This is a genomic window from uncultured Phocaeicola sp. (assembly GCF_948499155.1).
Lineage (GTDB): Bacteria > Bacteroidota > Bacteroidia > Bacteroidales > Bacteroidaceae > Phocaeicola > Phocaeicola faecalis.
Genome location: NZ_CAOOSE010000001.1, coordinates 1 through 115,343 on the forward strand (window position 1 = coordinate 1; position 115,343 = coordinate 115,343).

The 115,343-nt window shown below is 43.2% G+C and carries 99 protein-coding genes and 4 pseudogenes (1 of these 103 running past the window's edge); 32 read left to right on the forward strand and 71 right to left on the reverse strand.

The window, feature by feature from the left end; all coding sequences use genetic code 11:
• Window positions 1–22: 22 nt before the first annotated feature.
• The 7 genes from QYT14_RS00005 to QYT14_RS00035 form a co-directional block, all read right to left on the reverse strand.
• Window positions 23–1,825 carry a DUF3987 domain-containing protein gene (locus tag QYT14_RS00005; RefSeq protein ID WP_288324192.1) on the reverse strand — a complete coding sequence of 601 codons (1,803 nt, stop codon included), beginning with the start codon at window positions 1,823–1,825 and terminating at the stop codon, window positions 23–25.
• Window positions 1,776–2,375: a BT4734/BF3469 family protein gene (locus QYT14_RS00010; RefSeq protein WP_288324002.1), complete on the reverse strand. Its 600-nt coding sequence runs from the start codon at window positions 2,373–2,375 to the stop codon at window positions 1,776–1,778. Before QYT14_RS00010 ends, QYT14_RS00005 begins: the two co-directional genes overlap by 50 nt.
• A complete protein-coding gene (locus QYT14_RS00015) occupies window positions 2,372–2,725 on the reverse strand; it encodes a helix-turn-helix domain-containing protein (protein ID WP_117931917.1) in 354 nt (117 codons plus the stop codon). Before QYT14_RS00015 ends, QYT14_RS00010 begins: the two co-directional genes overlap by 4 nt.
• Before the next feature lie 314 nt (window positions 2,726–3,039).
• The gene (locus tag QYT14_RS00020) at window positions 3,040–4,302 is read right to left on the reverse strand and encodes a site-specific integrase (RefSeq protein ID WP_151873159.1); all 1,263 of its coding nucleotides are present in this window, start codon (window positions 4,300–4,302) and stop codon (window positions 3,040–3,042) included.
• Window positions 4,299–4,844, reverse strand: a complete 546-nt coding sequence (locus QYT14_RS00025; RefSeq protein WP_120129211.1) for a helix-turn-helix domain-containing protein — start codon at window positions 4,842–4,844, stop codon at window positions 4,299–4,301. The genes QYT14_RS00020 and QYT14_RS00025 overlap by 4 nt, the downstream gene beginning before the upstream one ends.
• Window positions 4,845–5,047: 203 nt before the next feature.
• Window positions 5,048–6,967, reverse strand: a complete 1,920-nt coding sequence (dnaK, locus tag QYT14_RS00030; protein ID WP_237038227.1) for a molecular chaperone DnaK — start codon at window positions 6,965–6,967, stop codon at window positions 5,048–5,050.
• 599 nt (window positions 6,968–7,566) lie between these two features.
• Window positions 7,567–8,361, reverse strand: coding sequence for an META domain-containing protein (locus QYT14_RS00035; protein WP_237038428.1), 795 nt, complete (start codon window positions 8,359–8,361; stop codon window positions 7,567–7,569).
• Window positions 8,362–8,483: 122 nt separating this feature from the next.
• Here QYT14_RS00035 and QYT14_RS00040 point away from each other — a divergent pair, with 122 nt between their 5' ends.
• From QYT14_RS00040 to recA, 4 genes are all read left to right on the forward strand, one after another.
• A complete protein-coding gene (locus QYT14_RS00040) occupies window positions 8,484–9,737 on the forward strand; it encodes a hypothetical protein (protein ID WP_288324004.1) in 1,254 nt (417 codons plus the stop codon).
• Between the two features lie 80 nt (window positions 9,738–9,817).
• Window positions 9,818–11,011 carry a saccharopine dehydrogenase family protein gene (locus QYT14_RS00045; RefSeq protein WP_237038224.1) on the forward strand — a complete coding sequence of 398 codons (1,194 nt, stop codon included), beginning with the start codon at window positions 9,818–9,820 and terminating at the stop codon, window positions 11,009–11,011.
• Between the two features lie 15 nt (window positions 11,012–11,026).
• A complete protein-coding gene (gene bcp / locus QYT14_RS00050; protein WP_237038223.1) occupies window positions 11,027–11,473 on the forward strand; it encodes a thioredoxin-dependent thiol peroxidase in 447 nt (148 codons plus the stop codon).
• Window positions 11,474–11,501: 28 nt separating this feature from the next.
• Window positions 11,502–12,545, forward strand: coding sequence for a recombinase RecA (gene recA, locus QYT14_RS00055; RefSeq protein WP_237038222.1), 1,044 nt, complete (start codon window positions 11,502–11,504; stop codon window positions 12,543–12,545).
• 112 nt (window positions 12,546–12,657) lie between these two features.
• Here the strand turns inward: recA and QYT14_RS00060 are convergent, their stop codons facing one another.
• Window positions 12,658–13,254: a DUF4923 family protein gene (locus tag QYT14_RS00060; protein WP_237038221.1), complete on the reverse strand. Its 597-nt coding sequence runs from the start codon at window positions 13,252–13,254 to the stop codon at window positions 12,658–12,660.
• 160 nt (window positions 13,255–13,414) lie between these two features.
• Here QYT14_RS00060 and QYT14_RS00065 point away from each other — a divergent pair, with 160 nt between their 5' ends.
• Complete coding sequence (locus tag QYT14_RS00065) at window positions 13,415–14,923, forward strand: arylsulfatase (protein WP_288324005.1); 1,509 nt, start codon at window positions 13,415–13,417, stop codon at window positions 14,921–14,923.
• A gap of 199 nt (window positions 14,924–15,122) precedes the next feature.
• Here the strand turns inward: QYT14_RS00065 and QYT14_RS00070 are convergent, their stop codons facing one another.
• The 4 genes from QYT14_RS00070 to QYT14_RS00085 form a co-directional block, all read right to left on the reverse strand.
• On the reverse strand, window positions 15,123–15,884 hold the full coding sequence (locus tag QYT14_RS00070; RefSeq protein ID WP_237038219.1) for a response regulator: 762 nt from the start codon (window positions 15,882–15,884) through the stop codon (window positions 15,123–15,125).
• A 134-nt stretch (window positions 15,885–16,018) separates the two neighbouring features.
• Entirely contained in the window at window positions 16,019–18,028 is a 2,010-nt protein-coding gene (locus QYT14_RS00075) for a histidine kinase (RefSeq protein ID WP_288324193.1), read from the reverse strand.
• Window positions 18,029–18,123: 95 nt separating this feature from the next.
• A complete protein-coding gene (locus QYT14_RS00080; RefSeq protein ID WP_288324006.1) occupies window positions 18,124–18,384 on the reverse strand; it encodes a TonB-dependent receptor in 261 nt (86 codons plus the stop codon).
• A gap of 27 nt (window positions 18,385–18,411) precedes the next feature.
• Window positions 18,412–18,735, reverse strand: coding sequence for a hypothetical protein (locus QYT14_RS00085; protein ID WP_288324007.1), 324 nt, complete (start codon window positions 18,733–18,735; stop codon window positions 18,412–18,414).
• Window positions 18,736–18,777: 42 nt separating this feature from the next.
• On the opposite strand from QYT14_RS00085, the pseudogene QYT14_RS00090 reads away from it, so the two are divergent.
• Both QYT14_RS00090 and QYT14_RS00095 read left to right on the forward strand, forming a co-directional pair.
• Window positions 18,778–18,900, forward strand: a pseudogene (locus QYT14_RS00090) (DNA-binding response regulator); the annotation flags it as partial.
• A gap of 87 nt (window positions 18,901–18,987) precedes the next feature.
• Window positions 18,988–19,863 carry an aldose 1-epimerase family protein gene (locus tag QYT14_RS00095; RefSeq protein ID WP_237038217.1) on the forward strand — a complete coding sequence of 292 codons (876 nt, stop codon included), beginning with the start codon at window positions 18,988–18,990 and terminating at the stop codon, window positions 19,861–19,863.
• 207 nt (window positions 19,864–20,070) lie between these two features.
• Here the strand turns inward: QYT14_RS00095 and QYT14_RS00100 are convergent, their stop codons facing one another.
• The 5 genes from QYT14_RS00100 to QYT14_RS00120 form a co-directional block, all read right to left on the reverse strand.
• A complete protein-coding gene (locus tag QYT14_RS00100; RefSeq protein WP_288324008.1) occupies window positions 20,071–21,759 on the reverse strand; it encodes a DUF4091 domain-containing protein in 1,689 nt (562 codons plus the stop codon).
• Window positions 21,760–21,780: 21 nt separating this feature from the next.
• Complete coding sequence (locus tag QYT14_RS00105; protein WP_288324009.1) at window positions 21,781–23,322, reverse strand: TonB-dependent receptor plug domain-containing protein; 1,542 nt, start codon at window positions 23,320–23,322, stop codon at window positions 21,781–21,783.
• A 76-nt stretch (window positions 23,323–23,398) separates the two neighbouring features.
• A complete protein-coding gene (locus QYT14_RS00110) occupies window positions 23,399–23,968 on the reverse strand; it encodes an outer membrane beta-barrel protein (protein WP_288324010.1) in 570 nt (189 codons plus the stop codon).
• A 159-nt stretch (window positions 23,969–24,127) separates the two neighbouring features.
• The gene (locus tag QYT14_RS00115) at window positions 24,128–26,197 is read right to left on the reverse strand and encodes a RagB/SusD family nutrient uptake outer membrane protein (protein ID WP_237038213.1); all 2,070 of its coding nucleotides are present in this window, start codon (window positions 26,195–26,197) and stop codon (window positions 24,128–24,130) included.
• Between the two features lie 12 nt (window positions 26,198–26,209).
• Window positions 26,210–29,404: a TonB-dependent receptor gene (locus QYT14_RS00120; protein WP_237038212.1), complete on the reverse strand. Its 3,195-nt coding sequence runs from the start codon at window positions 29,402–29,404 to the stop codon at window positions 26,210–26,212.
• A 1,215-nt stretch (window positions 29,405–30,619) separates the two neighbouring features.
• On the opposite strand from QYT14_RS00120, the gene QYT14_RS00125 reads away from it, so the two are divergent.
• On the forward strand, window positions 30,620–31,060 hold the full coding sequence (locus QYT14_RS00125) for a hypothetical protein (RefSeq protein WP_237038211.1): 441 nt from the start codon (window positions 30,620–30,622) through the stop codon (window positions 31,058–31,060).
• Between the two features lie 129 nt (window positions 31,061–31,189).
• Here the strand turns inward: QYT14_RS00125 and QYT14_RS00130 are convergent, their stop codons facing one another.
• Window positions 31,190–31,771 carry an FKBP-type peptidyl-prolyl cis-trans isomerase gene (locus QYT14_RS00130; protein ID WP_237038210.1) on the reverse strand — a complete coding sequence of 194 codons (582 nt, stop codon included), beginning with the start codon at window positions 31,769–31,771 and terminating at the stop codon, window positions 31,190–31,192.
• A 515-nt stretch (window positions 31,772–32,286) separates the two neighbouring features.
• On the opposite strand from QYT14_RS00130, the gene ilvD reads away from it, so the two are divergent.
• From ilvD to ilvC, 5 genes are read left to right on the forward strand one after another with little or no spacing between them, the layout of a single operon-like run.
• Entirely contained in the window at window positions 32,287–34,089 is a 1,803-nt protein-coding gene (gene ilvD / locus QYT14_RS00135; protein WP_288324011.1) for a dihydroxy-acid dehydratase, read from the forward strand.
• 20 nt (window positions 34,090–34,109) lie between these two features.
• A complete protein-coding gene (ilvB, locus tag QYT14_RS00140; protein ID WP_288324012.1) occupies window positions 34,110–35,807 on the forward strand; it encodes a biosynthetic-type acetolactate synthase large subunit in 1,698 nt (565 codons plus the stop codon).
• A gap of 12 nt (window positions 35,808–35,819) precedes the next feature.
• Window positions 35,820–36,383, forward strand: coding sequence for an acetolactate synthase small subunit (ilvN, locus tag QYT14_RS00145; RefSeq protein WP_288324013.1), 564 nt, complete (start codon window positions 35,820–35,822; stop codon window positions 36,381–36,383).
• On the forward strand, window positions 36,380–37,123 hold the full coding sequence (locus QYT14_RS00150; RefSeq protein ID WP_237038206.1) for an acyl-ACP thioesterase domain-containing protein: 744 nt from the start codon (window positions 36,380–36,382) through the stop codon (window positions 37,121–37,123). Before ilvN ends, QYT14_RS00150 begins: the two co-directional genes overlap by 4 nt.
• Window positions 37,124–37,173: 50 nt before the next feature.
• Complete coding sequence (gene ilvC, locus QYT14_RS00155; RefSeq protein ID WP_288324014.1) at window positions 37,174–38,217, forward strand: ketol-acid reductoisomerase; 1,044 nt, start codon at window positions 37,174–37,176, stop codon at window positions 38,215–38,217.
• A gap of 103 nt (window positions 38,218–38,320) precedes the next feature.
• Here ilvC and QYT14_RS00160 read toward each other — a convergent pair whose 3' ends face one another.
• The 10 genes from QYT14_RS00160 to QYT14_RS00205 form a co-directional block, all read right to left on the reverse strand.
• Window positions 38,321–39,856 carry a hypothetical protein gene (locus QYT14_RS00160; RefSeq protein WP_288324015.1) on the reverse strand — a complete coding sequence of 512 codons (1,536 nt, stop codon included), beginning with the start codon at window positions 39,854–39,856 and terminating at the stop codon, window positions 38,321–38,323.
• 22 nt (window positions 39,857–39,878) lie between these two features.
• Window positions 39,879–40,919: a hypothetical protein gene (locus tag QYT14_RS00165; protein ID WP_237038204.1), complete on the reverse strand. Its 1,041-nt coding sequence runs from the start codon at window positions 40,917–40,919 to the stop codon at window positions 39,879–39,881.
• A gap of 18 nt (window positions 40,920–40,937) precedes the next feature.
• On the reverse strand, window positions 40,938–42,008 hold the full coding sequence (locus tag QYT14_RS00170; protein WP_237038203.1) for a FimB/Mfa2 family fimbrial subunit: 1,071 nt from the start codon (window positions 42,006–42,008) through the stop codon (window positions 40,938–40,940).
• 42 nt (window positions 42,009–42,050) lie between these two features.
• Complete coding sequence (locus QYT14_RS00175) at window positions 42,051–42,902, reverse strand: hypothetical protein (protein WP_237038202.1); 852 nt, start codon at window positions 42,900–42,902, stop codon at window positions 42,051–42,053.
• 265 nt (window positions 42,903–43,167) lie between these two features.
• Entirely contained in the window at window positions 43,168–45,297 is a 2,130-nt protein-coding gene (locus QYT14_RS00180; protein ID WP_288324016.1) for a peptidylprolyl isomerase, read from the reverse strand.
• A gap of 107 nt (window positions 45,298–45,404) precedes the next feature.
• Window positions 45,405–46,664 carry a hemolysin family protein gene (locus QYT14_RS00185; protein ID WP_237038200.1) on the reverse strand — a complete coding sequence of 420 codons (1,260 nt, stop codon included), beginning with the start codon at window positions 46,662–46,664 and terminating at the stop codon, window positions 45,405–45,407.
• Window positions 46,665–46,676: 12 nt separating this feature from the next.
• Window positions 46,677–47,330 carry an LPS export ABC transporter periplasmic protein LptC gene (gene lptC, locus QYT14_RS00190; protein WP_237038199.1) on the reverse strand — a complete coding sequence of 218 codons (654 nt, stop codon included), beginning with the start codon at window positions 47,328–47,330 and terminating at the stop codon, window positions 46,677–46,679.
• Window positions 47,331–47,332: 2 nt separating this feature from the next.
• Window positions 47,333–48,688 (reverse strand): tetratricopeptide repeat protein, encoded by a 1,356-nt coding sequence (locus QYT14_RS00195; RefSeq protein ID WP_288324017.1) that lies wholly within the window; start codon window positions 48,686–48,688, stop codon window positions 47,333–47,335.
• A gap of 50 nt (window positions 48,689–48,738) precedes the next feature.
• Window positions 48,739–50,013 carry a hypothetical protein gene (locus QYT14_RS00200; protein ID WP_288324018.1) on the reverse strand — a complete coding sequence of 425 codons (1,275 nt, stop codon included), beginning with the start codon at window positions 50,011–50,013 and terminating at the stop codon, window positions 48,739–48,741.
• Window positions 50,000–50,728: a type III pantothenate kinase gene (locus QYT14_RS00205; RefSeq protein WP_288324019.1), complete on the reverse strand. Its 729-nt coding sequence runs from the start codon at window positions 50,726–50,728 to the stop codon at window positions 50,000–50,002. Before QYT14_RS00205 ends, QYT14_RS00200 begins: the two co-directional genes overlap by 14 nt.
• 168 nt (window positions 50,729–50,896) lie before the next feature.
• Here QYT14_RS00205 and QYT14_RS00210 point away from each other — a divergent pair, with 168 nt between their 5' ends.
• The 5 genes from QYT14_RS00210 (at window position 50,897) to QYT14_RS00230 (ending at window position 58,682) form a co-directional block, all read left to right on the forward strand.
• Entirely contained in the window at window positions 50,897–52,066 is a 1,170-nt protein-coding gene (locus QYT14_RS00210; protein ID WP_288324020.1) for a DUF4105 domain-containing protein, read from the forward strand.
• Window positions 52,063–53,646, forward strand: coding sequence for an alkaline phosphatase family protein (locus tag QYT14_RS00215; protein ID WP_288324021.1), 1,584 nt, complete (start codon window positions 52,063–52,065; stop codon window positions 53,644–53,646). Before QYT14_RS00210 ends, QYT14_RS00215 begins: the two co-directional genes overlap by 4 nt.
• Before the next feature lie 95 nt (window positions 53,647–53,741).
• A complete protein-coding gene (gene secA / locus QYT14_RS00220; RefSeq protein WP_237038193.1) occupies window positions 53,742–57,038 on the forward strand; it encodes a preprotein translocase subunit SecA in 3,297 nt (1,098 codons plus the stop codon).
• A 124-nt stretch (window positions 57,039–57,162) separates the two neighbouring features.
• Window positions 57,163–58,161 carry a DUF6340 family protein gene (locus tag QYT14_RS00225; protein WP_288324022.1) on the forward strand — a complete coding sequence of 333 codons (999 nt, stop codon included), beginning with the start codon at window positions 57,163–57,165 and terminating at the stop codon, window positions 58,159–58,161.
• A gap of 71 nt (window positions 58,162–58,232) precedes the next feature.
• Entirely contained in the window at window positions 58,233–58,682 is a 450-nt protein-coding gene (locus QYT14_RS00230) for a hypothetical protein (protein WP_288324023.1), read from the forward strand.
• Window positions 58,683–58,844: 162 nt separating this feature from the next.
• On the opposite strand, the gene QYT14_RS00235 is transcribed toward QYT14_RS00230, so the two are convergent.
• Window positions 58,845–59,219 carry a hypothetical protein gene (locus QYT14_RS00235; protein ID WP_288324024.1) on the reverse strand — a complete coding sequence of 125 codons (375 nt, stop codon included), beginning with the start codon at window positions 59,217–59,219 and terminating at the stop codon, window positions 58,845–58,847.
• Window positions 59,216–59,764, reverse strand: coding sequence for a sigma-70 family RNA polymerase sigma factor (locus QYT14_RS00240; RefSeq protein WP_288324025.1), 549 nt, complete (start codon window positions 59,762–59,764; stop codon window positions 59,216–59,218). The genes QYT14_RS00235 and QYT14_RS00240 overlap by 4 nt, the downstream gene beginning before the upstream one ends.
• A gap of 144 nt (window positions 59,765–59,908) precedes the next feature.
• On the opposite strand from QYT14_RS00240, the gene QYT14_RS00245 reads away from it, so the two are divergent.
• On the forward strand, window positions 59,909–60,313 hold the full coding sequence (locus tag QYT14_RS00245; protein WP_288324026.1) for a DUF6249 domain-containing protein: 405 nt from the start codon (window positions 59,909–59,911) through the stop codon (window positions 60,311–60,313).
• Between the two features lie 124 nt (window positions 60,314–60,437).
• Here QYT14_RS00245 and QYT14_RS00250 read toward each other — a convergent pair whose 3' ends face one another.
• Window positions 60,438–63,359, reverse strand: coding sequence for an insulinase family protein (locus QYT14_RS00250; RefSeq protein ID WP_288324027.1), 2,922 nt, complete (start codon window positions 63,357–63,359; stop codon window positions 60,438–60,440).
• A gap of 151 nt (window positions 63,360–63,510) precedes the next feature.
• Window positions 63,511–66,204, reverse strand: a complete 2,694-nt coding sequence (locus QYT14_RS00255) for a valine--tRNA ligase (RefSeq protein WP_237038186.1) — start codon at window positions 66,202–66,204, stop codon at window positions 63,511–63,513.
• A 113-nt stretch (window positions 66,205–66,317) separates the two neighbouring features.
• Here QYT14_RS00255 and mazG point away from each other — a divergent pair, with 113 nt between their 5' ends.
• A complete protein-coding gene (gene mazG / locus QYT14_RS00260) occupies window positions 66,318–67,103 on the forward strand; it encodes a nucleoside triphosphate pyrophosphohydrolase (RefSeq protein ID WP_237038185.1) in 786 nt (261 codons plus the stop codon).
• 163 nt (window positions 67,104–67,266) lie between these two features.
• Here mazG and QYT14_RS00265 read toward each other — a convergent pair whose 3' ends face one another.
• Window positions 67,267–67,701, reverse strand: coding sequence for a transcriptional repressor (locus QYT14_RS00265; protein WP_288324028.1), 435 nt, complete (start codon window positions 67,699–67,701; stop codon window positions 67,267–67,269).
• A gap of 97 nt (window positions 67,702–67,798) precedes the next feature.
• Here QYT14_RS00265 and QYT14_RS00270 point away from each other — a divergent pair, with 97 nt between their 5' ends.
• Both QYT14_RS00270 and QYT14_RS00275 read left to right on the forward strand, forming a co-directional pair.
• Window positions 67,799–68,620 (forward strand): alpha/beta hydrolase family protein, encoded by an 822-nt coding sequence (locus tag QYT14_RS00270; protein ID WP_288324029.1) that lies wholly within the window; start codon window positions 67,799–67,801, stop codon window positions 68,618–68,620.
• Window positions 68,621–68,623: 3 nt separating this feature from the next.
• The gene (locus tag QYT14_RS00275; protein ID WP_237038182.1) at window positions 68,624–69,382 is read left to right on the forward strand and encodes an SDR family oxidoreductase; all 759 of its coding nucleotides are present in this window, start codon (window positions 68,624–68,626) and stop codon (window positions 69,380–69,382) included.
• 114 nt (window positions 69,383–69,496) lie between these two features.
• On the opposite strand, the gene QYT14_RS00280 is transcribed toward QYT14_RS00275, so the two are convergent.
• The 7 genes from QYT14_RS00280 to QYT14_RS00310 form a co-directional block, all read right to left on the reverse strand.
• Window positions 69,497–69,745 carry a cyclomaltodextrinase C-terminal domain-containing protein gene (locus QYT14_RS00280; RefSeq protein ID WP_237038181.1) on the reverse strand — a complete coding sequence of 83 codons (249 nt, stop codon included), beginning with the start codon at window positions 69,743–69,745 and terminating at the stop codon, window positions 69,497–69,499.
• Window positions 69,746–70,040: 295 nt separating this feature from the next.
• Window positions 70,041–71,201 (reverse strand): sodium ion-translocating decarboxylase subunit beta, encoded by a 1,161-nt coding sequence (locus tag QYT14_RS00285; RefSeq protein ID WP_288324030.1) that lies wholly within the window; start codon window positions 71,199–71,201, stop codon window positions 70,041–70,043.
• 1 nt (window position 71,202) lies between these two features.
• Window positions 71,203–71,634, reverse strand: a complete 432-nt coding sequence (locus QYT14_RS00290) for a biotin/lipoyl-containing protein (protein ID WP_237038179.1) — start codon at window positions 71,632–71,634, stop codon at window positions 71,203–71,205.
• A 24-nt stretch (window positions 71,635–71,658) separates the two neighbouring features.
• Window positions 71,659–72,588: an OadG family transporter subunit gene (locus tag QYT14_RS00295; RefSeq protein WP_288324031.1), complete on the reverse strand. Its 930-nt coding sequence runs from the start codon at window positions 72,586–72,588 to the stop codon at window positions 71,659–71,661.
• Window positions 72,589–72,619: 31 nt separating this feature from the next.
• On the reverse strand, window positions 72,620–74,173 hold the full coding sequence (locus tag QYT14_RS00300) for an acyl-CoA carboxylase subunit beta (protein ID WP_005936811.1): 1,554 nt from the start codon (window positions 74,171–74,173) through the stop codon (window positions 72,620–72,622).
• 71 nt (window positions 74,174–74,244) lie between these two features.
• Window positions 74,245–74,658, reverse strand: coding sequence for a methylmalonyl-CoA epimerase (mce, locus tag QYT14_RS00305; protein ID WP_005936813.1), 414 nt, complete (start codon window positions 74,656–74,658; stop codon window positions 74,245–74,247).
• Window positions 74,659–74,824: 166 nt separating this feature from the next.
• Window positions 74,825–75,805, reverse strand: a complete 981-nt coding sequence (locus QYT14_RS00310; protein WP_288324032.1) for a GNAT family N-acetyltransferase — start codon at window positions 75,803–75,805, stop codon at window positions 74,825–74,827.
• 85 nt (window positions 75,806–75,890) lie between these two features.
• Between QYT14_RS00310 and QYT14_RS00315 the strand changes: the two genes are divergently transcribed.
• From QYT14_RS00315 to QYT14_RS00340, 6 genes are all read left to right on the forward strand, one after another.
• Window positions 75,891–76,427 carry a nitroreductase family protein gene (locus QYT14_RS00315; RefSeq protein ID WP_237038176.1) on the forward strand — a complete coding sequence of 179 codons (537 nt, stop codon included), beginning with the start codon at window positions 75,891–75,893 and terminating at the stop codon, window positions 76,425–76,427.
• A gap of 56 nt (window positions 76,428–76,483) precedes the next feature.
• A complete protein-coding gene (locus QYT14_RS00320) occupies window positions 76,484–76,753 on the forward strand; it encodes a hypothetical protein (RefSeq protein ID WP_237038426.1) in 270 nt (89 codons plus the stop codon).
• Entirely contained in the window at window positions 76,750–77,523 is a 774-nt protein-coding gene (locus tag QYT14_RS00325) for a Rossmann-like and DUF2520 domain-containing protein (protein ID WP_288324033.1), read from the forward strand. The genes QYT14_RS00320 and QYT14_RS00325 overlap by 4 nt, the downstream gene beginning before the upstream one ends.
• Window positions 77,524–77,525: 2 nt before the next feature.
• Window positions 77,526–78,044 (forward strand): HAD-IIIA family hydrolase, encoded by a 519-nt coding sequence (locus QYT14_RS00330; protein WP_005936823.1) that lies wholly within the window; start codon window positions 77,526–77,528, stop codon window positions 78,042–78,044.
• Between the two features lie 7 nt (window positions 78,045–78,051).
• The gene (locus QYT14_RS00335; protein ID WP_288324194.1) at window positions 78,052–78,633 is read left to right on the forward strand and encodes a Maf-like protein; all 582 of its coding nucleotides are present in this window, start codon (window positions 78,052–78,054) and stop codon (window positions 78,631–78,633) included.
• Window positions 78,634–78,697: 64 nt separating this feature from the next.
• Window positions 78,698–79,699: a 2-hydroxyacid dehydrogenase gene (locus tag QYT14_RS00340; RefSeq protein WP_288324034.1), complete on the forward strand. Its 1,002-nt coding sequence runs from the start codon at window positions 78,698–78,700 to the stop codon at window positions 79,697–79,699.
• 18 nt (window positions 79,700–79,717) lie between these two features.
• Here QYT14_RS00340 and QYT14_RS00345 read toward each other — a convergent pair whose 3' ends face one another.
• Window positions 79,718–80,887 carry a DUF3843 family protein gene (locus QYT14_RS00345; protein ID WP_288324035.1) on the reverse strand — a complete coding sequence of 390 codons (1,170 nt, stop codon included), beginning with the start codon at window positions 80,885–80,887 and terminating at the stop codon, window positions 79,718–79,720.
• Window positions 80,888–80,969: 82 nt separating this feature from the next.
• Between QYT14_RS00345 and QYT14_RS00350 the strand changes: the two genes are divergently transcribed.
• Window positions 80,970–81,359 carry a DUF2721 domain-containing protein gene (locus QYT14_RS00350; protein WP_005936838.1) on the forward strand — a complete coding sequence of 130 codons (390 nt, stop codon included), beginning with the start codon at window positions 80,970–80,972 and terminating at the stop codon, window positions 81,357–81,359.
• A gap of 27 nt (window positions 81,360–81,386) precedes the next feature.
• Entirely contained in the window at window positions 81,387–81,914 is a 528-nt protein-coding gene (locus QYT14_RS00355) for a TlpA disulfide reductase family protein (RefSeq protein WP_288324036.1), read from the forward strand.
• Between the two features lie 17 nt (window positions 81,915–81,931).
• Here QYT14_RS00355 and QYT14_RS00360 read toward each other — a convergent pair whose 3' ends face one another.
• From QYT14_RS00360 to QYT14_RS00475, 24 genes and pseudogenes are all read right to left on the reverse strand, one after another.
• Complete coding sequence (locus QYT14_RS00360; RefSeq protein ID WP_288324037.1) at window positions 81,932–83,092, reverse strand: 6-bladed beta-propeller; 1,161 nt, start codon at window positions 83,090–83,092, stop codon at window positions 81,932–81,934.
• 167 nt (window positions 83,093–83,259) lie between these two features.
• The gene (locus QYT14_RS00365; RefSeq protein ID WP_288324038.1) at window positions 83,260–87,282 is read right to left on the reverse strand and encodes a glycoside hydrolase family 2 TIM barrel-domain containing protein; all 4,023 of its coding nucleotides are present in this window, start codon (window positions 87,280–87,282) and stop codon (window positions 83,260–83,262) included.
• A gap of 133 nt (window positions 87,283–87,415) precedes the next feature.
• Entirely contained in the window at window positions 87,416–88,288 is an 873-nt protein-coding gene (locus QYT14_RS00370; protein ID WP_237038169.1) for a VIT1/CCC1 transporter family protein, read from the reverse strand.
• A 1,078-nt stretch (window positions 88,289–89,366) separates the two neighbouring features.
• On the reverse strand, window positions 89,367–89,594 hold the full coding sequence (locus tag QYT14_RS00375; RefSeq protein ID WP_288324039.1) for a type II toxin-antitoxin system prevent-host-death family antitoxin: 228 nt from the start codon (window positions 89,592–89,594) through the stop codon (window positions 89,367–89,369).
• Window positions 89,595–89,701: 107 nt separating this feature from the next.
• Window positions 89,702–89,845, reverse strand: a pseudogene (locus tag QYT14_RS00380) (GGGtGRT protein); the annotation flags it as partial.
• A gap of 110 nt (window positions 89,846–89,955) precedes the next feature.
• Entirely contained in the window at window positions 89,956–90,231 is a 276-nt protein-coding gene (locus tag QYT14_RS00385) for a Txe/YoeB family addiction module toxin (protein WP_237038161.1), read from the reverse strand.
• Window positions 90,219–90,509: a type II toxin-antitoxin system prevent-host-death family antitoxin gene (locus QYT14_RS00390; protein ID WP_237038160.1), complete on the reverse strand. Its 291-nt coding sequence runs from the start codon at window positions 90,507–90,509 to the stop codon at window positions 90,219–90,221. Before QYT14_RS00390 ends, QYT14_RS00385 begins: the two co-directional genes overlap by 13 nt.
• Before the next feature lie 336 nt (window positions 90,510–90,845).
• Window positions 90,846–91,022 (reverse strand): annotated as a pseudogene (locus QYT14_RS00395) (GGGtGRT protein); the annotation flags it as partial.
• 166 nt (window positions 91,023–91,188) lie between these two features.
• The gene (locus tag QYT14_RS00400; RefSeq protein WP_237471266.1) at window positions 91,189–91,779 is read right to left on the reverse strand and encodes a hypothetical protein; all 591 of its coding nucleotides are present in this window, start codon (window positions 91,777–91,779) and stop codon (window positions 91,189–91,191) included.
• Between the two features lie 200 nt (window positions 91,780–91,979).
• Window positions 91,980–92,864, reverse strand: coding sequence for a penicillin-binding transpeptidase domain-containing protein (locus tag QYT14_RS00405; protein WP_237471267.1), 885 nt, complete (start codon window positions 92,862–92,864; stop codon window positions 91,980–91,982).
• Window positions 92,861–93,262, reverse strand: a complete 402-nt coding sequence (locus QYT14_RS00410; RefSeq protein ID WP_237471268.1) for a lipocalin family protein — start codon at window positions 93,260–93,262, stop codon at window positions 92,861–92,863. Before QYT14_RS00410 ends, QYT14_RS00405 begins: the two co-directional genes overlap by 4 nt.
• A 3-nt stretch (window positions 93,263–93,265) precedes the next feature.
• Window positions 93,266–93,766 (reverse strand): hypothetical protein, encoded by a 501-nt coding sequence (locus tag QYT14_RS00415; protein WP_237471269.1) that lies wholly within the window; start codon window positions 93,764–93,766, stop codon window positions 93,266–93,268.
• A gap of 15 nt (window positions 93,767–93,781) precedes the next feature.
• A complete protein-coding gene (locus tag QYT14_RS00420) occupies window positions 93,782–94,270 on the reverse strand; it encodes a hypothetical protein (RefSeq protein WP_288324040.1) in 489 nt (162 codons plus the stop codon).
• A gap of 20 nt (window positions 94,271–94,290) precedes the next feature.
• Complete coding sequence (locus tag QYT14_RS00425) at window positions 94,291–94,866, reverse strand: hypothetical protein (protein ID WP_237471271.1); 576 nt, start codon at window positions 94,864–94,866, stop codon at window positions 94,291–94,293.
• Window positions 94,867–95,477: 611 nt separating this feature from the next.
• On the reverse strand, window positions 95,478–96,065 hold the full coding sequence (locus QYT14_RS00430; protein WP_237471272.1) for a tyrosine-type recombinase/integrase: 588 nt from the start codon (window positions 96,063–96,065) through the stop codon (window positions 95,478–95,480).
• Between the two features lie 150 nt (window positions 96,066–96,215).
• Window positions 96,216–96,662, reverse strand: coding sequence for a JAB domain-containing protein (locus tag QYT14_RS00435; protein ID WP_237471273.1), 447 nt, complete (start codon window positions 96,660–96,662; stop codon window positions 96,216–96,218).
• Between the two features lie 88 nt (window positions 96,663–96,750).
• Window positions 96,751–97,770 (reverse strand): DUF3871 family protein, encoded by a 1,020-nt coding sequence (locus tag QYT14_RS00440; protein ID WP_237471274.1) that lies wholly within the window; start codon window positions 97,768–97,770, stop codon window positions 96,751–96,753.
• A gap of 471 nt (window positions 97,771–98,241) precedes the next feature.
• Complete coding sequence (locus tag QYT14_RS00445) at window positions 98,242–98,898, reverse strand: hypothetical protein (protein WP_237471275.1); 657 nt, start codon at window positions 98,896–98,898, stop codon at window positions 98,242–98,244.
• Window positions 98,858–99,043 carry a hypothetical protein gene (locus QYT14_RS00450; protein ID WP_229056143.1) on the reverse strand — a complete coding sequence of 62 codons (186 nt, stop codon included), beginning with the start codon at window positions 99,041–99,043 and terminating at the stop codon, window positions 98,858–98,860. Before QYT14_RS00450 ends, QYT14_RS00445 begins: the two co-directional genes overlap by 41 nt.
• A 21-nt stretch (window positions 99,044–99,064) precedes the next feature.
• Window positions 99,065–99,238: a hypothetical protein gene (locus tag QYT14_RS00455; RefSeq protein ID WP_237471276.1), complete on the reverse strand. Its 174-nt coding sequence runs from the start codon at window positions 99,236–99,238 to the stop codon at window positions 99,065–99,067.
• 282 nt (window positions 99,239–99,520) lie between these two features.
• Window positions 99,521–101,320, reverse strand: coding sequence for a DEAD/DEAH box helicase family protein (locus QYT14_RS00460; protein ID WP_237471277.1), 1,800 nt, complete (start codon window positions 101,318–101,320; stop codon window positions 99,521–99,523).
• Window positions 101,321–101,376: 56 nt separating this feature from the next.
• Window positions 101,377–101,862, reverse strand: coding sequence for a hypothetical protein (locus QYT14_RS00465; RefSeq protein WP_237471278.1), 486 nt, complete (start codon window positions 101,860–101,862; stop codon window positions 101,377–101,379).
• Between the two features lie 325 nt (window positions 101,863–102,187).
• The gene (locus QYT14_RS00470) at window positions 102,188–103,144 is read right to left on the reverse strand and encodes a hypothetical protein (RefSeq protein WP_237471279.1); all 957 of its coding nucleotides are present in this window, start codon (window positions 103,142–103,144) and stop codon (window positions 102,188–102,190) included.
• A gap of 4 nt (window positions 103,145–103,148) precedes the next feature.
• A complete protein-coding gene (locus tag QYT14_RS00475) occupies window positions 103,149–103,811 on the reverse strand; it encodes a DUF2971 domain-containing protein (RefSeq protein ID WP_288324041.1) in 663 nt (220 codons plus the stop codon).
• 352 nt (window positions 103,812–104,163) lie between these two features.
• Between QYT14_RS00475 and QYT14_RS00480 the strand changes: the two genes are divergently transcribed.
• Together QYT14_RS00480 and QYT14_RS00485 are read left to right on the forward strand one after the other, a co-directional pair.
• Window positions 104,164–104,466: a helix-turn-helix transcriptional regulator gene (locus tag QYT14_RS00480; protein ID WP_195613534.1), complete on the forward strand. Its 303-nt coding sequence runs from the start codon at window positions 104,164–104,166 to the stop codon at window positions 104,464–104,466.
• Between the two features lie 99 nt (window positions 104,467–104,565).
• A pseudogene (locus QYT14_RS00485) lies at window positions 104,566–105,415 on the forward strand (ORF6N domain-containing protein).
• A gap of 41 nt (window positions 105,416–105,456) precedes the next feature.
• Here the strand turns inward: QYT14_RS00485 and QYT14_RS00490 are convergent.
• The 6 genes from QYT14_RS00490 to QYT14_RS00515 all read right to left on the reverse strand — a co-directional run.
• Window positions 105,457–106,506 carry a hypothetical protein gene (locus QYT14_RS00490; protein WP_288324042.1) on the reverse strand — a complete coding sequence of 350 codons (1,050 nt, stop codon included), beginning with the start codon at window positions 106,504–106,506 and terminating at the stop codon, window positions 105,457–105,459.
• Window positions 106,507–106,770: 264 nt separating this feature from the next.
• Window positions 106,771–109,800 carry a hypothetical protein gene (locus QYT14_RS00495; protein ID WP_288324043.1) on the reverse strand — a complete coding sequence of 1,010 codons (3,030 nt, stop codon included), beginning with the start codon at window positions 109,798–109,800 and terminating at the stop codon, window positions 106,771–106,773.
• A gap of 19 nt (window positions 109,801–109,819) precedes the next feature.
• Window positions 109,820–110,986, reverse strand: coding sequence for a hypothetical protein (locus tag QYT14_RS00500; protein ID WP_288324044.1), 1,167 nt, complete (start codon window positions 110,984–110,986; stop codon window positions 109,820–109,822).
• 21 nt (window positions 110,987–111,007) lie between these two features.
• Complete coding sequence (locus QYT14_RS00505; RefSeq protein WP_288324045.1) at window positions 111,008–112,066, reverse strand: FimB/Mfa2 family fimbrial subunit; 1,059 nt, start codon at window positions 112,064–112,066, stop codon at window positions 111,008–111,010.
• Between the two features lie 267 nt (window positions 112,067–112,333).
• Window positions 112,334–114,109, reverse strand: a complete 1,776-nt coding sequence (locus QYT14_RS00510; RefSeq protein ID WP_288324046.1) for an Mfa1 family fimbria major subunit — start codon at window positions 114,107–114,109, stop codon at window positions 112,334–112,336.
• A gap of 31 nt (window positions 114,110–114,140) precedes the next feature.
• Window positions 114,141–115,343, reverse strand: partial view of a DUF3868 domain-containing protein gene (locus QYT14_RS00515; protein WP_288324047.1) — the 3' portion only. It continues 228 nt past the right edge of the window; the window shows 1,203 of its 1,431 coding nt (coding positions 229–1,431); its start codon lies beyond the right edge, outside the window — the gene reads right to left on this strand; its stop codon occupies window positions 114,141–114,143.

Consider the following 115,343-nt stretch of genomic DNA (forward strand, 5'->3'; position numbering starts at 1 on the left):
CACTAAAACACAAACTTGCCACTCAAAAAATCTTCCTATATTTCCCTTGCTCTATTCGGCATAGCTTACCATCTTTAATAAAGGCTTCTATCCACTTGTTTGCCGTACTTCCATTCTCGCCCAAAGTTAAAACCGCCGCATCATAATCTTTCTTTGTGAAAGTGTCAGGCAACATATTATAAAGAGTGTTCCTTCGTACATAAACGCCCGTCTCTTGCGAAGCGGTATTGAATCGCTTAGACTGATTTCCTGACAAATTCTGATAAATGAATACGGCATGATAAAGCAGGGTGTCGCAAATACTCATGGCTATGGAATAGTCAAACTTATGGCAAACCAATTGTACAGTCTCGTCAGAAGAAGATTTGTGAATCACATTATCCAAATGTCGGACAGAGGTCAACACCATCATTATACGATAAGCAATCAGTCCCATCCGTCTGACTACTCCTTGCATCTTGTTATCCACTTCGTCACAACATTCCTCATTCACACGACTGAGATATTCAATAAACTGTTCCTGCAAATCAGAGGGAAGAGAAAAGGAATAATTACCCTGCCGTACAAATTCCTCATGCAAATGACAGAATTTATCTCCCAACAGTTTGAACATGGCATTCTTGGATTGAGAAATGTCGCTTGTGGCAAACACATTTCTTATACCTCGTTTGAAGCGGATAATATAGAAACAAAAGCGACTCATCAATCCGTTCTCCGCATCAGGTATCAATTTTCTTACCTGTTCGGGAGTTCCAGCCAAAGCTACCGAAACTCTCGGATTAGCTACTTCGCAATACTCCCTGTCCTTGCGCCGACTCAAACTTACCAGCTCATGATGAAATGCCTTTCGCAACACATCAGAATAATTGCCATAGTCCGACTTCAAAGTCTGGCTTAATGTATCGCCCTCCGATTCAAACAATAGTCCGATACCGTCATTATCTCCCAATATCTTCAAGAAAGAACTTGCGCTACTATTGGCAGGAATGACGAGCATACGCATGGGCGGTTCTGTTGGCATAGTCATTCCATCAGTTTTCTTACCTTTGATATAAGCACTCATCGCTTCTTTGTATTCCTGCTCTAATCGTTTGGAAAGTTCATGCAAATTACGGTTAATGGGAGCTACCAATTCTCGGCATAAGGTCAATGCTCCTTTTCCCATACCGGCATCTGCCACCACGAACAGATATAGATTCGGATAAACAATGCGTTCATCGTACACGCCACAAACATTATGAAAGCAGACCGACAAACACACAATAGCCCCAATCAGTATCGTATCACGGTCATCTACCGAAATGGAATTATTGACAACCTCATTTAGAAAAGGAGGAAGATTCTCAAACACACATGCAGGAAATACAGGAAGTTCTTCTTCTGATTTTATCCATTTACCCGTTTTATCATTTTGGATATTTGGCAAAATGGATAAATGCTCTTTGAAGAACGGAGCCAATGAGATTCCGGTTTGATTTGCCAAATGGAAGAAAGAACGGATAGTAATGCCTTGCCCTTTGGAGTGCAGACAATGCGTATATTGTTTATCCGTTTCTTCCCTTTGATAGGTAGGGTAAAACCTGCTGATGCGGTGATAATACTCCCGTCCGTTCTCTCCCAATCCATCCACAAGCGCAAAGCCCAACTCCACCCAATCTTTATAATGAGGAGCTATATCAATAGCACGCCGTTCTATCTCCCGAACAACACTTTCCACATCATCCTCCACCTTATCATATATAGGGACAATACTTGGTGTATGTGCCTGTTGTATTTCAGAAGGGACATTCTCCCAATCTTGGGCAGAAAAGATTTTCTTCGACATCATCTTTGTATTTATGGTTAATATATGCTTGTGGGTCGTAGGATAAAAAACATGAACGAGCCACATCACTGCCGGACATATCCACTAATGGCAAACCTGTTGCTTTGATGCAGTTGGCAACAGCCTTGAAGTACCGGGAATGTTCCCAGCCTTTCAAGTCAACAGGTATTATCCACTTCAATCCATTACCGGATGGACTGACAAATAACAGTTCCGTATCAAAATACTCATGGTTGAGTAGTTGCTGTTTTAACTCCCCAATGTTCTCCACATGATCGAAATCCAAACACATCAATCCTGAGTGCATAATCAGTTCCTTCTCATTACGCTTGCGGAATAATCCCGAAAAAGTACAATAGTCAAAATGAGTGGCTTTATATCTTTTGGCTTCGGGAGAAGATAGCATCAAACGCAGGGCTTCGGTTTGTGGTTGGGCATAATACCCGATGATATAACGATACACATCCACAATACCTACCGCCCTTATCGGTTCGATGTTTTGAATAGGCTTGCGAAAGAACGAAAAGCAATAGTCTGTCGTTTCCATCATCTGATAATCTTTTTAGATTCGACAAATCGTCTGGCTTCTTCCATTAAGTCATCCTGTGTCTTATGCGATTTGTTCTTCAACCAATCGTCAATCTCAGATTGCAGAAAAGCCAACGCTTTATTTATTTTATGTACGGGAATCTGTTTGGTTGATACCCATCCATAAACCGTTTGCTTGGCTGGATGCGATGGCAGATAAGCACAAAGCTCGTCTATATCCATCCACTTGGGTGAATTACTTGCTTGCTTATGCTGCAAGGCATTTACTTTGGTTTGTAGTGCTTCTACGGACTCAATCAGGTAGGACAACGCATTCGGCATTTCCTCCAATGAATTTACTTTATAAGCCATTTTTTCTTCGTATTAAAATTTATGCTGCAAAAGTATAGGGATGCTTATAGGTGCTAAATAGGTGCTTGACCGCCACCAATCAACCGCTCATTTACCACTGACAGATTTAAGTTTCATTAATACGAAAATTTATTGGGCAACATAATAAAAGGGGAATAAACGACTGTTTGGACTAACACATTCTTTACTGAACACCTCTATACTACAAAATACCCCTCAAAAAGTTGATGCTTCATGAGGGGTAAACGGTGGTAAGTATATAATTGGTATTACATAAGTCGTTGGTGCTCAATGGTGGATATAACCACCACAACCTATAAATCCAAATTGTCTATATGCAGCGTATTGGCGGCTTTCTCTTTTTGTTCGTTTACGATGTGCGTATAAATCTGCGTGGTTTTGACGTTAGTATGTCCCATCAAAGACTTGATAGTGTATATGTCAACGCCATTTTCCAGCAACAGCGAAGCGTAGCTATGGCGGCCACAATGGAAGGTGATGTGCTTCTTGATACCGGATGCTTCTATCCAGACTTTCAACGGACGAGAAATCCAAGAGGCATCAGTCAATCCTTCAAAAACAAGTGCTTCATCATCGTCTGGACGTATGCCGCATAGTTGAAGTGCTTGTTGAATGACCGGCTTGTAATCGGGTCTTTTTGTCTTTTGCTGAATTACGACTGCTTGCCATGTGCCCTTGCTTGTTTGCTGAATTTGTTTCCATTTCAAAGTTTGAATATCACTATGCCGCAATCCAGTGAGAATAGAGAACAAGAACGCACGTTTCAAAACATCATCCCTGCAAGGAGTATCAACCAACATCTGTACTTCATTCATAGTAAGCGCAACACGAGGTTTCTCAATGTTTGTTATTCCCTTTACTTTCGCACTTATATCAACGGTCAGATATTCATCAATGAATGCCTGTTTCAATCCTGCTTTGAGTATAGAGAAATAAGTCGATGCCGTGTTTTGTGAGATAGTACCTTTCTTATTTCCTCCCATTGGAGCACGGAGAAGGAACATCTTAATATCTTCAAGCAGTTTAACGGAAATCGCCTTGAATGGAATTGGTTGCCCTTGCGAATACATTTTCAACAGTTCGCCTACACGCCTCCAGTTGACTATTATCGAATCGGAACTATTGGGATGACGTGTGCTTATAATACGATTGAAATACTTGATAAAATCCTGTTCGCTCCGCTCATTCTGTGCAGCGATTTCGTTTTCCTTATCAGTGTAAAGGATGGCACTATCGTATTCATGCTGTCGTAACTTCCGCACATTGTCGGCATAGATGCAAGCCTCTTGGTCTATCGTTGAACGGCATTGGATAATTCCATTCAAATCACGTTTAGGCTTATAGTTGAATGTTCCATCCGGCAGGATACGTGTAATGGACGACTTGTCCCAAATGGGTGTAGATATAGTCCGGTTAATGGATTCTACCACACGGCTTGCCCGAGTTGAACCTCGCTTATAAACTGGGTATGATTCTATAATCAGATACCACTCTTCTTTGTAGTTCGACCTTCTGAGCTTGACGGTCACTTTGGTATTAGGTAATGCTTTCTTCATAACGACTTGTATAATTTATCAATTTCAGATTTGGGAACATAAACATAGTTACCGATTTGGCGTGTAGGAATAGAATGACGGCGTATGTGCTTAAATACACTGCTGTCATTGATATGGAATTTCTTGGCAATCTCTCCGATGGTGTAACAATCTTTGGGTTCAAAGGACAATGCCTCCTTTTTTCTCTTTCTACTCCCTGCCTTTGTTTTGAAATGTTCATCCATATACTGCCGACTAAGACGTATCAGACGCTGACCAAAATTGTATGACGGTATCAAGCCTTGCCGTATCATACGATAAAGAACGTCTTTACTAATGCCGTAAATCAACATAGCCTCTTTTACGGTTAGATACCCCTTGCAGGATGGTATTCGTCTAATCAGTGCTTGGCGTATCGCTTCTTTCTCTTTTGCGATTTGTCTTTTCTTATATGCTCTCTTGGAACAAGCAGGGCAACAATACTTCGACACTAATGTGGGAGGAGTAAAGATTTTACCACACTCCTCGCAACTTCTTTGAATGGTGTAATTTCCTCTTGGCATATTCTTCTCATTTTAAATGGTTTATATCAATCTAAGTTGTACCTTATCGCCAAATAAGACGTGTCGCAAACATGTCGTAAATAAGAGATAAAAAAGCCCATAGAAAACGCATAGCAACCATGAACCCCATAAACGCAAAAAGCGTGCAACTCATTGAGATGCACGCTTTTGCTTATTGTTTATTATCTGTATCCTTATCGGAATCATTTGACTTCCTCAAAGTCAGCATCCTGAATATCTTCTTTACCATTAGAAGAAGCTCCCTGTGCACCTTGTTGTCCTGCACCTGCGCCCGGACCGGCCTGAGCGCCACCTTGCGCACCGCTCTGAGCATACATTTCAGCACTTGCAGCCTGGAATGCAGTGTTCAGTTCAGCCATAGCAGTATCCACAGCGGCTACATCCTGAGCCTTGTGAGCATCTTTCAGTTTCTGAAGAGCAGCTTCAATCGGAGCCTTCTTGTCGGCCGGCAACTTGTCGCCCAACTCCTTCAACTGATTTTCTGTCTGGAAAATCATAGAGTCAGCCTGATTCATCTTGTCAATCTTTTCACGTTCCTTCTTGTCGGCTTCTGCATTAGCTTCAGCTTCGGCTTTCATCTTTTCGATTTCCTCCTTGCTCAAACCGGATGAAGCTTCGATACGGATAGCCTGTTCCTTGCCGGTAGCCTTATCCTTGGCAGATACTTTCAAGATACCGTTGGCGTCGATATCGAATGTCACCTCAATCTGAGGTACACCACGGCGGGCAGGAGCGATGCCTGTCAGGTTAAACTGACCGATTGACTTGTTCTGTGCGGCCATCGGACGTTCACCCTGAAGTACGTGGATAGTCACTTCGGTCTGGTTATCAGCAGCAGTAGAGAAAGTTTCGCTCTTACGTGCCGGGATAGTAGTGTTGGCATCAATCAGCTTGGTCATCACACCACCCAATGTTTCGATACCCATTGACAACGGAGTTACGTCCAGCAATACTACGCCCTTGATTTCGTCTGTCAAAACAGCACCCTGAACAGCAGCACCTACAGCAACCACTTCATCCGGATTCACACCCTTGGAAGGAGTCTTGCCGAAGAATTTCTCTACCAATTCCTGAACAGCCGGGATACGAGAAGAACCACCTACAAGGATTACTTCATCGATATCTGAGTTGCTCAAACCTGCATCGCTCATCGCTTTCTTACAAGGTTCAAGACAAGCCTGAATCAAGTTGTGAGCCAAAGCTTCGAACTTAGCACGAGTCAAAGTCTTAACCAAGTGCTTAGGCATACCGTCTACCGGCATGATGTATGGCAGGTTGATTTCTGTTGAAGTAGAAGAAGACAATTCAATCTTCGCTTTTTCAGCAGCTTCTTTCAAACGTTGCATTGCCATCGGGTCTTTTGTCAAATCCGCGCCTTCGTCGTTCTTGAATTCCTGTACCAGCCAATCGATGATTACCTGGTCGAAGTCATCACCACCCAGGTGAGTATCACCGTTGGTAGAAAGCACTTCGAATACACCACCGCCGAATTCGAGGATAGAGATATCGAATGTACCGCCACCGAGGTCGAATACAGCAATTTTCATATCTTTGTGAGCCTTGTCCAGACCATAAGCCAACGCAGCGGCAGTCGGTTCGTTCACGATACGTTTCACTTCCAGACCTGCTATCTGTCCGGCTTCTTTCGTAGCCTGACGCTGTGAGTCAGAGAAGTATGCCGGAACGGTAATAACGGCTTCGGTTACTTCATGGCCCAAATAGTCTTCGGCAGTTTTTTTCATTTTCTGAAGAATCATGGCCGAGATTTCTTGTGGAGTGTAAAGACGTCCGTCGATGTCTACACGCGGAGTGTTGTTGTCGCCTTTCACTACTTTGTAGGGAACACGTGTCACTTCTTTCTGTACCTGGTCCCAAGTTTCGCCCATGAAACGTTTGATGGAGAAGATAGTACGCTGCGGGTTAGTGATAGCCTGACGTTTTGCAGGGTCACCCACCTTACGTTCGCCGCCGTCGACAAATGCCACGATAGAGGGGGTGGTACGCTTGCCTTCGCTGTTGGCGATTACTACCGGTTCGTTACCTTCAAATACTGAAACACATGAGTTTGTTGTTCCTAAGTCAATTCCAATAATCTTTCCCATAACTGTATATTTTTTATTTATTTGTTTTCAATTAAACTGATTTCCCGGCGAATGGTTCACGAATTTTTTTCTTTTCGTGCACCAACCGCACGCCTTCTATCAAGCAAACGGTATGCCAAAGCAGGAATGGCGGCGGCAACTGACAAAATGGCGCATTCTTTTTCGGCGTCGGCCGACAGAAAAGGCAGAACAGGAGCAACACTGTCAGTTTTTGCATGGAAAAACTCTCAAGAGGTTTTTGAGAAACAATGGAGACACTTTCAGCAAACACCCGCCATTGTTTGCCGAAACAATGGTTACGTTTTAGCCTTACCGTCTAAACAAAAAAGACGCTCCTCAAAGAGAGTTCTTTTCTTGTTTCTTTTTTAATTCTAAATATACTATGAAAGGGTGTCCGGATGTGTGTCCGACTGTTGTTCGAAGAGGGTTCGTATGTTGTTGTTTATCAGTAGGTTGCATGTACAGACTTATGACCAATGAATATTCACAAAAAATGTTAACGAAAAAAGAGGCCGAAACCGCCTGTTTGTATAGTAAAAAAGGAATACCAAAATAACTTTTGGCATTCCTCGTTTATTCTAATAATATCTACTGTCTGTTTATTGTTTCTTCAAGACTAACAGCTCGTTACCGTTTTCTCCGAGCAGATATACTTTACCGTCTTTCATTGAGAAACTTCTTGTCTCGTTCAGCGCGTTCAGCACGATGGTTTCCGTCTCCATGTCGGGACACATCATCATGGTGGTGGCAATATTTTCAAACTTCAGCGAGTTGGCCGCCTTCTCGTCCTGAAGCAAAGCACCGTTGATGCTATTGCAACCTACATTGCCGTAAATGCGGTTCTCGTCGGTATTAAAACCAATGAACGGAGCGACTTCGGCAGTACCCACTATTTTCTTGCCATTTACCAATTCAATGGCCCATTCGCCTGAAAGGTCTGCCAATGAAACCTGCGATTCGTCTTTTTTCTCCAGCGTCAGCATCTTTTTGCCGTCCTCGCCGCATAATGCGATGATTTCGGGTTGGTCTGATACAGTTTCATACGACTTCACCTTGTTCAGCGCGTTCAGCACCTTTTGTTCTGTCTGCATATCGGGACAAGCCATACGTGTGCTTCCGATAGGGCCGAAAGACAATACTCCGGGTTTCAGCGAATCGGCCTCGAAGGTACCCATCATACGGTTGCAGCCACTGTTTCCGTAGATGCGCTTCTGAGCTACGTCAAAACCGATAAAGGGCATTTTCTTATCCGTGATTTTCTGTCCGTCCACTTCGGTGATGTTCCATTCACCGTTCAAGGAAGAGAGTGTTAACATATTCTTGCTGCCACCGCATGAAGCTAAAATCAGTGCACCGGCACAAACAGCCGCCATTTTTAAAATTACTTTTTTCATCATACTTTTTTCGTTAAATCATTTAGTTTAGTGCGCAAAGCTATATATAATTCTTCATTTGCAGTAATAATAAACAATTTTTTTGTACCTTTGCCATACTTTATAAATTAACAAAAAATGATATGAAAAGGTTTTTATGCATGCTATTTTGGGTGGTAGGATGCTGTATAGGCTGTTATGCACAGAACGGCTATATAGTCTCCACTGCATCCCGACAGGCAAGTTCTTCTGTGGAATCACCGGAGAAACAATTTATCGACGACCATTTAAAATACTACAGTCTGTGCGACTGGACACCGGGGATGAAGTTTATGGTCATCCCGGAACGGAAAGACCTTGTCATTCCGGTCTTTAAATCGGCAGAGACCGGCAAGGATGTGGACTCCGGCGAGCTGAAGTACAAGATTATGGAATTTTTGGGTACTGAAGTGACCGACCGTGGATTCGTGCATTTCAATTTTGATTGTGAGGGGAAGCCCTACTACCACGAGGTGAAGAACATCACACTGGAGCAATATTGTATGAAACCCAAAGCCGGCATTCCGACCCTTGCCTATCTGGGCGATGTGGATATCGCCAAGGATTTGCTGGAAGGCGAAACGCTGTATATGCGCACCGACAAAGTGCGTATAGACGACCCTAACAGCACCTCCGGCTACAAGGAAGTGCACATCGGCCTGAATGAGAAGGTGACAGTGACCGCCGTGGGAGTGGACAGCCGGGCCTTTCCGGTGAAGATTGTATTCTCCGATTCCAAGGGAAACACGTATTATCAGCCGGTAGCCATCTCAAAGACCAATTGCGGGATGCTCGACAATGATTTTATCATGGAAAAGAAAAATAAATATTTCCCCAATGCATTCAGTTTCAGTGATGCCAATGCCAAGAAAGCCCGGACACTGATGGAGAAATATGGCAAAAAGCCCGTTTACCTGAAAGCGGAGACGGCATGTACCGACGATGCCGGCATGACTGTCAAACTGCCTAAATACACGCAGTTCGTCATCAAAGACATCATTGCCGAAAACGGAACTCAGTCTGTGACACTCGAACTGGCCGCTGCAGATGGAAAGTCTTACCGGATGAAGACGACTTTCGTACACGCAAGTGTCACCAACCTGGCCTTGCGCAACGACAACTATTTTGCCGATATCTTTGGCATCGGTAACCTGCGTGCCAAATACCCCGATACCACCGAAGAGACCTGGGATCTCATCAGCCACGGCGAAGTGCGCAAAGGCATGACGACAGACGAATGCCGCTTGTCTTTAGGCGACCCCATCCGCGTGCACAAAGTGACGGGAGGATATGAAACTTGGTATTATCAAAGAAAATCCTTGGATTTTACCCATAAGAAACTGGAACGTATTAACTAATACCCAAAATATTTTGTTATCTTTGCCCGGCAAACGGTATGTTTTACCGGGCAATTTATTTTTTAATCTAAAGAGAACAAATGGGTAAAGTATTAATTATCGGTGCAGGCGGTGTAGGTACTGTCGTGGCACACAAAGTGGCTCAGAATCCTGATGTTTTTACAGACATTATGATTGCCAGCCGCACCAAATCAAAATGTGATGCAATCGTTAAGGCAATCGGTAATCCTGCTATTAAAACAGCTCAGGTCGATGCAGACAATGTAGACGAACTGGTGGAACTTTTTAATAGTTTTAAACCCGAAATCGTTATCAATGTAGCCCTGCCTTATCAGGACCTTACCATTATGGAGGCCTGTCTGAAAGCCGGAGTGAACTATCTGGATACAGCCAATTATGAACCGAAAGATGAAGCCCACTTCGAATACAGCTGGCAATGGGCTTACAAGAAACGTTTCGAAGAAGCCGGTCTGACAGCTATTCTCGGTTGCGGTTTCGACCCGGGGGTAAGCGGCATCTATACGGCGTATGCTGCCAAGCACCACTTTGATGAGATGCATTATCTGGACATCGTGGACTGCAATGCCGGTAATCATCATAAGGCATTTGCCACCAACTTCAATCCCGAAATCAATATTCGCGAAATCACTCAAAACGGACGTTATTATGAAGACGGCAAATGGGTGACTACCAAGCCGCTGGAATTTCATAAGGATTTGACTTATCCCAACATCGGTCCCCGTGACTCGTATTTGCTGTATCACGAAGAACTGGAGTCGTTGGTCAAGAATTTCCCGACTATCAAGCGCGCCCGCTTCTGGATGACTTTCGGACAGGAGTATCTGACTCACTTGCGTGTAATCCAGAATATCGGTATGGCACGCATCGACGAAATAGATTATAACGGCATGAAAATTGTTCCCTTGCAATTCCTGAAAGCCGTATTGCCCAACCCGCAGGATTTGGGTGAGAACTACGAAGGCGAAACCTCTATCGGTTGCCGCATCCGTGGTATCAAAGACGGCAAAGAGCGCACTTACTATGTGTATAATAACTGTAGCCACCAGGAAGCTTACAAGGAAACCGGTATGCAGGGCGTCAGCTATACCACCGGTGTGCCTGCCATGATTGGTGCCATGATGTTCCTCAAAGGACTGTGGAAACGTGCCGGTGTATGGAATGTGGAAGAGTTTGACCCGGACCCGTTCATGGAACAGCTCAATAAGCAGGGTTTGCCTTGGCACGAAGTGTTGGACGGAGATTTGGAACTTTAAAAACAGAGACAAGATATGAACGTAGGAGACAAGGCTCCCGAAATACTGGGCTTGAACGAAAAGGGAGAAGAAATTCGTTTGAGCAATTATAAAGGAAAGAAAATAGTACTCTATTTTTATCCTAAAGATATGACTTCCGGTTGCACTGCACAGGCGTGCAACCTGCGTGACAATTATTCCGAACTGCGTGCCAAAGGTTACGAAGTGATAGGGGTGAGTGTCAACGATGCCAAGTCGCATCAGAAGTTTATCGAGAAAAACGAACTGCCTTTTACGCTAATCGCAGACACCGACAAGAAACTGGTGGAGCAGTTTGGCGTATGGGGCGAGAAGAGTATGTATGGACGCAAATATATGGGTACGTTCCGCACTACTTTTATCATAAACGAAGAAGGTGTAATCGAGCGTGTCATCTCTCCCAAAGAGGTGAAGACAAAAGAGCACGCTCAGCAAATTTTATAATTTACTTAACAGACCAAAAAGAAATCTTATGGCTAAAAAAGATAACGAAGAAATTCCATTCACAGCAGGGCCGGGTGCCGGAACCAGCGAAAAACTGAAAGCGCTGCAAGCTGCAATGGACAAGATAGAGAAGAACTTCGGCAAAGGCTCTATCATGAAATTGGGAGATGAAAACGTTCAGCAGGTAGAGGTGATTCCGACCGGTTCCATCGCCTTGAACGCCGCACTCGGCGTAGGCGGTTATCCGAAAGGAAGAATTATTGAAATATACGGACCTGAATCATCCGGTAAAACAACATTGGCTATCCATGCGATTGCCGAAGCTCAAAAAGCGGGAGGTATCGCTGCATTTATCGACGCGGAACATGCATTCGACCGTTTCTATGCTTCCAAACTGGGAGTGGATGTAGATAACCTGTGGATTTCTCAGCCGGACAACGGCGAGCAGGCATTGGAAATTGCGGAACAGTTGATTCGCTCTTCGGCCATCGATATTATTGTGATTGACTCTGTTGCGGCACTGACACCGAAAGCTGAAATCGAAGGTGATATGGGTGACAATAAAGTGGGACTTCAGGCACGTTTGATGTCACAGGCATTGCGCAAGCTCACCTCTGCCATCAGCAAGACCAATACGACTTGTATCTTTATCAACCAGTTGCGTGAGAAAATCGGTGTAATGTTCGGCAATCCCGAAACAACCACCGGCGGTAATGCCTTGAAGTTCTATGCTTCGGTACGTCTGGATATCCGTCGTGCCACACAGTTGAAGGACGGCGAGGAAGTAATCGGAAATCAGACACGTGTAAAGGTGGTGAAGAATAAAGTGGCTCCTCCTTTCCGCAAAGCCGAATTCGATATCATGTTTGGCGAAGGTATCTCCAGAGCCGGAGAAATTATCGATTTGGGAGCCGAGCTCGGCATTATCAAGAAAAGCGGTTCGTGGTACAGCTATAATGATACCAAACTGGGACAAGGCCGTGATGCTTCCAAACAGGTTATTCAGGACAACCCCGAACTGGCGGAAGAACTGGAAGGACTTATCTTTGCCGCACTGAAGGATAAAGAATAAATATACTGTTTAGGCACGGATGATGCGGATGGATACGGAGGATTAGTCCCGTAAAAATCCGTGATATCCGTGCCTAAACTATAAATGGCTTCGCACGAATACTCCATCCGGCTTATTTCTTCAGCTCAAAGCCCAGCATCAGACCGTCATAAGCTCCCGCCACACTGTTGATGGTGGCTGCGGTGGAGTTCACTTTCGATGCTGCTCCGGTAATGGTCTTCAGGATGGACATCAATTTGTCCGCTTTGAACACCATACTCATGTCATTGCCTGTCACTGTGACATAAGCCACAGTCTTCAGTCCCAGTTTGCCTGTCATGGTAATGGTCTTTGCGGCATCATCAAACACATAAGTCCCCGTAACCGTACGTTTTTTCATCTGATAAGAGTAAGTTCCGTCTTCATTGAAAGTGTAGCGGATATTATCCATACCTACTTTGTTATACACGGCCGTCATTTTCTCTTCCACTTCCTTAGCAGCCACTTCGCCACCGGCCTTTGCCAACAGGTTCTCACTTTCGAACTGACATTCAGGACCGGAGTACGTCCATGTGCCGATAATAGAAGAAGCCGTTGTAGCCTTATTTCCGACAACAGCCTTCGCCACCCCCGACAATATGGATTTCAAATCCTGTGCTCCGGCATTGGCAGACACCCCACACATCACCAATAAAATCCAAATACTTTTCAGTAAAATTCTCTTCTTCATCTTTCTATTAGGTTTTATTAAACGGTTGCAAAGATACGATAAAGCTTTCTATAAAACAATTTGATGCATATCAAACCCTTTTTCTGTTGTGATTTGTAGTTCAGCGTATCCGAAAATTTACTATCTTTGCTGCATAACACCATGAAAAACCAAAATAAATATGAGTATTGTAACCAATTTGAAATGTACATTGGCTGTCACAGCCGGACTATGTTCTTCGTTTGCTTACGCGCAAAAACATCCACATGTTATCTTGATAATGACTGACCAACAACGGGGCGACGCCTTGGGCTGTATGGGCAATGAGACTGTCATCTCTCCCCATCTGGACCGGTTGGCCGGCGAGGGAACACTGTTTATGAATGGATATTCTTCTTGTCCCAGCAGTACTCCTGCCCGTGCGGGAATGCTCACCGGACTTTCTCCCTGGCATCACGGCTTGCTGGGCTATGGAGAAGTGTCACCCGAATATAAATATGAGATGCCGCAGATGATGAAGGATGCCGGCTATTACACTTTCGGTATCGGAAAGATGCATTGGCATCCGCAGCGCGTCAAACACGGCTTTGAGGGGACGCTGCTGGATGAAAGCGGACGCATAGAAGACCCTAACTTCACCAGTGACTATCGCCAGTGGTTCCAGATACAGGCCCCCGGAAAGAATCCCGATGAGACCGGTATCGGCTGGAACGACCACAGTGCTTCCATCTATAAATTGTCGGAAAATCTTCATCCCACTTATTGGACGGGAGAGATGGCTTGCCAGCTTATTCAAAACTATGACAATAATGAGAAGCCATTATTCCTGAAGGTATCCTTTGCACGCCCTCACAGTCCGTATGATCCGCCGCAGCGATATCTCGATATGTATAAAGATGCTCAGGTGCCCGATCCGTTTATCGGTGACTGGTGTGGCAAATGGGCCGGGCAGCTTGACCCTGAAAAGGCTGCCAAAGATGCGCCTTACGGCAACTTCGGTGACGAGTATGCGCGTAATTCCAAACGTTATTATTATGCCAATATCACGTTTATAGACGAGCAGATAGGTCGCGTGGTGAAGGCTTTGAAAGAAAAAGGTATGTATGACAATGCCTTGATTATCTTTGTATCCGATCATGGTGACATGATGGGCGACCATTATCATTGGAGAAAGACATATCCGTATGAAGGCTCTACACATATTCCTTATATCGTGAAATGGCCTGCAGCAGAGAAAGTGGCTCCGGGAAAAGTGGATGCTCCTGTAGAACTTCGTGACCTTCTTCCTACTTTCCTCGAAACAGCCGATGCAACTGTTCCTGCCGATATGGACGGACGTTCGTTGCTGGCACTGGCCAAAGGTACGGAAACCAACTGGCGCAAATATATCGATTTGGAGCATGCTACCTGTTATAGTGCCGATAATTATTGGTGCGCCCTGACTGACGGCAAGATTAAGTACGTTTGGTATTTCCACACCGGAGAAGAACAACTGTTCGATATGGTAAAAGACCCGAAAGAATTGCACAATGCTGCCAACGACAAGAAATATAAAAAGCAACTGGCTGAGATGCGTGCTGAAATGGTGCGCCATCTGAGCGAACGCGGTGAAGAGTTTGTGAAAGACGGACAATTGGTGGTGCGTGAAAAGACCATGCTCTACGGACCTAATTATCCGAAAAAGAAATGATACTCACTTGATTTATCTCGTAGGGGTTGTGTCAAAATGTGGATAATACTGTCGTTTAGTTCGTAGGGGCGAGGTTCGCTCGCCCGAAAACAGTTTGCTTTGTGTCTTCGGGCAGGCAAACCCTGCCCCTACAGCTGACGATTGGATAGGCCATTTTAGTTTTGACACACCTCTACGGTATAATCATTTCCTCATCATGTTATAATTGATAGAAAGAGTCCTGCAATGTTTTCTTAAACTTCTTTGAGACAATCAGCTCTGTTATTTTTTCGAAAGGAGGGTACATGACGCAGCGGTTCTCCTTTATCATTATCAGATAATTGATATTGATGATATAAGATTGGTGTATCTGCACAAAGCAGGGAGCGTACTCTGTTATCTGATGCGCTGTGGTATTTTTCTTCAGTAGCAGGGGAACCTGATTGTTTAGTACCACCTCCCATAATTTGCGGTCGGAGTTATAGCGGAAGAACCCGATATCGATAGAACGGAGAACGCGCAAGTCATTGGTGGGAGTGGAAATCATAAATGTATGTTCGCCGGCCGAATATACTTGTGGCGGAATAGTCACCGGTGCAGCCGGTTCGTCCATCTTTTTCAGAAAACGGGTGATAATGCAGTCCAGTTCTTTCCTGTCTATCGGTTTCAGCAAATAATCGAAAGCAGACTCGCGGATGGCATTAATCATGTATTTGTCATAGGCAGTATAAAAGACCACCTGCATGCTCCATGTAACACAACTGTTGGTCTGCTCCAACAGCTCCATCCCTTTCATGTCGGGTAACTCCACATCCAGAAACAAAATATCGGGACGAAGCTTGTCTATCATTTTCTTTCCATTAGAGCCATTGCGGGCAATACCCTCTATTGCCAACTGTCCATAACGCTTCAGCTCCATGCAAAGGTTATCCGCCGAATACTCATCATCATCTATAATCAATACTTTATAAAGCCTGTCCATATAATTTGTTTACCATGATTAATGAAACAAAAGTAGAGAAACATCTTTTAAGATACAAACCGATAATTCTGCATTTGTGGATATCCGGCTTCAAACAGGAACTATCCGTGTGAAAATAGTCGTTAAACAGCTTTTTAAAAGTTATAATCATAACCTTGGGGAAGTATCACGACAAATTCGCAACCTGTTTCTCCTCCTTCCAGCGGCACATTATTGACAGCGATGTCTATATGTTTCTTGTTATGGCCGTTGAGCATCTGAACCGTTTGAAGAATTACTTTCATGCCGGTTCCCGTACCCCGGTTGTGGCTGCTTGCCCTGTATCCTCCGCCGTTGTCCCTTATCTTGATGCAGATGGCTCCCGTCGGTTCACGCCTGATGTCAATCCACAGATTCTTTTTCCCCGGTTTATCCCTTAGTGCATGCTTGATGGCATTCTCCACCGGAATCTGAATCATCATGGCAGGAAGAATCTCGCGGGCGGAATCGATGGTTTCATCCACATGGACAGACAGTGCGAAAGTGTCTCCCAGTGATTTGCGTTCCAGTTCTATATAGGTCTGTACAAAGTCGAGTTCTTCATCCAGAGTGACACAGAGGTGCTCGGTCAGCTCAAGGTTGCGGCGCATCAACTTTACCAACTGTTGCATGTTCTCGCCGTGTCCGTTGTTATGGCTGTTCATTTCCCTGTTCAGCACATTGAAGATGAAGTGGGGCGAAACACGGTTGCGGATATTCTCCATGCGCAGCGTGTTAATCATGTTCTGGCTGTGCATTCTGAGCAGGTGGTGTTGTTTCTTATTGTAAAGATAGATAAAGACAACCAATATCAGAATCAGGAAACAGACAGACATCCACACATACATACGTTGGTGGAGTTCCAGCACCTCGTTTTCTTTCTGCTGAATGAATATCTTTTGCTTCATCAGCGTAGTGTCCTGCCGGTATTTCAAGTCGATTTCGGCGGTGCGCATCTTGATACGCTCATTGCGGGTGGAGTCGTCAATGCGCTGGTTCTCCCGCTGATAATGATAAGCTTTCTTATAATCTCCCACTTCCTCGTAATAATGCTGTAAGTAGCGGTTACGGATGTGCAGCATATTGGGCTCCACATAATCGGGCTTCACGGCTTCGGCAAGACGTTTGCGTGCCAAGGCGAGATTGTTTTGTTTCAATGCCAGTTCTATCAGCTGTGTATCCAGATAATAGAGTGCGCTGATGTTTCCGATAGACCGGAAGAAATCCTCACACTTAGCCAGATAGAAAGCGGCGGAATCTGTTTGATTCATCAGCAGGAAGGTCTCTCCCAAATTCATCTCGCTCAGGTGAACCTCGAAAACCATATCGGGATAAGTGTGTGCAAATGCCAGTTCTTTTCTGAACATTTCGAGTGCACGCGGATAATCCTTGCGGAAGTAATAGGAGTTTCCGCGGTTGTTGAGGTAAATGCATTTCTCGTAAGGCATCATCTCTTCATATTGGCGGGCAGCCATGTCGTAGTAATAGTCGCACAATTCGAAATCGCGCAATTCCATATATACTTGTGCCAATCCGTAGTAGGCCGGGAAGCGTTTGGCTTCGGGAATGCGCAGTGAGTCGAAAAACGACAGTGCCTTCCGATACCACAATGCACCTTTATCGTATTGCCCTGTGCGTACGTAGGCATCGGCAAGGTTCATTGAAATGTCGGGCAACACTTCTTTTCTGTCTCCGTTCAGTCGATAGTTGAGTGCCTTGCTGAAACAAATGACTGCCGAGTCTACCAATGCCTGGCGTGCGAGTACATTTCCGCGCATATTATAGATGTCGGCATATAAATCGGATACTTGCGGTGTGAGTGCGTTGCGACGGCAATAGGCTTCTGCCTGATTCATGCACACGGCGGCGGAATCCATATCGGACCGGAACATATAGGCTTTGGCCAGCAACATCATATAGTAGTAATAAGTGGTGCTGTCGGCGGTGGCGGCCATACGCTTCTGTGTTTCGGCGCAGACATATCGGGGATTCTTGGACAAGGAGTCGTTGACTTCCTGAAAGAACTGGAGATAGGTGTCAAAAGCATTGAATGCCCTTTTCTGTTTTGTCCCACAAGAAATGACACATGCGGCTCCCAGCATTATACACCAGAAGCCTATCAGCATCTTTATTCGTATTTTCATAGTAGGTGTGCTAATAGTTTGTTTACAAACATACGTAAAAAAAACAAATTGAAGCACAAATGTCTTATTTTAAATTTCTACCATTGATATTGGATGGAAAGAAGATACTCGCGCGGCCGGAGTTTTACCCATGAAGTGGAGCTTTGTACAGCCGAATAGAGGGTATAACTGTATTCCTTTTTATTTAGTAAATTGGTGACGGAAGCTGTGAAGCGCCATTTTCCCACACGCTGTACCAGTGAAGCGTCTGCCAGCCATGTGTTGAGATGTTGTGTGCGGTCGATGTCATTATAAAAATGTTCTCCCGAAAGCCGGAAATCAGTATCGCCCCATCCCATGCTCAGTGTCAGGCGCTGTGACAGGTTTCACAGGGCATCCAGCCGTCTGTAGTCGCCTATTTTTGAACTCCCGCAACTCAATTTGGCTTGATACGCAGCTTCAAACAGTCGGGAAGGCGCCCATATTATCTTGGGTTCAACCGACAGATAGTCATAACGGTAGTCCTGAACCACTCCGTCATTGCACTGTTTTCCTTTGGTGCGGCTCATGGTCAGTTCGACAGACGATTTCAAATTCCAGTCATATACTCCTTTGGACAGGACGGAATGTAGCGTGTAATTTTCGTCAGAGTTGCTTTTTTCATAAGGAGAAAGGTAGAAGATGCCATCTTTATAATCACTCCGTGTCATTAAGTTATGGTCTGTGTGAAGATAGGCGAACGATACTGTCCGTATGCCAACTCTCTTGCGCTGAACGTGCAGATTAGTTATCTGCGGAGGGCACTTCGCAATGACAATACAGTCAAGATAGACTCGCTGATGAGAAAAGGTTATATGTTGCGCGAAGACTTCTGAAAATAATCCTTTCATATTCGTTTTGTCATATCATGAAACATCCTTACCTTTACCCGAAAATAAACTTCTAAGTAAAAAAGGAATAAAATGGAAACAATATCTAATTCTGTTCTTACCGTCGGTATCAGTGAGCATGGGGCCGAACTGCAAAGCATTCGGAAAAACGGAAAGGAATATCTGTGGCAGGGAGATGCCCGCTTTTGGGGACGCCGTTCGCCTCTTCTATTTCCCATAGTAGGGCGTATGTGGGAAGATACCTACCGCTATGCGGGTAACTCTTACCGGATGGGGCAGCACGGTTTTGCCCGCGATACGGATTTTAAAGTGACTTATAAAGGGGAGGAGGGAATAGTCTACTGGCTGGAGTCTACACCCGAGATGCTCGGTAAATATCCTTTTCCTTTCCGTCTGATGGTCGGTTATCTGTTGGAAGGTAACCGAATTAGTGTAAAATGGCGTGTAGAGAACCTTGGACAGTTGGATATGTATTTCCAAATCGGAGCTCATCCCGCCTTTAACTTCCCGGGGTTTGATGCATCAGCAGACGAACGCGGATTCTTTGCTTTCGACAGTAAAGAGGAGTTGCGGTATATCGTTCCGGTGGAGAAGGGGTGCGTGTCACCGGAGCTTCATACATTGGAACGGGATGCGGACGGACTGATGAAAATAGATACACATACGTTTGACTGTGATACATATATCTTTCAGGATGCGCAACTTAAGAAAGTGACCTTGCTGGACAGGGAGAAGAACCCTCACGTCAGTCTGGAGTTTGACACTCCGCTGGTGGCGTTGTGGTCGCCTGCCAAGGCTCATCCCGATTGTCCGTTTGTCTGCATCGAGCCGTGGTATGGCCGTTGTGATGCCGTCGGGTTTGACGGAGAGCTGAAAGATAGGGAATGGATTCAGAAATTAGGAAGCAAAGAGGTATTTGATGTGAGTTACAGCATCATTATAGAGTAATAGCCGGAATAATTACCATGATAACAGTGTGTGGGTGTGTCAAAACGTGGATAATGCTGTCGTTTCGTTCGTAGGGGCGAGGTTCGCTCGCCCGAAAACAGTTTGCTTTGTGTCTTCGGGCAGGCAAACCCTGCCCCTACAGCTGACGATGGGATAGGTCGGTTTAGTTTTGACACACTCCCACAGTTTTAATCTGCATCTGTAAATTTACTTACTTAACTCTTCCAATATTTGATGCCGGATGCTGCGGAAATGGTCACTCTCGGTATCATACAGTGTCCAGTGGAATACAACCAGCCGGCAGAGTTCTCGTGCCAGTTCGGGATTCTTCTTTTCCAACATTTTCAGGAGCGTATAGTCGGCAATACCGTCGCGCATAGCTTCCAGACGGATGGAACCATACAGCTTTCCGTTGTTAGGGTAGACTATCCAGCTGTCTCCTCCGGGTAGTGTATTGCCTCCTTCCTCATTCATGCGGGTTGTTTCCTTGTAAGGATTATTGCCGGTAAACCATTGGTTGAATCCCCAATGCAGATATCCTGTTGCCCCATATTTGAAGTTGAGCCAGTGAATGAGGCGGGTCTTGATGAGCGGTTGCTCTAAGAAACGGTTGGCAAAGTCGCCTTGAGGGGCAAGGCAGGTGTAGAACCACGTTTCGTCTCCCTGTTTTTGTCTTTCGCGATAGAAGTCATACCCCTCCTTATAGAAATTGAGTTGTGGCACCCAGATGTCGAGGATATTCTCAAGGTCATGAGTATGGCAAGCCTCTATGATTTTGATGTCCGGACACTGCTGTTTCACAAATCGGGCGATAGCCACATAGCTTTTTATATTGTCGCTTGTAGGCTCGTCGGCAATGTGCTGTGCATACAGTACTTCCGGATATGCTTCTTTCAGATGGGCGGCAAGCGAGGGGATAAACTGACGATAGAAGTTGACAGCCTGTTCCGATTCCATAGGATATTGCACCAGTTTCTTCTTGCCGTTCTCATACTGAGGGACATAGGGTGCGAATTGGCTGCTCCAGTCTCCCGAACGTCCGGCAATATGTCCGCCTTCGAGCATTTTCAATACACCGGCCTGATGGAAGATTTCTATCATTTTGTCGAATCGGGAGTAGTCGAAAGTATAGGTTCCGTTTTTCTCCTCAAACTCGATGTGTTCCAGCGGTGAGAGCAGGATAACGTTGGAATAGCATTCCTTCATTTTATCGGCCAGTGCCTGCACCATTTCCCAGTAAGCGTCCGAGTAAGGTTCCACCTCTTTCCCGCCATTGAATATTTTCATTTTGTCGGGTGATGTGCCAAACCAATTGGTTACCCATAAATCCGGTTGGGGCATGACGACGGGGTAAACTTTTACGCTGATTTCTTTTTTCAACTCAAAGGTTTGGTTGCCCATTGTTCCTTTGAGGCTGAATGTGGCTTTATAGTTTCCGGCTTCCGCATCGGTGGGAACGGGAACGGAAATCCAGATGGGTTGCGCCACATCACGTGCCACGGATTGTCCGTTTTGCTCGATAATGGGGTCGGGATAGTAGTGTGACAGAGAGGTGATGGCGTCTTTGGCGCGGTCGGGTGTCTGTCGGCCCACCCGCACATAATCAACAAAACCCGTACGCGGGGTACTTTGTAACTGTGTTCCTTTTTCGTTGGTGAACGCCGTAACCTGTGCCGACAATTCCTTCAATGGCAGTGCGGCTCTCACTGCAAACTGGAAGGTGGCGTGCTCGCCTGCAGCCACTTCTTCGGTCTCGTCATACTCGGGGAAGAAGTTTGATTCTCTGAATACTTTCAGAAAGGGGTCTACTTGTGTAAATGTAATCCGATCTTCTGTGGTAGGTGTTCCACAGGCGGAAATGATAAATAAAAGACAAATTAAATAAAGGTTTTTCATAAATCGATACTGTTTAAATGATTATAATATTTTGTTTGCTGTTATCAGTTTCCCATTGGCGGAGATGCCCTGTATCACCATGAACAGGGGGGCTTGGGGAGGAGCCGTAAAGATTATATCTGCTTTTCCCTTTTTTATCTTTATGTCGGGCTGCCAATAGACCGTTTTTCTCCTCATTTCTTTTTCTGTACTTTCGTTGTTTGTCGGATAATGAGGGACATAAAAGTGCTGTTTCACCTGACAGCCTTGCGGAACAATTACGCGGAAGTTGGATTTCTTATTCGCCATTGCCGTCGGGTTGTCCGCTTTGCTGACTAACATGATGGCTCCGTTGGCAGCTCGTCTGCCCAGTGTGACCAGTCCGGCTACGTCTTTTATCACTTCAATGGATTCTACGGCAGAGATGGGAAAACTCACAAATTCTCCGAAGGATACTTCCAGTCCGTCGATAATGAGCATGGCAGGCACTTCCTTACCATAACGTTTGATGATATAATACTCTTGCACGTTGAGTTCGTCTTTGGCATATTGCACCCCGGGAATGTGCATCATGAAGTCGCGCACGGATGCATAGGGCGAAAGAGTCATTTCTGCGGGGCTGTATGCCCGGTTGAAGTCCGAGTGCACCCTTGCTGCTCCGGGTGATAGCTTTTGTCTTTGTTTGCGGGCGGTTACGATTACATTATCCATCTGCAGTTCCCATGCCACACTGTCGGGACGTTTCGGTCTGTTCTTATCATAAAGCATGATGTTTTCTTCGTAGCTTTCCGTTTCGGGAATGTGGGCATGGAGCATGCTGATGCGTTCCACCCGGGGACGTTTTTCTTTGTTTATTTGCACTGCTACGTGTGTTCCGCCTTTGGCTGTATATGCTTGTATCAGAAAATGGGTGTTCGGGACAAACGACAGATGGTCGAAGAGGAAATAGCCTTCGGGGTCGGTCTTTGTAGTCTTGAATATCTTGCCATCGAAAGACAGCAGGGTGACGGTGGCTTGAGGGATACCCTTGTTTGCGTTTCGGTTGGAGATGATGCGGCCTTGTATCAGTTCTGTTGTTTCTGCGGGGATGTTTGTAACGCAGTTTGCTGTATCGCCCGAAGCATCAAAAGCAGTCCATGCCTGTGTCAGCATTAGCAAATCTTGACGGAAACTGTCGTGCGTGACATCTCCGCTGAAGTAAGAGGCCGGTTGTTCGATATAGCCCCGGATGTAGGGGGTCAGAAGATATGCCGAACGTAGGGTGTAGAAGCGCAGCGTGTAGTGGCCCGGGGCAATGCTGTCGGGTAATGGGAAGAAGCCGGCGAATCCTTCTTCGCCGACTTTGATTTTTTCGGTTGCCATGCGAATGGTGTCGTGCAGCAGTTCGGCATACACAAAGTGGCTGTAGCTTTCGGCTTGCTGTCGTGTGTCCATCACATAGACTTGAAACCACACGGTGTCTCCGGCACAGAAATTGCAGCGGTCGGTGTGTACGTATATTGTTTCATACGACTGATGGTGACCGGCTGCCGTTACTGTGCAGAGGAGGAGCAGGCTGAACAAGTACAGTAACATTGTTTTCATTATAAGTGTTCTATTTTTATGGTGAATGTATAGCTATTGTCATTAAAAAAAGCTTTATCTTCAACTTATGGCGAGATTAGAAAATATATTGCAATCCCAGTTGCAGTCGTCTCCAGTTGGCATCAATGATGAAGTTTTTGGATTTTATCATGGCTCCGCTTTTTCTGTCCTCTCCGTTGAATCCGATGAATAGATATTTGAGCAGGATGCTGAAATGGTTGTTCAGGGCATAGGATGCTCCGGGATTGATGCCTCCTTCAACATCATTTTTACCCAAGTGTCTGATGGCAGAAACTTGCATATCCATAAAGATATTGAATTTGCCGGGATGCAGGAAGTTATATCGCATATAGGGTGTATAAGTAGTTCTTTTTTCGTCTTCCATTATGCTTTCAAATTGTATTTTGAATCCGGCTGCCCAATGGCGGTTGATTTGGTAACCGATGGATGGAGTCAGTACGGCATATCTTGCATAGCCAAGATGAAAAAGCAATGGATTTTCTACAGTAGAGGATACAAACGCGGTTTTCACTTCTCCGTATCCTCCGTTCATTTCGACAAAGAAACCTTTTTCTTTAGTCTGTGCGGTTGCTGTGGCTATACTAAGGAGCAGTAGGGAAGTGAAGAAAAATTGTTTTGTTTTCATATCATTATTTTTAAGGTAAATGAGTAGGTCTTTGAAAAAGAATAAAGAAAAGGGTATTCTCTCGAACCCCCTTTTCCATCACAGTTATGTTAAGACGATTATTCTGTTTTCAGAATGATTATCATTAACATTTTCTTATCGTTATACCTATTTACAAACTTATTCCAATGCGCGTCCGGCTGTCATAGGCCAATAAGGATTTTGATACATGGTTGAAGTCTTGATATCGTTGGGGTCGCTGGCGCTCAATGTGAAGTCTTGTACGCCAAGAGGTTCCAGATAGAATGCTTTCTTCCATGTATATCCGTTGAACAATTGGTTGTTTGTTTCGGTACGTCCCATCGGACGGACATACTTGCTGACAGAAGCGGCTGAAATGTTTGCATTGCTTGTTCCGTCGGCTATCAAAGTTGATTTGCCGGTGGCATCTACATATTTTTTGTAAGCTTCGTCCCACAGGTTCATGCCTTCCAGCATATAGTGTCCGGTGATGGCAGGATCCCATGAACGCCATCTTTTCAGGTCATCCCAACGCATACCTTCCGAGATAAATTCGCAACGGCGTTCGCGACGGATGTTGTAGAGTGTGGCGTCTACTTTCCGGTCGCCGGAGAAGACTGCCAAATCACCATATACGGTACCGCCCACTACGTTGGCTTCTTTGTCTAAGTTGGTGTTGGCAATGGTCAGATTATAATCTTCGCTTACACCTGCACGGCGGCGGATGGCCTTCCAATAACCTGCGGCATCATTGTCCAATGAACCGTTCTTTTCGTAGCATGCTTCGATATAGTTCAGGTAGGCTTCGGCAGCACGGAACACGATGGCTCCTGTGGTACAAATGATAGTGTTGCTCTTGTACTGGTCGTAATCGTAGTTATAATATTTACGTGGACGGTAACCCGTAAAGTCTTGTAGTTCCACACTGCTTGTCACCAAAGGAATGGTGTCCAGAATCACTGCTTCGTTGTTCTTGGCAACGGCAGGGTCGGCAGGGTCGCTACGGACAATGTCTTCTTCACCGAATACAAAGAGTTGCAGACGTTCGTCACGTCCTTCTTTCTCCATGGATACGCTCAAGTCGCCTTTGTAACCCGAACCGTCGGCATAGTAAGGCAAACCGTTTTGCATCAGGAAGGAAGTGATGTAGCTACGTGAAAGTCCCAGTTGGTCACCGCCAGCCGACAAGATGTAGGCTGCATCGTGAGTATAACCGATGCTCAGGTTGTACTGTTTCCAAAGTAATACTTCGGAAATGCTGCTCAAATCTTCTTGGCTGAACATATCGAAGTAAGGATTCCATCCGTCGGTTTGTCCTAAAACGGGATTCATCTGATGCGAGTTGCCTGTCAGCGTACAATGGTCGGCAACGGCTTTGGCAGCGCTCATGGCTTCGGTCAGGAAGAAATTGATTTCTCCTGTAATGTCGAAAGTCTTTCCCTGGTTGTACGCCATGTCTTTTCCGGGCCATGTATCGTCACCCGGAACACGTCCGGTGCCTTTGTGGTATTTTTCAAAGGTAGCTTCAAACAACGCTACGCGTGACTTGAGCAGCTGTGCGGTTTGCTTGTTGATACGCTGGTTGTTTTGGAAACCTTGGTCTTTCAGACGTGAGATAGCTGTATCAAGGTCTTTCAATATGAAACGTGCCACTTCGTTACGTGGAGCGCGCTGGCTCAGTTCCTTCAGTATGGCCTGATCGTCGGGAAGCACTTGGTCGATAATGGGAAAATCGCCATAGCGAACCAATGCCTGATAGTATGCCAATGCACGAAAGAAATAGGCTTCGCCGATATAATGGCTCAGAATGGTCTTGTCGCCTTGGATGCTTCCTGCTTCTTCTTTCGGAAGGACTTGTTCAAGCAGCCAGTTCCATACACGGGCACGTGAAGTGTAAGTTTGGAAGTTCTTGCCCGAAGGTACTTGTTTTTCTCCGGCAAACCAATCTAAGTCACCTGTTTGTGAAAACAGGTTGTCTGTATTATTGTCATTGAGTGTCATACCGCTACGCCAGTTCTTGTCATGGTAAAGAGACTGCTGGCGAGAGTTTTGCAGGTAAGAGTAGTAGTTGATAACGTATGCACCCACTTGGTCTACAGTTGTGAAATAGGCTTCAGGGGTTACATTGGTTATCGGCTCACGGTCTAAAAAATCATTGCAGGAAGTCAGTGTTGATGCTCCCAGACCGATAAGTGAGCAGATGTAGATATGTTTTAAACTTAATTTCATATTCGTATTTTTTTAGAAGTTAACATTTACACCGACAGAGAGGGTTCTTTGCAACGGATACAGTTTACCCGGTCCCCAGTCGCCACCCAGTGTTTCGGGGTCGAATACAGAACTGATGCCTGTCCAAGTGAGCAGATTGTCGCCGGAAACGTAGAAACGTACAGATTCCATGGCAGCCTTTTTAGTCCAGCTTTTGGGCAAAGTATAACCTACTTGTACGTTCTTTACACGCAGGTATGCCGCATTCTGTAAATATCCGCTTTGAACTTCCTGATTCTTCTTGATATTTCCGAAGTAAGGTTTCGGATAATATGCGTTTGTGTGTTCAGGTGTCCAATAGTCCAGATGCTCGGTGAAGCAGGCTGATTGCCATTCGTCACCGCTGGCTCCCCAGAAGTACGGGCCATCCAGCCAGTAGTCGCGTTTCATGGTTCCTTGCAGGAAGATGGAGAAATCCAGTCCTTTCCATGAACCGTCTACCGTGAAACCGAAGTTGTAGCGTGCATAACTGTTACCGATAACTTTCAAGTCGCCATGGTCGTTAAGGGTTTTGGAACCGGAAGTCACTTCTCCGTCTCCGTTCAAGTCGGCATACATAATATCGCCGGCACCCCATTTAGAACCCCAGTTGGGTTTGTTGTTGGCTAAATGGGCATCCATTTCTTCTTGAGTCTGTGCGATACCTACTGTGGTGTATCCCCAGATGGTTCCGTCCAGTTTGTTGTTGTACCAACTGTAGATATCACCGCTTTCATTCGGATATTTCAGTACCTTACGCTGTCCGTCGGCCAAAGTGAAGCGTACTCCATAGTTGAAGTCTTCGATACGGTCTCTCCATGATAATTCCATTTCCCAACCATAAGATTTCATATCGGCATTGTTTATCTTCGGGGCAGATGCACCCAAAATACCGGGAAGGGTGGGAGCAGGACCTACCATATCGTAAGTATAGCGTTGGTAGTAGTCGAATGAACCGGTCAGTCGGTTGTCAAAAAGACCGAAGTCTACACCGACGTTCCATGATTCTACGGTTTCCCAAGTCAATACACTGCTGACGATGCCCGGAAGAGATGCTGTGTTTTGGCGTACTCCGTTGAGCAACCAGCCTGAGTTGTTTGTTCCCACAGGCATGCTTTGGAAGAACGGATACCAGGCTTCGGTTTCATTGTTACCCAATTGTCCCCATGAACCTCTCAGTTTCAAGGTGCCGATTACGTTTGACAATGGTTTGAAGAATTCTTCACGTGAAATGTTCCATCCCACTGAGAATGATGGGAACAGTCCCCAGCGTTTGTCGCCGATGAAGCGTGAAGAACCATCATAACGTAAGTTGGCTTCCAACAGATAGCGTTCTTTGTAGTTGTAGTTGACACGTCCGAAGAAACCGGCGATAGCCAATTCGGATGCACTGTTGTAAGCGTTTTTATTGTCCTGTGTGGTGTTCAGTTCAGGCACGCTGGAAGTGATAAGATCTGTACCGAAACCGGTCAGGCCGCCTTTCTTGTAAAGCTCGGCATTGAAACCTGCCATTACTTTAAAGTAGTGGTCGCCTATGGTTTTGGAATAATCACTGAAAATATTGGTTGAGAAGTAGTCTTCGCTGGCGCGGTAGTCTTGTACTTCCGAATAGCCGGCAGCACCTCCGTTCCAAGACAGTGCATAAGGGTTATTGTCGGTATCGTAACCGTAGATTGGCAATACAGCCCAATGGTATTTTTCATTGTATTGGCGCAAGCTGCCTTCTACGTTGATGTGCCAGTCCTTGATGGGCTCGAATACGAATTGAATCTGATTGGTTATCCAGTTCTTTTCACTGGTTTGTTTTCCACCTTCTTCCATTTGTATAATTTCCATATCGGCAGACCAGTGTCCGTTGGGATCGACTACCGGACAGGTCGGCCAGCGGCGTGCGATGTTGTGGAAGAACAGTCCTGTCATGTAAGTCGGACGGTCATAGTTCTCGCGTGTCCATTTGTTATTATAATTCATGGTAATCCAATCGGCAAGTTTCACGGATATTTTTCCGTTCAGTGTATAACGCTGGAACTTGTCGCTACCGTGACGTAACAGACCCTTTTGGTCGAGGAAGCTGCCACTTAGCAAATAGGTGATTTTGTCGTTACCGCCATTGATACTTAAATTGTGTTCTTGTGAAGGCACCCAACTGTCATAGAATTCATCAAACCAGTTGGTATTGGCAAATGCACCTCCGTAGTTCTGCCAACGTCCGTTGGTACCGGCTACCGTACCGTAATATTCCGGTTTGGTGGGGTCGGTGTATCCGCCGCTCATGTATGTCTTGATGCGGTTCATATCGTCTTCATCGAAGATGACAGTACCGTAAGCATTGCGCTGAGCCTCATTGAAATAAGTTGCAAAATCCAATGAGTTGGTCATATTAGGTTTTTGGATAGCATCCGAAAAACGGAGATTACCTGAATAGTTGACTCTTGTTTTTCCGCTATTACCGTTCTTGGTGGTAATTAGAATAACACCGAATGCAGCACGTGCACCGTAAATAGAAGAAGAGGCGGCATCTTTCAGTACTGACACATTGGCAATATCATTAGGGTTTACCGTATTCATATCGCCTTCGATTCCGTCAATCAAAATCAAGGGATTGCCACTGGAGCCGTCACCGATGGTACCTGCACCACGGATGTTGATATTAAGAGAAGCATCCAATGCACCACCGCTGTTGCCCACTGACATATTCAATCCCGGAATCTGACCTTGCAAGGCTTGTGCCACATTCTGTACGGGGCGTGATTCCAGCACTTTGGAGTCGACCATACTCACGGCACCGGTTACATTTACTTTTTTCTGCGTACCATAACCTACTACAACGACTTCATCCAACATTTGTGTGTCGTCTTTCAAGATGATGTTCAAGGGAGTTCCTGTCCACTTTACTTCCATCGTTTCATATCCCACAAAAGAAATCACCAATGTACTTCCTTTGGGAACGTTGTTCAAGGTAAAGTCTCCATCTATACCTGTGATGGTACCGTTGGTACTTCCTTTTACTACCACAGATGCACCGATAACGGTTTCACCTGTTCCGTCTTTTACAACTCCGGTGCATGTGCCGTTTTGCTGGACAGCGTCAATACCCGTCACTCTTTCCCCGGATGATGCGTAAACTGCTCCTCCACTGATAGTTGAGAGGAATAGTAACATACCGACTGATTTGAGATGTTTTAACATATTACTATTATTTAATTGTTTGTGAAAAACATGTGAATCCATGAATGGAATAAGTTCCAACAGAACTATGTTTTTTAGGATTGGTGAGGAAAAATAGTATGATTAACAGCCTGGTATGACTTAAAAGAGGGGTGAAATGTTCAGTTAAGGTTCTTATATTCTACCCGATTTTATAGTGCTTCACCTTAAAATTGCAGTAAGATTGGAGTATAAAAGGTTATTCAGATGTACTGAATAGCATTCTATTGCCTGTGTTTATTGTGTGATATTTTATAAAAATGATATTTTTTATAAAAATCACCGCATCCTCTCGCTTGTTATTTTAAAAATATTGTATATTTGCGGTGTTAATCTAAATTTTATTGAAAAACATAGTTCTGTTGGAACTTATCCGCTTGTCCTTGTTTTCGGCTTGCAAACTTCATCAAGATGTAGGCCCAGTAGAAAATTAGTATGCCATATATCTTCGTAATTCTGAATGGAAGGAGCTTTTTAGAGATAAATCATTTCGTGATTGCTTAACCACGGTCGTGGTTAAGTCTGCTCACGGTCGTGGTTAGACTTAGTCACCCCTGTGGTTAAGGTTAACCACGGAGGTGGTTAACGGACATCTTACTTTCGTCAGTAAAAGAAGGAACAGAAGCATTGTATGCTGACGGAGTACTTCATGGTCAACCGGAATTGATGTGATTCTCTGCAAAATCAAACGCATGTTTTTTTGCGTCGTTTTCCCATTAACGGTGCTTGTCCGGGAAGGAAAGGCCGGAATATGAGGCACTTTCACAAACAACCTGTTTATAAGCCGATAAACGGATGTTGCGCTGTGAATGAATGATATAACTGAGGTGCGTAAGAAAAAGGAGTGAGAGAATGGGGACATAAGCAGGTGCAACTTATTATTGTGTTCTGAGTTCAAGTTCTAAAAGCGATACTTCATTTTGTTTGCAGAGTAGAAAAAGAATAGAAAATTATGCTGCTTTCAAAGTACTCAAAAGGGGGGGGAGAAGTAGAATGGATGGAATTATATATATGTTGAATATATTTTTATTGTTCCAGCCTCGTTTCAGGGATTTTCAACCGTCTGTTTTCATTTTGATAAATAAATCCCTCTTTTAAAGAACGTTAATATAATGTATTCGGAACGCAGTAATCTTTCACACTTAGCATTATAGCAGTGTGTCTGAAGGACATTTCGGTAATAATAAAATAAGAAATATGAAAAGAATGAATGTATGGATTGCCGTAGTAGGTATGGCAATGGCTTTTTCTGCTTGTAAGCCGGGGGCTAAAACAAACCAGGAAACAGAGGAAACGAAGGTGACAGAACAAAAAACGGGTGACGATAAAGACGAACACGGATGTATCGCTTCGGCAGGTTATGTGTGGAGTGCACTGAAGAAAGACTGCATCCGTCCTTTTGAGGCCGGCGTAAAAGTGCCCGGTATCACAGCCGACAATAACACAACGGCGGCTTATGTGGTTTTTGCAGAAGATTCTACCTGTGCGGAATTATTTGTTGCGACCGTGAAAGGTGGCGTGTTGCTGGATAAAGCGGAAGCTGTCTGGAAGAATGACTCTCTGGATTTTGTAGTGAAGCAGGATGCCGGCCGGTGGACTATCACTGAAAAGGGAACTGAAGTTTTTGCCGGAGAATAAAATCCGTCTGTCGAAAATGAATAAAAAAACAGGCGTGAATATTGCGGAGAAACACGGGATAAGAGAATTATTCCGTGACATTCGCATTCTTCACGCCTTGGAAACAATTTAAAGATATAAGTTTGTCGATTAGTGGCAATGTCCGCATCCGCAACTTTCGTCGTGGCTGCCGCAACCATCTCCGCAACCGTCTCCGCAGTCACCGCAACCGCATCCGCAACCTTCGCCGCTCATCATATTCAGCGTCTCTTGAATTTCTTCGTTGGTGGCAGGACGTGATTCTGTTACTTCGCCCACAAAAGTCAGGTCTTTGCCTGCATGGGGATGGTTCAGGTCAACAGTTACCGTATCGGCGGTTACTTCGCCCACAGTGGCATAGAAGTGATGTCCTTCATTGTCTTGCAAAGGGATAACGGCTCCCTCGAAGATACGTTCTGCATCAAATACACCGTCGATGGTGAACATTTCTTTAGATACAGTGCGTACACCTTCAGGCATATATTCTCCGTAAGCTTCTGCGCTTGGAATGACGAAATCGAATTTATCGCCTTTGTTCAGGGCGGCAACTTCGCTTTCGAAGCGTTCAAGCGTGGTTCCCAGTCCTGAAATGAATTGGAAGGGGTGCTCTGCGGTTGCTTCTTCTACTAATGTTTTCTGACCGTCTTGCATAACGTACAGTTTGTATGCTACGGTAATGTACTTATTTTCCATGTTTTTTATATTATAAATATACTGAATTACGTGCGGGAATTGTTTTCCCGGCGTGCAAAGATACAAATTAATTCATATCCCAACAGATTATTCCGCCTAAGTATTACGTTATTTTGTCAGAATGATAGATTATTTGTCTGTGTTCGGAAGCTTTGTGCTCCTTCAGGGATGAAAGAAAATGCATCGCTTTGTGATAAAATGATTTTTTTAAAGCTCGTTTGGTTACGAATGATAATTTATAAGAAAAAAAATCTTCATTTTATTTGTTTGTTACGAAAAACGCTTTACCTTTGCAGTCGTTAAAGCAACAAAGAAAAAAGATATATGAACGTTACTACTCTAAATAACCTGGCAGTCCTGCATATTATTCGCTTCGTGGTGGTCACACTGGGAGAGTGAGAAAGGTTGTGTATGTGTAGTTGTACATAAAAGATATATTTGAAGGCCTTTCTCACATGGATGAGAAAGGCTTTTTTAGTAATAGAAAGTTAGGACGTTTTAGACAATAGAATAAAATGAAAAATCAGTTACGCAGCTCGTATAGCACACAAGGTCGCCGGATGGCAGGGGCCAGAGCCCTTTGGGTGGCAAATGGCATGAAGAAAGAAATGATGGGAAAACCCATTATTGCAATAGTAAACTCGTTTACCCAATTTGTCCCCGGACACACACACTTGCACGAGATAGGTCAGCAGGTGAAGGCTGAAATAGAGAAGTTGGGATGCTTTGCAGCTGAATTTAATACCATTGCTATCGATGACGGTATTGCCATGGGCCACGATGGAATGCTCTATTCACTGCCAAGTCGTGATATTATAGCCGATAGTGTGGAGTATATGGTCAATGCCCATAAAGCGGATGCGATGGTATGCATCAGTAACTGTGACAAAATAACTCCGGGTATGCTTATGGCGGCCATGCGGTTGAACATTCCCACTGTGTTTGTATCGGGAGGACCGATGGAAGCAGGAGAATGGAACAACCGGCATCTTGACCTGATTGATGCGATGATTAAATCGGCAGATTCATCGGTCAGTGATGAAGAGGTGGCTCAAATAGAGAATAATGCTTGTCCCGGCTGCGGCTGTTGCTCGGGAATGTTTACCGCCAACTCTATGAATTGCCTGAATGAGGCTATCGGACTGGGGCTACCGGGGAACGGAACGATTCTGGCTACTCATGCCAACCGTACCCGGCTGTTTAAAGATGCGGCCGCATTAATCGTAAAAAATGCATATAAATATTATGAAGAAGGGGATGACAGTGTGTTGCCGCGCAGCATTGCCACTCGTGATGCTTTCCTCAATGCCATGACGTTGGATATAGCTATGGGAGGGTCTACCAATACGGTTCTTCACCTGTTGGCTATTGCTCATGAAGGTGGGGTGGACTTTACAATGGATGATATCGATATGTTGTCACGCCGTGTGCCTTGTCTTTGCAAGGTGGCTCCCAATACACAGAAATATCATATTCAGGATGTAAATCGTGCAGGAGGTATCCTTAATATATTAGGTGAGTTGGCCAAGGGCGGTCTGCTGAAAACAGATGTGAACCGTGTGGATGGTATGACACTGGCAGATGCTATCAGAAAATACAGTGTGACTGTAGACGAGCCGGATGCTGATGCTGAACGTATCTACTCTAGTGCTCCGGGCAATAAATTCAATATTACGTTGGGTTCTCAGAATGCAACGTACAAAGAACTCGACACCGACCGTGCCAATGGTTGTATCCGCGACTTGGAACATGCCTACAGCAAGGACGGCGGGTTGGCCGTACTGAAGGGAAATATCGCTCAAGACGGTTGTGTGGTAAAAACAGCCGGAGTGGACGAAAGTATTTGGAAATTTTCGGGCCCGGCCAAGGTGTTTGATTCACAGGATGCTGCTTGCGAGGGCATCTTGGGCGGAAAGGTGGTGAGTGGCGATGTCGTCGTGATTACCCACGAAGGGCCGAAAGGTGGCCCCGGTATGCAGGAAATGCTTTATCCCACTTCTTATATCAAATCAAAACATCTCGGAAAGGAGTGTGCCTTGATAACCGACGGACGCTTTAGTGGCGGTACGTCAGGATTGAGTATCGGACATATTTCTCCTGAGGCTGCCGCAGGCGGAAACATCGGGAAAATAGTGGATGGAGATATCATCGAAATCGATATTCCGAACCGCAGTATCAATGTGAAACTAAGTGACGAAGAGCTTGCAGCACGTCCCATGACTCCGGTGACCCGCAACCGCTACGTGCCGAAGAGTCTGAAAGCCTATGCCAGCATGGTGAGTTCGGCAGACAAGGGCGGTGTGAGAATCATTGACTAATAAAAAGAAATAGATATTATATGGCAAAAGAACAAATAACAGGAGCAGAGGCCTTGATGCGTTCCTTGGAGCATCAGGGGGTAAAGACTCTTTTCGGATACCCGGGAGGCTCCATCATGCCTACTTTTGATGCTTTATATCATCATCGAGATACATTAAATCATGTATTGGTTCGTCACGAACAGGGAGCTGCTCATGCGGCACAAGGTTTTGCCCGCGTGTCGGGTGAAGTGGGAGTCTGTCTGGTCACCAGCGGTCCCGGCGCGACGAATACCATCACCGGCATTGCCGATGCCATGATTGACAGTACGCCTATCGTGGTAATTGCCGGACAGGTGGGCGCATCGTTCTTGGGAACAGATGCGTTTCAGGAGGTCGACTTGGTGGGTGTCACTCAGCCTATCTCCAAATGGAGCTACCAGATTCGTCGGGCAGAGGATGTGGCCTGGGCAGTGGCACGCGCTTTTTATATTGCCAAAAGTGGACGTCCCGGTCCTGTTGTGCTAGATTTTGCCAAGAATGCTCAGGTGGAGATGGTGGACTATGAACCGATGAAACTTGATTTTATCCGCAGCTATGACCCTGAACCCAATCCGGATAAGGAGTGTCTGCAGGAAGCTGCCGAATTGATAAACGGTGCTTGTAAACCATTGGTTTTAGTCGGCCAGGGAGTGGAACTCGGCAATGCGCAAGATGAACTTCGTGCTTTCATTGAGAAAGCTGATATGCCTTGCGGGTGTACCTTGCTGGGACTGTCGGCACTTCCTACAAACCACAGACTCAACAAAGGTATGTTGGGTATGCACGGTAATCTCGGGCCGAATGTCAAAACCAATGAGTGTGACGTGTTGATAGCCGTGGGAATGCGTTTTGATGACCGTGTGACCGGTAAGCTTGATACATACGCCCGACAAGCGAAAATCATTCATCTGGATATCGATTCGTCGGAAATAGATAAGAATGTAAAGGTGGACGTGCCTGTGTTGGGCAATTGCAAACAGACGCTTGCCATGCTGACACAACTTATCGGTGAAAACAAGCATACAGAATGGATTGACAGTTTTGCCGAATATGAAAAAACGGAGTATGAACAGGTTATCGAAAAAGAGATTCATCCCCGCGAAGGCGCACTGAATATGGGAGAGGTGGTCCGCGCCGTGAGCGAGGCTTCGCATCACGAAGCTATTCTGGTGACCGATGTGGGACAGAACCAGATGATGGCGGCACGCTACTTTAAGTACAGCAAGAACCGTAGCATCGTTACTTCCGGCGGACTGGGCACCATGGGCTTTGGCCTGCCTGCCGCAATCGGTGCCACTTTCGGACGCCCCGACCGCACCGTGTGTGTGTTTATGGGTGACGGAGGATTGCAGATGAATCTTCAGGAATTGGGAACTGTTATGGAACAAAAGGCTCCGGTGAAGATTATTCTTCTGAACAATAATTATCTGGGCAATGTTCGTCAATGGCAGGCAATGTTCTTCGGACGCCGTTACTCGTTTACGCCGATGCTGAATCCGGATTACATGAAAATAGCCGAAGCCTACGAGATTCCCGCCCGACGTGTGATGGAGCGGGAGGAGTTGCAGGATGCCATCCATGAAATGCTGACTACCGACGGGCCGTTCCTTTTGGAAGCCTGCGTGATAGAGGAAGGTAATGTGTTGCCGATGACGCCTCCGGGAGGTTCGGTAAACCAGATGTTGTTAGAATGTTAAAAGAGTAAGGTTATGGATAAGACATTATATACATTAATCGTCCATTCGGAGAATATTGCCGGTTTGCTAAACCAGATTACTGCTGTGTTTACCCGCCGGCAGATTAATATAGAAAGCCTCAATGTTTCGGCTTCGTCTATCAAAGGTGTTCATAAATACACCATTACGGTGTGGACTACCAAGGACATTATCGAAAAGGTGGTGAAGCAGATAGAAAAGAAAATCGATGTATTGCAGGCGCATTATTTCACCGATGACGAAATCTTTCTGCACGAGATAGCACTCTATAAGGTGTCCATACCCGAGTTTCAGTCCAATCCCATCGCATCGAAAGTGATTCGCCGTTATAACGCACGCATTGTGGAGGTGAATCCGGTCTTTGCCATTGTCGAGAAGGCGGGCATGACCGAGGAAATCACTTCTTTATATGAGGAGTTGCAGGCACTGGGCTGTGTATTGCAGTTCGTCCGTTCGGGACGTGTGGCTATCACGACCAGTTGCTTTGAACGTGTCAATGAGTATCTGATACAGCGTGAGGAAAAATATCGTCAACAAAAGGAAGAAAGGGAGCTGTGATGAGTGACAATAAAGTTGGAACATACAAGTTTGTGGCAGAGCCTTTCCATTGCGACTTCACCGGAAAACTGACCATGAGTGTGCTGGGCAATCATCTGTTGAACTGTGCCGGCTTCCATGCGGCCGACCGTGGATTCGGTATTGCCACATTGAATGAAAACCATTATACATGGGTGCTTTCCCGCCTGGCTGTCGAACTGGAAGAGATGCCTCGCGAGTACGAATCTTTCAGTATTCAGACTTGGGTGGAGAATGTTTATCGACTTTTTACCGACCGTAACTTTGCTATTCTCGACAAGGAGGGAAATGCTGTGGGCTATGCCCGTTCGGTGTGGGCGATGATAAGCATGGAGACTCGTAAGCCTGCCGATTTGCTGACGCTCCACGGAGGGAGCATCACTGACTATGTGTGTGATAAGGATTGTCCTATCTCCAAGCCGGGCCGTATCAAAGTGACTGAAAAGACACCTCTTGTCGAGTATCGGACGAAATACAGTGATATCGACATCAACGGGCATGTAAATAGTATTAAGTATATCGAACATATCCTCGATTTGTTTCCCATCGAAGTGTTCAAGGAAAAACAGGTAAAGCGTTTTGAAATGGCATACGTGGCAGAAAGCTATTATGGCGATGTATTGAGTTTCTATCGCGAGGAAGTGAGAGAGAACGAATATGATATAGAAGTAAAAAAGAATGGCGCGGAAGTCGTTGTTCGCAGTAAAGTGATATTGATTTAATTTAATAACAATAGGGCGGCGCAGTGTTGCCCGTAAAAATTAGTTTTAAAATGGCACAATTGAATTTTGGCGGTGTTACAGAAACTGTAGTTATCCGCGATGAATTTCCTTTGGAAAAAGCACGTGAAGTATTGAAAGATGAAACAATCGCTGTAATCGGTTATGGTGTACAGGGTCCGGGTCAGTCATTGAACCTGCGTGACAATGGTTTCAACGTAATCGTTGGTCAGCGTCCGGGAAAAACATATGAAAAAGCGGTTGCTGACGGATGGGTTCCGGGCGAAACTCTGTTCGGCATTGAAGAAGCCTGTCAGAAAGCAAGCATCATTATGTGCCTGTTGTCTGATGCTGCTGTTATGTCTGTATGGCCTACCATTAAACCTTGTCTTACTCCGGGTAAGGCTCTGTATTTCTCTCATGGTTTTGCCATTACTTGGAGCGACCGCACGGGTGTGGTTCCTCCTGCTGATGTCGACGTGATTATGGTTGCTCCCAAAGGTTCGGGAACTTCATTGCGTACCATGTTCCTCGAAGGTCGTGGCTTGAACTCTTCATACGCCATCTATCAGGATGTAACCGGTAAGGCTTACGAACGTACTATTGCTCTAGGTATCGGTATCGGTTCCGGCTATCTGTTCGAGACTACTTTCCAGCGTGAAGCCACTTCAGATTTGACAGGTGAGCGCGGTTCATTGATGGGGGCTATTCAGGGATTGTTGTTGGCACAGTACGAAGTGTTGCGTGAAAACGGACATACTCCTTCTGAAGCATTCAACGAAACTGTAGAAGAACTGACTCAGTCATTGATGCCGTTGTTCGCTAAGAACGGTATGGACTGGATGTATGCTAACTGTTCTACTACTGCCCAGCGTGGTGCATTGGACTGGATGACTCCGTTCCACGATGCTATCAAGCCTGTAGTTGAAAAACTGTATCACAGCGTGAAAACCGGTAATGAAGCTCAGATTTCTATCGATTCTAACTCTAAGCCCGATTATCGCGAAAAGTTGGAAAAAGAATTGAAGGCATTGCGTGAAAGCGAAATGTGGCAGACTGCCGTTACTGTTCGTAAACTTCGTCCTGAAAACAATTAATACTCTGTATTGGATATTATAAAAAAGGTGTGTCGGAATGAGAAGATCTTGTGTCTGTTATTCTTTGGCACACCCTTTTTTTGTATGAAGCGGCTTTGTCTTTTTAATAAGTAGCCGGTGTACTCCATCCTCCTGAAAGAGTTAGATTGTCTACTCCCAGTAAAGGCAGATTCAGCGGGACCGATATGGTAATATTGCCGATGGCGGTTTTGACAACTGTTCCCAGTAAAGTTCCCACTATTGGGATACCTCCCAATAGTCCGTCCAGATTTGGGATGGTGGACAGCTTGAGGGATAAGGTTAGCGAATGATTTCCATCTGTCTGTTGGGCATACGATTTTAGTCCTAAGTCCAAAAAAGAATAATCTGAACGGTATCGGTAGTTGGTATTTACATTGGCTTGTATTGGATCGTTAATGTCGATAAAAGTTCCGTTTAAGAGTAGAGAACTGTCTATAATCCGGTCAATCAGTAAACCGGATACTAATCCTTGTTTAATGACATTGATATTGCGTACATCAAATGTTCCGTGAAAACCTTTAATGAGAATGTCTTTCTCACTATATATATTTCCTCCTGTAAAGGCGTATTTAAAGCGTTGGTCACCTGTAAAGTAGTCTTTTACGGTCAGATTGAAATCCATTGTCTTAGGGAAATTCCGTATAGTCACTACTGCGGTACTGGCTTCGCTGGTTGCCCATGGGTTGAGTAATACGCCTAGAAATGCCAATAAGCCTTGCTGGTCAGCATTACCCGTTAATGCAAGTCCGAGTTGGTTGACTAATTGTTTTAACAGCATATCATACAATGCATTTGTGACCGGTTCCACCAGTCCGCCTACAACTAGATTGACAGCTGCGTCCAGTCCGCCTAGCACTGTATAGATTGTATTTCCTAGGGTGCCAAGATCTAATGCCGGTTTTAATAGTCCCGGAAGTAAACCTTGTACGGTGGTGCGAATGATGTTTTTATATCCTACCTGTGTCACGATATTGTTTACTAGCGCATTTAGGGCTGTTTGTGCATCTACAAAATTGCGGTGCAGTTTTAGCATGCTGATGATACGTTGCAACAATACATAGGGTTGGGGAGTAGCATCTGAGAAAGATACTTTAGCCCAATAATATTCAGATGTGTCCGTAAATTCTGCATTAGGCAGTACAATACGTCCGTTGGCATAGGTCGTTTGATAATTGGTAAGTACATCTGTGTATGTAGTTCCACTACTTGAAGTGTAAGGAAACAGTGTCTTTTCTACATTGGCAGTGAACACAGCGATATAATTTCCTTTGGGTAATGTATCTTTGACTGCAGTTAAAGGCCATGTAGTTATACCGTTGCCCGGAGTTAAAATCACTTTCTCCTTGATATATTCTCCTGTTGATTTATAGATGATATAACGGAGATGGCGGACTCGACCGTCGGCACCTGTCACTGCGGTACGGGAACGGTTGCCGAATGTGGGTGAGAAATTGACTTCAAAGCAGCCTTCGGGTAAATTCTTTGCTCCTTCATTTACTTCAGGAGGTTGCTGTTCGGTTTCCGGTAAAGCAGGTGGCAGGAGGTCTGTCTCGCTGTTACATCCGGTGAATAAAGACAATACAAGTCCACCTGTAATTATCCATTGAAATATTTTCATCTCCGTTGGGTTTAATGATTAATTATTGAATACCATCCCAAGTATTATCATCCAGATTTACATTATGTGTTAGTATAAATCCTAGATTGATTTTGGAGTAGTCGCCTGTCACCGTCAGTTGATAATTAGGAAGGAAGATGAACCGGTTGCCTGATACTTTACCTGGTTCGTCGGCTACTTTAATGGTATAACGTTCGGTGAATGAACCGTAAGATACATCCAAATAAAAGAGCGTTTTCCGGGCATCGGGGATGGCTAATAGATAATAACTTAGATTGACGCTTCCTGATGTGGGTACTTGTGTGCCCAGTATTCTTGGAGAACCATCTCCTGTTGTCTGCCATAACATTGCGCTTCCATCTGTAATCCGTGTGGCGGTGACCAAATTCTCTGCAACCAGTGTGACGAATTTAACAAAGGTTGGAATATTGTTTATCTGGACTGTCAGCCCGCTGACAATACGTTTTAGCGTTCCGGTTATCTGATTGACTTGTCCCGGTAGAAATGCTGTGCCAATTGCTGTTCCATTCATATTTCCTATGCATTGGCAACTGAAAAATTCGGGTACTCCATAGGTCGGATTGATTGGCTTTACATAAAGATTGGCCAATGTTGCCGGAGTAGATACCGATCCTATATCAAACAGTCTTGAGGCGGCTGTGGGGTTATTGAAATTATAATCATTCCGATTATATCCCAGTACGACAATGCGATAGGTGGAAGTTGCCTGAAGATTAAGCTTTGTAGAAGTGACAGGAAAAGAGTGGAGGGTTATCTGCTTGGCGGCAGCATAATCGGGCACAAAATTGGCCGGTTCACTCGTTGCAAGAGATTCATTTGTCTTGCGGAAAGGTAATATCAGAATACGGTTGACGGATAAGGTAGCATTATCGGAAGCACGGCTCAGCGCATCCTCATACTGGATATTTATCTCTACCGGAATTGTGTTGTCTTTCTGTGGCATCTCCGGTTCATCAATGTCATCTGTCGTGCATGCTGTCAGCCATAGGGCCGACAGCAATGCTGCAACTGAAAAATAAAGTATATGCCTTTTCCTTGTCATTCCTTTATGAATTTAAGCTTATTGGATAACCATATTATGTATCACTTCCCATGCCGGATTGATGGAAATTACGATAGCCTGATCTGTCAGCAAGTCAATCGGAGAGTCGTCATCACCCATTTCGGGAGTACCGCCATTGGTGTTACCTGCCTGTGTCTTCGTTCCCAATGCATAGAAATGATTAGCCAAGATATTGAATGAACTGTTACCGTCTGTATCTTTTACAACCCAAGTTTTAAGGGGATTGTTGCCGGCATCATATAGTCCCAAAGTCATAGTGACATTGCTGACCGGCATGAAGAATGAACCGCTAAGTTGTGAATTGGGCAGTTTTACTACTCCATGACCGGAAAGGTCATTACCGGCATACACTCCTCCGGTGATTGTCTGGCCGGATAGATCTATATTGATGATATTATAGGGAGTGACATTGGATGTAATGGCAGCTCCGTTTGTGATATTCACTTCTTTATTGGCATCACTGACGGATAGACGAAGATATTTCACATCTGTTCCGTTTATGTTTTGAGGGATATTTTTGAAGTAGCCCAGTACACCTGCCACTTTACGAGTCATCGAGATGCTGACACGCGTTCCTCCGTTATTGCTGACGTTTGCTTGGCTCCATCCTGCAAATATCTCGGATTCGTCACCTGATTGTGCAATGGTAGCCATCATATTGTCGAAATTGTGAGCCGTCTCAGGCGAACTGATATTGAACAAGTCGGTCTGATCGCGACCTATTGCTAGAAATTTATAATCACCAGCACTGAGTTTCTCGCTGTTTCCGATGGAGTAACGCATGAAGGTAGTGCCGTCGCTCCATCCCGAAATGGTGAACGACTTGGAGTAAACATAGTCACTCCCATTGTTGAGAAACGCATATACAACAACACGTGTTACATGTTGTGTAGCTTCCTGACTATAGATTGAGCCACGAGAAGTGCCGCCATCTTTTAATTCGTTTACGGCTGAAATCTCGAAAGTAACACCTGTTTCGGCATTTTCACTTGACGGCGCAGGATTGTCATTGTCAGAGCATGCAAACAAAAACATGCTCAGCATAGCGAGAAACATCAATTTTTTCATTTTATAAAATAATTAAGTGGTTAAAAAAATAGATATGCAAAATTATTCGATTGTTAAATGATGGACTAATGTCCATTCTTTGTCTGAATAAACCCAGATATTCCATGCATCTGTATCTTTGTCGAAGTCGACACTAACAGCTGACAGTTCATTGCGGCGGATGTTTAATTCCATTTCGGGAACGGTCAACAGAGCAGAACTCTTTCCTTCTGAATAGAAACTGAGGTTCAGGCGGGTGCTTTTTTCGGTGATAGACGGAGAGACAGCCAGCGCATTTATTTCCTGTGGACGGCTATCTTTTTCGATGGTTGCCGAGCCTTGATAGTTCAGCAAACTGTCCACTTGACTGTATATCCCTTTCACGCTTTGATGCATCCGTGTTACATAAGAGGGAAAGTTCTTGCAGAAAATCAATAGTTTTCCTTTGGTACGTTGGAGTGCAATGCTTGCAGAGCTGCTGTTGCAGTTACAGAAATCTATTGTTCCTATATAGATATCTGTATGCTCAGTGCTTTGGGGATGCAATATTCCGGCTAGGGTTCCATCTGTCATATTTCCCCATGCGGTAAGATTATACTCTCCCAAAGGTAGATTATGGAAAACCAATTTGTAAGTCCGGTCGTTGCCTGTGACGGCTGTTACCAATGATTGGCTGACAGTTTTTCCGGTATATTTATCGGTGAGTGCATAATATATGGTATTTTGGAAATGTCCGAAAGGTTGGTCTTCCTGCTCGAAGGGGTATTGGGGGTATTGACTGATATTAGCGTAGTTCTTGTCAGCCACTGCAATTTCGACTGTATAGTCTGTTCGGCAGTTGTCGTCATCCTCGTCTATGCAGGCTGACATCAGTGATAATACTGCCGCACATACTATATAAAATACTTTTCTCATATTTTGCTTTTTAGTCACGTGTAATGAACGTAGCGTTAGGAGAATATGTTTTATGTAGTAAGAGAATAAATGTTTAAATAAATGCAAAATAGTTTTGGGGCCTTACGGAAGGTATATTGTGATAATGGTATTGTGGGGGAGTTCTATTTTCTCTGGTGTTTTGGTGCTCATCAGAAATTTATTTGATATAATTAAAAAAAGTGCACCAAGATTATTATCCTGATACACCTCTTTCCCATTATATGGATTTTAATGATTTCTTGCTTTAGAAGTATAAGTAGCGGTCGTCTTTTACTTCTGCTTTCTTATACAAGTCACTGATAAAGCTGCTTGAATAGCGTGCTGCCATATTTTCCAAGTTGCTTTCTTCTGTCTTGGCATCGAATGTTTCGGCACTCTTGTCCTTATTGATAACCTGCATTACATATACACCTGCATTACCCTTGATAGGAGCAGTAGTCTTGTTTACTTCAGTTTTACCGGCAAAAGCACCCAATACAGGTTCGCTTGCACGAGTCACAGAAACATACGCGGGAGCTGCAAAAGTTATATGTTTTACTGTATCGCTCACTGCATTTGCAGCACTCTTGGCTTTATTAATGTCTGCACCGTTCAATTCTGCCATAATCTTTTCTGCTTTCTTATCTTTGATAATTTCAGATCTCAGCATATCTGCCACCAAATTGATGTTACGGTAGCCGGCAGGATTAATCTTTTCGAGTGTAACTACCATCAGATGGTCGTTCTCACCACATTCATACAGCGGAGAAACTTCACCTTCTTTAGCTGCAAAGATCCATTTCAATGCGTCGCGAGTACCTTTCACACCACCTACATAGTGTTCACCGCTACGGAAATCGGCACGTTCCAACAAACGGTAACCGTTGTCTTCTGCGTTGGCTACAATCTTGTCTATTGTAGTGTTCTGTGCTACAAACTGGCTGAAATCATTGTATGCCTTGTTGTAAGTTTCCTTGCTGAATTCTACCGGACGTTTGATGATTGCCACTTGATATTTATCTTTCATGGCCTTCTTATCCATCACCTGAAGGATAACGTTAGCTTGACCGATTTGCAGATTGTTCAGTTCTTTAATACCGCCATTAATCAAGGTATTGATAAACTTAGCGTTTTCTGCATCAAGGGCAGCACCTTCATAATTACGTGCTGTCAACCAACTTGCTTCACCTGTCTGACCGTATTTCTGAGCGAGCTCAGCAAAGTCTGCACCACCTTTCAAAGCAGTGAAAATACTGTCTGCCAAAGTTTTAGTCTTTGCTTCTGTATCAGCATATACTTGAATCTGACGGAATTGGATGGAGTCAGGAGCTGTTTGTTTCGCTAAAATTCTGAAAGCGTTGTATGAGTCATCAGCTTGATTATAGTAAGGACCGTAAACTTCACCGAGCTTAACTGAATCCAAACGAGCTACGATGTCGTTAGGAAGTACAGTCTTGTTCACAACTACTTCAGAGAAAGGTACTACAGAGTTAGTAGAACGAACGAATGTGCTCATGTCGGCAGCATTAGCCAATTGAGTAGAATATTCTGTAACTTCGTCTAAAACTTCTTTGCGGTCTTCGTCAGAAGGAGTAACCAAAACATCAATGTATTTGATGTTGCGAGTTTCTATCGGCTGTTCGAAAGTGTCTTTTTTCTTATTGTAAAGCGCTTTGATTTCTTCGTTTGAAACAGTGATTGTAGAATCGCTGATAGAAGAATAAGGAACGGCAGCCAACAATACATCAGTCTGCTCTGTACGTGAAGCAAATGCATCTTCGGCAGAAACAGGATTTGAGATTAATGATTTAGCCAGCAAGTTCTGATATTTTTCAGCCAAAGCGGTTTGTTTCAAAGTCTTTTCGATAAAGTTCCAGAATGCACCCATTTTCTGATAGTATTCTACATACTGTGCAGGCATTTGGCTTTTACCCATGTTGGCATAGTCTACCAAGAACTTTTTCAACATATCTTTGTCGAATGCACCGGTTTGCGGGTTGCGGAACGGAGTCTGCATCAGCAATGGGTGAGTGCCTTCTTCGATAATTGCTTGGATTTCAGCATCGCTTACTGTCAAACCTAGTTTCTTGGCTTCTGCTGCAATTAATTGATTGTTTACGTAAGATTGCCAAACTTGGTCTTTCACTTGAGTCAGTTGGTCATCGTTAAGAGAGTTCAAGCCTTGAGTCAGCTTAATAACTTCTGCGTATTCATCAACCATTTTCTGATACTCTTGTGCGGTGAGTGTTTTTCCATTGACTTCACCTACGTCTTGTTTTCCCTGATGCGGCTGGAGTACTTTCCAAGCGTCACCCGCAATAAATGCGAAAAGGGCAAGACCGATTACAACGACCAACAAAGGGCCTTTACTTCTAATTGTTTGTAATGTTGCCATTTCTAAATTATACTATTTTGTTTATTGTTTTTCTATACTTTATAGATTTAGCGCACGAAGATACAAAAAATGCGGTTTACAATCTATTTTATTGTGAAAAAAATCTGTTATCCGGTCACTTTCAGCTTTACAAGCTCGATTTTGGTGGCTGTGACTTTAATTATTTTGAACTGGAAATTGTCGAACTTTATCACTTCATGCATTTTGGGAAAGCTTTGGTAGTGGTGCAGGATGAGGCCGCCGATGGTTTGGTATTCATCGCTTTCGGGCAAGTTGAGTGAGAAAAGTTCGTTTGCCTTTTCTATTTCCAAACGTCCTGAAAGAACGTATTCGTTGTCACCGATTTCTTTAGCTATGTAAGATGTGGTATCATGTTCGTCTTCTATTTCACCAAAAATCTCTTCTACCAAGTCTTCCAGTGCCACAATGCCTGAAGTGCCGCCGAACTCGTCGACCACCACTGCCAGCGATTTCTTTTGTTGCATGAATAGTTTCATCAGCTTGTGCGCGCCCATAGTTTCGGGAACAATAGGGAGTTGGCGGATATGTTCGGTCCAGTCGGTTACTTCGCGGAACATCTCTGATGAATGGATATAGCCTACAATATTGTCTATATTCTCCTTGTATACAATGATTTTGCTGATTCCACTTTCTATGAAACGTGCTTTCAGTTCTTCGAGTGAAGTATCGTATTCGATGGCTACTATTTCGGTACGTGGAACCATGCAGTCACGAATCTTTATATTGGAAAAGTCAAGTGCATTTTGGAATATTTTGATTTCGGTATCAATCTCTTTTTTATTGTCGACATCTTGGATGCTACTTTGGATGAAATAGTCCAAATCTACTTTTGTAAAGGCTTTGTCACTGGCTTCCTTATTTACTTTTATACCTAAGATACGCAATATCAGGTTAGATAGTCCTGATGCAAATTTGCTGATAGGGTAGAGGATTATGTAGCAGATAAATGCGGGAACGGCGAATATGTTCAGTGTTAAGTTGGGATTGATTTTAAATAGTGTTTTGGGTAGGAATTCGCCGGTCACCAGGATGATTAATGTTGATATGATAGTTTGAATCAGTACCAGTAAGAGTTCATTGTTAATGAGTCCTGCCAAAATGTTCTGCTCGATGACCTGCGCCATCAAGATACCGTAGATGACGAGGGCTATATTGTTTCCTACCAACATGGTAGAAATGAAATTGTTCGGGTTATGAAAGAAGATGGAAAGGATGCGAGAGGTGAGGCTCTGGCTATTGCGGTCCATCTCAAAGCGTAATTTATTTGAGGAAACAAAAGCAATTTCCATTCCTGAAAAGAAGGCGGAAAAGGCCATTGTGATTATTATTTCTATGATGATGCCCATAATGATAATTAATTAATGTATCGAGTCGGTCTTGATACTGTCCGAAGCAGTGGCTTTTGTGCTGTCTGCCGGGGCTGTGTCTTCTACAACAAACTCACCGCCACTGTTATAGATTTCATACTCGGTCAGTTGTTGGTTCGACTTGAATCCATACTGCCCGTTTATAATGCTTTTGTCTGCTTGTTCAATATGGATAGGCTTGTCGGAATAGATTTGTTCTTTAGCTTCGTCCCAGAACAGAAGTTGTGTGTCAAATTTGTCCCCTTGAAGGTTGCGGATATGTACATTGCTTCTCAGTTCCCAAAGTTTCTTTTTCTCGTAATAATAAGCTGTATCGGCTTTGATGCTGGCATCGATATGGAACAGTGAATCGAATTTTTCCAGATAGACTCCTTTTTCGAAAGCCCAATAAGGCGGGTTCTTTTTATCGTAGATTTCCCACTCTTCGGTAATGATTTTGTAGCGTGTGATGCCCGAATCGGATATTAAGGTAGTCACTCCCAGCGTTCTCATGGTGGGGAGGGAATCACGTTCGGTTATGGCTTCTGCCAGGTTTTTATTGTCTCCCGAGCATGCGGGGAATAAAACAAACATAACAGTTGTCCAAACGACAACTGTTATGTTCATAAATATAAGGTGTGAATTTCGTTTTTTTACAACTGACATAATTATCTGATAGTAGTTGTTTCACCAATCCATCCGCCGATTGTTACACTGTCGCCTTTCTTTAATCCGAGGAAGAACAAGTCTTCGTCTTTCGGAGTATAGCGTGAGTAAGTACCAATCAACTTGTTTGCTTCTTCTTCTACGCTTGAATCTACACTCTTAGCTCTCTGCAATTTGTCGATAACTGCAAAATATGTACACTTGTTCAATGCATTCTCATCGCTCCAGTTGGGGCTTGATGCATACATATTAGCAATCAGGATGTAAGGCTTACCGTTGTTTCCGTCCAAAGAGATAGATTTCAATGCATATTGTTTAGCTTTGCTCAACTGTTTTTTGTTAAACAGGATGGCAGAAGTCTTATAGCAATAATCTGCTTTCTTCACAGGGTCTTGTTCCAGTTCGATGGCCTGGTCGAAGTATGTGATACATTTGTCCAAATCGCCTTTCTTGAAATACATATATCCGCAACCGATAGCTGTTTCAGAAGTCGGTTCGATAGCGTGTGCATGTTCAGATGCAGCAAAGTATGCTTCCTGTTCTGTACATCCCAGCATTTGCATTACATTGATTACTTGTTTCAGATAGTCCAGATTAGTCTTGTTCTGTTCAACTTTCGGAGCATAAATAGATTGTAAGTTATCGCAAGTAGCTACACCACTGTTGATGAAGAATGCGTCGATGTTGTCTTTGGCAACTTTCAGCAGTTCTTTGGTCTTTGCTTTAGTTTCTTTTTTGAATGCTGCGTCTGCATAACCGGCAGCAGCGATATAGTCTTGAATGAACTGTTCTTTGTGTGCTTCGTCAGCCTTTACCTTACGTCCGGAAACATCAGTAAATTCTTGAAGTACAAAGTAGTCAGCGTTATCTTTCTCTAAATCAACGGCTTCTTTGAACAAATTGTATGCGGTGTTCAGGTCAGGACATCCCATTGTGAAATAGTCATGAGCTTTCATTCCGATGATAGAGCCTTTGGTTACAGGAGTTTTAACGTAACCGTTCAATATGTCCAAGTATTTGATGCGTTGATCGTATACATTCATCAGTTCTTCAAAATATTGTTTTTGTTTAGCTGCATCTTTTTCATTGGCAATGAACCAACGAAGAATCTTTGCACCGTTTGTGTAAGTACCTGCCTGAGCAATCGGAGCTTCATTGAATACGCTCTTCCATGGAGTATAAGCATCCTTGAAGTTGTTTGTTTTTACGTACTCAGAATAGATACTAATGTTTTTCAGACAGTTAATACTGTCTTGACCATGACCATACCTTGAACCATCTGACGCTCCGGTTTGAGCGAAAGAAGCTGTTGCACTTAAAGAAAGAGCGAACAGCGCTGTTACCATCTTCATTTTCATCGTATATAAATTTAGTTGTTATTATTTTAAAACTTTATCTTTTGGGTTTGTTAATCGACTTTCCACTTCATAAACCAACGTTCGTTAAAGGTCAGTCCGATATTGATTTTCAAATAATTCTCTTCCAACATTCCTTTAACTTTCGGACTTACTTTTACATATTGTCCTGAGATATTCAGGATGGACTTGCTTTGGAACAGCGGGAAACCGAAACCGGCACTTACTCCATATTCGCGGGTCCCGTCCTGACCGTCCACTTTGGTATATGGGTCTGAATAATATCCACCAACGCGGTAGCGGATACGTTTCAGATAATTGTGGCTGTAGGGACTGGGAATAAACTCAGCACCTACGGCTATTTTTGTGCGGTTGCAGAAGTAATTCTTCTCATTATAGAATTTTGCATCCTCCCATTTTTGATAAGTGAAATCAGCACCCACAGTCAGTCGGTTGTCATATACATAAGTCAAACCTGCGCCAAACGTATGCGGCAGACTGAATGCGTTGGTAATCGTATCACCTGTCTGGGTGGAAGGATAATCAGCTCCGTTCAACCACTTCTGATTATATTTATATCCTTTGCCATTCATCGAATGTCCCAATGAATATACAGCACCAAAGTTTAAAACGTGTTTTTTATTGAACTTATAGCTATATTGCAAACCGAAGTCTAATTTATAATCATTGATGGATATCTTGTCTAATCTGACACTGCTGAATGAACTAGAGTTGCTGAAAGCAGTCGTTACAGAGTGTGTGATATCACCATATATATAAGAAATGTTTGCACCGATTGACAGATTGTCGAGCACTTTGAAGCCTACACCTGCAAATACTTGTTGCAACCCTCCATCACCGGCATAAGAAGCAGTCTTGTTGATAACAGTTCCGTCTTCATCCTTAGTCAATTCGGAAGTGTTACTCAGACTGTATCCTACCGTCGAGAAAGGGATAAATCCCACAGCCATTCCCATACGTTTCCATAAACGGAACTGCATAGCCAAGTAGTCGAAACTTGAATTCTTAGCGTTGGTCTTTATATTGCCTTCCTTGAAGTTGGCATTTTGCAAAGTCATGCCGGCATCAAACAAGAACGTCAAAGAATCGACTGCCGTATATGACGCCGGATTAGATGCGTTGATTTGATAACCGTTTCTTAACCCGTAGGCTATTCCACCCATCGCTTTGCTATTGCCGAAGCCCTGGTCGGCCAATGAACCGAACCCATAGCGCGTATAAGGTGAGTTTGTGCTTGTTTGGGCTACGGCTAGCCCAGTGAATGTGAGTATAATTAACGCACTAATCAGTCTTTTATAATTTATCATTATAGCTTAATATTCTGTTTAAACCTTTCAATACTAAAAATCTATCTGCAAAGATGATACTTTTTAAGTTTGTATCAAAAGAAAAATCATCTCCGCCTGTTAAAAAAACCAAAAGTCCGGGGTAATTCTTTTGAATAAGGGAGATGTATCCACTCATTTCAAGTTCCATACCTCTGATGACTCCGGCCCGAATAGCAGTTTCCGTCGTTTGTCCGTAAAGGGGAATGTCTCCTTTGGCACTGACTTTAGGTAGCTTGTCCGTAAATATATTGAGTGCTTTGAAGCGCATACGCATTCCGGGAGATATATTGCCACCATGGTATTGGTGTTGTGCATCGATGAAATCGTATGTGACACATGTTCCGGCGTCAATGACCAGTATGTCATTGTTAGGCTTTAGCCATGTAGCGGCTACGACGGCGGCCAGCCTGTCCATTCCCAGCGTTTGCGGTGTCTTGTAGAGGTTGGTAATGGGGACCGGAGTTTCGTGACTTAGTTCTATGATTTTAAAGGGCAACTTGTCCAGTTGTCGACGGATCGTGTTGCTTAATGTGATGACAGAGGCGATGATACCTCGTTCCAAGGGGTATCGGGAGCAAAGCATCGGAAGGCTATCCAATGAATGATTGGAACCGCGAAATACTTCTACCAATTCGTCTTTGTCAAAGATAGCCAGCTTGGCTACTGAATTTCCTATATCAATTATTAAATTCACAACTTTGCTTTTATGGCTGCAAAGTAACGTAAAAAAACAATAGGAATTGCAATAAAAAACGGTATTTGTGAGGTATTAATTAATATTTAGGTGTACTTTTGCAGCGTGAATTGTAATTTTGATACGGATGAAGAACGATTTCAGTGCGTATCAAAACATTGGATTAATATGAAGAAACTACTTGTTCTACTTTATTTAATATTGGCTTCTTGGGGTGTCCGTGCCCAGCAGGATAGTGTAAAAGTGAGTTTGCTGACTTGTGCGCCGGGAACCGAGATTTATGAATTGTTCGGCCATACCGCTATTCGTTATGAAAATCCGGCGGAGGGGCAGGACTTGGTCTTTAATTATGGTATCTTCAGTTTTAATACTCCTAATTTTGAGATGCGCTTTATAAAAGGTGAAACTGATTATCGACTGGGAGTAGTGCCTTATTCTTATTTTGAAGGAGAATATGCCATGCGCGGTTCGTCGGTTTATCAACAAGTGCTAAACCTTACCGCTGAAGAGAAACGAAAGATATGGAATTTGCTCGAAGAAAATTATCGTCCCGAGAACCGGGTTTACCGTTATAATTACTTTTATGATAATTGTACTACGCGTGCGCGTGATAAGATAGAGGACTGTATCAATGGGAAAGTGGTTTATCCGGAAGCGGAAGAAGGGGTCACTTTCAGGGATATTGTTCATCGGTGTACGGAAGGGAATGAATGGGATGAATTAGGAATTGATCTTTGTCTAGGCAGTGAGGCAGATGCTCCTATCGATGGAAGAAAACAGATGTTCATTCCTTTTAATATGCTGGAAGCGGCAAGGGCAGCAGTCATTATGCAGGAAGACAGTGTTCGTCCGCTGGTGCTCAGTGAGTCAAAGGTGGTGGATGTGGAACCGGAAGAAGCGGAAGCAGGTTTCCCATTGTCTCCTCTGTCGTGTGCATGCATATTATTGGTTGTGACATGCATGATTGCGTGGCTTCAATTGAAATGGAAGAAGGTGATCTGGGCCTGGGATTTGCTCTTGTTCGGAGCGCAGGGGATAGCCGGATGCATCATTGCTTTTTTATTTTTCTTTTCCATTCATCCGACAGTCGGTTCCAATTGGCTGATTATTTTGTTCAATCCCATTCCCCTGATTTACTTGCCAGTGATGATTTATAAGGCGATAAAAGGCCAAAAAGACCTCTATCATCTAATAAATGTAGTGTATTTAACACTTTTTATAATGATAATGCCGTTTATACAGCAAAAATTCAACGTAACGGTATTACCTTTGGCACTGTGTTTGCTTGTATGCTCTGCAGGCCATCTATTTTTATATTACAGACAAAACAGTAAATGAAAGGACGCATCTTAACTTCTCTTCTGACCGTAATAGCATTAACGGGACTTCAGGCACAAAATGTTCCTGCAGTTCCCAAGTTGGTGGTAGGGCTTACTATCGACCAATTGCGAACAGACTACATAGAAGCTTTTTCGGCTTTGTATGGAGAACGGGGATTCAAACGGTTGTGGAAAGAAGGTAGAATATACTTGAATGCAGAATATGATTTTATCAATGTGGATAAATCATCGTCTGTGGCCGCTATTTATTCGGGAACCACTCCTTATACCAACGGTATTGTAGGGGATAACTGGATGGATCGTGCCACTCTGCGCGTGATTAATTGTGTGGACGACAATAACTTTATGGGAATTTATACTTCCGAGTCCACTTCTCCTGCAAAATTGAAAGTGTCAAACTTGTCAGACGAACTGACAGTGGCTACACAAGGGGTGGCAGAAGTTTATTCTATCGCTCCGACTCGTGAAATGGCAGTACTGGCTGCCGGTCATGCAGCCAAAGGTGCTTTTTGGATTAATGATGAAACAGGAAAATGGAGTGGAAGTACATATTATGGCACTTTCCCTTCCTGGATTTCTACGTATAACGATTATCAGGGGCTTGATTTCCGCATCGGTGATATGGTGTGGGGACCTTATCTGCCTGTTACCGCTTATAAATATCTGACTACAGAAACCAAGCAGCTGACTTTTAAACATAATTTTGATGATGAAAGGAAGCTGAAATACAGAAGACTGAAAACCAGTCCTTATGCCAATGACGAGGTGAACCGTTTGGTGAACGCTTGTCTTAATTCTACCCCTATCGGTAAGGATAATGTGCCGGATTTGTTGTCTTTGGCTTATTATGCCGGAAATTATGACCACAAATCTCCGTCCGAGTTGCCACTGGAAATGCAGGATACTTACGTTCGTCTGGATAATAGCATCGCCGAGCTGCTGGATATGATTGATAGAAAAGTGGGTTTGCACAACACTCTTTTTTTCATTACTTCCACCGGATATACAGATCCCGAACCGGCTGATCCTCCTCAATATAAAATACCGAGCGGAGAATTCTATATTCAGCGTTGCTCTGCATTGTTAAACCTTTATTTGGCTGCCATTTATGGCGAGGGCCAGTATGTGGAAGCTCATCACGAACAGGAAATCTATTTGAATCATAAGCTTATTGAGCAAAAACAGCTTAACTATACTGAGATATTGACTCGTTCGTCAGAATTTCTGGTGCAGTTTAGCGGTGTGAAAGACGTCTATTCTTCACAACGTTTGCAGTTAGGCTCTTGGACTCCCACCATCGACAAAATAAAGAACAGCTATAATCCGGCATGTTCGGGTGACTTGTGGATAGAAGTTCTGCCCGGCTGGTCGGTTATCCGTGAACATTCTTTAGACAAAAGGGTAGTGCGCGATGCTTATGCTTCTTCGCCCCTCGTTTTAGTGGGATGGAATATGAAGCCCGAAATTATTCACACCCCTGTGAAGATTGGCAATATTGCACCTACTGTAGCTCATTTCATGCGCATCCGGGCGCCCAATGCCTCTACTTTAGCCCCGATGACTGGCATCCGCAAATAATATTTAGAGAGAGAAGTGCAAATAAATCAGCATTTTATTTTAACTTTGCACTTTCAAAATTAACCAAATTAGAAAATAATAAAAACAAAAATACAATGGGATTTAATGAATTTATCGGCAAATTGTTTGGAAACAAGGCCACCCGCGACATGAAAGAAATAAAACCGTGGGTAGACAAAATCAAGGCTGTATATCCGGAAATTGCCAAACTGAGCAATGATGAACTTCGTGCCAAAACAGAGGAATTGAAAAAGTATATCCACGACTCGGCTACGGAAGAACAAAAAAAGATAGAAGAGCTGAAGGCTACTATCGAGACTACTGAGTTAGAAGATCGTGAAGGCATCTTTACGCAGATTGACAAGTTGGAAAAAGAAGTGCTTGAAAAGTATGAAAAAGCACTGGATGATGTACTTCCTCAAGCTTTTGCCATCGTAAAAGATACAGCCCGCCGATTCTCTGAAAATCCTGAAATCGAAGTGACTGCCACTGACTTTGACCGTAACTTGGCTGCACAGGGAAAAGACTTTGTCCGCATCGAAGGCGATAAAGCGATTTGGCAAAACCACTGGATTGCCGGCGGTAACGATATGGCATGGGGAATGGTGCACTATGATGTACAGTTGTTTGGTGGTGTCGTTTTGCACAAAGGTAAGATTGCAGAAATGGCAACCGGTGAAGGTAAGACGTTGGTAGCTACTTTGCCGGTATTCCTGAATGCTTTGACCGGTAACGGTGTGCACGTGGTGACCGTCAATGATTATTTGTCAAAACGTGACTCGGAATGGATGGGGCCGCTTTATCAGTTCCATGGATTGAGTGTCGATTGTATCGACAAGCATCAGCCTAACTCTGACGCACGCCGCAAGGCATACATGGCCGACATCACTTTCGGTACAAATAATGAATTTGGTTTTGACTACCTGCGTGACAATATGGCTGTCAGTCCGAAGGATTTGGTGCAGCGTAAACATAATTATGCCATTGTCGATGAGGTCGACTCCGTATTGATTGACGATGCGCGTACTCCGTTGATTATTTCAGGACCTGTTCCAAAAGGCGAGGATCAACTGTTTGAACAGCTCCGTCCGTTGGTTGAGCGTCTGTTTGAAGCTCAGAAGAAACTGGCTACCCAATACCTTGCCGATGCAAAACGTTTGATTGCATCCGATGACAAGAAAGATCAGGAAGAAGGATTCCTTGCCTTGTTCCGCAGTCACAAGGCGTTGCCTAAGAACAAGCCGTTGATTAAGTTCTTGAGTGAATCGGGCATTAAGGCCGGTATGCTGAAGACCGAAGAAATCTATATGGAGCAGAACAACAAGCGTATGCCTGAAGCTACTGATCCTTTGTTCTTCGTGATTGACGAAAAGCAGAACAGTGTGGATTTGACAGATAAAGGTATCGACTTGATTACCGGAAATGCTGAAGATCCTACTTTATTCGTATTGCCTGATATCACTTCTCAGTTGTCGGCTTTGGAAAACGAGACCGAACTGTCGGAAGAAGAGAAATTGGCCAAGAAGGATGAGTTGATGACGAATTATGCCATCAAGTCAGAACGTGTACACACTATCAACCAGCTTTTGAAAGCATACGCTATGTTCGAAAAGGACGATGAGTATGTGGTGATTGACGGACAGGTGAAGATTGTAGACGAACAGACCGGCCGTATCATGGAAGGTCGTCGTTACTCAGATGGTTTGCACCAGGCTATCGAGGCTAAGGAAAGAGTAAAAGTAGAAGCGGCAACCCAGACTTTTGCCACTATTACTTTGCAGAACTATTTCCGTATGTATCACAAGCTCTCGGGTATGACCGGTACTGCCGAAACGGAAGCTGGCGAATTTTGGGATATCTATAAATTGGATGTTGTTGTCATCCCGACCAACCGTCCGATTGCACGTAAAGATATGAATGACCGCGTTTACAAGACTAAACGTGAAAAATATAAAGCTGTTATCGAAGAGATTGAAGAAATGGTAAAAGCAGGACGCCCTGTTCTGGTAGGTACTACTTCTGTAGAAATCTCTGAAATGTTGAGCAAGATGCTGTCAATGCGCAAGATTGAGCACAATGTGCTGAATGCAAAACTGCATCAGAAAGAAGCTGACATCGTTGCCCAGGCCGGTCAGAAGAGTATCGTGACCATTGCAACCAATATGGCAGGTCGTGGTACCGATATCAAGCTTAGTCCAGAAGTGAAAGCAGCGGGCGGTTTGGCAATTATCGGTACGGAACGTCACGAAAGCCGTCGTGTAGACCGCCAGTTGCGTGGTCGTGCAGGTCGTCAGGGTGACCCGGGTTCTTCTGTATTCTTCGTTTCATTGGAAGACGACCTGATGCGTTTGTTCTCGTCAGACCGTATTGCCAGTGTCATGGACAGACTCGGATTTAAGGAAGGCGAAATGATTGAACACAAGATGATTTCCAATTCTATCGAGCGTGCCCAGAAGAAAGTGGAAGAAAACAACTTCGGTATCCGTAAGCGCTTGCTTGAATATGATGACGTGATGAACAAACAGCGTGTCGCTGTCTATACGAAGCGTCGCCATGCTTTGATGGGTGAACGTATCGGCATGGATATCGTGAATATGATTTGGGACCGTTGCGTGTATGCAGTGGAATTGGGCGATTATGATAATGTGAAGATGGAAATGTTGCAGACTTTGGCGATGGAACCTCCTTTCACAGAAGAAGAATTCAATGCGAAGAAGCAGGAAGACTTGGCAGAACTGACTTTCGAGGCAGCAATGAACAACTTCAAACGCAAGACAGAACGCATGGCCCAGATTGCCAACCCTGTTATCAAGCAAGTGTTCGAGTTGCAGGGACACATGTATGAAAACATTATGATTCCTATTACAGACGGCAAGCGTTTGTATAATATCTCTGTCAACCTGAAAGCTGCGTATGAAACAGAAGGTAAGGAAATCGTGAAGTCATTCGAGAAAGCCATTTTGCTGCATACCATCGATGATGCCTGGAAGGAAAACTTGCGCGAACTGGACGAGTTGAAACATTCCGTGCAAAATGCAAGCTATGAGCAGAAAGACCCATTGTTGATATTTAAGCTGGAATCAGTGAACCTGTTTGATAACATGGTCAATAAGATTAATAACAATACCATCTCCGTATTGACTCGCGGACAGATTCCTGTACAGGAACCGGAGCAAGTGCGCGAAGCAGCTCCCGAACCGGCAGCTCCCCGTCAGCAATATAGAGAAGAAAAGCGGGATTTAGGTGACCCCGATCAGCAAGCAGCAGCCGGCCACGACACTCGTGAAGTGAAACGCGAACCGGTGCGTGCAGAAAAGACAGTAGGCCGTAATGACCTGTGTCCGTGCGGAAGTGGTAAGAAATATAAGAACTGCCACGGAAAAAATGCCTGATAAATAGACCCTTTCATAGAAACGTCTGAGCAGAATTTTCTGCTTAGACGTTTTTTTATTCCTTTTAACTAATAAGTTCCTGTAAATAGCTTACTTTTGTCCTTATAAGTAATATTGGTCAAATATGAATAAAACGATTTCATTAATAGCGATAGTCACCAGCTTGGCTTTGGCTTCATGCGGAAGTTTGCAAACGATTTCTTTTGAACAGTTGCAGGCTGCCGATATCAGTTTTCCTGATGTAGTGCGAAACGTGGCTGTGGTAAACAACATGCCTGTCTACAAAGCGGGAGACAGCCATGATGTGATTAGTGTGGAACTGAAAGGAGACGGTAAAATCGCTGCCGAAGCTTTGGCGGAGGAAATAGCGAATGCTAATTACTTTGAGCAAGTAATCATTTGTGATTCCGCTTTGCGCGGACAGGATACCGAGCTACGTGAAGATGTGATGCTGACTCAGGATGAAGTACAGAAATTGGCTGCCGATTTGGGTGCCGATTTAATATTCTCCTTCGACCGATTGGATATCCAGACCAAGCGGGGAGTTTTATTTATAGATACATTTGATGGAGGTTTCCAGGTAGATGCAGTGGACGGTATGGTTGCCCCCGTTATCAGAATATATATCCCTTCGCGGGAGCGTCCCATGCTCAGTTTCAGTAAACAGGATACCATATCATGGGAAATTGAACCTACCTTATCAGACAAAAAAATCGTAAAGGAAGCTTCGGAATATGCTGCTACCATGCCTGTCGACTACCTTCTTCCGCATTGGAGGGAAGTATCGCGCTTTTATTTTGACGGAGGCAATGTGGGGATGCGCGATGCCGGAGTATATGTGCGCGAGAATAACTGGGACCGTGCATTTGAGCTGTGGAAGCAGATATACGATAAGAGCAAAGGTCGTCAAAAAATGCGTGCAGCATTTAATATAGGATTATATTATGAAATGAAAGACGACCCTGCAACTGCCATAGAATGGGTGGAAAAAGCAGATAAATTGGCGAAAGCCGGTACGACGGAAGCCACCGTTATTGCTCTCTATTTATTGAGACTGAAGGAGCGTGAGGCCCAATTGCCCCAGTTAAACATACAAATGAATCGTTTCAAAGATAATTTTTAAGGAATAAGTGTTGCATGAAAGATTTTTTTTGTACTTTTGAATATAAATAATTAAATAAAATTGATTTTGGTATGAAACTCAGTGCACAGTCACATGCTTCTATTGTATCATCCCTTCAGGAAGCAATCGATAAATTTATTGCTGATGGAGAGAAAACGGTAGTTACCGATATTCATTTGCAGCCTAAGCAGGATAGCGGTGAACTAGTATTATTTAATGATGATGACGAGGAATTGTCGCGTACCATAATCGAAGAGTGGGTGGATTATGATGGAGATGATTTTTACACTATTGTCGAACGGATTCTGAGAGGAGAGCTCAATTGCCTGCAGGAATCCCGAAAGTTGGATAATCTTTGTATCATGAAGCCGTATTCTTTTGTGTTGGTGGATGAAGACAAGGAAACGGTAGCCGAACTTCTGCTGGTAGACGATGAAGATACATTGTTATTGAACGATGAATTGCTGAAAGGATTAGACGAAGAACTGGATGCCTTTTTGAAAGATTTGCTTGAGAAGTAACCGCTTCGGAGTGATGGGCATTCCTACCCCAAACAATGGGCATTGTTTGGGAAAACTGTTACCATTGTTTGGAAAAAGTGTCTCCATTGTTTGCTGAAGTCCTCATGAGACTTTTTTAAAAGCCCACGGCCTTTTTTCCTGAGTCGGCCATTGGAATTGTTTTCAGGAGGAATGTCGTTTGAAATACTGCTTTCTCATCCATCTGTCGAATAACAGGCATAAAGAAATGACTATAATAAACATGAAGTAGAAAGAAGGAATTTCTATCTTATGAGCCTCCGGAAGTTGTATCGGTTGCAGGAAATCCTTCAGACTACTGCCGAAATAATAGATTAATCCGGCAATGCCGCTTGCCAGCAGGAGCAGGGAAGCGATAATAGTAGCCCATAATGTTCTTTGTTCCATTCTTTTTTCGCGAAGCAAAGCAGCTTCTTCCACTTTCTGCATGGTGCGGAAAGTAAAGTTGGAGGACAGGCGGAATTGAGGCTGTTCCTTTATTGCTCTTTTCAGTCCTTTATCTTTCAGTTCTTCGTTCATTGTTCTTCTTTGGTTATAAGTACATATAGTTTTTTACGTATACGGTGTAACTTCACTTTCGTGTTGCTTTCCGTCATTCCCAGTATGAGGGCAATCTCGCTGACAGGCTTGTCTTCCATATAAAATAAAGTAATGACGGCCCGTTCGTCTGCATCAAGCTTTTCCATGGCTTTGTTCAGCCTGGCTATCTGCTCCTCGCTCTCATCGTTCAGCGTATCATCTACTTGTTCGTCCGAAATGTTGGCAAGCAGCGTATCATCCATGTCAAATAAATCGTATTTTTTCTTTCGTACGGCCGAAATTGCGGTATTGTAAGCGATACGGTATATCCATGTCGAAAAGTTGCTTTCCGCTTTGAATGAAGAGAGGTGTTGAAAAGCTTTAAGGAAAGTATCCTGTGTAAGTTCTTCTGCATCCTCCTGGCTGGCAACGATACGGACAATTAAGGTAAATACCTGCTGGCCGTATTTTTCCAAAAAATATTCATAGCGGGAAGTTTTTCCGTCCAATACATCTTGAATGATATGTGCTTCGTCGTATTCCATTTCACCTCTTTAGACGCATGCATATAGATAAGGTTACACATTTTGAATAAAAAATATTTTTTTGCGTAAAGTTGTAACCTGACCGGAAATGCTGCGTCTAAAGGGTACAAAGGAACAAAAATAATAACTTAAAAAGAAACGATTATGATGGATTTTATTATGGTGCCTGCTATTCTGGCCATTATCACTTTGGGAATTTACAAGCTGTTCGAACTGTTTGTCTGCAAAAAGGAACGGTTGACTATTATCGAAAAGATGGGAGAGAAGTTTACTCCCGATATGCTGGAGCATAAGATTAATTTCTCTTCGATTAGCAACTTCTCTTTTTCGGCTTTGAAGTTGGGGTGTTTGTTTACAGGAATGGGATTGGGACTGTTACTCGGTTATGTGATTTGTGCCAGCACCATACCGGGTTACATTACCGGTGATAAACTTACTTACTATCAGAGGAGTATTCCTGAACTTATTTATGGAGCCAGTGTCCTGCTGTTGGGCGGTGTAGGTCTGTTGGTGGCGTTTATTGTCGAACTGAATATGAATAAGAAGTAAGAACAGCTCACGATATACACACAACACACACATGAAAAAGGGATGCCGATTATCTTTTCGGCATCCCTTTTTTGACAGTTATTCTTTACTATTCATTTCTAATCGGCATTCGAGTTACATTGGGTTAGTATCCGAAAATCTCTTCCTGAGTAAGTTCCTCGATTGGAGCTATCGTTTTCAGTGCTTCCATGTCCAGCTCTTTCTTGTCACCCAGTATGCAATAAGTATAGGTGCGGTCTTTCATCCATTTCTTTTGGAAATCGATAACGTCTTGCAGGGTCATCTTTTGTACGTCATTGTACTGTTTGATGCGTCTGTCGACGTTCACACCCATATCTTGAGCATAAATGTATGACCAAAGGATGTTATCCTTAATAATGCGGTCGGTGCGCAGACGGGAAATGATACCTTCTTTTGCCAGTTTGAAAGCAGCTTCCGATTCCGGCATATTATTGATGATGTCATTGAAAGTCTTGATAGCATCCATCATCTTGTCATTCTGAGTCGCTATTTGGGTTTGCACGGTGTATGGATAAACGGCCTTGCCGCTTGTCACGATTCCTGCCCATGCAGAATAAGCCAAACCGCGTGATTCGCGCATTTCTTGGAAGACAATGGAGTTCATGCCGCCACCGAAGTATTCATTGTACAAACTGCGGATGGGTTCAACTTCCGGGTCAAACTTTTCTTCGCGATTAGAATACTGTACCATGTAAATCTGTTTTGCTTCGTATGGAGCAATCAAGACCTTATTGGCAGGAGTGGGCTGCATCACAAATTTCTTGCCGGCCGGAATATCTTTCAACTGTGCGGGAACTTTATGATATTTATTCAATACGCCGGTCAACTCTTGTTCCGAGCTGGGACCGTAATACATGATGCGGTGTTTGAACGAAGTTAGTTTATGGATGCGGTCAGTCAGTTCCGACGGATCCATATTCTGCAATTCTTCTGTAGACAATAAATTACGTGTTGCCGATTCTTTTCCAAAAACAGCATAATTCAGCAGGCGTATAAAGTTCTGCATTTGGTTTAATTTGGCATCCGTGCGTGATTTCAGAATGTTCTTCACCATGTTGTCGTAGGCCGTCTTGTCGGGTTGTGCGTCAGCCAATATCTTCTCGAATAATTCGATAGCCTGAGGCAGATTTTCGTTCAATCCTGACAGTGTAATATACGTGCGGTCGTCACCCGGAGATACGTTGAATGAACAAGCCAAGCCATAGAACTTGCTGTTTATTTGCTCCAGCGTCATGTCCGAAGTGCCGAGGAATCTCAGATATTGTGCGGCTGTTCCCAGTTTCTTGTCATTGTTATTACCCATTTCGAAGATATAGCGCATGTAGAACAAGTCATTGGTAGTGTTCTGTTTGTACAGGACAGGAACCTCTTTGTTCCATGCAAACTGATTCATATCTTTGTTGTAATCGATAAATACCGGTTCGATGGGTTGCACCTTGCTGCCTTGTATTTCTTTTAGGAATTCGCTGGCAGTGTCACGGTTCATAACAATAGGAGTGATTTCCGGTTTAGAGATTTTCTTTTCGTTCGGGTCTTTTCCGGTTTTCTTATAGACAACGGCGTAATTGCTGTCTGTGAAGTATTTGTTGGCAAAGGCAACAATGTCTGCTTTAGTCAGTTTCGACATACGTTCGAGTGCAGTCACTTCGTCTGCCCAGTCGGTTCCGTTTACAAAGGACTCAACAAACATATCGGCACGAATACTGTTGTATTCCAATTGCTGTATCTGGTATTTCTTGAAGTTGTTGATGTTGGCTTGCAGCATATTCTCATCAAAGTCACCTGATTTCAGCTTGGCTATTTCACCCAGGAACAAATCCTTCACTTCGTCCAGTGTTTGTCCTTCTTTGGTGCGTCCTTGCATGATGAAAGCGCAGTAGTCCGACAAATTATACACATAAGCATAGGCTCCCAATACTTTTTGTTGTTGGTTGAGGTCAATATCTATCAGACCGGCCTTGCCGTTATTCATAATCTGGCTGACAATTTGCAGCGTTTCATATTCTTTGCTTGCCGAGCCGGGGAATCTCCATGCCAATGTCACAGACTCGGCATCAGGGCCGAGGACTTCGCGTACAATGGGTGTGGTAATCGGTGCTTCGGGCTCGACAGCCAGTTTGGGAAGATTGGGATTGGGCTTCATGTCACCGAAATACTTGTCGATAGTGACAATCATTTCATCAGGATTGAAATCGCCCGACAGACAGATGGCCATATTGTTGGGCACATACCAGGTTTTATAGTAATTCTTGATATTGGTGATAGAAGGGTTCTTTAAGTCATCCTGTGTACCTAGCACGGTCTGTGTGCCATATGGATGGTGGGGGAAGAGTGCTGCAAACATGGTTTCGTTCACCTTGCGGGGGTCTTGTGTGAGAGACATGTTCTTTTCTTCGTAAACAGTTTCAAGCTCGGTGTGAAAACCGCGTATAATGCTGTTCTTGAAACGGTCAGCCTGTATCTTAGCCCAGTTTTTTACCTGATTGGAAGGAATGTCTTCGGTGTAGCAGGTTACGTCGAAGCTGGTATAAGCATTGGTTCCGTTGGCTCCGATGGCTGCCATCAGTTTGTCATATTCATTGGGAATGGCATATTTTGAAGCTTCGTATGACAAGCTGTCTATAACGTGATAGATGGCTTTCCGCTGAGCTTCATCCGTTGTTTTGCGATACACTTCAAATTGTTGTTCAATTTGGTCGAGCAACGGACGTTCTGCTTCATAGTTTTGTGTACCGAAGTGTGTGGTGCCTTTAAACATCAGGTGTTCAAAGTAGTGTGCCAAACCGGTTGTTTCGGCCGGGTCGTTCTTTCCACCCACACGCACGGCAATGTAGGTTTGGATACGCGGGGTTTCTTTGTTGACGGTCATGTAGACTTTCAACCCATTGTCCAATGTGTAGATACGTGCTTTTAGCGGGTCATTGGGAACCGTCGTGTAGCGATAGTCCTTGGGAGCGGCGCTACTGATACTTGCCGAAGATAAAAGAAACAACGACAAGCATACGAGTTTTGTCAGTTTGTTCATAGATGTTTTTCATTAAAAAGATTAATAACAAAGGTAGAAATAAGTTTGAGACATTTTCCTTTTGAAATGCTTTATTAACAGATAAATAAAAAAAGAGGTGCAACTCTTAGAAAAGTGCACCTCCTTTGGGGATAAATAGTTTATCTGCCGTTTATTTTTTCAAAGCGGCTATGCTTTCTTTCAGTGAAGCAATCTTGCTTTCGGCATCGGCTTGTTTTTTGCGTTCCATGTCGATGACATTTGCCGGAGCCTTGCTGACGAATTTCTCGTTGCTCAGCTTCTTCAGTACGCTTTGCAGGAAACCTTCCTGATAGTTAAGGTCGGCTTCCAGTTTGGCCAATTCTTCTTCTACATTAATCATGCCTCCCAGCGGAATGAAGTATTCTGTGGTTCCCACCATGAATGAGGCAGCGCCTTCGGGCTTTTCATTGACAATGCCGACGGTGGTGAGGTTACCCATTTTCTTCACGACTTCGGCATACGACATGAGGAACGTATTTTCACCCATAACCTGCATTTCCAATGCTTCTTTTTGTGCAATGTTCTTTTGCAGGCGGATGTTACGGATGCCCGAGATTACTTCCTTTAACTGGTCGAATGTGTTGCACAACTGAATGCTCTGTTCCTGATTTCTGTCTGCGTAAGATTCCATTTGCGCAGTCATAATGCTTTCACCTTCCTTGCGGTCGTAAATATGTTGCCACAACTCTTCGGTGATGAACGGCATGAACGGATGAAGTTGTCTTAACAATACATCAAAGAAGTGCAGTGTCGTTTCATAAGTCTTTTTGTCAATCGGCTGTCCGTAAGCCGGTTTAATCATTTCGAGATACCAGCTTGAGAATTCGTCCCAGAACAGTTTGTATACCGCCATCAGTGCTTCGCTCAGACGGTATTTGCTGAACAAATCGTCTATTTCGGCAGAGACTTTGACGAGCAGGCTGTCAAACCATTCGGTTGCCAGTTGTGCATACTCGGGCTGTTCGATGTCGGCTACTTCCCATCCTTTCACCAAACGGAAAGCATTCCAAATCTTGTTGTTGAAGTTACGTCCCTGTTCGCAAAGCGTATCATCAAATAAGATATCATTTCCGGCAGGAGCAGACAACATCATACCCATACGCACACCGTCGGCGCCATATCTTTCAATCAAGTCCAATGGGTCGGGTGAGTTACCCAATGATTTGGACATCTTGCGTCCCAGCTTGTCACGAACGATACCTGTGAAGTAAACGTTCTTGAACGGCATATCACCTTTGTATTCGTAGCCTGCCATAATCATTCGGGCTACCCAGAAGAAGATGATATCCGGGCCGGTCACCAAATCGCTGGTGGGGTAGTAGTAGTTGATTTCTTCGTTGTTCGGATTATTGATGCCGTTAAACAGCGAGATAGGCCATAACCATGAAGAGAACCAAGTGTCCAGACAGTCTTCATCCTGACGTAGGTCTTCCGCTTTCAGGGTGGTGTCGCCGGTTTTTTCCTGAGCCAGTTTCACAGCTTCTTCGAGAGTCTCGGCCACTACATAACCGCCTTGAGGCAGGAAGTATGCCGGAATACGGTGTCCCCACCACAACTGGCGGCTGATACACCAGTCCTTGATGTTTTCCAACCAGTTCTTGTATGTGTTTTTATATTTGGCAGGATAGAACTTCAGTTCGTCGTTCATTACCGGCGGCAAAGCCATATCAGCAAAATGCTGCATCTTGAGGAACCATTGCATAGACAACTTCGGCTCGATGGCCACGTTGGTGCGTTCAGAGAAACCTACCTTATTGGTATAAGCTTCTACCTTTTCCATCAATCCGGCTTCCTGCAAGTCCTTTTCGATTTGAGCGCGGACATCAAAACGGTCCATGCCTACATACAGTCCGGCTGCTTCGCTCAGCGTTCCGTTATCATTGAAGATATCGATACTGGGCAGGTTGTACTTTTCTCCCAGCATATAGTCGTTTACATCGTGTGCCGGGGTAACTTTCAAGCATCCTGTACCAAACTCAATGTCTACATAATCGTCTTCGATGACGGGAATGACACGTCCTACCAACGGAACAATCACTTTCTTTCCGCTTAACCAACGGTTCTTCACGTCTTTGGGGTTGATACACATGGCGGTATCGCCCATAATGGTTTCAGGACGTGTGGTAGCTACTACGGCATACCGTCTGCCTTGTTCGTCACGGTGCACAATTTCACCTTCGGCTCCGGTTTCGCCCGACATGTCGTCATCGGCTACATAATATCTCAGGTAATACAGTTTGCTGTGCTCTTCCTTATATATCACTTCTTCGTCACTGAGGGCGGTCAGTGCCTTCGGGTCCCAGTTTACCATACGCACGCCACGGTAAATCAGTCCTTTCTTGTAAAGGTCGACAAACACTTTGATAACACTTTCGCTGCGTTCTTCATCCATGGTGAATGCAGTGCGGTCCCAGTCGCAAGATGCACCCAGCTTGCGGAGCTGTTTCAGGATGATGCCTCCGTGCTCGTCGGTCCAGTCCCAAGCGTGTTTCAGAAACTCGTCACGGGTCAAATCCGTTTTCTTGATACCTTGTTGGGCCAGTTTGTTCACCACTTTGGCTTCGGTGGCGATAGAGGCATGGTCAGTGCCCGGCACCCAGCAAGCATTCTTGCCTTCCATGCGTGCACGGCGTACTAATATATCCTGAATGGTATTGTTTAGCATGTGTCCCATGTGGAGCACTCCAGTTACGTTAGGGGGCGGAATGACGACTGTGTAAGGTTCACGTCCGTCGGGTTTTGAACTAAAGAGTTTGTTGTCCAGCCAATACTGGTACCATTTTCCCTCCACGTCAGCGGGATTGTACTTACTTGCTAATTCCATTTTTATATTCTGTTTATTTAATTGATTATCGCATAATTGGTTGCAAAATTAATAAAAGTCGTTGGAATATTATGTACTTTTGCACCACAAAATGATTTTTAGACAAATAGATTATGCATACAAGAAAAGAACAGATGGAGGCGTTCGGACGCTTTCTGGATATTTTGGATGAATTGAGAGAAAAATGTCCGTGGGACCGGAAGCAGACGAATGAGAGTCTTCGTCCCAATACAATCGAAGAAACTTACGAGCTTTGTGATGCCTTGATGAAGGATGATAAAAAGGATATTTGCAAAGAACTGGGCGATGTGTTGCTGCATGTGGCTTTCTATGCCAAGATAGGCAGCGAGACCGGTGATTTCGATATAAAAGATGTGTGCGACCGTCTTTGTGAAAAACTTATTTTCCGTCATCCGCACGTCTTTGGCGAGGTGAAGGCGGATACAGCCGAAAAGGTGACGGAGAATTGGGAGCAGTTGAAAATGAAGGAGAAGGATGGAAATAAGATGGTGTTGAGTGGTGTTCCTTCCGCGCTGCCTTCATTGATTAAGGCTTACCGCATTCAGGATAAAGCCCGTAATGTGGGATTCGACTGGGAAGAGCGTTCGCAAGTCTGGAGTAAGGTGAAAGAGGAGATAGGCGAATTTGAAGCGGAAGTGGAGAATATGGATAAAGAAAAGGCGGAGGCGGAGTTTGGTGATGTGATGTTCAGCCTGATTAATGCTGCCCGTCTGTATAAGATTAACCCCGATAATGCGTTGGAACATACGAACCAGAAATTTATCCGTCGCTTTAATTATCTGGAAGAGCATACCATCAAACAAGGCAAAGACCTGAGGGATATGTCATTGGAGGAAATGGATGCCGTTTGGAATGAGGCGAAAAGTAAGGGATTATAACTTGTCTTTTCTCTTCGAAAATCATCGTTGGAGGTATGGATTTACACGTACGTACGTGTGAGGCGATACGTATATACGTGTGGGGCGATACGTACGTATGTGTAGCCTCACACGGACGTACGTATAATGCCACGCGTATATACGCGTGAATTTTGATGAGTATTCATTGTTTCAAAGGATGTCGGTTGGCGCAATCTGCACACAATCCTTTCAATACATAATTGACCGAGTTGACCGTGAATCCCTGAGGAAGTGTGACCATAGGAATATGAATGCTTTTCAGGCAAAAGGTGCGATGGCACTTCTCGCAATAAAAGTGGGTATGGAGGTCGTCTACTTCACAATTACAGTCATTGCTGCAAACAGCATATTTCAGAGAGCCCGAACCGTCATCTATGGCATGGATGAGGTGATGAGTCAGAAACAGGGTGATGGTACGATAGATGGTAGACTTGTCTACGGTATCCAAGTCGTTTTCCAAATCTAATAAAGAAAAAGCCTCTTTGTGCTGCATCATGGTTTTCAGAATAAGAAGGCGTATGGCTGTTGGCTTTATTTCTCGTTGCTCCAGTTTCTTTAAATATAGGTCTTCGTTCATGATAGTAATTTTATTAATGAAACAAAGATAGCAAAAATAAGATGCAACTAATTTGCAAATTATGTATTATCTTTACCTCATTATTTAATTAAGCGATATGAAAAAACTATTTTGTACTCTATTAGTTAGTCTTTTGTGCCTGTCAGGAAGTGTGGTGCAGGCAGCCAAAGTGGATACGCTGTCTGTGCACAGCAATGCAATGAATAGGAATATAACTGTATTGACGGTACGTCCCGATAAGGCAGTGGGCGGAGAAAAGTGTCCGGTAATTTACTTGTTGCACGGGCACGGTGGAAATGCTTTCACATGGATGACGATAAAACCTGATTTACCTCAAATAGCCGACCGTGAAGGTATCATTTTTGTATGCCCCGATGGTAAAAACAGTTGGTATTGGGATAGTCCGCGTAATAAGGACTATCGGTATGAGAGTTTTGTTGCCAAAGAATTGGTGGAATATATAGATAAGAACTTTGCCACAAAAACAGATAGAAGCGGACGCGTCATCACAGGATTGAGTATGGGTGGTCATGGAGGAATGTGGCTCTCTATCCGGCATCAAGATATTTTTGGCGGAGGGGGCAGCATGAGCGGCGGATTGGATATTCGTCCGTTTCCCGATAGTTGGAACATGAAGGCCCAGCTTGGTGAGTATGCTTCGAATAAAGAGGTATGGGATAGTCACACCGTTATCAACCAGCTGGATAAACTGCAAAATGGTGCTTTGGCAATTATGATTGACTGTGGCGCGGATGATTTCTTTCTAGAGGTGAATAAGGCCGTTCATGAAGCATTGTTAAAACGGGGAATCGGACATGATTTCACCATACGCCCCGGAGCGCACAATCCCCAATATTGGAGTAATGCAATAGATTATCAGATTTTGTTCTTCAAGAAATTTTTTAATAAATCAAAATAAGCGATGGATAAGATTGTTTTTATCACAGGAGCCTCCAGCGGCATCGGTGCCGGATGTGCCCGTAAATTTGCATCTCAAGGTGCAAGATTGATTTTGAATGCTCGTAATGAAGAGAAGTTGTCAACACTGAAAGAGGAGTTGGAGAAGCAGTATGGGACTAAGGTTTGTCTGCTTCCTTTTGATGTGCGTGACCGTAAGGCGGCGGCTGAGGCGTTGGCTTCGCTGCCCGAAGAGTGGAAAGCGATTGATGTGCTGATTAATAATGCCGGATTGGTAATCGGAGTGGATAAAGAGCATGAGGGTAATTTGGATGAATGGGATATCGTGATTGACACGAATATCAAGTCATTGTTGGCTATGACCCGACTGGTAGTTCCCGGCATGGTGGCACGCGGTAGGGGACATATCATCAATATAGGTTCGATAGCGGGAGATGCTGCTTATGCGGGAGGAAGCGTTTACTGTGCAACAAAGGCGGCTGTGAAGGCATTGTCCGATGGCTTGCGCATTGATTTGGTAGATACTCCGTTGCGGGTGACTAATATTAAACCGGGATTGGTTGAAACTAATTTCTCGGTAGTCCGTTTCCGTGGTGATAAGGATAAGGCAGATAATGTATATAAAGGAATCCGTCCATTGACCGGTGATGATATTGCAGAAACTGTCTATTTTGCAGCTTCCGTTCCCGAGTATATGCAGATTGCCGAAATGTTGGTGATGCCTACTTTTCAGGCTACCGGAACTATTGTTTCCCGGCATTAATCCATAACCGGTAGAAGTGAAGATACCTGAAGTATTTCAATAAGAAAGGCGGCTCCTGCAAAAAGAAGCCGCCTTTTTTCCATTCTCATTTACCTTTTTACCTTAAAAAACAAATTATAATTCGATAATAAGGGATTGGCGTGCACCTACGGTCATGTGTCGTGTGAGGTCAATCTTTTTGCCGCTGACAAGTTCTTTTCCGCTTTTTGAGTCGTTAGTCATCATACGATAGTGTTCGTTGGCTACCACTTGTTCGGCGTTTGTACTGTTTAGGACAATGAGTTCAGTTTTCCCAGAATTAGTACGTGCGTACATGTATATTCCGTGTTGAGGAATGTGGTACTTAACTGTTTTCTTTTCCATCTTCGTTTAATTTAGTTTGGTTTTACAGCGGCAAATTTATATGTTTTCCAGCATAATTCTAATCTTGTTTCAGCCAAAAAACAAAAAAAGATGTTCATTTCTTAATCTATATCAAGGAAAAAAGGGTTGTGTCAAAACGTGGATAATGCTGTCGTTTCGTTCGTAGGGGCGAGGTTCGCTCGCCCGAAAACAGTTTACTTTGTGTCTTCGGGCAGGCAAACCCTGCCCCTACAGCTGACGATGGGATAGGTCGGTTTAGTTTTGACACACTCCCTTACTATTATAATTCAATGAATTACATCAAGAAGCCCAGCAAAATACCGGCTGCAACAGCAGAACCGATTACACCGGCTACGTTCGGACCCATAGCGTGCATCAACAAATAGTTGGTCGGGTCATATTCCAAACCTACTACCTGAGAGATACGTGCAGAGTCGGGCACAGCAGATACTCCGGCATTACCGATAAGCGGATTAATCTTATTATCCTTGCCCAATACCAAGTTGAACAACTTCACGAAGATTACACCCGATGCAGTTGCAATGATGAATGAGAAGGCTCCCAAACCGAAAATCCATAAAGAGTCGGTGGTCAGGAACTCTGAAGCCTGAGTGGAAGCTCCGACTGTCAGTCCTAATAAGATGGTGATTGTATCAATCAGCGGGCCGCGGGCTGTTTCTGCCAAACGACGTGTTACACCACTTTCCTTCAACAGGTTACCAAAGAATAGCATACCCAGCAAAGGTAAACCTGACGGAACGAGGAAACAAGTAAGTAACAAACCGATGATAGGGAACATTACTTTTTCTGTATGAGAAACGACACGCGGCGGTTTCATACGGATTAAACGTTCGTGCTTGGTGGTGAGCAGGCGCATGATAGGAGGCTGGATGACCGGTACCAATGCCATATAAGAGTAGGCTGATACCGCAATTGCCCCCATTAGATTAGGTGCCAGCTTGGATGACAAGAAGATGGCGGTAGGGCCGTCAGCACCACCAATGATACCGATAGCACCTGCTTGCATCGGGTCGAAACCGATAGCCAAAGCAGTCATGTATGCACCAAAGATACCAAATTGGGCTGCTGCACCAATCAGCATTAGCTTAGGATTGGAAATCAATGCTGAGAAGTCAGTCATTGCACCGATGCCCAAGAAGATGAGTGGCGGATACCATCCGGAGGTAACTCCTTGATACAGAATGTTAAGTACAGACCCCTCTTCATAGATGCCGACCTTAAGCCCGGCTTCCATGTTGAAAGGAATATTACCGATTAAGATACCGAAACCGATAGGAATCAGCAACATCGGTTCAAATTCTTTGGCTACAGCCAAATATATGAAGAATAAACCTACAAGAATCATAACAAGATGCCCTACCGTAGCATTGGCAAAACCTGTATATGTCCAAAAGTCAGCTAGGTTATTCCCGATAAAATCAATAAATTCTCCCATATTATTCAATAATTACAAGGTCAGTACCTTCAAGAACGGACTCTCCTTTACTTACATTGATGCTGGTAACCTTACCGTCTTTGTCTGCATTGATATTGTTCTCCATCTTCATCGCTTCAAGAATGATGATGGTCTGTCCTTTTTTCACGGTATCGCCGACATTTACTTTGATATCAAGAATAACACCCGGAAGCGGAGATTTAACACCGGATTTGCCGGAAGAAGGAGCAGCCGGTTTGACAACTGTTGTGGTAGGAGCAGCCGGCGCTGTAGATACAGGACGAACCACTGGTTTGACAACGGCTTTAGGAGCCTTTTCCATTTCAACTTTATAAGGAGTGCCATTTACTTCAACATGGGCGATATTGTCTTCTATATCTCCAATGGCTACCTTATATACATTACCATTGATTTTATATTTATATTCTTTCATCGTTTAATCTTTTTATTTGGTGACTTACTTTTTGTGGGGAGTTTCGCGCAAGGTGTAAATCTTAGAACTCCATGGTGAATAGCTGCGTTTGACGCGGGTAATGGTAAGAACTGTTTCTTCCACATCGTGTACGTCGCTTTGCATTTCGTGCATTGCCATAGCAATGGCGGCAAAAACTTCGCCCGGAGCTTCACCCAGTTTCTTCTCTTTCGCTTCCTGTTTGTCTGTGATTCCTTTCACTTTCATGGCATTGCGCTTGCTGAGGTTGACAGAAGCTTTTCCAACTAATTTGAAAGAAATGAAGAGCAACAGCAACCCGAAGAATACAACACTCATAGCAGACATAGCCATACCGATGCCGATGCCGTCATGTTCTTCGAATTTTTCCATCTTGGCATGACTGTTGATGGTTTTGTTATTTGTACTTGGAGTGACATATTTGTCGGCACTTCCACCTTTCACTTCCCACTCTTCGGCAGCGTCACTGACACGTGCGTATGATTGGTTTGCACTCAATACACCGGCAGGTACTACAATCTGATCAAGCAACTTCTTGCCGGAATCATAAAGACCAATCCAGTTTTCAGTGGCGGCATTCAGTTTGAAATTTGTATGGAAAGTTCCACGGTTAGGTTCGCCGTCAGCCCAGAACAAAGCATGTTGGCGAGGCTTAACCAATGTCATTACATCACCTTTAGGGATAAAATAAGTGGCAGTATCACCAGGCTGGTTACTGACTTTCAGCAAGCAACCGGCAAGGTCTGCGCTACCAAATGACCTGTTGAATATTTCAATCCATGCGCTATGTACCCCATAGTCGTCCTGAAAGTTGCTTTCATTTTCAATCAGCACCTCATTCAGCAACAGCTTACTGTTTGATTTTCGTTCTCCACAAGAACTTAATCCCACCATCAGCAGCAGAGAAAGGAATATTCCGATTTTAGTTTTATTCATAATCGTTCTCGTTTTAATGTAAAAAGCCTGATTACAATGGAATATTTCCATGCTTCTTAGCCGGGTTAGTTAATTTCTTAGTCTGCAACTGCTGTAAAGCACGGATGATGCGGAAACGTGTGTTACGCGGTTCAATTACGTCATCAATGTAACCATATTTAGCTGCATTATAAGGATTAGCAAACAGTTTGGTATATTCAGCTTCTTTTTCTGCCAGGAATTGAGCGGGATTTTCCTGGTCTTTTGCTTCGCGGGCAAACAATACTTCTACTGCGCCTGCACCACCCATTACTGCAATTTCGGCTGTAGGCCATGCATAGTTCATATCACCGCGAAGTTGCTTACAACTCATTACAATGTGAGAACCACCGTATGATTTACGCAGCGTAATAGTTACCTTGGGCACAGTAGCTTCGCCGTATGCATACAGCAACTTGGCACCATGCAAGATTACTCCATTGTATTCTTGTCCTGTACCCGGAAGGAAGCCCGGAACGTCTACCAATGATACAATAGGAATATTGAAAGCATCGCAGAAACGAACGAAACGTGCACCCTTGCGAGAAGCGTTGCTGTCAAGCACGCCTGCCAGATATTTCGGCTGATTGGCAACAATACCTACAGACTGACCGTTGAAACGGGCAAAGCCGATAATAATATTTTTGGCATAGTGAGGCTGTACTTCAAGAAACTCGCCATTGTCAACGATAGCACTGATTACTTCGTACATGTCGTAAGGTTTGTTGGGACTGTCGGGGATAATCTCGTTCAAGGAATCTTCCAACCGGTCTATAGGGTCTGTGCAATCGGCATAAGGGGCTTCTTCAAGGTTGTTCTGCGGAATGTAACTCAATAATTTGCGAATCAGAGCCAATCCTTCTTCCTCTGTCTGGGCAGTAAAATGAGTAACTCCGGATTTAGTGGAGTGCACACTTGCACCACCTAAGTTTTCCTGACTTACATCTTCACCTGTCACTGTCTTGACAACTTTCGGTCCGGTCAGGAACATATAAGAAGTGCCTTCCATCATCAGTGTAAAGTCTGTTAGAGCGGGAGAATAAACGGCACCACCGGCACACGGACCGAAGATACCCGAGATTTGGGGAATAACACCTGATGCCATAATATTACGCTGGAATATTTCAGCATAACCGGCAAGTGCATTGATACCCTCCTGAATACGTGCACCACCCGAGTCATTGATACCGATGACCGGAGCGCCCATTTTCATGGCTTGGTCCATAATCTTACATATTTTCATAGACATTGTTTCTGACAAAGAACCGGCAGAAACAGTAAAATCCTGAGCAAATATGTAAACTAAGCGTCCTTCGATGGTACCGCAACCGGTCACTACACCATCGCCCGGATAATGCTTCTTTTCCATACCGAAGTTGGTACATCTATGTTCAACGAACATATCCATTTCCTCGAAGCTTCCTTCGTCCAACAACATTGCAATACGTTCGCGGGCTGTATATTTTCCTTTTTCGTGCTGTTTGGCAATCGCTTTTTCACCACCGCCGAGACGTGCTGTTGCGCGGCGTTCAATAAGCTCTTTAATTTTTTCAAGTTGATTACTCATCTTTGTTCTGCTAATTAAGTTATTATTTGAGGAGAGTATTGTTATTCCTAATCTGCGGGTTATCACACCGATTAGGGTTTCTCACAAAGTTCTGTTAACACACCAAGCGTTGACTTTGGATGTAAAAAGGCAATGTTCAAGCCTTCTGCACCTTTGCGCGGAGCCTTGTCAATCAAACGTATACCTGTAGTTTCTGCTTCAGCCAACGCATTGGCAACGCCATCTTCTACAGCAAAAGCCAAATGATGCATACCACCGTTACCGTTGTTTTTTTCAATGAACTTTGCAATAGTACTTTCGGGGCTGGTTGGTTCCAGCAACTCTATTTTTACGTCACCTACTTTCAGGAAAGCAGTTCTTACCTTTTGGTCTTCTACAGTTTCGATGTTGTAGCATTTCAGACCTAATACGTTTTCATAATACGGTAGGGCCTCTTCGATGCTCTTTACAGCGATACCCAAATGTTCGATGTGTGAGATTTTCATGATCTTATAATTTAAATGTTTGGTATAATTCTAATGCTTATCGGATAAAACTGCACAAAGAAAGTAAATTCGGGCTAAATAAAGAAATATTTCTTCAATTTTATTTCTTTTGGAAGGGATGCTTCATAGCAGGTTAAGCAAAAAGTAAGTCTTAATCGTTTTGCAGTTAAATATACATGCGGCATAAAAGGTTGTTCAACCAATTCCAACGGAACCGGAACCAGCGGCGGGTGCTACTTTGTTTACCGCCGAAACGGAGAATGAATTCACGATAACCGTGCTTCTTGAATGGAAGTCCGGCATCCATAAACTCAAAATGTTCACACCCCTCTTCTTGAGCATAGGTGAGGGCGGCCCAGACAGCTAATACACCGGGATATAAAAAGGCGTATGTCTTGCGCATACCTCCTGAAAACCAAAGATATGCATTGCCGTTGGAAAACACACAAACCGATCCTCCGATAATTTTATCTTTGTATTTCACTAAAAAGATTTTTGCCATTTCCTTGTCAGGACGTTGCCATGCCAAAAGACGGAAAAAGTTAAGATCGGGAAAGTGCTTTCTTACTTGAGAAGAGTAGGCTTTCTTCAGCATTTTGGAAAAGGCGGTGATATCCTTGTCATTGTCTGCCACTTCCATATAGGCTCCGTTTTTTAAAGCCTTGTTGATTTGTCTTTTACGGGAGACACTCAGTCGCTCCAATGGAGCCCGGCTATGTAGTGAATTGTATACTCTTAGCCAGTTGATGGGGAAATATTTGTTTTCCCTGAATGCCTTATAGCCAAATAGTGGGTTGTCTAAATTGCGAAACTCTATCAAAAATGATTTTTGCAGGACTTCATGGGTAAGGTGCTCTAATATATAGCTGAAAAGCTCTTCCCGATTCTGAGTTTCATCAAAATATTCTCCATTGCCATATATTTCACAACGCTTGATAATGGAAGGTGGAAAGAGACGTACACTCTTTCGGATGACGGCAAGCAGTTTGGCTACCGGGCGTTCTTCCAAATAGGCCACTATGAGTATAGGTTCATACCCACGGGTTAATTCGTACACACGAAATAGCTCCGTAGAATTGAAAATTGTATATCCCGGCAATGCCGGAATGGAATTTCCTTTGCGATATGTGGTTAGTCTTATCGGCATCTTCTTCGCAAATTTATTATTTTTTGTTTAGCAATCCATATTCTAATTGTATATTTGTGCAGAAAAATAAATAACTGAAAAGATTATGGAACAATTTAGTGACTTGATAAAGAACAGACGTAGTATGCGGAAGTTCACAGGAGAGGAAGTGAATCAGGAGGAAGTTGTAACTTTATTAAAAGCAGCATTGATGTCTCCATCGTCCAAGCGCAGTAATTGTTGGCAGTTCATTGCAGTGGACGATAAAGAAACATTGGAGAAACTCTCTCACAGCAAGGAGATGGGAGCTGCTTTCTTGACAGATGCTGCATTGGCTATTGTAGTGGTGGCTGACCCTTTGGCTAGTGATGTCTGGATTGAAGATGCTGCGATAGCTTCTATTATGATTCAGTTACAAGCGGAAGATTTGGGATTGGGAAGTTGCTGGATACAGGTCCGTGAGCGTTTCACTGCTACCGGTATGCCTTCCGGAGAATATGTGCATGAGGTGCTGGATATTCCTTTGCAGTTGCAGGTGGTCTCTATCATTGCTGTCGGACATAAAGGCATGGAGCGAAAACCTTTTAATGAAGAGCATTTGCAGTGGGAAAAAGTTCATATCAACAAATACGGAGGTAAATAGAAGTGGCTGTAAATCACAAGGATACTTATAAGGCTTCTGCGATATTCCTGATAGTAATGGGAATACTCTATCTGATTGATAAATTAATAGGCTTTGCTGCGCACGGACTGCCTTGGGTGATGCAGAAGGATAATTTATTGCTGTATGCGGCGGTTATCTTTTTATGGTTTAAAGCTGATAAGTCGGTCGGTATTGTTTTGGCTGGAATATGGTTAATATTGAATATTGGCCTTGTGATAGCCTTGCTGGGGCAAATGTCTGCTTATCTATTGCCGGCAGCTCTGTTGATTATAGGAGTGATTTTATATTTGGTTTCTACCCGATGATGAAAAAGATAGTATTGATAGGTGCCGGAAACGTGGCTACTCATTTGGGAAGTGCGTTGTGTGGGGCAGGATATGATGTGGTGCAAATATACAGTCGGACAAAAGAGTCGGCAATGGAACTGGCTGGTAAACTTTCGACCGAATACACTGTTTCTATTGATGACATTCGATGTGATGCCGATATGTATATTGTGGCGTTGAAGGATTCCGCTTTGCAAGAGTTATTGCCTTTGTTGGTGAAAGGCAGGGAACAGGCTTTCTTTGTACATACGGCGGGCAGTATGCCTATGGATATTTGGAAAGGATATTTGTCCCATTATGGAGTTTTTTATCCTATGCAAACTTTTAGTAAACAGCGTGCTGTAGATTTTGCCACAGTTCCTTTCTTTGTAGAGGCCGGTGGAGAGGCGGAATTGAATATGCTGAAGGAGCTGGCAGGAAAACTGAGTCCAATGGTATACGAAGCAACCTCTGAACAGCGGAAGTATCTGCATATAGCGGCTGTCTTTGCTTGCAATTTTGCGAATCACATGTATGCACTGAGTGCCCGGATTCTGGAAAAACATCATATTCCTTTTGAAGTGATGTTGAGTCTGATAGATGAAACGGCTAAGAAGGTGCACGAATTGCCTCCGGCAAAAGCTCAGACAGGGCCGGCCATTCGTTATGATGAGAATGTGATTAACCGTCATTTGGATTTATTGGCTGATGTTCCGGATATGCAGGAATTATATGAAAAAATAAGTAAAAGCATTTATGAACAGAAATAGATATGATAAATTATGATTTAACTAAGATAAAGGCATTGGTGTTTGATGTGGATGGTGTGTTGAGTGGTGAGACCATCTATCTTCATCCGAACGGTGAGCCGATGCGTTCTGTGAATATTAAAGATGGCTATGCCCTGCAACTGGCTGTCAAATGTGGTTTGCATGTAGCCATTATTACAGGTGGAAATACTGAAGCGGTGCGTAAACGTTATGAAGGTCTCGGTGTGAAAGATGTATATCTGGGTGCGGCCGTGAAGACAAAAGAATATGCACATCTGAAAGAAAAATACAATTTGAAGGATGAAGAAATACTTTATATGGGCGATGATATCCCCGATTATGAAGTGATGCGTTTGTGTGGCTTGCCTTGTTGTCCGGCAGATGCGGCTCCCGAAATTAAAGAAATAGCTGCTTATATTTCTCATCGTAACGGTGGCTTTGGTTGTGGGCGTGATGTGGTGGAGCAAGTGCTGAGAGCGCAAGGAAAATGGATGTCTCACGAAAAAGCCTTTGGATGGTAAGTATGCTATGTTGAAAAATCTGGAGAAATATAAAGTAATACTGGCTTCTAACTCACCCAGACGTAAGGAGCTTCTATCCGGTTTGGGAATTTGTTATGAAGTAAAAACGTTACCCGGCATAGAGGAATCATATCCCGATACTCTTTCAGAAGAGGAGATTCCCGTTTTCATAGCTCGTGAAAAGGCAGATGCTTACCGGCAAACGATGCATTCGGACGAGCTGATTATTACAGCAGATACGATTGTGTGGCTGGATGGCCTGGTTATGGGAAAGCCTGCAGATGAAGAGGATGCCAAGCGTATGCTTCGTTGTCTTTCAGGCAAAACTCATCAAGTGATAACCGGAGTGTGTCTTACCACAACCGAATTTCAAAAAAGCTTTGCCACTGTTACCGATGTGACTTTTGCCGAATTGACAGAAGAGGAAATAGATTATTACGTACAGAAGTATAAGCCGATGGATAAAGCCGGTTCTTATGGTATTCAGGAATGGATTGGTTTTGTGGGAGTGGAAGGCATTACAGGTAGTTATTTTAACGTAATGGGCTTGCCTATACAGCGGTTGTATAAGGAACTAAAGAAACTATAGACTTGTAAATTGAACCCAACACGTGCCATTTTTGTTATCATACTAAATAGTAAATAGAAAAATTATGGCTTACAAAATTGCTTTTTACGACACGAAACCTTACGACGAATGCTCGTTTACGGAAGCAAATGAGAAATTTGGCTTTGATATAAGATTTTATAAAGGCCATTTGAATATGAACAATGTGGTGTTGACCAAAGGAGTGGATGTAGTCTGCATCTTCGTAAACGACACGGCTGATGCCGAGGTTATCCGGGCGATGGCGGATAATGGCGTTAAACTGCTGGCTTTGAGATGTGCCGGATATAATAATGTAGATTTGGCTGCTACGGTCGGCCGTATGAAAGTGGTACGTGTTCCGGCTTATTCGCCTTATGCCGTTGCCGAATTTACGGTGGCGTTGATGCTTTCGCTCAATCGCAAGATTCCTCGTGCAACGATGCGCACACGTGATGGCAACTTTTCGTTGCATGGGCTGATGGGGTTTGATATGCATGGCAAGACTGCCGGTATTATCGGCACCGGTAAGATTGCAAAGATACTGATTCAGATTCTTCGCGGGTTCGGGATGAATATATTGGCTTATGACCTTTACCCTGATTATAATTTTGCCCGTGAGCACCAAGTGGTATATTGTTCGTTGGAGGAGCTTTATCATAGTTCCGATATTATTTCTTTGCATTGTCCGTTGACAGAACAGACTAAGTATTTGATTAATGATTATTCTATCAGTAAGATGAAGGATGGGGTAATGATTATCAATACAGGACGCGGCCAGTTGATTCACACCAATGCACTGATTGAAGGACTGAAAACAAAGAAAGTGGGATATGCCGGATTGGATGTATATGAGGAAGAAGGGCAGTACTTTTATGAAGACAAATCGGATAAAATCATTGATGATGATACGTTAGCCCGTTTGTTGTCTTTCAATAATGTGATTGTTACTTCGCATCAGGCTTTCTTTACTAAAGAAGCGATGGCAAATATTGCACATACCACCTTGCAGAATATCAAAGACTTTGCGGAAGGCAGACCCTTGGTAAATGAAGTGCCTGCTTCCTGATAGAAATGGGGGGAGAAGTTAATCTCCCCTATAGTAGTACAATAGTGCATGGCGAGCTATGAAGTCGGCATTTCTTTCCACTAATTCTTTCTCTCCATATTCCGGCAACTGTGCATCAGGAATATAATGGTTGTTGATTAAATACTCAAGCAAGTCCGGTGGACATTTAGTGGGTACTGTCAGCAGGTTGAAGGCCTCTCTGATAGCAACTTCCCGGTCGTATAGACTATTTAATGGGTCGGTGATGCATTCGCATATATCATTGGCCAATAGAATGCCTTTTTCCGGATTGGCCATCATGATGAAGTTTCGGTGTTCCTTCATTTGCGGGAGTGTATGATTGTCGTCATCCGGCCATTGTAATATCTGAGTCAGGAAATGATGCAGTTCTTCATATCCGTTCAAATATACTATTTGTGCTCCGTTTGTACCTTTGGTAAAAAGTTCGTAAGTGGTTCGGTTTCGTTGCTTTATCTCATCCGATAAAGTTGGAACATCAGGGTAAAGTCCTTTTATCTGCTGCCAGTCTTCGGTTTGATGGTCGGTTAATGAATCAATCCATTCATATAAAAAGAGTGCCATCGGGCCACAGGGTATGATGTATTTGTCGGAAGCTGTTACTTGTGCGATGTATTCCTGTACAGAGGGTTCGGTGAGATAATTGTGTCCGAACAGCCATAATAGTTTGTGCTCAGCCTCAACTCTGTCTCTGAACTTCATAAAATACTTCGTCAGTGCATCATTCGCAGGTGCAGTTTCGTATTCTTCATCCAATATCTCGAAGAATGCCTTGGCTGTTTGCCGGATGGAAGGCTCCATCGGATGAATGTAAGGATGCGGGTAAGGGGCTTTCTCGAGTGTGTTCCAGATAATGAAACGTATATCCTCCTCATTGATTTCATCTTTGATATAACCGGGATTTATCGTATAGAAGGGGAGTGCGGTTCCGTAAAGTTCCGAATGTTTGTTGACGAAAGATTGCCAAAGTCCCAGTCCCGAAATGACATCTTCCAGATAGGCTGCGGTATACAGACAGATTTTCTTTTTAAATGCCTCGGGTATTTCATGTAAGGGGCAAATATGGAAAAGGCGGTTTGCCAGTTCCACAAAATAGTTGTCAGAGGGCTGCTGTCGGGTATATGGATGGATAGACAGCCAGTCTTTTATATACAAGTTTGCTTTTTGCATTCTATTATTTATTTGGTTTCATTGCAAAGATATCCGTTTTTGTTTTACTTTGCATCATACAAACTTTGAAATATTGAAAAAAATGGAAATAGATTTAACCACTCCGGCTTTGCTGTTCTCTGCCATATCATTGATAATGTTGGCATATACCAATCGTTTTTTGTCGTATGCCCAGCTTGTCCGTACGTTGAAAGATCAGTATCGTGAGAATCATTCGGCAGTCACGGCCGCTCAAATCATTAATTTGCGGAAACGTCTTTATCTGACCCGCGCTATGCAAGTGACCGGTATTGGCAGCCTGTTATTATGTGTGGTGAGTATGTTTTTAATGTACATACAGTTGTATATGGTGTCGGTTTATATTTTTGGCTTGGCACTTATATTGCTCATTATATCGTTGGGCATTTCTGTCCGTGAGATTTATATCTCGGTCAAGGCATTGGAAATTCACTTGAGTGATATGGATTCTTGATTTATTTTTTGCAGAAAAGAAAAATCGATGAAAAAGTTAATAGATAGTATATTCTTTATAGCGCTGTGCAGTTGTATGGCGCTGGTTTCTTGTATTTCGGACGGTGATGATTCCGATACAGGAAGTATAGAGTTGGTTGCAGGAGACAAGTTGCCTGTGTTTGGTGTTACCATGAATGACGGGACAGTCGTGACCAATGAAAGCTTGAGGGGAAAGGTTTCCGTTATCGTATTCTTTAACACCGGTTGCAAAGATTGCCGTCAGGAACTTCCTGTGATACAACAAATATATGAGGATTACCGGGAGATGCCTTTGCTTGCAATCAGCAGGGCGGAAGGTGCCGCGTCTATTGCCAGTTATTGGCAGGAGCAGCATTTGACGTTTCCTTATGCTGCTCAGGAAGACCGGACTGTCTATCATCTTTTTGCTAAATCGGGCATACCCCGTATCTATATAGTTGATGCGGAACTGACTATCCGAAAAGTCTTTACCGATAACCCTTTGGCCGGTTATGATGAACTGGTTGCAGCTATAAATGATGCGTCCTTACGTTAAACTGGTGAAAAAGCGAATCATTCTAGTTCCAATATCATTATTATCGGATTATCGTCTTCACTTATCTCTACGTCCGGTATTTCACCTTTCGCTTCATCTGCCGGAATAAAGAAAGCCATTCTGTTTCCATTGATGCAGGCCGGCAATAACTTGATAACTGCACCCGAAGGAAAACGATAGGGAATTCCTTTTAATGAGGAAAACATATCGGGCCGGGTCAGGATGGCTCTTGAAACAATTTGGTGGGTTTCTTGGCTCCATATCTCACCAAAAGCCTTGTCTTTGTACGAGTACTGTATGAGGTAATATCCGGGAAAAGCTTTGATGGAGATACGTTTGATAAAAGAATCATTTTTATTCCACTTCATAAATTGCTTTACGTCATCCAATGACGGTGCGTACTTGCCTTTACGCAGGATAAGTTCCGGTTTCAGTCCATCAGGAGTGAGCAGGAAAACACTGTCGCTATAAACATGATTGAACAGGCAAAGTTCCGGACCGCATTCTTCTACGCTTGTTGTCAGCATGATGCCTCCTCGTGTGACATAATCGGCAGTCGGGTTAAAAGGCAGAATGGAAGACTTTACTTGTAGCGCGGTATCCGACACAATGATTTCTGATTTTCCTTTGCTGAAGCTACCGCTACAAAAGTAAGTGTCTCCTTCCGCATGCAGCAGGTAGTTCAACTCGGAATCGACCAAATTGATTTCACGGAACAGTTTTCCCTCTTTGTTATATATAATGTATTTATGGCTTCCGTTATCAAAAATGCGAATGGTGGAGTCTTTCGGGTGATAGACCACGGAAGATAGGCAAGCATATTCTCCGGGGCCGTTTCCGATATGTCGGAAACTACTTAAAAAGTTACCTTTAAAATCGATACGATGTATCCATTGCTCCTTTCCTTCCGAAATGATGCACATGTCATCACCCAGATAGTCTATCGTAGGGTGTCCGTCCATAAGATGAGAGGAGGAGAGGGGGATATAAGTAATCTTCTTTGCCACACTATTCCATGTGAACGTATCTGGAACTTCTTTGTTGATTGCTGAGGCAAAGTCTAGTATTGGTATGGTGTCTTGTAGGATTGTCTCCTCAGCGGTATCAGCTTGCGGATGGGAATGGCAGGCTGTCATTCCAAAAGCGGTAATCCATAAGATAATGATGTGTGTTTTCATTTTTATTTGTTTAAGTAGGTACCTGCAAATGTAGATAATCGGTTGAACTGTACCAATCGTTTACGTAGAATAGATATGGAAGTTTATCAAAAAAGAGAGATGTGCCAAAACTGAAGCAATTTATCATTTTGACACATCTTTCTCTTTATTAATCGGAACGTAATTTGCTATTCAGCAAGGATGGTAAGTTCTGCACCCGATGCATAATCTTGTCCATACTGTTCGCTCAACGCAGTAAACCGGATATAGCGTCCTTTCACCGGTTGGCTGAAGATGACTTTCTTTTCATCTCTGTTACCGGCGAATGTTCCTTTCTGAACAGGCTCGCCCCAGTTCTTGCCATCCATGCTTACGTGGATGGAATATTCTTTGATATTACCGTTATAGCTGTCTTGGCGGGGCATATAAGTAAATCCTTTAATTGTTTTTACTTCACCGGCATCAAGGTCTACCCAATGTGGATACTTGGCTACGGTTACAGAATACATACTGTGCCAATATGTAGTGGGGTCACCGTCTACCAGATTCTTGGCATCGCCATCGTCCACTTCTTCGCTGCTGGCATATATCACTTCGGTCTGGATTGTTTCCAACTTCTTGAAAGTTACGCTGGATTTGATGGAAGGATTATTGGCAAACCAAGCTGTAACAGTACCTCCGTCACGCATTGAAATCGGTTCGGTATATTGTTTGGCCTTCTTCTCTTTATTGATAGTATAAAGGATAGAAGCATCCTTGTCGATAGAAGAAAGTTCTACCATACCAGTGCGGCCGCGGGTAATAGTCAAAGGAATGTCACCGGCAGGAGCCACTTGTGCGGCAGCCGATAAATCCTGTGCAGCGGGGCGAATGATGAAACCGATATTATTTTGTCCGGCAAATACACGGTCGTGCATCAACGGGCCACCCTGTCCGCAACTGTTACCACCCAGACCGGTTACGGCAAGGTCGAGATGCAGATAAGTATCACCGGCTTGCGGCAACTGATAAGGATGTCCTGCCAATGTCAGGTCGAGTGCTGAATACTGCAAAGCTGAAGTAGACAGACGGTCTGTAGCCACAAACACAGCTCCCTTACCGGCTTTGTCTGTCAATGCACACCAGCGTACATCTTCATGATTTCCCATATCCTGCGGTTTCGGGAAGTTCACAAATTGGTCGGCAACGGTAGATTTGTGTATTTCGATAAACTGTCCCACTTTACGGTCAGGATAGTTTTCAATCGGGCCACGGCCATAGTATGTATAATTTTCGTAGCGTTGAGGCACTTTCATTATATATCCCAAACGTGGCAATACGAGATTGGGGCGATTGGAAGTGATGCTTGCCTGCAATTCGATAGAGCCGTCGCGGTAGACTGTCCATACCTGGTTGGTAGTGAATTTGAAATCGTCTTCACCAAACGGTTTTTCGGTCAATTCTTTGATACTGTTTTTACCGCTTGAAGTTCCGCCAAGAATCTTGGCTGCATTAGGAGCTTGAGATTCTACTGTGTAGAACAATACGATAGCACCGTCTTTTCTGTTGATAACCTTAGAAGCGGTAACTTGATGCTTCAGGTTGTGCAAACCACATTCGAACCAGCTGGCATAGAACCAGTTGTCATTGTTGGTGAAAGCACGCATTGCGTCAAGTTTCGGACCATTGCCGTCAGCGATAATGGTTTCACCGCCATAGTTCAGGCTATAGATTGTTCCGGTTTCATTGTCAAACTTAGCTTCAAAGTTGTCACCCTTGATGGTAGAGAAACGCGGGTCTGACTGTTTTGCCATTACAAGCTTTCCGTTGCCGTCCGTTACTTCATTGATAGGAGCGATACCGGTAGCAGTTTTAACCGGAAGCTGTTCCTCAGCCATTACATAACCCTTTTCAGCCCATGGCATATTGTTTCTTAATACAAACTGAACTTTTATAAAATATTCAGCATTGGCTTTCAGATTATTATATCTGTAAGGTATCGTAACCTGAACACGGGTGCGCGGAGCGATATTTTCAGTATTTAGAACACCGCTTTCTGCTTCTTTGCCGTTTTCATACAAAGCCCATCTGATTTCATATTCCGAAAGGTCCTTAAAGTAGTATTTATTGAAGATTTCGAAGCGGCCTTGCTTTTCGTCAATAGCTTTTACACCAATATGCTGGTACACTTTCTTGGTTTCAAAATATTGTGGTTTCGGTTCCAAGTCGGCAAATACGATACCGTTCATTACAAACTGTCCGTCGTTTGGAGTATCGCCGAAGTCACCACCGTATGCCAAGTAACGTTTGCCATCTTTGGTATAATTATACATAGCCTGGTCTACCCAGTCCCAGATAGCTCCACCGCAGAAGAAGTTGGTAGATTCAATAGCATCCCAGTAATCAATCAAGTTACCGCAAGCATTACCCATAGAGTGTGCATATTCCGAGATGTGGAAAGGATATTTGATGTCATAATCACCTTTCACGGCACCGCGTACCCATGAAATGGAAGGATACTGGTTAGAACCCATATCTACAATGTCATTGTTACGTTCATATTGAACAGGGCGAGATTTGTCGGCAACTTTCAACGCATCATAAGCCGCTACGAAGTTTTGGCCCGGACCGGCTTCATTTCCCAAAGACCAGATAACGATAGATGGATTGTTGATATTGGCGTGAACCATTTCCATCACACGTGCCACATGAGCATTCTGCCATTCGATAGGGTGAGACAAAGATGCCTTTCCGTAATAATATTCGTGTGATTCGATATTGGCTTCATCTTCCAGATAAATACCGTATTTATTACACAGATAATACCAATACGGGTCATCCGGATAGTGAGAGTTACGCACATGGTTGATATTGGCACGTTTCATCATCATGACTTCGTCTTCCATCATTTTGCGGGTGATGGCGTGACCTACACCCGGATTGGTTTCATGACGGTTTACACCTTTCAGTTTTACCGTTTTACCATTTACATAATAGTAACGTCCGGCCAATCCGAATTCATCTTCCGATGCGGGAGTGTCTTTGATTTCCACTTTGCGGAAACCGATATGGGTAGAAACAGTTTCGAGGGTACGTCCTTTTTTATCTTTCAGTTCTCCCACCAATGTATAAAGGTACGGTTTCTCAGCCGACCATTTGTTGGGCTTTTGTACTTTCAGTATTGTTTCGGCAGTTATTTCCTGACCGGCTTCCACCACTGCTACCGGAGTTGTGATACCGGCATTGGTCACTTCGGTATTGTCGTCGGAATACAACTGGTTGGCATACAATGAATATACCATAGAATAGCCTTTGGCAGCTTTCTTTCCGAGGTTGCGGATATCTGCATTGATTTTCAGTTCACCGTCGGTATAAGTTGCGTCCAAGTCGGGAGTTACAACCAAGTCGCGTACGTGCAACTGCGGTACAGCCTGCAAAGCGACTGTACGATAAATACCCGGCAAGCGGAACATATCCTGAGCTTCGAGGAAAGAACCGTCCGAGCTACGGTATACTTCAACAGCTACCACGTTAGTGCCTTTCACCAGATATTTGGTGATATCGAAACTGGCAGTATTTCGTGAGTTCTTTGAAAAACCTACATATTGTCCGTTTATCCAAAGATAGAAGAATGAATCCACACCATCAAAGTTGATGAAGATTTCTTTTCCGTTCCAATCTTCAGGAATTGTAAATTCGCGGCGGTAAGAGCCTACTTCATTACGAGCTTTGAAAGTAGTCCAATTGCTGGGCGGTGTACGCATTACACCTCCGCGCCAGTCGTCCACAGCCACTTTATGTTGGAAAATAACCGGTTGGTTCACATAGATAGGGGTTCCGTACTTTTGTGTTCCGTCTTTTTGGATACCATAAATATTCCAGCTTGAAGGAACCGGAATGTTATCCCATCCTGAAACATCAAATTCTGTTTTGTAGAAATCTTTGGGTCGTTCTTCCGGATTTGGAACCCAATTGAATTTCCAGTCTCCATTCAATGATTGCCAGTAAGCACTGTTTTCCGGCAATACTTTCCGTGCACTTGCCTTATCTTGGAAAGAGAAGAAATAGGCATGAGGTTGTTCTTTGTTCAGCGCCACATTTTCAGGGGATTCCCATTCGTTCCCTTTTGGAGCTTGTTCCGAGGCATAATGAAAGCCTTTCAGGGGTTCTACTTTTGCATAGCTTTGTAATGTAAAGCAGCATAGTAATAGACTGAATGCTAATTTTTGCATATTAAGTTTTGTTCTTAAGGTTATAAATTTGTTCAAAATTAGTATAATAATTCGGATCGTAAGGCGATTTTCTATGTTTTTTAAGATATATATGAAAATTATGGGAAAAAGCTTATGAACTGATACTGCTTATTTAAACTTCTATCCCTGTAATTGTTTTCAGGGCATAGCCGATTAAAAAACTGACAGCCGCCACACTGAAGCTGAGGACTGCCATTTCGGTGAATCGTTTTTTAAAACTTTCCCCTCTCGCTACTGAATAATAGTAATTGAATAATGCGATGATTAATAACGCCATTATCAGCATGAGGATGAGTGCTGCTATCACATTCTTTATAATAATAAAAGGAGTGACAAGTGCCACGACGGTGATGATATAGGCAATGCCTGTGTAAATGGCTGCTTTGACAGGATGCTTTCCTTGTCCGCCTTCCGATTTTGTAGACAGATATTCGGAAGAGGCCATAGAGAGTGCTGCGGCAATGCCTGTTATACTTCCTGTCAGGGCTATTAATTTGGAATCGCTCAGCGCAAGCGTGAAACCGGCCAGTGCACCTGTGAATTCCACCAATGCATCATTCAGCCCCAGCACTACCGACCCCATATATTCCAATCGTTCTTCATTGATAAGTCCAATCAGTTTGGCTTCATGTATTTCTTCATCTTGTGCCAGCCTCACTAAATCGGCCATTTCAGGATATCGGGCATATCCTTTGTATGAACTTATTTCGCTGCTTTCCATTAGTTTGATTGCAAAAGTAACTCCAAACAGGCGGGCCAGCCAGACAAATTTGGAAATTCTTCTTTGGTCGGGGCGTATGTCCTGTCCCGTATAGCATTTTAATACTTCATAATGCTGCTTTTCTTCCAAGGCTATCTGTTGCATTATCTTTTGGTTTGTACTGTCTTTTTCAATGGTAGCCAAATGAGTATAAACTATGCTTTCTGTTATTTCGTTTTTCTGGAAAGACAGAAATTCTTTAATGATATGCTTGTCTAAATTCATATTCATAGAGTTTTTTTAAATTCTGTAAAGGTAATGATTGAAAACCATATAATAGCCTTTATAAGGCAGGCTTTTTATAAAATATTCCTTTATTCTCTTTTATTTCCATCATTCCTTCGTCAGAATCAGAGAGGAAAGGCGGGAAGCTGAACAGGATATACATTTAATAATCGGCTCCTTCTCTGAGCACATTATTATAATTCTTTGCTTCATCTTTAGATTTTGCCATGATATAAATTCCCTCTATATCATGCTTTTCCCATGTTATATTGTTCACGGTTATTGGTCTTGGTTTATACCGTTATTTAAATGTTGGCTGATGGGCAGTTTGTTAATAGGATATCACATAAAAATGAATAAATGGAATAATCCGTCAGCCGGCTCGGAGCCCCTTTGGGCGGGGGGAGGAGCGATTGACGGATTAGAGGGGAACTCAGATTATAACGATGAGTCCGGAGATGCTTTAAATGACTTCTGCGTTATGTCAGAATCTGTACATTAAAGATAAGGAAGTTTCCCGATGTGTATCATAGTGCAATAAAAAAGGCGGAACCATTCATTACCTATTTTCAATCTGAGGAACCGCCAAGCACCTTCGTCCACAAATAAGTAAGAACAGTCCACGCCCGATAGAGCGTGAACCTTCATCTACTTATTCTCATGGACTTCAAATTGGCGGTTTTCAGATTGAGAGAATAAGAGCTAAAAGCTCGAATATCTTTTTAATAAGTATAAGAATGGAAACGCTTTTCCAAATGTTTATTCTTTTATTATACATTATAGGAACTGTATCATAGATTAACTACAAATATCAGGGTGTTCTTTACGTAAATTGAGAGCAAGTAAGTCACCATCGAAAGATTTACAATGAATATAATAGGAGCACAATCTACTCTTGCCTTTGAAAGTACATGTTTTTATCTTCATCCATCGCTTAAGTTTTTCATTTAAGCTCAAGTTTGCTTCACCACGGCCGTGGTTAACTCTAATCACCGTCGTGGATAACTCTAACCACCGCTGTGGTTAAATCTAACCACCGTCGTGGTGAAGCAATATGGAAAGGCTTGTCTGATAAAGACTATAGGAAAGCATAAGCGGATAACCGGAAAAACGGAGCATCTTCCATCGTTTCAGGTGACGACATGATGTATTCAGTTTCTTTTATCGAGTTGTATTCATCCAAGGAAATCATTACTACTCCTTTCCCGTTACCACGATTAATTATTACTGTATCGTAGTCATCAATTACCGCATCAATGTACCCTTTAAGGTTCGCTCTCAAATCTGTATAGTTAGCTGTTCTCATATATCCTCCTTTTGTTTTACGCAAAGATATGACCTATTGCTGGCTAAAATAAAAATCCCCATAACTCATAGAGTTACAGGGATTTCAATATATTGTAATTGTCTAAATTACTTGCTCAAAGCAGTAGCAACGTCAACCGCACAAGCCACTGTACAACCTACCATCGGGTTGTTACCGATACCCAGGAATCCCATCATTTCTACGTGAGCAGGAACTGATGAAGAACCAGCGAACTGAGCGTCTGATACTAATAATTAGTGAGTTAGAATATCAGATATTCTTAATCCTGAAGTGAATATTATAAAGAAAGGGCAACTAACTTAATAGCTGCCCTTGTGATTAATAATATGTAAGAGTTGGTTTACTTCTTGGAGTAATGGTACTTCATTGAGAGTATATCAACCTCTACCCTGTCATCATTTACAGAGTAAACAAGACGATGTTCTGAGGTGATTCTCCTTGACCATTTACCAGTCAATTCATATTTTAGCGGTTCTGGCTTCCCAATCCCAGTATAAGGATGCTCTGCAATATCATTCAGTAAAGCCGTAATCTTATTCAGAATTATTTTATTGCCACTCTGTGCGAAGTATAGATATTCCTTCCGTGCTTGGTCAGATAATATTATTCTGTACATGATGCTCGCTTTAAGAAGTCTTCTATGCTTTCTCCATCATTCTGGGCAAAATAATTGCCGTTCTTAATATCTTCTTCCCCCTGACGTATGGCTTCCATCGTTTCGGGTGACGACATTATATATTCCGTTTCCTTTAATGAGTTGTATTCATCAAGGGAAATCATCACTACTCCTTTACCATTACCACGATTGACAATTACAGTATCATAGTCATCAATCACTGAATCAATGTAACCTTTAAGGTTCGCTCTCAAATCTGTATAGTTAGCTGTTCTCATATATCCTCCTTCTATTTAATGCAAATGTATGTACTTATATGCGTACTTGCAAATTTAATTAGTTAATTATTAGATATAAAGAAAGGACACCAACTTAATGATGCCCTTTCCTCTCTCAATCAACAATCCACAATCCACTCAGTCCAAGAACCAAGCGTATTCACTATCTCCTAATTGGGCATGTTGGATGCCATCACCCAATTACAATCAATTATAAAAAGAATAGCAAGAGGAAATAAGTATCAGAATAGGAGATAAGCATTGCAGTGTAACTAAAATAAAAATCCCCATAACTCATAGAGTTACAGGGATTTCAATATATTGTAATTGTTTAAATTACTTGCTCAAAGCAGTAGCAACGTCAACCGCACAAGCCACTGTACATCCTACCATCGGGTTGTTACCGATACCCAGGAATCCCATCATTTCCACGTGAGCGGGAACTGATGAAGAACCAGCGAACTGAGCGTCTGAGTGCATACGGCCCATAGTGTCGGTCATACCGTAAGAAGCGGCGACACTGCATCCCTGTAAGTCTTTACAATCAGTTATTAATCAATGCTATAATAGCAATGTGTAAACTCCTTGTTAGTAAATAAAAGAACGAATTATCAAAAAGGGCTGCATCATGGGCAAATGCCTGTGCGTTACCCTTTAGATGAGAGTACTCCTAATGGAGTTAAGACCGTAATCTAATCTGCGTGTCAATGAAGTATAAATCTCCGTCTATGCCATAAAGCACATTATTGGGTACTGCATCAAACACTTCATAATCTGAGTTGTGGTATTCGTCGTAATAGTCCATTTCAAAACCTAATGCTTGCATATAGGCAGCTATCTCATCTTCTGTAGCTTCCCGTTCTGCCAATATATAAGGTTGTACAAGGACTGCACAAAATTCCTGTTGGCTGTTGTAAGCAAAGCCTATCATCTGATAAGGGACATTGCCAAAGAACTTGTTGTGTGCAGCAATGCGGATGAAGAAGTTCTCCAAATCATCTCCTGCGTATTCAAAGTTGTTCAGTTTTACAACAGACACATTACCATCATGGAACACTTCATTCTCACCACCTCTATCCATATAAGTAATGTTGAGGTGTGATAAGTCAATCCATAGACCGTTGTCATCGGCAAACTTTATCAGTTCTTCTGTTTGCCCTCTCTTATAGCTCTCTGTTGGTTCAGTTTTTCCTGTTGCTTCCTTACTTCTTCTGGCGATGCAGGCTGCTTGCTCCAAGAGGTTATAGATTGGCGAGTGCGCTCTATCCATTGCCTGTGAAATTCATTAATATATTCCATAAATCAAGTGATTATGAGTTTAAGACAAAGATAGTCATTCTCCTTTAAACCGCAATAATTTGCTGCAACATTTTAGTGAATGGGGGCTATATGGGAAGTATTCTTTAGAAATGTAGTAGCTAAAAAAAGAAACAGCATAAGAGTTTCCTCAAATGCTGCTCTTTTAGATTGTTATTCGTTTATATAATCAACTATTTGCCTAAACACATCACCTGCCATCAATCCACCACTTGCAGGAAGTTCCTCTTTATGGATAGAAACAATAATAGAATATTGGGGAGCATTGGCAGGAAAATAGCCGCAGAACTCTATAATATAGCTTCCATCTTCAAGTTGTACTGTTCCTGTCTTACCTGCTACTTGTACTTTATCAGACTTGGCAGGTTGTCCTAAGCCATCAGTTACCACATATTCCAATGCCTGTTTCAGACTGTCAATATTGGCTTGATTGTTCTCATTGTTCGCTATGGAATTGTAGGCAGTAAGCATTTGCAGGGGAGTGCTAAAATTACTAATGCCTATTTCCTTTAATTGGTCGTAATATGCTTGGGTGTAACCATTAAAAGCCACTTCCATTGCTTTATAAACAGCAATTTCAGAACTGCTTGCTAATCCTTGTTTGATGGTAATTTTGCCATATCCACCTCTATGCCAATTATGGTCTTTGATGGTATCTCCCTTACAAATATAAATGCCATCACCAACATCTACCGTATCAGTTAATTTGATTTTACCTGTTTCTAATGCAGCCAATATGGATATAGGTTGTATCAATGCTGATTCGTATGTTTGGGAGAAGTTCTCACAAGGTTGGTAGTTTGCACTGTCTTTCCTTTCAAGTCCCACGATAGCTTTTATATGCCCTGTCTGAACTTCCATAACGATAGCTTGCCCAGATAAGGCATTAAGTTCTGTTAGTTTATTCTCTAAGATAGAGGTGGCTTTAATTTGTAAAGTACTGTCTATGGTGGAAACTTGTTTATTTTCCTGCTGTTTGGATTTGCATGATGCTAAAATAGAAAGTACTATGCACGAATTTATGAATAATTTCTTCATTGTTCTTTGCGTAAATTCATTTGGTTTCCTGCCTCGTCAGATATGATTAGAATATCATTTGATAATTTTATAATTATCATCTTTAATATATCATCCTTATTTCCATCAATGTAGATGATTATTTCTTTCTTTGTGTCTTGATAATTATAAACTCCCTCAAAGATAAGTCTATGGTAATTTGACTTTCTTGTACTTATTTTACCTATATCATGCCAATATGAACATTTGTTATCTTGCTGAAAGATGAATCGGTGTTTGGTAAAACAGTCATCAGCTTTCTCAGACTCATTATCTATGAATGTCCAAGTTCCCAATAGCAAGTTGCTACTTGTTTTATTTGTTTGAGCGTTAATGGTACAACACAAACAAAAAATAATAATAGAAATGATTGTTCTCATATTTTAATCTAAATTTATGCCAATGCCATATTCTTCAAAAAAGATATTGTAAACTTTTGGGTTCTTTTTATATGGTCGAATCTTTATGGTAGCAGAAACAGTATGGACTTCGCCATAAGATGCATCTGGTACATAAGGCCACTGATTTACAATATTTTTAAATTTATCCCATAATCCATTTGTGTAATATTCTACAGTACCTGTATATTCGTACCATTGGTCTGCCTTGATTCTTTGCTTCTTAGCCTTTTTGTCATTATCGACACTCATAGCAAACAACTTTACTTTCATTATGTATTGACTTGGATGTTTGTCATAAGCATAAATGATAAATTCGTCATATGTTCCATTAAGCAAATATCCTCCATCAATTGTCTTGTAAGGATTAGAATATTCCCATTCACCCCAGTAATTATTTATGCACTTGGTAAAACTGAAATAGGTTTGACAAAAAGAAGTGATAGGGATTATCACAAATAGAATTATCAATGATAACTTTTTCATAAATATGGAATTTTATTATTTATAAATTGGTGTAACGATGTATCTTTCTAATTCTGGAACTACAATTACAATAGCTTTTTTTTCGTCATATTTATTAGCTCCAAAATGGGTGAATATTCCACTGAATTTAAATTCATTGGCTATAATTTCATTTGGATGTTCTAACGCATACGCTTTTATATCAGCAACCTTTCTTGTTATTTTAAATGAAGTTGGTCCAAATTGCGTGTAATCTTTATTATTATCTTCTTCCATTATCTGATTGCATTCATGGATTAAGTCTTTTCCTGTTAGAGTCCTTGTATGTTCCTTATATGTGATTTCTGGAGCTTTATAATAATCTATTTCTTTAGACAATGCTTCTTTTTCAGTCATATAAGACAACTCTTTGATGAATTGAGCTTCCGCTAAATCCATTTGCTCGTTTACAGACTTTGTACAAGAACTGAATCCTGTGCATAATGCAACCAATAATGAGATTGCTAATAGTCTAAAATTCTTCATCGTTATATATTATTAAGTTCTTAAAATTCATCATTATTTGTAGTTGTTGTTCTATATGTAACTGTTAATTTGCCGCTGAAATGTGCTCCAATTTCATCTTGTGAATTATTAAGAATGACATTTAGGGTTATAGAATTAGAGTTCCTGTCTCTCCATATTGCATTACCATCAGAAGAAACTGTTGGGTTACCATATTTAGAACACAATGCGTTTCCTAAGCTGTTAAATGTCTGTGTGAACTTATTTATAATTTGATTTTGCTTGGACTTGGCTTCATTCAGAAAGATACTTTTGTCCCTAAAAGGATTATCTGCCACAAAAGTATTTTCTAATAATGAGAATGTAGCTTCTACAAGCCTTTCACTTTTAAAGGTTATAACTAAGTCGTTGAATTTGGTATCAATGAATGTAATGTTTTTTATATGGATGCAAGGATGCTTCCATTCTACATTGGAATATCTTTTCTTTAGCTTGTCTATGGCTACATAAGGTTTATCTTCCAATTTGATTCCCAAGAATCCTGTAATTTCACTTTGGGCACTGATATAAGTCGTTATAAGCAGCATTGATAAGAATAGTAACAATCTGTGCTTCATAATTAAAATATTATTCCTACCTGTTCCCTATGGTAAGCCATAAATAAAAAAGGTGTGGGAACTATATTTGTCTTATCCTGTAGTACGGCTTCTCGCATTGCCTTGGCATGGATAAAACAATAGCAACCCACACCAATTTTGACAATATCTAAAGCCTTATAAAATAAGGTAGGTATATATCAAATGGTGGGGTGCTATTGCTATCATCTTCATGCCAAATAAAATTTTGCGAGAATTTTACTACGAAGATAATTTCAATAACACCTTTCGTTAAATATGTCCTTCCAACTCCCTAACACATTAGTTCATTGGAATTGGTGCAAAGATAACGAAAGGTTCTAAATTAATGAGCATGGAGTGAGGATAAATAGTAGCTTTTCTGCCCTCAAACATATTCTGAATGGGAAATTTAATAAGATTTGCATCTAAGCTCTGTAAATCCATGTGGGTATCAAAATGAAAATTCCCCTTATAAGAAGTGAATTTTAGAAATTGCTACCCACATGGATTTATAAAGCTAAAGTTAATTTCTCCGTCTGAATTTAAGAGTAGGACAAATTCGGATTGGGGTATATAGGACTAACCTTACTCTAAATTTGTCCTGCCTGTCATTAGAAGCTCAAACAGTCATAAGTCTGTAAGATTTCCTCCTGCCTTAATCCCAAGTATCTTTTAGTAATGGCAACAGAACTATGGTTGAACAGTTCCATCAGCTTTACTAATGCCAACTCTGCATTATCGCTGTTCATGTTATAGACCTGCCTACCAAAAGTCTTTCTAAGAGAATGGCAGCTAAAGTTCTTAATCTTTAGCCTGTACTTCTTCTTCACCTCTTTAAGAATGATGTTAATTCTCTGAACAGTGAAGATAGTACCTTTTTGACTTATTAAGATAGGTGCATTAATTCCAATTGGATTTATATGCTCGTAACACTCTTTAATGTGTTCCTGTAATTGGGGATTCAGTCTGATAGTTCTTACTTTGCCTGTCTTTTTCTCAATTACTGTAAACTTGTCAGCACCTAATATCTGCTTCCACCTTAGAGATAGAATATCAGATATTCTTAATCCTGTGAAGCATCCCAAAGCTATAAGGAGTGAGATTTTATAATTCTCATCCTTTGCCAATTTTCTTATGAGGTTCATTGCATCAGACCATATAAGATAGTCTGCCGTTGTGCTTGAATATTTGAGTGACATAATGTTCTGTTTTATAATGAAACGAATAGAAGTGAATATTAATTCTGAGTTGGATTTACTAACTCATTGATTACTAAAGGAACATTCACTAATAGTAGAAGTGAATATGGTAAGGACACCCAACTTGGAAATTGAATGTCCTTTACCTTATTATAATTGTCCTTCATCAGAGAAGCTGTAATATCCTGCATCTGTAAGAATGAGGTGGTCTATTACTGTAATTCTTATAAGTTTTGCTGCTTCTTTGACTTGCTTAGTTATTTCCATATCCTGCCTACTTGGTCTTAGATTACCGCTTGGGTGGTTATGTGCAAGAACAAGAGCCATTGAATTGGTAAGTAATGCGGCTTGTAGAATTACTCTGACATCAACAGACGTTTCAGTAATTCCGCCCTCTGATATGAGCGTATAGCCTAAAACTTGGTTGGCTTGGTTTAGGAATAAGACTTTGAAATATTCCTTGTAACAGATTGTACCCTCTTTATATGTAGGAAGCAAGTATTTATAAGCGTCCTCAGAACTGACAATCTTATGCAGGTTTTTGAATTTGGGTTTGTAGGATAGTTCCACTTCGCCCACAGTATAATCTATATTCATATTGTATGATATTTAATAAGTTGGTAGAAATAAAGAAAGGACAACTAACTGAATAGCTGCCCTTTCTCCTCTCAATCAATAAGCCCATTTAATCAATGAACCACTTATATCGTTCGTCACCATGTAAAGCCGCATTGATTCCTGTTGCCATTTCAGTAGCATTTAAGGAACGGTCTAAGAAGCTGTCAATATAGCTTGACTTGTTGGCTCCTGTAAGCAAGTTGTAGAACTTCCATATATTAAGCTCACTTCCAAAGCCGCCAAAGTTATTGTCGTGAATGTATGCCTTAGCCACAGAATTAATCTGTGTGTCTGTAAGCAACATTCTTGGCAGTGCCTTTTGATAGCCTGTTGGCAAGCATTGGTAAAGTCGCATCTTGCCTATAATCTGTGCGAATTGGTGTTCACTCATGGAAGTGTTGCCTAATTGCTGCATCAGATAAAGATGTTTGGCTGGATTGTAGTTGTTGAACAGTTCCAACGCTGCACGATAGAGTTCACTTGTATTGCTCACCCTTAAATCGTCCTTGTAGCCATTGGTGAAGATGCACATATTGCAACAAACTTGGTTCTTGAAGCCAATAGCCAATCTGAACAACTCTGGCACTTTTTTGCTGTATAAGTTCATCTGATTATAAGCCCTCACACCTACGATAGAAAGATTGAGCTTGTTTCCTCCAACCGTTTCATAAATGGTAGGAATATCAATGCTGAAAGCTGCCCTTTCATAATAAATGGTCTTGTCAGATTCCAACAGTTGATTGGCAGGTTTGTGGATAGCTTCAGGGATTCTGCCTTTAATAATGTGGCTCACACGAATATCTGCCTGTTCCACTCTCTCACCACTAAAGAATGATTGGGCTGCATCCTGTATGGTTTCCACAAATGCAGCATGGTTAATGGTCAGTTCGTTGTCTTTAGAGAACACAGGTGTAATGCAGTCATGCTTTAGATGATGCAAAGTAACTTCCTGTGTGTTGGCTTCAATGAAATGGTTGGCAGGTCTTACAGGTTCGTCCATGATGATGGTTGCTTCTTCTGCAAACTCATCCAAATTCATTCTCTCACGGTTCTGTGCCATAGCTGGCATAATGACTAAGTTTCTCATAATGATAACTGTTTAAATGATTATTGATTGATTTAACTCTGGAATTGGTAAAGTTCATATCGCTTTGGATTGCTCCATAACGATTTTTACTTCACTACAATTCGATGAATTACATTTAAGTGATATTACAATTAGACTATATTACCATTATGTCTGTATTGTGTATCTCTTTAAGAAGTCCATGAATGATGTGAGGTGAATAGTAAAATTTATAATGGTTGAGGGGGTGGGTGGCTATCTATCAATTCTCATTTTCCTTTTACTTGGTGAGAGGGGGCTAAAATAGTGGTATGGTATTTCGCACAACATTCTGAGAATTGGGGCTATAAAATCCATTTTTCACCTTGAATGTTGTACCCAACTTAAAAAACAGACTTTATGCGCTTATAAAGTGGATTTAAGGCAGACTTGGGATTATTCGTACCATCTATTAATATAATAATAAACAGTACGAAAAATCCTGCTTGCCTGTTATTTGGACTTGAAGCCTATCTTAACCACATTTTTTGAGTTGATTGGATTCCACTCCTTACGTTGTTTGGCTATATCATTATCTAATAGAAGTTCCTTTGGAGTAAGTTCTATCCCTTTAGGTAAATATTTCAATAGACCAGCACCATATAAATCCAGATTGTAACTTTCTATATTTTTCTTACCCATTCCCAATTTATCAGCCAACTTATTAGAAGAAAGCAATATCTTGTTATCTTCTGCTATCAATAGGAGCTTGATATAATAGCCTTTCACTTTAATATCCAAATTCACTTTCATAAAGAGGTAGGATAGTGTTATAAAGTTGGGATGGTCTATTGGTGGGATGCAGTAAAGGCTTCTCATTGTAAATTCATATATAGGGTGGTTGATTGGTACAGAGTATTTCTTTCTGACCAACACTACTTCTATGTCTTTATTGAAATTCTTTAGTGCAGTTTCTTCCTCTCCAGTCCGTTTGGCTAAATCCTTAATTCTCCATCTGACCTTATAATAGTCATTTCTATATAAGGACAGACAGAAGAACCTGTACAAATTGGGTGGATTGAGTTTATCCACTATTGACTTATTAATGGTGGCATAGTCCTGCCTAATGTTACTTGTCCTGCTTTGCAGGTGTCTTTGGGGTATCTTCATATTCATTAGTAGCTGATTGAACATTATTAGTAAACACTAAATCTTTCTTCTCTCGTTCCATCTTATAATAGTAGGCAGTTCCAAAGTATATCTTGGCTTCCTTTCTGTTGTGGAACTTTTTCCCTGTTGGTAAATGAATAATCATATCAGTTTAAATATTAATGAGTTAATAAGCCAACTTCTGCAATGATATATAATAGGTAGTAACCTTTCCATTTTTCTTTCTTTTTGTCTTTAGATAGTTATTAAGATTAGCCCATAATCCAATATGAACTTTATTATCTTTCACTCCTTGTTTAAGAGCCTTAGCCCTTATCTGCTCATAAGTAAATTCTTCCATTTTAGATATTCTGAATAGTTTGTAGTTCGTCAATCTGTGTGGTGGGATTATCTGTCTGCGGTACTGTAAAAGTAGTAAATCCACGAGTGGGGAACTAATGATAAGACCACACATTTAATAATCAGACTTTAGACCATTCAGAGCTTAGTCAATCTGTTTACTTGGGTTCTTTTTCGGAAGAAAATCCAGACTATATAAATCTGGACTTTCTAATTTTACCGATGCAACATTTTTACGAAAGGGGGTATAAAAGGTGATTTGTTGGTAAAATGTTGTACCCGATTAAACTTTCTCATATTCTAAGAATAAAGCCCTTTGCCTGTTCTTCCAACTGTCCTTGCATTTGAAGAACTCTCCGAGAAAGTCTTTAGGTTTCTTCTTTACAGGTGGCATATCCATCAGTTGATATATTTCATCCCTTGTTTTGCTTATGTCGGACAACTCGTATGAGCGTCCTGCCTTGAACCTGTTTTTCACCATTTCAATGAACTCTGTACCATTCCGCTTCTCATCGTACCTTTTAAGTATCATGGCTTCTCTTATTTTGGACTGGGAGTATTTCAGTTCCTCAATTTTTGCCTTACCCAATTCATTATAAGCTTCTACAATGAAAGCGTCAGTTTTTATAAGCTCTCTTTTATGTTCCATCGCCATGCTGGTTTCATCCCCTTTCAACATTTCCAATTGCTCAACTATTTCTTTACGCTTGGCTTTAATGCTGATGGATTTATTTTCTCGTTTCAATCTTTCCAAATCGCTTAAAAGATAGGTTTGCGATTCACAACTGACTTTAAAAGATTTACATTGTCTATATGTCTTAGTCAGCATATCGAAACTGTTATAGCAGCCTTGTACGATTGCTTCTGTAATATAGTTGTCTATCTTGAACCAGTTCTTCTCACCGTTTCTATTCAGCATGGAATTAAAGGGCAGAATGTCTAATATGGCTTTATAAGCATCCCTTGCTTCATCTATTGTGGCATTATTGTGATAGGTTTTCATCATCTCATAAACCTGCTCAAACACACCTATCATATATTGTACCTGCGCTTTAGACCTTACAGAGAAATTATAGTCTGTATTGGTGATATGGTTTGCAGATGCAATTCCATTTCTGAAACGACCTATTATCTGTATCGTGTCAGTAAACGGGTCAACCATGCTTTGGGTTGCCATAGTAGTATCGGTTACAATGAACACTTCTGGGCGGAAATCCAGTTCTATATCCAGGGCATTGAAGAACCTGCTCGTAAGAAAATTGAACCGTCTCATTTTGTCAGCATTCCAATCTGAATATGCGTTAGCAAACTTCTTCTCCTTCAAACTCGTTACGCTGTTGGATGCACAAAAAACTGTTGATTGCTCCAGTATGTCTAATTTCTGCATGATAGAATAGATTGTTTCCGTGGAATTAATGAACAGGAAGATGGGGTTGTTGGTTGCCTTTCCCAATCGCTTCTTTAGTTCTTGCAGCACATTATTGGTATGATAAATATTGATGGGCTGGGCATAGTCAAACATGGGTTGCACTTCCATAATCTGAAATCTCTGTTTAAAGAATCTCGGGTCTGTGAAGTCCAACGGAGTGGCAGACACCAGTCCTTTATTGTCGAACATGAAGAAATCATCGAAAGGTAATGTTATGTCCTCCCTGTAATCCACATCTTTTACTATCTTATGGCACTCGTCGAACAATAGGTAACAGGTAGAATAAATATCCATATCCAGTTCCTCAAATGCTGTCTTAATCTTGGAAAAGCTTTCTGGAGTGGATAACAGTTTGATATGTTTCTCCTTACTTGCTTGTAGGTATTTCACAATTTTCTCCACCGTCACATTCTCATAAACTCCAAAGAGGTTGTCATTTTTATGCTTGGGGTCTTTACATTTGCCTTTTATTACTGGCACATTTGGTTCCAATATGATGGAATTTCTGTTTGCTTTCAGTTCTCCATAAGTTGCTCCAAGTCCTGTCAGTTTCTTATAAAGGATAGTATTGGTAGGTATTTGAGGTAAAACTTCTGTCAGATATTGAATTTTACCATTATGTTTTTTCTCTATTTTAATGTATGCTGTATTCATCTTTGTTTCGTTTTAGAAAGAGGGGAGTTGTTAGCTCCCACTCTTAGAGTTAATAATCAGATTAAAGCTTCTTTCTCACGCAAGTAGTCCAATAGCTCTTCGGTACGTTCTACTCGGAAGAATATCTTTCCACGTAAGAAAGCACTGGTAGCACTGATGTAATTATTAACCTCACGAAACAAAGGGACGAATTGCACACGTTTGCCAGATTCAATAAGTTGTTTCAATATGGATAGCTGGAAGTTGTTATCCTCACCTGCTTGATATGGGGTTAGTTCAGTCGGTTGAATCCCTCCATCTTCACTTTCTCCAGTTGTCAGATAGGTGTATATCCATTTGAAAGAAGTCGGAGTGACATAGTATTTGAACCCTGCCACATTATAAGATTCAATCCAGATGCAAGGATAATTGTCCTTGTCGGTGTATAGTCTGATGCTAAGAGTTTCTTTTCTCTGCATCATTGACTTGATGGCATTGTGCGCACCTTGATTATCGTACTTTTCTACCTGTGGAGCAGATGCTCCATTAATTGTAAAAATCATAATTCTTCTTTTTTAAAGTTTTTTACTTTTGTTCCCACTCTGAGGGAACTGGCAGGTAATCGTTATTAAAAGGTGCGCACCATTTTGCTTTTGATTACGTTGCAAAGTTATGATGTTCTCATAAGGTGAATTGGTAAAGAATAACCGTATGTTTAAGTGAGTTTTTTACCAACCATTTACCTTTAAGAGATTTATCATCACTTCTTTTTGAAAGCGGTGCAAAAGTAGAATATTGTGGTTGGGTAAGTTGGTAAGGAATAGGGAAAAGAAAAAGGCAGTTCTTTACCATCGTAAGAGCTGCCTTTTTATATAAGGTGAGTTGAGTTTACCAAAGTTTAGTTCCACCTATATTATAAGGTGATAATTTGAATGTCCTGTAGTCCAACAGTGCTTCTACCGTATCGTATTTTTTAAGGAATGAATTTAATCTGCTTCTTATATTATTGGCATCTGTTTTGACATTATTGGAATCTATCAATTCAATAGCTCTCAGATAAGACTCTATTAAATTGGCTTGTGGTCTTGTAGGAACTTTCTCTTCGACAGATTTTAAATGTGTATTTTGAAGTAATTGATAAGTCCCCCATATATATAATGATTGGATAGGGTCAATCTTCTTATTGCCTACCGTCTTGTTTCCATAGATGAAATCCAGTTCTTTTTGAGCTTCCTCTAAATTGCGCACTCCTAAATATTGATGCAGGTATTCATTCAGTCTGTTCTCCAACCAACTGTCCTTGTTATTGATAAGTATTGGAGAATTACCACCTGCTGCAAGCTTTATATCAGTATTGAGTTCTTTCCCATTTTTTTGTTTGGGCTGGTTGAGGGCGATGTATAATTTTAGCATATCGGGTCTGACTTCATGGATATATTGCTGATATTGCATATCGTCATATTCTCCTTCTGATATGGGAGCTTCTGTTATTCTGTCCCTGTACAGAAGCGTAGCCATGAACAATAATGCGCATGAAGCTGATTCTTCATTATGAAGTTTAGCCGCATACGATTCTACGATTGCTTTTGGATTAAAGCTGTCTGGAACAGTTACTGCTATATTCTCATTGGTAGCCAATGCAAACTTTACCGCATCCACACCCCAACCATCATCTGACTTGCATTGGTTGGCAAACTCTTTTTCTTCTGGTGTCAGATTGAAGACTTTTTGGGCATAGACCTGGGTCAGTTCGTTGGATATGTCGTCATAGGTGAAGCCAAAGCATCTGTTCAGTTCTGGATATAGCTTCTTTATGGTTGGTATGTCAAATGTTACTTCAGGCATGGTGTTATATTCTTACTTTTCCTTTTAGAGAACTATTAATGATATGTGCATTAGGAGCATATTCTTTACATAGAGCGTTTACAATCAACTTGTCTGCTTCGGTTGCGTAGGGGCTTAATGTAATTCTTAAGTTGTCAAACGCATCATCTTTTAAGTCAATAAAAAATGAATCTATTATAGGAAATCGTTCTTCTTTTACACAAGAATGGATATAAGTTACGTACCTTTTATCACCAATATTTATGTTATCATTTGGCAATATAATAAGTCTAAACCTGCATTCATCTTGAAATTCCCAATGTTTATGTTTGAATCTACCAACATTGTCAAAATTTAAAGAAACGCCATTGGAGTTATTTTGTATTAGTGAATTATATATTTGATTTAAATCATCTGTGTATTCAATCTTCTTATAAAAAAAGTCTTCATTCCAGAATGTATTAAGTATAGTATATTGAGAGGTAAACATTTTTGCTACTGGAATGATTGATGAAAAACTTTCTCCATTAGTCTGTATATGATATTTTTCAGAATCTTCTTTAGTAACGATATGCTTTTTAAACATATTCTTGTCTAATGAGATTCTAACACCTTTAGTTGCAGGTGTGTACATTTTCCATAATGGAATGCTTTCAATTTCATTAAAAGTCCAACAAGAAACAAACATAAAACCTCCTAAATGGATTCCTACATTACTTAATGCAGCTTCTTCAATGTCATTGATTTTGCAAAAACATTAATATATTGATAATCAACCACAACAAGTAGATATATAATCTATGTGCAACAAATTCACAACAAATAAATAGAGAAATGTTGTTCTTATGGTAGAAGATAGGAATTAACAGCATGGAAGTTCATTACCATTATGAATGGGAAGGCGACAAGTCTCTACTTCCCTAAATTTTTGATTTAGGCATGGCATTTCGTTTCTTTCCACGGAACAACAACCCGGAAGTTGTGCAATTTCAAATATTTGTGCTACCTTTGCAACTGAATTAAGCAATGCAATCGTTTCAATGAATACAGTGACATACAAGATGCCTTGTGGAATTTTGGAGACTGAATCGCAGACAGTCAAATCAGGGCAGGATAAAAGGGATTGGACGCAATACTCACGGGCTATTGCCGTCCTCATGTCAAAGCGGATGTCTGAACTTGGTTTGACACAGAAAATGCTTGCCGAAAAGATGAACTGCACTCAGCAATATATATCCAAGATGCTGAAAGGACAAAAGAATATGTCATTGGAAACCATTTGCAAAATAGAAAACACATTGAGTATCGAAATTATCAAAGGTCTGAACGAAAACGAGCAATAAAGCAGGACAATGGCGAAAGAAAGGGAAAATACAAACGGCATAGTAAACGAATCGGTCATAAATTGCGACCAGTTGCCCGAAGTAACCAACATTCAACCGATGATTAGAATAATCAGAGGGAAACAGGTTATGCTTGATAGGGATTTGTCAGCAATATATGGAGTGGAAACCAAACGTCTGAACGAGCAGGTAAAGCGAAATATCGAACGTTTTCCTGATGATTTCATGTTTCAACTTACCAAAGAAGAGTTTGAAGAATGGAAGTCGCAATTTGCGACATCCAAATCCATCACTATGGGAGCGAGAAAATTACCATACGCATTTACCGAAAATGGTGTCGCCATGCTTAGTACTTCGTTCCCAAACAGCCATTGAAGCCAATATTCGCATTATGAGAGCCTTTGTGTCCATGCGCCGCTTTATTGCGACCAATGCCCAATTATTCCAAAGGCTTGAGACTATAGAGTATCACCAACTGGAAATGAAACAGCATCAGGAAGTGACCGACAGACGCATCGACGAGGTTTTCAAGCGTTTGGATGCCGACGTTCCTCCTGTGCAGGGCATCTTCTATGACGGGCAGGTGTTTGACGCTTACCGTTTCGTGTCTGATTTAATTCGGAAGGCTGAACAGTCCGTTGTGCTGATTGACAATTATGCGGATGATACCGTGCTGACTTTGCTTGATAAAAGAAAGGAAGGAGTATCAGCCACTATCTACACGCAGCGTGTCAGCAACCAGTTCCAACTTGATGTTGACCGCCACAACGCCCAATATCCGCTTATCGAGGTAAAGCGATTCAACAAGGCACACGACCGGTTTCTGCTCATAGACAATGAAGTGTACCACATAGGGGCTTCAATCAAGGATTTGGGCAGAAAATGGTTCGGGTTCACCCTCATGCGTGACATTACGGCAATAGAACTCATCAACAGGATTCAACTTTAGTCCGGTTTGGCTCCCAAAGAACGTATCAGCATAGTGTGAACTTAATCAGTCTTTTTCGTCTGTTGCACCAGTTTTTGGTGTTGTTCGTGCAGTTCGGGGAAATGTCTTCTGATGAACTGGCCGAAGGAGCAGTCGTTGAACCCGAATCGTCTTGCCAGCGATTTCACGCTTTTGGTTGTCGTAGCATAAAGGTGCAAAGCCTCCTTGTATTTTCCCATGCTATGGTTTGCCATAGAACGACCGCTTTCTGTTTTGACCATACCTTGCCGGGCATAGAGTTCCGGCTCATGCTCTTTCAGGTATTGCCTGAAACATTCAGGATGCAAACCAAACTCGGCGGCGACCTTTGCCGTAGAAAGCCCGCCTTCTTTCAGCCGGGTAATAGCATCCGCATATTTGGCAGCGGTGGCAGGATTGTATCTTCGCACGGATGACCACTCCACTGGCTTGCCTTCCTCGTAAGGGATGCCTTTCCGTTCACAGACCAAATCCTTGTACCAGGTTTGCAGGTAGTCGTAGAGACCTCTTAGCGACACGCCGGTCTGCTTGGCTATTTTTCGGACAGACATCGGGGTGGTACGGTAGAGGTGGAGGGCTTCGGCATACACTTCTATCGTTTCGGGCTTCGGGGCGTGAAGGGTACCGCGTCCCGTTATCTTGCCCCTACGTTGCTGTCTAGTGGCCTGTTCGCGTATCTTGATACGGTTTCCGACCAGTTCCTTGTGGTAGAATATCAAGTGTTGCTCCAATCCGGAGTAGGAAACATTGCACCGCTCGGCGGCTTCCTGCACCGTGACATAACGGTCAGCTTGCAGCAGCCCCACCGCTTCGGCATACTGTTCCTTGCACCACGGGCGCGTGCCGCGCGGCAGGCCGTCATCCAGCCCCAGCCGTTGCCGTGCCCTTTCGCGGAACTCCAGCACTTCGGGATAATGCGTCCGCAACTGACGGCCGAGGTTCGTACCATTCAATCCGAATTCACGGGCAATCTGCGAAACATTGTACGCGATATAGTCCATGCTGTCACACGCTGCAATGGCCTCCTTGTATTTGGCGTGAGTAGCGGGAAGCTGACCGCGCCGCTGATTCATCTTGATGCCGCCCGCTTCCTCCCGGCTGCACTTGATGCCGTTGCGCTCCAGCATCAGATGACGGTGGTAAATACCGATATAACGGGAAAATCCGTTGAGAGAGACTTCGCACCGCCGGCATATCTCGACAGTGGAGAGGTCGGACGTGGCATATAGTTCCAACGCCGGGCGGTATTTGGCTTCAGTCTCAGGCTTGCAGCCTCTGGTGTGGTGGCATTTATGTTCTTTTAAGGCCATATTGAAAATAAGAATTTTCTCTCATAATCATGGATCTACCACACAACGAACGAAGCACGCGTCCGAATCGTCACTGTCAAATATATTCGTGGCGTCAATAGAGTTGAAATCAAAAGTAAAATAATTGATGTCCCAGCCCAATTTTTGGTTTGTTTCTTTATCAATCCAATATATCGCTCCCGGTCTCCTGAACAAATCGTAAAACAAAGGTCTGTCTTTCACGCGTGAGTTTCCCCAAGGATGAGGTTCATTCTCGGGATAATACTCCGTCCGCCCGGCAGAATATCTCAGCATTCCGGGTGTCTTGTCACTGCGTCTTCGATGTCCGTAGCCGGAAGCTCCTATAGGGAAGAACAGGTTTTTGCCCGTCAGCTTGTTATAAGCGAAACATCCTCTCATACCACGCCCTTTATTATTGTTCTTGTAGTCATACCCGTATGCGTTTTCGATATTGTCAGCCGTCTCGGTAGCGTCATCGCCATACAGGATTCCATACCCTTGCTCTATATCAGAGCTGTTCAACAAAGCCATATAATCAGCAAGTCTTGCCACACGCATGCCAGAGGCCGGTATAGAAAATGAATTCGAGAAAGTAATGGTACTCCAAAGCTTTTTCCCTTCGTCTTCTTTGCCGGCTATGACGAAGCCGCCTGAAGGATATAACACGAAATCCGTGGGATACACGTTGATCCAAGGAATCCTCGAGTTCTTATTGTTCGACGCGTCGATGGGATAGTCCCAATTGCCGCATTTGAACAACGACCCCTCATCCAAGGGAGAAGAAGCCCTCTCTGTTTTGGTCCTCATGTTTTCGGCATACCATCGCGTACCTCCGGTCAGCAGCGCGTCCGGTTTGTTGCCTTGTCTCACGAAAATCAAGTGCTGGCAAGTATAGTTGTGATATTCCACACGGATGATAGCATAATGGTTTTCATCATCCACCTGCCCGTTGAAGTTTACGTTAAAATCAATCACGGATCCGGTCTTGCCATAGATGGTACCGTCTTGGAGTTCCGACCCGCCCGAAGCCGAAAGCGTTATGCTCGCTCCATTATCTTGCGCCACGACATACGCTTTCCAAGGGCCCTCCGATTGGAAAGTCTGGAATTCCGTCGCTTCCTCTCGAGGCAATCGTTTCAACACCACGTGAAAAGGCGTATTGTTTCCGGCGCTACGATAGATGCCCTTCGGGTTTACGACACGGCGCACCTGATATATGGGCACGGTATTGACAAACGCCTCCGGAACATCTTTCAGTTTGGTCGTAATCCGTACTACCGCCTTTCTCTGGTATGCCACGAAAGGATTGTTTCCCGTGTATCCGGTCGTAGATATCATCTGCTTGGCGCGCGTGTACATGGGAATAAATACGTTGTATGTATTCGCTTCCGTGGAATGCTTCTCCACACGATATGTATCAACGTCTAAAGAACCGCTCGTGGTGTGTTCTCCTACCGTGAATTTCTTATACTCACGCAAACCTCGTTTAGGAGGGTCTTCATAATATTCTTTATTTGACTCCTCGGACAACTGTCCGGGAGGAGCGGGAAGGACCGTCATTGTCGTCTTATGCAGCGACAGGAAACCGTTCCATTTATTCTCGCCTTCCTTATCCATCTCCGAAAAATAGATTGGAGGAGCAGCGGCAGGATTGGCATTGTGGGGTGCCCAGCGGTTATCGATAATTTCCGCCGTAATAGATTCTATCTCATGGCCTCCCGTGTTGACCTTGATGGGATACATCATCGAATGGTTGTACAGGTAGGAGATATAATACGGCTCGGGAGTCATCACGCCCGGTTCCGGTTCCTCATACTCTATATGCCAATCTGCTTCGTTGGCGAAGTTTTTGAATTTCAATGTCAGCTTGTAGTGGCAATTACGTTTGGCGTTATAGTCATTAATCACGTCCTGTCCTAACATGAAACGGTAGATGATGTGCCCGTTGCCTAATCGCTCGGAATTGTTGGAAATGTAGTGCGCATGTACTTCGATGTATGTACCGTAAGGTACGGCGTCTTTGAGCCTGTAAGTAGCGTCGTCTGGCAATCCCGGATGGTCAAGGGAACCGTTGCCGTCAGCATCCTGCCGTTTGTCGGGCATATTATCACCTGCGCCCTGCATATTCTCGTAAAAATACAGCGCGGGAGCTGTTTCATCGTGAGAACCGAAATGGGGGCTACCTACCGTGACACGATGATCCGCACAACCTTCCCCGTATTCAAAATCTTCTGCTTTATCTCCTTCATGATAAGTAATGATTTCTCCATCAATCATATCAGGCCCGTTCTCTGGCACAGCCAAGGTGTACCCCTCTTTTCCCACGTTATTTTCCTTTCCCAAATAACATTGCGAAGGAATGTCTTTAATCTGCACGGATTGGAGATAGATAAACACTCCCTCTTTCAATTTGCTACCATCGAATGCAACCGTCACTTTCGATGCCGCACGGCGCAACCACGCATGGAGTTTTACGCTTTTTTCATTCACTATAAGAGACTCGTCATCCGCAGATAGAGCCGGTGCGGAGCTTTTAGTGAAGAAGCCTATCATCTGGCCATTGTTTGCCACGTCTTCAGAATCCCATGTGAGGGGAATATTCTTGAGTCCGTCCACTGTCTTTATGGCTTCGGAATAAGCCGAATTTGTAAGCAGGTCGGGAATATTTGCCACGGCATACATATAATACTTGCCGAATCCGATTTCTTCCGGCAGCTTGAAAGTGGCACGTTTGGTACTTGTTTCCGCGCTGGATCCATTTTCCGCATCACTATCATTACGGCCTTCATTGGATACGGTATATTCTTCTATCTTCCAGTTTTTTATGAGCTTCTTGTCTTCACCATACAACAGAACATGCAGGCTGTTGATATCCTTCAGTGCGTCTCCGGCAGCTCGTGTCCGGCTCAGTGCCGAGGACATGGGTTTGAAGTCAAGAGTGGCGGATATGCTCGCCTTGCCTTCGCCTATGAATTCTTGCTTCATAAATTCGTCATAGCAACTTGTGACGGTTGCTATCATCAGAAAGAGAATGATATGTCGTACAAAATGCTTCATATAACACTTATTTATTGTTTTACAATCCGAATTCCGGTTCAAGGATTACCTCGCTATATGGAATCACATCCACTACAATTTCGTTGCTATTATACATGGTGATGTTTACCACAAGATGGGTGTTGCGGAAGAGTGCCTTCAACTTATCGAGTTTGCAGACGAAAGTTTCAGCCCTTCCGGCTATTTTGATTGTCAGGATGTACTCCTGTTCTGTTGCTCCCGCTTTGAGATTTTTACTTTCGGGCAGGTAGAAAACGGGAACAACATTTGCCACGCCCGGTTCTGAATTGTCCGGGTTTTCTATATCAACTGTGGGTTTCCCAATTTTAAGCCCTTCATGGGTATAGACTTTTGCCGTAGTTTGTTCCGGCAGTCTGTAGTCCGTCAGCCAACCGAACCTGTTTGTTGCTGCATCGCTATCCTCGTTTGAGGCATCGGAAACCGCTTTCAGCCAATCTATCCAAGTGGGGTATGGTTGGTTGGTTTCAGGGTTTTGAGTATCAGGGCAGCTGTTGACATGCGCCATCAGGAAGTTTTTATCCGCATGGCTCTCTATGGAGAAGTTTTCCACTGTTACTTCCTCTCCACGCCAATTAAAGAAGTTCACGGTGAACTTGGTGGCGACACGCACCACGTAGAAAATCTCTTCGATAACTCCTTTTTCTGGAATATCTATCTCGTACATAGAGGACATCGGGATGGGATTCCCGTCCGAATAGTCCGGGGCGAAGTAGAGGTCTTTCACCGCAATTGCAAAATCGTTCATTCGCATTCCTTCCTTATAGCTGTCGAAGAATTCGGACAGCGACGTGTCGTTACCCGATACGCCCTCCACCGTGGACACGCTCTCCTCATTGGCAAAGAGGTATATCTTTTTCTTCTCATTGGGTGTCACCTTGAGCAGTATGGACCTCTGTTCTTGCGCGTCGTCCAGAGCATAGAACTTGTTGTGTTCCACCGTTCCGTCATTATGCAGTACGATGACGCGCACGCTGTGCATCTTTTCGTTGTTGGGCAACGTTGCCGTACCCGCCCTTGTCTGCCCAATCGGCTCGATGTTCAGACAGAGGACAGCCTCCTCAACATTCTCCGGCAAGGATTCTTCCTGATTGCTACACGCCACCATAAAAGGCAGTATGAATGCCGCCAGGCAGACTACAATGCTATGTATAATGCTCGTTTTCATCAGTTAAATCCTTCTATCTGATTATTCAATATCAACATTGTTCAGCACCACGCGCCATGACAGAATCTGAATGACGCTGCTTACCCAATTGAGGTTCTCGTCGAGAAAGAGGGTCATCACGCACTCGTCCAGACGGTCGAGGAACTCCCTCTCGTCCATCGGGTAGCGGTATTCCTCTTCATAGTACTCTTTTCCCATCAAGGCATAGTCTATCACCGGAATGCGTGCCACTGTCTTGCCTTCCCGGGTGGTGATGGTGAGCATCATTTTCTCGCGGTGTGTCTCTATCAGGCGGCCCACAGTGAAGTCGGCAACGAGGCCTTTCACCTTGCTGACGGCACTGTCGCCTTCCCTGCCGATGCCGGCCTCGACATTCTGTATATCCCAAGGGCGGTAGTTGATGTTCTCATCGGCCAGCAGTTCGTTGTCGTACGCCATAAGGCCGTTCTCATCATCTATGCGGAAGATGAAGTCTTCCTTATTCACATCTACTCCCGACAAGTGCTGCAGGATGACACGGACATGGTTGGTGTTTTTGGTCAAAGGCATGGTGTATTCATAGCTGCCGCCGTCATCGTTGACAGGCAACGATACATCCAACGTGCCGTGGAAGAGACGGTACAAGTGTTCCTCACTGTATGCGCCCGATTCATCGTGCTGACGGTTCAACGCACACTGCAACTGTTCCATACGGGTCTCGCCCACACGTACTTCGGGTACGGAGAATGATTCGTCACGCTCGCCGTCGTTTTCCAGCCCGCACCACGCCAGCAGCTTGTAGTCGCCGGGGGGCAGGTCGAGCAGCATCGAATAGTCTTCTGCTGTTTCCGGGACAATCTGTTCCGCTTTCTGCCATGCCAACACGCCCGACCGGTCGAAGGCATACAGATGGACCGATGAAACCTCATTGGCGAAAGCGTCCGCCCACTTCAGGTTCATGTCATAGCGGAATTTGAGGCGATAATACACCGAGCAATCGCCTTCTTCATCGTAAATCACTCCATTGCAAGCGACAAGCGGGAATAGCAAAACGGCTACCGCCACAAACCATGCATTTCTGATACAAGCCGATATATTCATGTCAGTATTCTTTTGTTCATCGTATATATAGTATCTCCGGCAATTGTCGGAGTATGGATTTCCGTGTCAAGTGGGAAATGCCTCACGGGAATTTCCAAGGTCGCATCTCTCTTTGCACCGATGCGCGAGTGCATTTTTTTGAAAATATTTAAGGACGGGGAGAGAGTCACTCCGGGGAATCCCTCCCCATCCGATGGTTTGTTTATTAGTCTTTCATCATATCAGTATGTCATCCGCATACGCGGGCATCACACTTATCCATCATTTTTACCAGTTGAGTTCCACATCGTTTTTAACTACGCGCCAAGAGAGGATGTTGATACGGGCTGCGATGAATGACTCTTCACCTTCCTCCGGTTTTTCGGGATAGATGATTTCATCCGGATCATACACCGGTGTGCCGAGACCTGCCAGTTTTGTTATTGTTGCGTCATAGATGTGGTTGCGCACAACACCTATCTTGTCGCCAAAGTGTCTGATTTCAAAGTAGTAATAGGTATGACCATCTTTCCATACTTTCGCAGAGCCGAGACCTTGCAGTTGGGCGTTGGCTTCATTGGCAGTAAGAGGCTGTGCGTCTTCGGTGTTCGATGCATACCATTTGCTATCTTCATCGGTTGCCAGCTGAACGTACGATTTGTAACGCCCCGGCTTTTCAATATCCGGTTTGCCGTTTTGGTCACTTGTTTCGCCGACTTCGGTAGCTGTTTTTACAGTCAGTTCTTCCGGAGTAATCTTGACGAATTTTGTTTTACCTTCAACTTCTACCTTTTTGTAAAGGCCGCAGCTATTTGCAAAGATTTTTTTCAGCCCGTCGATAGTTGTTCTTGTCGAACCGTACTCGGCAAATTCGAGTGCGTTGCCGTCTTTATCAACAAGCTGTGCGGAGATAATCACCTTGGTGGGTGTTGAAGCACTATTGCCTTCCGATGTTGTGATATCGGAAGCGTATGGCGATGCGTTTTCGTTTACATAAACCCAGTCTTTTCCGTCAAATTTTGTCTTGGCCTGAGCCTGGAACTTGTTGTCTTCAATTTGTCCTGATTCTCCATTCGGAACAAAAGCACCATACTCGTAAACTATACTTTCTGCATTGATTGCCCAAAAGCAACGGCAGTATTCCGCCCAGTTCCACGGAGTGCCACCGGCACCGAACAGAGTGGAGCTCCAGTTCGGATTGATTTCTTTAACAAGACGGGATTTGTTGGAAACGGCGGTGGCGTTCCAGCCGAGGAACTTGACGTAGATTTCCTGTTCCCCAGTTGCCTCATCCAACTCAACTTTCTGGGAACCATCATCAGAAGTCTTGAAAATGTTTTCTGTACCCTCAACCGGCGTCAGGGAACTATTCAGGCGGACTTTTGCTACGGCACGCTCAACGTAAATATCTACAGGGTCATTCAGAGCTTCGCCCGGGGTCTTCTTGATTTTACCTACCGCACTGACTGCCATTTGCTTTACGTTGTCCTTTGCATAGGTGGAGTTACTCATCAAAAAATTGCCACTGGTGGTGGCTGTCTTAGCGTCATGCGTTACACCGATAAGGCTTGCAAGGGAGCGCTCTGGGTTCGGATCCACTGTCATTGGGTTGATAATCGCAACAATCTTATCAGGGACTTTATCTTCCTTGGGAGTCTCGATAATCAACTGTGCTGTGAGGATTTTTTCTACATTAGGCATATTGTTATCCTCTTCCTCGGTGACATTATTTTCCCACTCCAGATAGTTGACCCATTCGCTACCGTTTCTTTTTACTTTAGCAGGACTACCGTCTGCATTGAAGAAGTAGAAGCGCACCTTCGTTACCGTGTTCTCCGCTTCGAGACCTTCTTCGTATGTGGCGCCGTTAGGGTCGCCTGGGCGCTGGTCACCGCCAGCACGGGTAGCACGGGTCCCATTAGTCGGGTTGGTTACAAGGTTTACCGTCAGAAACTGAGGCTCACTTAATTCACCGTTGTTGCCGGGGGCGATGTCTTCCTCGTTGGAACAGCCAACGAACGCCAGTCCGGCGACCATTGACAAGAATAGAGTTCTAATTCTCATGTTGTTAAAAATTAAAAGTTATTACTAAGTTTTATTCCTTTTGTCTTTCGTTCAGTTCTTCCAGCGTGGATGTCGCCTTTTCCAGCCCCATCTCTTTCGCCTTGGTCAGATACTTGCGTGCCGTGGCGATATCGCCCTCACGCACGGCAAGCGCACCACGCGCATAGACCGCCTCGGCAGAGTCGCCCGCCTTGTCGAGATACCTGCGTGCCGTGGCGAAATCATCGCGGCGGATGGCGGCATTGGCGGCATTGAGGTTGGCAACCTCATCGTTGGGGAACATGCGCACGGCTGTTTCAAACACATCGGTAAACTCGTCCGTGCCGGGTTCATACTTTCCGGCAACGAGGTAGAACTCGTTCAGGCTCAGCTTCTGCGGCTGCATGGCCATGATGCGTTTTATTTCCTCCACATCGCTGAACGTGCGGATGGTGTAGTCGATACGGTAGTCCGTGTGGCGCAGTGCCGGATAGAACTGTTGCAACATGAAGCGGTATTCCTGCGGATAGGTCCGTTTGATTTTCGCTTCCTTGGCGTCCGGCTCCATGTCGCTGTCTATCATTGCCAGAATCTCCGTGTGGTGGTTCATGTCAGACTGCTCCACATAGCGGCGCAAGCCCGCCCAATCCTCAGGCTCGTAATCGGTCCGGATGACGTTGTCTGCAAAGTGGTACAGCTGCCCGATGTACTTCTTCAGGGCGGCGGTACGCCCGATGGCAAGGCCGGTATTGTGCTTGTAGGGACTCTCCGGCGAAGCGAAACCTTTCAGCCACACCTGCGTGATGGTGACATCCTTGTCGCTGCGCACCGAGTCAATAGTGGCCTGTATCTTGCCAAGTTCTACGGTATTGCGGCGGTAGTCGGGATAGATTTCCGTCCGGTTCACCGGGAAGTCGATGTATGCCGAGCCGGAGAGGGAGCGACTCTTCATAACTTCGGCCTTAGGCTGCACGAACACCAGTTCCGGGAAGAACGCCTCGCGGTGTCGTCCCAGCTTGCCTTGATATTCCGCCAGTATCTCCTGACAGCAGCCCCAGTCGCTGCGGTGGAACTTGAGCGTGGCGCCGTCCATCCATTCTTCGTAGGGAGTATGGTTGTCATACTCTAATTGTCCCGGTTTGTCCGATGCCTTGAATGATTTTTCCGTCTTACCCGAAATGGTGCTGATGCCATTCCTTATATAATAGTAATATCTGCGGCGTCCGTAGATGCCTACCGACGGCAGGTCAATCGA

What these genes read in the sequence shown, in the direction of transcription:
- QYT14_RS00455 (WP_237471276.1), bottom strand. Translation starts at nt 99,238, where the DNA reads ATGGAAGAATTTACTTATGAGCAGATAAGGGCTAAGGCTCTTAAACAA.
- QYT14_RS00040 (WP_288324004.1), top strand. Translation starts at nt 8,484, where the DNA reads ATGAAAAGGTTTTTATGCATGCTATTTTGGGTGGTAGGATGCTGTATA.
- QYT14_RS00425 (WP_237471271.1), bottom strand. Translation starts at nt 94,866, where the DNA reads ATGAAGCACAGATTGTTACTATTCTTATCAATGCTGCTTATAACGACT.
- QYT14_RS00120 (WP_237038212.1), bottom strand. Translation starts at nt 29,404, where the DNA reads ATGTTAAAACATCTCAAATCAGTCGGTATGTTACTATTCCTCTCAACT.
- QYT14_RS00390 (WP_237038160.1), bottom strand. Translation starts at nt 90,509, where the DNA reads ATGAGAACAGCTAACTATACAGATTTGAGAGCGAACCTTAAAGGTTAC.
- QYT14_RS00480 (WP_195613534.1), top strand. Translation starts at nt 104,164, where the DNA reads ATGAATACAGTGACATACAAGATGCCTTGTGGAATTTTGGAGACTGAA.
- QYT14_RS00100 (WP_288324008.1), bottom strand. Translation starts at nt 21,759, where the DNA reads ATGAAAAACCTTTATTTAATTTGTCTTTTATTTATCATTTCCGCCTGT.
- QYT14_RS00315 (WP_237038176.1), top strand. Translation starts at nt 75,891, where the DNA reads ATGGAACAATTTAGTGACTTGATAAAGAACAGACGTAGTATGCGGAAG.
- QYT14_RS00065 (WP_288324005.1), top strand. Translation starts at nt 13,415, where the DNA reads ATGAGTATTGTAACCAATTTGAAATGTACATTGGCTGTCACAGCCGGA.
- QYT14_RS00160 (WP_288324015.1), bottom strand. Translation starts at nt 39,856, where the DNA reads ATGAAAATATTTCAATGGATAATTACAGGTGGACTTGTATTGTCTTTA.
- QYT14_RS00105 (WP_288324009.1), bottom strand. Translation starts at nt 23,322, where the DNA reads ATGAAAACAATGTTACTGTACTTGTTCAGCCTGCTCCTCCTCTGCACA.
- QYT14_RS00360 (WP_288324037.1), bottom strand. Translation starts at nt 83,092, where the DNA reads ATGAAAACACACATCATTATCTTATGGATTACCGCTTTTGGAATGACA.
- QYT14_RS00210 (WP_288324020.1), top strand. Translation starts at nt 50,897, where the DNA reads ATGAAGAAACTACTTGTTCTACTTTATTTAATATTGGCTTCTTGGGGT.
- QYT14_RS00500 (WP_288324044.1), bottom strand. Translation starts at nt 110,986, where the DNA reads ATGAAAACGAGCATTATACATAGCATTGTAGTCTGCCTGGCGGCATTC.
- QYT14_RS00235 (WP_288324024.1), bottom strand. Translation starts at nt 59,219, where the DNA reads ATGAACGAAGAACTGAAAGATAAAGGACTGAAAAGAGCAATAAAGGAA.
- QYT14_RS00300 (WP_005936811.1), bottom strand. Translation starts at nt 74,173, where the DNA reads ATGAGTAATCAACTTGAAAAAATTAAAGAGCTTATTGAACGCCGCGCA.
- ilvC (WP_288324014.1), top strand. Translation starts at nt 37,174, where the DNA reads ATGGCACAATTGAATTTTGGCGGTGTTACAGAAACTGTAGTTATCCGC.
- QYT14_RS00460 (WP_237471277.1), bottom strand. Translation starts at nt 101,320, where the DNA reads ATGAATACAGCATACATTAAAATAGAGAAAAAACATAATGGTAAAATT.
- QYT14_RS00200 (WP_288324018.1), bottom strand. Translation starts at nt 50,013, where the DNA reads ATGATAAATTATAAAAGACTGATTAGTGCGTTAATTATACTCACATTC.
- QYT14_RS00335 (WP_288324194.1), top strand. Translation starts at nt 78,052, where the DNA reads ATGTTGAAAAATCTGGAGAAATATAAAGTAATACTGGCTTCTAACTCA.
- lptC (WP_237038199.1), bottom strand. Translation starts at nt 47,330, where the DNA reads ATGTCAGTTGTAAAAAAACGAAATTCACACCTTATATTTATGAACATA.
- QYT14_RS00230 (WP_288324023.1), top strand. Translation starts at nt 58,233, where the DNA reads ATGAAACTCAGTGCACAGTCACATGCTTCTATTGTATCATCCCTTCAG.
- QYT14_RS00340 (WP_288324034.1), top strand. Translation starts at nt 78,698, where the DNA reads ATGGCTTACAAAATTGCTTTTTACGACACGAAACCTTACGACGAATGC.
- QYT14_RS00450 (WP_229056143.1), bottom strand. Translation starts at nt 99,043, where the DNA reads ATGATTATTCATTTACCAACAGGGAAAAAGTTCCACAACAGAAAGGAA.
- QYT14_RS00435 (WP_237471273.1), bottom strand. Translation starts at nt 96,662, where the DNA reads ATGAATATAGATTATACTGTGGGCGAAGTGGAACTATCCTACAAACCC.
- QYT14_RS00225 (WP_288324022.1), top strand. Translation starts at nt 57,163, where the DNA reads ATGAATAAAACGATTTCATTAATAGCGATAGTCACCAGCTTGGCTTTG.
- ilvN (WP_288324013.1), top strand. Translation starts at nt 35,820, where the DNA reads ATGGATAAGACATTATATACATTAATCGTCCATTCGGAGAATATTGCC.
- QYT14_RS00320 (WP_237038426.1), top strand. Translation starts at nt 76,484, where the DNA reads ATGGGAATACTCTATCTGATTGATAAATTAATAGGCTTTGCTGCGCAC.
- QYT14_RS00495 (WP_288324043.1), bottom strand. Translation starts at nt 109,800, where the DNA reads ATGAAGCATTTTGTACGACATATCATTCTCTTTCTGATGATAGCAACC.
- mazG (WP_237038185.1), top strand. Translation starts at nt 66,318, where the DNA reads ATGCATACAAGAAAAGAACAGATGGAGGCGTTCGGACGCTTTCTGGAT.
- QYT14_RS00240 (WP_288324025.1), bottom strand. Translation starts at nt 59,764, where the DNA reads ATGGAATACGACGAAGCACATATCATTCAAGATGTATTGGACGGAAAA.
- QYT14_RS00310 (WP_288324032.1), bottom strand. Translation starts at nt 75,805, where the DNA reads ATGCCGATAAGACTAACCACATATCGCAAAGGAAATTCCATTCCGGCA.
- QYT14_RS00020 (WP_151873159.1), bottom strand. Translation starts at nt 4,302, where the DNA reads ATGAAGAAAGCATTACCTAATACCAAAGTGACCGTCAAGCTCAGAAGG.
- QYT14_RS00165 (WP_237038204.1), bottom strand. Translation starts at nt 40,919, where the DNA reads ATGACAAGGAAAAGGCATATACTTTATTTTTCAGTTGCAGCATTGCTG.
- QYT14_RS00070 (WP_237038219.1), bottom strand. Translation starts at nt 15,884, where the DNA reads ATGGACAGGCTTTATAAAGTATTGATTATAGATGATGATGAGTATTCG.
- QYT14_RS00085 (WP_288324007.1), bottom strand. Translation starts at nt 18,735, where the DNA reads ATGACACGGAGTGATTATAAAGATGGCATCTTCTACCTTTCTCCTTAT.
- QYT14_RS00415 (WP_237471269.1), bottom strand. Translation starts at nt 93,766, where the DNA reads ATGAAAAAGTTATCATTGATAATTCTATTTGTGATAATCCCTATCACT.
- QYT14_RS00410 (WP_237471268.1), bottom strand. Translation starts at nt 93,262, where the DNA reads ATGAGAACAATCATTTCTATTATTATTTTTTGTTTGTGTTGTACCATT.
- QYT14_RS00255 (WP_237038186.1), bottom strand. Translation starts at nt 66,204, where the DNA reads ATGGAATTAGCAAGTAAGTACAATCCCGCTGACGTGGAGGGAAAATGG.
- QYT14_RS00075 (WP_288324193.1), bottom strand. Translation starts at nt 18,028, where the DNA reads ATGCTGATAGGCTTCTGGTGTATAATGCTGGGAGCCGCATGTGTCATT.
- QYT14_RS00215 (WP_288324021.1), top strand. Translation starts at nt 52,063, where the DNA reads ATGAAAGGACGCATCTTAACTTCTCTTCTGACCGTAATAGCATTAACG.
- QYT14_RS00465 (WP_237471278.1), bottom strand. Translation starts at nt 101,862, where the DNA reads ATGATTTTTACAATTAATGGAGCATCTGCTCCACAGGTAGAAAAGTAC.
- QYT14_RS00385 (WP_237038161.1), bottom strand. Translation starts at nt 90,231, where the DNA reads ATGTACAGAATAATATTATCTGACCAAGCACGGAAGGAATATCTATAC.
- QYT14_RS00245 (WP_288324026.1), top strand. Translation starts at nt 59,909, where the DNA reads ATGATGGATTTTATTATGGTGCCTGCTATTCTGGCCATTATCACTTTG.
- QYT14_RS00475 (WP_288324041.1), bottom strand. Translation starts at nt 103,811, where the DNA reads ATGTTTGTTTCTTGTTGGACTTTTAATGAAATTGAAAGCATTCCATTA.
- QYT14_RS00005 (WP_288324192.1), bottom strand. Translation starts at nt 1,825, where the DNA reads ATGTCGAAGAAAATCTTTTCTGCCCAAGATTGGGAGAATGTCCCTTCT.
- QYT14_RS00060 (WP_237038221.1), bottom strand. Translation starts at nt 13,254, where the DNA reads ATGAAGAAGAGAATTTTACTGAAAAGTATTTGGATTTTATTGGTGATG.
- QYT14_RS00345 (WP_288324035.1), bottom strand. Translation starts at nt 80,887, where the DNA reads ATGCAAAAAGCAAACTTGTATATAAAAGACTGGCTGTCTATCCATCCA.
- QYT14_RS00365 (WP_288324038.1), bottom strand. Translation starts at nt 87,282, where the DNA reads ATGCAAAAATTAGCATTCAGTCTATTACTATGCTGCTTTACATTACAA.
- QYT14_RS00130 (WP_237038210.1), bottom strand. Translation starts at nt 31,771, where the DNA reads ATGGAAAATAAGTACATTACCGTAGCATACAAACTGTACGTTATGCAA.
- QYT14_RS00400 (WP_237471266.1), bottom strand. Translation starts at nt 91,779, where the DNA reads ATGGATAGAGCGCACTCGCCAATCTATAACCTCTTGGAGCAAGCAGCC.
- ilvB (WP_288324012.1), top strand. Translation starts at nt 34,110, where the DNA reads ATGGCAAAAGAACAAATAACAGGAGCAGAGGCCTTGATGCGTTCCTTG.
- QYT14_RS00405 (WP_237471267.1), bottom strand. Translation starts at nt 92,864, where the DNA reads ATGAAGAAATTATTCATAAATTCGTGCATAGTACTTTCTATTTTAGCA.
- QYT14_RS00115 (WP_237038213.1), bottom strand. Translation starts at nt 26,197, where the DNA reads ATGAAATTAAGTTTAAAACATATCTACATCTGCTCACTTATCGGTCTG.
- QYT14_RS00445 (WP_237471275.1), bottom strand. Translation starts at nt 98,898, where the DNA reads ATGAAGATACCCCAAAGACACCTGCAAAGCAGGACAAGTAACATTAGG.
- QYT14_RS00080 (WP_288324006.1), bottom strand. Translation starts at nt 18,384, where the DNA reads ATGGGATGGGGCGATACTGATTTCCGGCTTTCGGGAGAACATTTTTAT.
- QYT14_RS00265 (WP_288324028.1), bottom strand. Translation starts at nt 67,701, where the DNA reads ATGAACGAAGACCTATATTTAAAGAAACTGGAGCAACGAGAAATAAAG.
- QYT14_RS00185 (WP_237038200.1), bottom strand. Translation starts at nt 46,664, where the DNA reads ATGGGCATCATCATAGAAATAATAATCACAATGGCCTTTTCCGCCTTC.
- QYT14_RS00045 (WP_237038224.1), top strand. Translation starts at nt 9,818, where the DNA reads ATGGGTAAAGTATTAATTATCGGTGCAGGCGGTGTAGGTACTGTCGTG.
- QYT14_RS00035 (WP_237038428.1), bottom strand. Translation starts at nt 8,361, where the DNA reads ATGAAAAAAGTAATTTTAAAAATGGCGGCTGTTTGTGCCGGTGCACTG.
- secA (WP_237038193.1), top strand. Translation starts at nt 53,742, where the DNA reads ATGGGATTTAATGAATTTATCGGCAAATTGTTTGGAAACAAGGCCACC.
- QYT14_RS00175 (WP_237038202.1), bottom strand. Translation starts at nt 42,902, where the DNA reads ATGAGAAAAGTATTTTATATAGTATGTGCGGCAGTATTATCACTGATG.
- QYT14_RS00325 (WP_288324033.1), top strand. Translation starts at nt 76,750, where the DNA reads ATGATGAAAAAGATAGTATTGATAGGTGCCGGAAACGTGGCTACTCAT.
- QYT14_RS00125 (WP_237038211.1), top strand. Translation starts at nt 30,620, where the DNA reads ATGAAAAGAATGAATGTATGGATTGCCGTAGTAGGTATGGCAATGGCT.
- QYT14_RS00440 (WP_237471274.1), bottom strand. Translation starts at nt 97,770, where the DNA reads ATGAGAAACTTAGTCATTATGCCAGCTATGGCACAGAACCGTGAGAGA.
- QYT14_RS00420 (WP_288324040.1), bottom strand. Translation starts at nt 94,270, where the DNA reads ATGAAGAATTTTAGACTATTAGCAATCTCATTATTGGTTGCATTATGC.
- QYT14_RS00490 (WP_288324042.1), bottom strand. Translation starts at nt 106,506, where the DNA reads ATGAATCAGCGGCGCGGTCAGCTTCCCGCTACTCACGCCAAATACAAG.
- QYT14_RS00110 (WP_288324010.1), bottom strand. Translation starts at nt 23,968, where the DNA reads ATGAAAACAAAACAATTTTTCTTCACTTCCCTACTGCTCCTTAGTATA.
- bcp (WP_237038223.1), top strand. Translation starts at nt 11,027, where the DNA reads ATGAACGTAGGAGACAAGGCTCCCGAAATACTGGGCTTGAACGAAAAG.
- QYT14_RS00025 (WP_120129211.1), bottom strand. Translation starts at nt 4,844, where the DNA reads ATGCCAAGAGGAAATTACACCATTCAAAGAAGTTGCGAGGAGTGTGGT.
- QYT14_RS00095 (WP_237038217.1), top strand. Translation starts at nt 18,988, where the DNA reads ATGGAAACAATATCTAATTCTGTTCTTACCGTCGGTATCAGTGAGCAT.
- QYT14_RS00010 (WP_288324002.1), bottom strand. Translation starts at nt 2,375, where the DNA reads ATGATGGAAACGACAGACTATTGCTTTTCGTTCTTTCGCAAGCCTATT.
- QYT14_RS00295 (WP_288324031.1), bottom strand. Translation starts at nt 72,588, where the DNA reads ATGAATAAAACTAAAATCGGAATATTCCTTTCTCTGCTGCTGATGGTG.
- QYT14_RS00195 (WP_288324017.1), bottom strand. Translation starts at nt 48,688, where the DNA reads ATGAAAATGAAGATGGTAACAGCGCTGTTCGCTCTTTCTTTAAGTGCA.
- QYT14_RS00015 (WP_117931917.1), bottom strand. Translation starts at nt 2,725, where the DNA reads ATGGCTTATAAAGTAAATTCATTGGAGGAAATGCCGAATGCGTTGTCC.
- QYT14_RS00285 (WP_288324030.1), bottom strand. Translation starts at nt 71,201, where the DNA reads ATGGGAGAATTTATTGATTTTATCGGGAATAACCTAGCTGACTTTTGG.
- ilvD (WP_288324011.1), top strand. Translation starts at nt 32,287, where the DNA reads ATGAAAAATCAGTTACGCAGCTCGTATAGCACACAAGGTCGCCGGATG.
- QYT14_RS00290 (WP_237038179.1), bottom strand. Translation starts at nt 71,634, where the DNA reads ATGAAAGAATATAAATATAAAATCAATGGTAATGTATATAAGGTAGCC.
- QYT14_RS00355 (WP_288324036.1), top strand. Translation starts at nt 81,387, where the DNA reads ATGAAAAAGTTAATAGATAGTATATTCTTTATAGCGCTGTGCAGTTGT.
- QYT14_RS00180 (WP_288324016.1), bottom strand. Translation starts at nt 45,297, where the DNA reads ATGGCAACATTACAAACAATTAGAAGTAAAGGCCCTTTGTTGGTCGTT.
- QYT14_RS00330 (WP_005936823.1), top strand. Translation starts at nt 77,526, where the DNA reads ATGATAAATTATGATTTAACTAAGATAAAGGCATTGGTGTTTGATGTG.
- QYT14_RS00250 (WP_288324027.1), bottom strand. Translation starts at nt 63,359, where the DNA reads ATGAACAAACTGACAAAACTCGTATGCTTGTCGTTGTTTCTTTTATCT.
- QYT14_RS00170 (WP_237038203.1), bottom strand. Translation starts at nt 42,008, where the DNA reads ATGAAAAAATTGATGTTTCTCGCTATGCTGAGCATGTTTTTGTTTGCA.
- QYT14_RS00370 (WP_237038169.1), bottom strand. Translation starts at nt 88,288, where the DNA reads ATGAATTTAGACAAGCATATCATTAAAGAATTTCTGTCTTTCCAGAAA.
- QYT14_RS00505 (WP_288324045.1), bottom strand. Translation starts at nt 112,066, where the DNA reads ATGAATATATCGGCTTGTATCAGAAATGCATGGTTTGTGGCGGTAGCC.
- QYT14_RS00280 (WP_237038181.1), bottom strand. Translation starts at nt 69,745, where the DNA reads ATGGAAAAGAAAACAGTTAAGTACCACATTCCTCAACACGGAATATAC.
- dnaK (WP_237038227.1), bottom strand. Translation starts at nt 6,967, where the DNA reads ATGGGAAAGATTATTGGAATTGACTTAGGAACAACAAACTCATGTGTT.
- QYT14_RS00270 (WP_288324029.1), top strand. Translation starts at nt 67,799, where the DNA reads ATGAAAAAACTATTTTGTACTCTATTAGTTAGTCTTTTGTGCCTGTCA.
- mce (WP_005936813.1), bottom strand. Translation starts at nt 74,658, where the DNA reads ATGAAAATCTCACACATCGAACATTTGGGTATCGCTGTAAAGAGCATC.
- QYT14_RS00350 (WP_005936838.1), top strand. Translation starts at nt 80,970, where the DNA reads ATGGAAATAGATTTAACCACTCCGGCTTTGCTGTTCTCTGCCATATCA.
- QYT14_RS00510 (WP_288324046.1), bottom strand. Translation starts at nt 114,109, where the DNA reads ATGAGAATTAGAACTCTATTCTTGTCAATGGTCGCCGGACTGGCGTTC.
- QYT14_RS00275 (WP_237038182.1), top strand. Translation starts at nt 68,624, where the DNA reads ATGGATAAGATTGTTTTTATCACAGGAGCCTCCAGCGGCATCGGTGCC.
- QYT14_RS00430 (WP_237471272.1), bottom strand. Translation starts at nt 96,065, where the DNA reads ATGTCACTCAAATATTCAAGCACAACGGCAGACTATCTTATATGGTCT.
- recA (WP_237038222.1), top strand. Translation starts at nt 11,502, where the DNA reads ATGGCTAAAAAAGATAACGAAGAAATTCCATTCACAGCAGGGCCGGGT.
- QYT14_RS00470 (WP_237471279.1), bottom strand. Translation starts at nt 103,144, where the DNA reads ATGCCTGAAGTAACATTTGACATACCAACCATAAAGAAGCTATATCCA.
- QYT14_RS00375 (WP_288324039.1), bottom strand. Translation starts at nt 89,594, where the DNA reads ATGAGAACAGCTAACTATACAGATTTGAGAGCGAACCTTAAAGGGTAC.